Raw genomic sequence first — 91285 nt, 5'->3', positions numbered from 1 at the left:
GCCCACGTGTTACTCACCCGTCCGCCGCTGACCTAATCAGAKCAAGCTCCAATCCAGTCCGCTCGACTTGCATGTATTAGGCACGCCGCCAGCGTTCGTCCTGAGCCAGGATCAAACTCTCCAAAGAAAATTGATCAGCTTTTCGCATTGTCTAGCTTCGGCGCCTAGCTCTCTTCTGCCAAATCACCTTCCCCCTCGGGGTGCAAGCACCCCAGCGGGTGAAGAACATTTGGCTTCGAGATCGCCAGGATGGCGATATTTCGCCGTTGCCCGCAGGACGCGGGCTGCCTTTAGGCGAAATTACGGCGCCTCCGCTTTTCTTATGACGCTTGCGTTTTGTTTAGTTTTCAAGGAGCTTTTCCACTGACGCCTAATGATGACAGCTATTAAATAATAACGCGTGGACAACGAAAAGTCAACAACTTTTTTGTTTCGTTGCCGTCACAAGCAATGCTGATTATATCATGTGGATGTTGTTTAGGCAATAGTATTTTTTGAAACCATTGATCAACCTTGCACCATTTCCTCGATATATATGTCCCGCTGAACGCTTAGTGACAGCAACTGTCCGGTTTCGATGATCTTGACGATCGGCCGGGCTGGCTCGTCTGAAGGAATAAACATCACTTCAGCCATTTCGCCGTTGGAGAGTTTGACGACGGCTCCTGTTTGTAGGCCGATGAGATTGTTCACCAGCGCGGCGACAGCTTCTGTACTCAGTTTGCCGAACTGCTCCCTTTGCATCGTTTCAATGGCCCGAAACGGCGACTGTTTGCGACGGTATAACCGTTCTGAAGTCATGGCGTGGTAGACATCAGCGACGGCGACGATCTGGCTGTAAGGGTGAATTCCTTCTGCTTTTACTCCGAGCGGGTAGCCGCTGCCGTCATTTCGTTCATGATGCTGCAGCACGGCAAGTTTTGCCCCATGGTTTAGCGCAGGGATTTTTTGCACCATGCGGTAGCTGAAGACAGGGTGCTGCTTTACTTCATTGAATTCAGCTTCAGTGAGCGCCGACGGATTCATCAAAATTTTCTTGCTTATTTTCGCCATGCCACAGTCTGCTAGCACACCGGCAAGGGCGATTTGGTGGCATTCCCCTTCGCTGTATCCAAGCTGCATGGCCAAAAAGCCCGCGAGCAGCCCGACGCTGACGGCATGATGGTGCAAATATTCGTCCTTTGTTGCGTAATGATGCAACATAAGCAACTCCCGTTTTTGGCCCGCCATTCGTTCAAAAAGCGGAATGATGACCCCTCTGATTTCGCCGATATCAACCGGCAAACCGGCTTGCCACGATTGAAACCATGTTTTGTATCGTTGGACCGCCTCTAAGTAGAAGGCCATCGGCTGTTTGGCAGCCGCCGTTGATGCGGAATCGACGTTGGGAAATGGTTCGCCGTTAGCAAGCAATGGTTCAACGTCCACTTCCTCAACGAGGAATTTTTCAAGTACGAGCAGCAACGGTTTCGTGATCACGGTGTTTTTCGGGATAATCGGACGTTTCGTCTTGCCGAGCACATCTTCAGCGAGCACGCATCCTTCGCGAAGCTGGGAGCGTTTCACACGGACCATCGATTAGTGCCCCCTTTGTCTTTTTTCTCTGTATTTCTATCGTAACATGATTTTGGCCGCGATGGCAGTGCTTTTGAAACAGAAAAACGACGCCCCGCGCCTATAGGCGAAGCGCCGTTTCCGCTAGGCCGAATGATCTTCTTCTTTTTCCTCGTCTCTTTCTTCCTCAGGCACTTTCGCCACCGTAGCGACGCACTCGTGCCCATCTTCGCCAGAGAGGCGAATGAGTTTAACGCCTTGGGCGATTCTTCCCGTCCGAGAAATATCGCTGACGGCAATGCGAATGAGCACGCCGCCGGTCGTGATCACCATGACGTCTTCATTGCCGACGACGGTTGTCACCGCAACGACAGGACCGTTTCTATCCGTGACGTTGCACGTTTTCAATCCTTTGCCTCCGCGGCTTTGCGCGCGGTATTCCGAGGCCGGAGTGCGCTTGCCGAACCCTTTTTTCGTGACGACAAGCACATCATGATGGTCTTCTAAAATTTCCATGCCGACTACTTCATCCCCGTCATCAAGCGTGATCGCTTTGACTCCAGTCGCGCTGCGGCCCATCGCCCGCACGTCGGTTTCCGGGAAACGGATGAGCATGCCGTTTTTCGTACCGATGATCAAATGCTTTTTGCCATCCGTCAGCCGGACAGAAATCAGTTCATCCCCTTCGCGCAAATGGATGGCGATGAGCCCATTGTTACGAATATGGGCGAACGCTGAAAGTGGGGAACGTTTGGCAATTCCTTGCTTTGTCGCAAACACGAGGTAGCGTTCATCGCTAAACTCGCTTTCAATCGGAATCATGGCGTTGATCCACTCATCTTTATCGAGCTCAAGCAAGTTGATGATCGGCAACCCTTTGGCTGTGCGGCCGAATTCCGGGATCTCGTAGCCTTTTGCCTGATACACTTTCCCTTTGTTCGTGAAAAACAGCACAGTGTCGTGAGTCGACGTAACAAGCAAATGTTCGACGAAATCGTCTTCCGCCGTATGCATGCCTTGCACGCCCCGGCCACCGCGTTTTTGGCTCCGGTACGTCGATAAAGGCAAGCGCTTGATGTAGCCTTTATGAGTGAGCGTGATGACGACATGCTCTTGTGGAATTAAATCCTCGTCATCGAACTGCTCAACGGCTCCTGAAACGATTTCCGTGCGCCGCTCATCGTTGAACCGCTCCTTAATTTCGCTCAGTTCATCGCGAATGATTTGCAATACTTTCTCTTCGTCGGCCAATACGCCTCTCAGTTCTGCGATCAGACGGACAAGGTCTTGGTATTCTTGTTCGATTTTTTCCCGCTCAAGGCCGGTTAACCGTTGCAGGCGCATATCCAAAATCGCCTGCGCCTGCCGTTCACTAAGGGAGAACCGCGCCATCAGCCCTTCGCGCGCCGCCTCCGTCGTCTGTGAGCGGCGGATGAGGTCGATCACTTCATCCAAATGGTCAAGGGCGATGCGCAACCCTTCCAAGATGTGGGCTCGCGCCTCGGCTTTTTTCAGCTCAAACGCCGTCCGCCGGCGGATGACGGTTTTTTGATGGTTCAAATAATGCTCCAAACATTCTTTTAAGTTCAGCACTTTCGGCTCGCCGTTTACCAAAGCGAGCATGTTGATGCCAAAACTCGTTTGCAATGCCGTATGTTTGTACAAATTGTTCAACACCACTTTCGCGTTGGCATCGCGCCGCACTTCGATAACGATGCGCATGCCGCTCCGATCCGACTCGTCGCGCAAGTCGGTGATGCCGTCAATTTTTTTCTCGCGCACAAGTTCGGCGATCCGCTCGATCAGTTTCGCCTTGTTTACTTGATAAGGGAGCTCGCTCACAATAATCGTTTCCTTGCCGTTTGGCTGCTGCTCGATTTCGGCCTTGGCGCGCAATGTAATCGAGCCGCGTCCCGTTTCGTACGCCTTGCGGATGCCGCTGCGGCCGATAATTTGTCCAGCGGTTGGAAAGTCAGGACCTGGGATGTATTCCATCAAATCGGCGACCGTCATCTCCGGATTTTGGCTTAATGCCAACAAGGCGTCGATCACTTCGCCAAGCTGGTGCGGCGGAATGTTCGTCGCCATTCCGACAGCGATGCCGGATGAACCGTTGACAAGCAAATTGGGAAACCGGGACGGCAGCACGACCGGTTCTTTTTCCGAACCGTCATAGTTATCTTGATAGTCGATCGTGTCTTTGTTGATATCGCGCAAAAGCTCCATGGCGATTTTCGACATGCGCGCTTCTGTGTAGCGCATCGCTGCTGCCGCGTCGCCGTCGATCGATCCGAAGTTGCCATGTCCGTCGACAAGCATGTAGCGGTAGTTGAAATCTTGCGCCATGCGCACCATCGTGTCATACACGGCGGCATCCCCATGCGGATGATATTTCCCGATCACTTCGCCGACGATGCGAGCCGACTTTTTATACGGTTTATCGGCGGTCATGCCGAGGTCGTGCATGGCGTATAAAATGCGGCGATGCACCGGCTTCAGCCCGTCGCGCACGTCCGGCAGGGCGCGCGAAACGATGACGCTCATCGCATAGTCAAGAAACGAAGAACGCATTTCCTGGCTGATGTTCACTTCGCGGATGCGCGGTTGTTCGTGTTCTGCCATTCGTTCAAACCTCCCTTTCAAACCTCCTCCAGTCCGGCCCGCCCGGCCAGGCGGACGCGGACGGACGGCGGGCGCCGCTTTGCTCGCGCGCCGGGTTGTCCCCGTCGGCAAGGTGAAGCGAGGAGGGCGGCTGCTTTCCTCTTCTTTATTAGCTTAAATGTCCAAGTTTTTCACATAACGGGCATTTTCTTCGATGAATTGGCGGCGCGGCTCAACTTTATCACCCATTAAAATTTCAAACGTTTCATCTGCGTCAATGGCGTCTTGCAGGCTTACTTGCAGCAACGTTCTCGTTTCCGGATTCATCGTCGTTTCCCAAAGTTGCTCCGGATTCATTTCGCCCAACCCTTTATAGCGTTGAATCGTCGGTTTTGGCTGTTCCGGCAGCTCGGCAAGGATTTTCTCGAGCTGGCGGTCGTTGTAAGCGTAACGCACCTGTTTTCCTTGCTCGATTTTATACAGCGGCGGCTGAGCGATATAAATGTAACCGCGTTCGATCAATTCCCGCATATAACGGTAAAAAAACGTTAAAAGAAGCGTGCGAATGTGGGCCCCGTCAACATCGGCGTCGGTCATGATGATTACCTTATGGTAACGCGCCTTTGAGATGTCGAACTCTTCGCCAATGCCCGTGCCAAGAGCCGTGATAATCGCCCGCACCTCATTGTTCGACAAAATTTTGTCCAAGCGCGCTTTTTCCACGTTAAGGATTTTCCCGCGCAGCGGCAAAATCGCTTGGAAATGGCGGTCGCGTCCTTGTTTCGCCGAACCGCCGGCCGAATCGCCCTCAACGACGTACAGTTCGCTGATCGACGGGTCTCTTGACGAACAGTCGGCCAGTTTGCCCGGCAAATTGGAAATTTCAAGCGCACTTTTGCGCCGCGTCAGTTCGCGCGCTTTTTTTGCCGCCAGCCGCGCCCGCGCTGCCATCATGCCTTTTTCGACGATTTTCCGGGCAATCGTTGGATTTTCAAGCAAAAACGTCTCAAATTGTTCGGAAAAGACAGCGTCGGTCACCGTGCGCGCATCGCTGTTGCCGAGCTTCGTTTTCGTTTGCCCTTCAAACTGCGGCGATGGATGCTTGATCGACACGATGGCCGTCAGCCCTTCGCGCACATCTTCGCCAGTCAAATTCGCGTCGTTTTCTTTGAAAATTTGTTGCTTGCGGGCATAATCGTTGATGATGCGCGTCAGCGCCATTTTAAAGCCGGATTCATGCGTGCCGCCTTCATGCGTATGAATGTTGTTGACAAACGAATAAATGTTGCTTGTATAGCCGTCGTTATACTGCAAGGCGATTTCTACGGCAATGCCGTCGCGCTCGCCGGCGATATAAATCGGCTCCTCGTGCAGCACTTCTCGCGTTCGGTTCAAATGGCGGACGTATGAACGAATGCCGCCTTCGTAAACATATTCGTTTTTTCGGTTGTCGACCCGTTCGTCCGTCAGCGTGATTTTTAAGCCGCGATTTAAAAAGGCGAGCTCACGCAGCCGAGTGGCCAGCGTTTCATAGTCAAATTCAGTCGTCTCAGTGAAAATTTCCGGGTCCGGCTTAAAACGGGTCGTCGTTCCGGTCCGGTCTGTCTCGCCGATGACTTGCAAGTCGGTGCACGGCTCCCCGCGCTCGTACCGCTGGTAATGAATTTTTCCATCCCGATAGACATACACTTCGAGCCATTCCGATAAGGCGTTGACGACCGAAGCGCCAACGCCGTGCAAGCCGCCGGACACTTTGTAGCCTCCTCCGCCAAATTTCCCGCCGGCATGAAGGACGGTCATAATGACTTCGACGGCGGGCCGTCCGGTCGCCTCGTGAATGTCAACCGGAATGCCACGCCCGTTGTCGGCGACGGTGATGCTGTTGTCTTTGCCGATCGTCACATCGATGTTTGTGCAATAGCCCGCCAACGCCTCGTCGATGCTGTTGTCGACGATTTCCCAAACGAGATGATGAAGTCCTTTCGGCCCCGTCGAGCCGATGTACATCCCCGGGCGCTTGCGGACCGCTTCAAGACCTTCAAGCACTTGGATTTGGCTTGCATCGTACGTCTGCTCAACCCGTTGTTCCATTGTCATGCCTGATCACCTACGCTTTCTTTGCAAACGTTCAACGGTCTCGCGGTCAAGAAGGAGCGGTTACCGAACCAGAATGGACTCGATAAATGGCCGCTTCTTGAATGATGTCGTGCTTAATGCCGTCAATGCTTGTTGTTGTGACAAAAGTTTGCACTTTTTTCCGGATGGCATCAAGGAGGTGGGTTTGCCGAAAGTCATCGAGTTCTGACAACACATCATCAAGCAATAAAATGGGGTAATCGCCTAACTCGGAAAAGATGAGCTCAAGTTCTGCCAGCTTGACCGCTAGCGCCGTTGTGCGTTGTTGCCCTTGAGAACCGAAAGTTTGCACGTTTTTTCCATTCACGAAAAACGCGATATCATCGCGATGCGGGCCGATCAGCGTCGTTCCCCGCTGAACTTCCCGTTCCCTCATGGCAGCGAACGTTTCACTGTATGCTTCTACTATTCTCGACAATTCCGTCTTTTCTGATACGTCGACCGACGGTTCGTATCGGATGCAAAGCTGTTCAGCGCCGCGGCTGATTTCATAATGGATCGGCATCGCCCATTGCTCAAGCAGCGACAAAAACTGGCGGCGCCGCAGCGTAATTTTGGCCGCCAGCAATACAAGCTGCTCAGTTAACACATCAAGCACCGCCTCATCGCTCTGCTCGCGCGCTTGCATCATTTTTAAGTAATGATTGCGTTGCTGCAGCAGCTTTTGGTATTGGCTCAAATCATGTATATACACAGGCGACATTTGCCCGATTTCCATATCAACAAATCGGCGCCGCACTTGCGGACTTCCCTTGACTAAATTCAAGTCTTCGGGAGCGAACATGACGACGTTCAAATGGCCGACATATTGGCTGAGCCGCTGCTGTTCAATATGGTTGCACCTTGCTTTTTTTCCTTTTTTTGAAATCAACAGCTCAAGCGCTAACGATCCGCTTCGTTTTTCCGCTCTTCCTTCTATTTTAGCATACTCTTCATTCCAACGGATAAGGTCTTTATCGTTGGACGTGCGGTGCGACTTCGCCATAGCCAAAACATAAATGGCCTCCATCATGTTCGTCTTTCCTTGGGCGTTTTCTCCTAAGATGACGTTTACGCCCTCGCCGAAATTCAGCGTTTCATACTCATAATTGCGGTAATTCGTCAACGTTAAGTTGGTCAAAAACACCGAACCTTCACCTACTCCGCTTTTACGACGACGAACGTGCCAAACGGTTCAATGTCGACCCGGTCGCCGTCTCTCAGCTTTCGCCCGCGCCGGTTTTCCCGTTCTCCATTGACAAGCACGTGATGTTCCTGCAAAAACCATTTGGCCGCACCGCCAGTATCGATCAATCGCACGAGTTTCAAAAGCTGCCCCAGCGTAATCGTTTCCGTTGTGATCGTCACCCGTTGTTCCATCCGTTCATCGCTCGCTTTCTTTCAAACTGCCTATTTTTTTATTTTACCGGAAAATCCGCCCACTCGCAAAGAAAGCCGATGGGAAGGACGGGCGTATGTGTTGCCCGCCTTCTCATCGGACTTGAGAAAAAGCGGCGTTGCCGGGCGGCTTTTGCTCTTGAGGCTGAATGTTTTTCGCCAATAGGAGGGCGATGGGTCAATATGTTCTCACCGGCAAAATGAGCTGAAGCATCGAGTCGGTGTGAAGCGGGCGCAGCAGGAACGGCCGCATGGCTCCAGTGAAGCTGATTTGAATGTCTGTTCCATCAAGCGCCCGCAACGCGTCCATCATATATTTCGCGCTGAACGAAATGTTCAACTCTTCCCCTTCAAGAGACTCCGTTTGCAGCTGCTCCGTCACTTTCCCGATCTCCGGAGAAATCGAAGAAATTTCGAGCATTCCTCCAGGAAGCGTCGTCAGTTTCACAACGTTGTTCCTTCCTTCTCGAGCAAGCAAGGACGCTCGGTCGATTGCCTGCAAAAACTCTTTTGCATTGACGATCATGGTCGTTTTGCTTTCTGTTGGAATCAAGCGGGCCGTCTCTGGATAGTTGCCGTCAAGCAGCCGGGAGAAGAAGAGAAGGTGCTCCGCCTTAAACAGTACTTGATTGGCTGTCATGACGATGTCCACCGGGTGGTTGCCGTCATCCAAAATTTTGCTGAGCTCATTAAGACTTTTTCCAGGGATGACAACGTTGTATGACACTTCATTTTCCGACTCAATTTTCACTTTGCGCATGGCTAAGCGATGACTGTCGGTCGCTGTGCAGACAAGCTCGCCATGTTCAACTTTCCAGTTGACACCTGTCAAGATTGGGCGCGTTTCCGATGTAGAAACAGCGAACACTGTTTGCCGAATCACGGTTTTCAATAAATCAGCCGGGATTTGAAACACGTTTTCTTCTTCAATTTGCGGCAGGCGCGGATATTCGTCGGCGTTTAGCCCATTGAGGCGGAATTCTGAGTGCCCCGAGCGGATGATCGTCAAAAAGTTGTCTTCCGTTTCGATTTCCACCGTTTGTTGCGGCAGTTTTTTCACGATTTCAGAGAAAAAGCGCGCCTGCAGTACGATGCTCCCCGGTCTTTTCACATCAACGAGCAACTTTCCTTCTTTTTCAAGCGGAATAAACGATTCAATTGAAATGTCGGAATCGCTTCCGGTCAGCGTTACTCCCGAGGCGGTTGCTGTTAGTTTGATTCCGTTCAAAATCGGAATCGTCGTTCTTGTCGATACGGCTTTCATCACGTCTTGGACGCTCTTGGCCAACGCTTCGCGGTCAATGGAAATGTTCACGTTGCTGTTCCTCCCCGTTTCTTTAGATCGTCGGAAATAAATTATGAAAATATAAAAACAAAAACCGTAGTACTAGTCGTATGGCTTGTTAGTATGTGGATAAACAAAAAAAGCGAAGCAAGCACAGCCTGTCCACATGTGGATAAGCTGTGCATAAAACCGAGACAGTTGTTCACAGTTGCTTCAGCTTTTCTTGAATCTCTTGTATATGCCTTTGCAGCTGCGTATCGGTTTGCAAAAGCTTTGATATTTTTTCATGGGCGTGGATGACGGTTGTATGATCGCGTCCCCCAAATTCATCGCCGATTTTCGGCAACGAACAGTCGGTCAGTTCGCGGGAGAGATACATGGCAATTTGCCGAGGGAACGCGACCGATTTTGTTCGCTTTTTCGCTTTAAAATCTTCCATCTTGATGTTGAAATGCTGTCCAACAACGCGTTGAATGTCTTGAATCGTGATTACCTTCGGCTTTGCGCTCGGGATGATATCTTTCAATGCCTCTGCTGCCAAGTCAGCGGTGATCTCTTTGTTGATGAGCGACGAATAGGCGACGACGCGAATGAGGGCGCCCTCAAGCTCACGGATGTTTGAGTCAATTTGATTGGCGATATAAAGCATCACCTCGTTTGGAATGTCAAACCCCTCTGCCTTCGCCTTTTTGCGGAGGATAGCGATCCGCGTCTCCAAATCAGGCGGCGTAATGTCGGTGATGAGCCCCCACTCAAAGCGCGAGCGCAAGCGGTCTTCAAGCGTTGGGATTTCTTTCGGCGGTCGGTCGCTTGAGATGACGATTTGCTTGCTTTCCTCGTGCAGCGTATTGAACGTATGGAAAAATTCCTCTTGCGTTTGTTCTTTTCCAGCCAAAAACTGAATATCATCGATCAGTAGAACGTCAACGTTCCGGTACTTGTTGCGAAAGTCGTCAGGGCGGTTGTCTCGGATGGCGTTAATAAACTCATTCGTAAATTTTTCCGAAGATAAATAGACCACTTTCGCTGATGGGTTATGTTCAATCACGTAATGGCCGATCGCGTGCATTAAGTGCGTTTTTCCTAATCCGACGCCGCCATAGATAAACAAGGGGTTGTACGCTTTGGCCGGGGCCTCAGCGACCGCCAATGAAGCGGCATGGGCGAACCGGTTGCCGGAGCCGATGACAAACGTATCGAACGTGTATTTCGGATTTAACATGCTTTGTGGGAAATCGTTTGCCTCTTCATACGGTTTCCGTTGCTTTTTCTTGGATGACTGGAACTCCAGTTCTTCATCATCCTGATTTGGCGGAATGATAAACTTGACGGCCAATTCTTCGCCCGTGATGGTGTAGATCGTTTCCGCAATCAAATGGGAGTAGCGAGAATCAAGCCAATCTCTAGCAAACTCGTTCGGGGCTACGATGACGAGCGTGTCACCTCGTAAAGAGTGGGCTTTCGTTGACTTGAGCCAAGTTTCAAAGCTCGGCTTGCTGATTTTTCGTTCGATCTCCGCGAGCACGCGATCCCATAAGTCATGGATATTTTCCACCCGTTGCCCCTCCCTTAAGTCAGAGGATGATCGTTTGTTTGAAAAAATAAGTTTGTGGAAAAAGTATATTAAGGAAAAAAGCAGCTTTTCGACAAAATCCACCATCTGTGGATAACGTTATTAACACGCTGTGAAAAAAAATATCCACAAACTATCCACAAAATGTGGATAGATTTATCTTATTCACATGATTATCCATAGTGAAAACACAATAATAATAGCAAATAAAACGGCCTGTTGCAACGGGATTTTTTTGATTATCCACAAAATTGACAAGCTGTGCAAAAATCGTTATCCACACCATTGAACATGTGAAAAAAATGTCGATAAATGTTGTGGATTGTTGACAGGAGAGAGAAAATTTATCCACAACGATGATCAAAGTTGGAAAAACGAAGAGGCGGTTGACATTTGCTAAGATTGTTCAATATAATGAGAAAGACTGCCCGTAACTGTTATTCCCTAGGGAGGTGTCATAGATGAAACGGACGTATCAACCGAATAGACGGAAACGCAGCAAAGTGCACGGATTCCGCGCGCGCATGAGCACGAGAAACGGCAGAAAAGTGTTGGCGCGCCGCCGCCGCAAAGGAAGAAAAGTTTTGTCTGCATAATAGGCCACTGAAGTTTCAGTGGTCTTTTTTCTCAATGTTTTGCCGCCGGGAAATTAGGCAAATGGAGTGTTTTGGGAGAATGAAAAAAAAGTATCGGATCAAGAAAAACGAAGAGTTCCAGGAAGTGTTTCAGAGGGGCGCTTCAACGGCCAACCGCCAGTTTGTCATCTACACGCTTGACCGCCCGGAGCAACCTTATTTTCGCATCGGGCTGTCTGTCAGCAAAAAACTCGGAAAGGCTGTCGTCCGAAATCGAATCAAGCGATACATCCGCCAATGCTTCCTCGAATTGAAAGAGGACATCACCCCTGGCAAAGACTATGTCGTTATCGCTAGGCAGCCGGCGGCGGAGATGAATTATGCGGAAGTGAAAAGAAGTTTAATCCATGTGCTCCGGAAATCCGGAGGGCTGAAAAATGGAGGCCGGCCGCCGCATTCGGCTTGAAAAAATGCTCCACGCGGCAAAAAAAGATGGTAAAATACATACGTGAACTTGTATATGTGGGAGGAAAAAGAAGGTGAAAAGGCGAATCGGATTGATCGTTTTGTTCGGTGCGTTAGCGTCTGTGCTGGCCGGATGCACGGAAATTCACAAACCGATCACCCCGGAAAGCAAGGGGTTTTGGAACGAGTATATCGTTTATCCGCTTTCTTGGCTGATCAAATATGTCGCCGGGCTGCTCGGCGGAAGCTTTGGTCTGTCGATCATTGTCGTCACCATTTTGATCCGCTTGTTGATTTTGCCGCTGATGATCCAACAGACGCGCAACGCGAAGGCGATGCAAGCGCTTCAGCCGGAAATCGAAGCGCTCCGCAAAAAATACAGCTCAAAAGACGCGCAAACTCAACAAAAGCTCCAACAAGAGATGATGCTCTTGTTCCAAAAGCACGGCGTCAACCCAATGGCCGGCTGCTTCCCAATTTTGATCCAGATGCCGATTTTAATTGGGTTTTACCATGCCATCATGCGGACGAGGGAAATTGCTCAACATAATTTTTTATGGTTTGACCTTGGCGAAAAAGACCCGTACTACATTTTGCCGGTCATTGCCGGCGTGACGACGTTCATCCAGCAGAAAATCATGATGGCCGGCTCCGCTCAGCAAAATCCACAAATGGCGATGATGCTTTGGATGATGCCGATTATGATCGTCATTTTCGCGATCAACTTCCCGGCTGCTTTGTCGCTTTACTGGGTCGTCGGAAATATTTTCTCCATTGTGCAAACGTATTTCATTAAAGGGCCGGAGATTGCCGCCCATTCAGGAGGAGCGAAAAAGTGAAAGAAGTAACCGCGACCGCCCGAACAGTCGAAGAGGCGGTGCAGTTGGCGCTCGCGCAGCTTGGCGCGCCCCGAGAGCGTGCGGATATTGTTGTGCTCGATGAAGGGAAAAGAGGTTGGTTTGGCTTGTTTGGCGGCCGGCCGGCGGTTGTGAAAGCCGTGCTGAAAATCGACCCGGTTGAGGAGACGGTTCGCTTTTTGCAGCAAGTCATCGCGCAAATGGGGGCGGAAGGGGCAAGCATCGAAGCTGCCCGCCGCGGCAAGCAGGTGACGCTTCATGTGCACGGGGGGCCGGTCGGTCTATTAATCGGCAAGCACGGGCAAACGTTAAACGCTCTTCAGTTTTTGGCGCAGCTCGTCGCCAACCGCCATGCTGACGAATACGTGTCGATTGCCGTCGATGTCGAAAATTACCGCGAACGAAGGGAAAAGGCGCTGATCGAGCTGGCGCACAAGCTGGCCGCCCGGGCGGTGAAGACGGGAAAAGAAGTAAGGTTGGAGCCGTTGCCGGCGCATGAACGGAAGATCATCCACGCAGCGCTGGCTGGCAACAAGCACGTCTTGACCTATTCCGTTGGCGTTGATCCGCACCGTTCGATCGTCGTCGCTCCGAAAACAGGCAAAATGTCGCCGAAAAAAGAGGCGCCTCGCTAAACTGTAGAGAGGCGCCTCTTTTTTTACGGTGTTGGCGCCGCATGGAAGATTGGCGATGGAAATGGGGGGCGTTTCAGCAAGAGCTTTTTCAAATTGGGAAACAGCGCAGCAACAGTCTTTTTTGCCTATCCGTCCAGATGATTGTGAAGAAATCACTAGTTTCCATCAACTTTTTTGACGGCCGCCGCTTATATTTTTCAACAACCGCGTTGAGCGCGCCGTATTGTTATTCACATGTGGATAAGTTAAAATTGAACTAAGTGAATATGCACAAGGAAAACAAGCGGCCAAAACGGGCTGTGGATATAGAGAAAGCGGAGCAAAGAGAGGTGAACAGCTTTGACGGAATTTGATACGATCGCCGCCATTTCGACGCCGATGGGCGAAGGGGCGATTGCCATCGTTCGGTTGAGCGGAGATCAAGCGGTTGAGATCGCTGACCGGCTTTTCCGCAGCCCGAGCGGAAAGCGGCTCAAAGACGTTCCATCGCACACGATCCACTACGGGCATATCATCGATACGAAAAGCGGACGGGTCGTTGAAGAAGTAATGGTGTCGGTTATGCGCGCACCGAAGACGTTTACGCGCGAGGACGTGGTCGAGATCAACTGCCATGGCGGGTTTGTTTCCGTCAATCGGGTGTTGCAGCTCGTGCTGGCAAACGGGGCGCGGCTCGCCGAACCGGGGGAGTTTACGAAGCGGGCGTTTTTAAATGGGCGCATCGATTTATCTCAAGCTGAGGCGGTCATCGACCTAATCCGCGCCAAAACCGACCGAGCGATGAACGTCGCCCTACAGCAAATGGAAGGGCGCCTTTCAAAATTGATTCGCGAATTGCGGCAGACGATTTTGGAGACGCTGGCACATGTTGAAGTCAATATTGATTATCCGGAATACGATGATGTCGAAGAGATGACGCCGCTCCTTTTGCGGGAAAAGGCGGAATATGTGCGCGGGCAAATTGAAAAGCTTCTGTCGACCGCCGCGCAAGGAAAAATATTGCGGGAAGGGCTGGCAACGGTCATCATCGGGCGGCCGAACGTCGGCAAATCGTCGCTTTTGAATGCGCTCGTCCATGAAAATCGGGCGATCGTCACCGATATTCCGGGAACGACGCGCGACGTCATCGAGGAATATGTCAACGTCCGCGGCGTACCGCTTCGCTTGATCGATACGGCTGGCATCCGCGAAACGGAAGACGTCGTCGAACGGATCGGCGTCGAGCGCTCGCAGCAAATGTTGAAGCGGGCCGACTTAATTTTGCTCGTTTTGAATTATCATGAACCGCTGACGGAAGAGGACGAGCGGCTGTTTGCCATGATCGAGGGAATGGACGCCATCGTCATTGTGAATAAAACCGATTTGCCTCGGCGGATCGATATGGAGCGAGTCAAGGAACTGGCGGCCGGCCGGCCGGTCGTGGCGACATCGCTGTTGCATGAACAAGGAATTGATGAACTGGAAAAAGCGATTGCTGACCTGTTTTTTGGGGGTGAGCTGGAGGCCGGCGATTTGACGTACGTTTCTAACTCCCGCCATATCGCCTTGCTCGAGCAGGCGAAAACAGCGATTGAAGACGCGTTGGCCGGCATTGACGCCGGCATGCCGGTCGATCTCGTCCAAATCGATTTGCGCCGGGCATGGGAGCTGCTTGGTGAAATCATCGGTGATACGATCCATGAAAGCTTGATTGACCAGTTGTTTTCTCAATTTTGTTTAGGAAAATAATCAAGGAGGATATCGAAAAATGGATTACCATGGAGGAACGTATGACGTCATCGTCGTCGGCGCCGGCCATGCCGGCTGCGAAGCGGCATTAGCTTCGGCGCGCATCGGGGCGAAAACGCTTGTCATTACGCTCAACCTCGATATGATCGCGTTCATGCCGTGCAACCCGTCGATCGGCGGCCCGGCGAAAGGAATCGTCGTGCGCGAAATCGACGCTCTCGGCGGGGAAATGGCGAAAAACATTGACAAAACATACATTCAAATGCGGATGCTAAACACCGGCAAAGGGCCAGCCGTCCGCGCGCTTCGGGCGCAAGCCGATAAAGTGCTGTACCAGCGGGAAATGAAAAAAACACTCGAAAATCAAGAAAATTTGACGCTTCTGCAAGGAAAAGTCGAGCGGCTGATCGTCGAAGACGGCGTTTGCAAAGGTGTCATCACTCACACGGGGGCGCATTATTACGCTAAAGCGGTCGTCATTACGACCGGGACGTTTTTGCGCGGGGAAATCATCATCGGAGACATTAAATATTCGAGCGGCCCGAACAACCAGCAGCCGTCGATTAAGCTGTCCGAGCATTTAGAAGAGCTCGGGTTTGAACTTGTTCGCTTCAAAACGGGCACGCCGCCGCGCGTCAACAGCCGGACGATCGACTACAGCAAAACCGAGATCCAGCCGGGAGACAAGGAGCCGCGGGCGTTTTCGTACGAAACGACGACGTACATCACCGATCAGCTGCCGTGCTGGCTGACGTATACGACGGAGGAAACGCATCGCATCATCGATGAAAACTTGCACTTGTCGCCGATGTACTCCGGTATGATCAAAGGAACCGGCCCGCGCTATTGCCCATCGATCGAAGATAAAGTCGTCCGGTTCCATGATAAGCCGCGCCATCAAATTTTCCTTGAGCCAGAAGGGCGGGAAACGGAAGAAGTGTACGTGCAAGGGTTGTCGACAAGCTTGCCGGAACATATCCAGCGCAAGCTGCTCGAGACGATCCCGGGGCTTGAGAAGGCGCAGCTCATGCGGGCCGGCTACGCGATCGAGTACGATGCCATCGTGCCGACGCAACTATGGCCGACGTTGGAAACGAAGCTCGTGAAAAACTTGTATACGGCGGGGCAAATCAACGGCACGTCCGGCTATGAAGAAGCGGCGGGCCAAGGCATTATGGCCGGCATTAATGCCGCCCACCGCGCGCTCGGCCGCGAAGAAATCATTTTAAGCCGTTCGGATGCCTATATCGGCGTTTTGATCGACGACTTGGTGACGAAAGGGACGAATGAGCCATACCGCCTGCTGACGTCGCGTGCCGAGTACCGGCTTTTGCTTCGCCATGACAACGCCGATTTGCGCCTGACCGAGCTCGGCTATCGGATCGGTCTCATTTCCGAAGAGCGGTATCAAAAATTTTTAGCGAAAAAAGAGGCGATCGAACGAGAGAAAAAGCGGCTGCAAACGGTGATCATCAAACCGACGCCGGAAGTGCAGGAAGTCATCCGTGAAGCGGGGGGAAGCGAGCTGAAAGACGGCATTCGCGCCGCCGATTTGCTCCGACGCCCGGAGATGACGTACGAGCACATCCGAAAACTGGCGCCGGCTGACGAGGAGATCGCTCCGGAAGTGGCTGAGCAAGTCGAAATTCAAATCAAGTACGAGGGCTACATCCAAAAATCGTTGCAAGAAGTCGAACGGCTCAAAAAAATGGAAAACAAAAAAATCCCGGAAGATATCGATTACGACGCCATCCAAGGGCTTGCAACCGAGGCGCGGCAGAAGCTCAAACAAGTGCGCCCGCTCTCAATCGCCCAAGCGTCGCGCATTTCCGGCGTCAATCCGGCCGATATTTCGATATTATTAGTGTATTTGGAACAAGGAAGAATCGCGCGCGTGTCGAATGAATAAACAATGAGGGAAAGGATTGGCTTATGGAGGCGACACAATTTCAAACCATGCTCGAAGAGAGGGGAATCCCCCTCTCTTCCCGGGCGCTTGCGCAGTTTGAGCGCTATTACGAACTGCTCGTTGAGTGGAACGAGAAAATGAATTTGACCGCTATTACGGACAAGCCCGGCGTCTATGTGAAGCACTTTTTCGACTCGGTGTCCCCGGCTTTTTACTACGACTTTTCAGCGCCGCTTGCGCTTTGCGACGTCGGCTCCGGGGCGGGATTTCCGAGCCTTCCGCTCAAAATTTGTTTTCCGCATTTGCGCGTTTCCATCGTTGATTCGCTGCAAAAACGCATCCGTTTTTTAGAGCATCTTACCGCCGAGCTCGGGCTTGCGGACGTGGCGCTTTACCACGAACGCGCTGAGACGTTCGCCCGTCAAAAGGGGATGCGCGAATCATTTGACATCGTCACGGCCAGAGCGGTGGCGCGCATGCCGGTGCTTGCCGAACTTTGCCTTCCGCTCGTGAAAATGGGCGGGACATTCATTGCGATGAAAGCTGCTTCGGCGCCCGAGGAGCTGAAAGAGGGAAACAAGGCGATTTCTGTGCTTGGCGGAGAAGTGACGGCGACGGAAACGTTCACGTTGCCGTTTGACGAAGGCGAACGAACGATCATTTTCATCCAAAAAATGAGAAAAACGCCGAACCAATACCCGCGCAAACCGGGAACGCCGAACAAACAACCGATTCAGTAGCGTTTTTGCGGGCGGCGGGAGGGCTTTGCCGGCTGAAAGAGAGAAACAAGCTGTTTCGCTCCCCGCCTTTGTCCCGCGCCAAAAAACCGACCGTAAGGCGGCGTATGCCGGGCGAGACAGAGACATTTTGGCCAAGTATGTCCAAAGGTGGTGTAGGGGGATGAAGCATCCATTTTCGCGCTTGTTCAGCTTTGGAGAAAAAGAACAGGAAGAAATGGAGGAAAAGCAAGAGCGGGAGGAAGTTCGCCACATTCCGGTCAAAAGCATTATTCCGAACCGCTTTCAGCCGCGCACGATGTTTGATGAAGAGAAGATCGACGAGTTGGCGCTGACGATCCGCACGCACGGCATCATCCAGCCGATCGTCGTCCGCGAATGCGGGAACGGACGGTTTGAAATCATCGCCGGCGAGCGGAGATGGAGAGCGGTGCAAAAGCTTGGCTGGACGGAAATCCCCGCGATCATCAAAAACTTAAATGACAAAGAAACCGCCTCCGTCGCCCTCATTGAAAACTTACAGCGCGAAGAGTTGACGCCGATTGAAGAGGCGATGGCGTACGCCAAATTGATCGAGCTCCATGATTTGACGCAAGAAGCGCTCGCTCAGCGGCTCGGCAAAGGACAGTCGACGATCGCCAATAAGCTGCGTCTGCTGAAACTCCCGCAAGAGGTGCAAGAGGCGCTCTTGCAACGGGCGATTACGGAACGTCATGCGCGCGCGTTGATTGCCTTGAAAGATAAAGAAAAACAGCTGAAACTGCTGCAAGAAATCATCGACAAACAGTTGAATGTCAAGCAGACGGAAGATCGGGTGTTAAAGCTGCTCGAGGCGGGGGAACGGAAGCCAAAACCGAAGCGAAAGGCGTTCAGCCGCGATATGCGCATCGCCGTCAACACGATCCGCCAGTCGCTTTCCATGGTCGAAAGCAGCGGGGTGTCCGTCCAATCTGAAGAAGAAGAATTCGATGACTACTATCAAATTACGATTCGAATCGCGAAAAAATAACGAAAGTCACCTTTTGCCTCATCAAGCACAGCTGATGGGGTTTTTTCTTTCAGAAAACAAAGTCATTTTCCTGTTTTCGTGCTAAAATAAAATGGATTGAGGAAGAGATAGAGGTAGGTGGCATCGTGGGAAAAGTCATTGCTATTGCAAACCAAAAAGGCGGAGTTGGAAAAACGACGACGGCGGTCAATTTATCGGCCTGTTTGGCGCATCTTGGAAAAAAAGTGCTGCTTGTTGACGCCGATCCGCAAGGAAATGCGACGAGCGGCATCGGCATTGAGCGAGGCGATGTCGACGAATGCATTTACAATGTCATCATTGGCGACATGAAAGCAAAAGATGTCATTCGACCGACGGACATTGAAAATTTATACGTCATTCCAGCGACGATCCAGCTCGCCGGCGCAGAAATTGAGCTCGTCTCGGTCATTTCCCGCGAAATCCGGCTGAGAAACGCGATCGAGCCGCTGAAAGACAAATACGACTTCATTATTATCGACTGTCCTCCTTCGCTCGGCTTGCTGACGCTCAACGCGTTGACAGCGGCCAATTCCGTGCTCATCCCTGTCCAATGCGAATATTATGCGTTAGAAGGGCTCAGCCAGCTGCTTAACACGATCCGGCTTGTGCAGCGGCACTTAAACTATGATTTGCGCCTCGAAGGCGTTCTGTTGACGATGCTTGATGCAAGGACGAATCTAGGCTTGCAGGTCATTCAAGAAGTCAAAAAGTATTTCCGCGAAAAGGTGTACCAGACGATCATCCCGCGAAACGTGCGGCTGAGTGAGGCGCCAAGCCATGGCAAGCCGATCATTTTGTACGATGTGAAATCGCGGGGGGCGGAAGTGTATTTGGAACTGGCGAAGGAGGTGCTTGAACGTGGCTAAAGGTCTCGGCAAAGGCATCAGTGCGCTGTTTGACAACCTCTCTCTCAATGAACTTAATGGGAAAGAGGAAACGGTGCGGGAAGTAAGCATTCACGACCTTCATCCAAACCCGTACCAGCCGCGGAAAACGTTTCAGCCTGAGGCGATTGAGGAGTTGAAGCAATCGATTTTGCAGCACGGCATTTTGCAGCCGCTCATCGTCCGCCGTGTACCGAACGGATTTGAAATCGTCGTTGGCGAACGGCGCTACCGGGCGGCGAAAGAGGCGAATTTGCCGTCAGTGCCGGTCGTGGTGCGCGAGTTGACTGATGAGCAAATGATGGAGTTCGCCCTTCTTGAAAACTTGCAGCGCGAGGATTTGAACCCGATCGAGGAAGCGATGGCGTACAAAATGTTGATGGACAAGCTGCACTTAACCCAGGAGGAAGTCGCGAGCCGCGTTGGGAAGAGCCGTCCGCACATCGCCAATCATTTGCGTTTGTTGTCCCTCCCTTCAGATGTGCAAAAGCTGCTTATTGACGGCACACTTTCGATGGGACATGGCCGCGCGCTTTTAGGGCTGAAACAAAAAAGCAAAATGAAACCGATCGTGGAACGGACGATTCGCGAAGGGTTGAACGTCCGCCAGCTTGAAAAGCTGATCCAACAAGCGAACGAAAATGTTTCACGTGAAACATCGAAGCGGAAACCGCCGGAAAAAAGCGTGTTTATTCGGGAAAGCGAATCGTTGCTGCGCGAAAAATTCGGGACGAACGTCACGATTAAACAAACGAGGAAAAGAGGAAAAATTGAAATTGAGTTTTTTTCTCCGGAAGATTTAGAGAGAATATTAGAACTGCTCGATGTGCGGTTCGACGAGTAAGTCGGCCCTTTGATCAAGGCCGGTTTATTTTTTTGCAAGAGAGGGTTGGACATCATGGTGTTGTTAGGAACGATTGTCAACGGAGTGAGCATTATCGCCGGGGCGTTGATTGGAAAATGGCTTCATCGCATCCCCGAGCGAGTAAAGGAAACGGTGATGGGGGGGATTGGGCTTGCGGTGGCGTTGCTTGGCATACAAATGGGAATGAAAAGCGAACAGTTTCTCGTTGTTATTTTCAGCCTTGTTTTCGGCGGCATTCTCGGGGAGTGGTGGAACTGGGAGGAAAAGCTGAACCGGCTCGGTCAATGGCTCGAGGCGAAAGTGGGCGGAAACGGGCAAGGAAGCATCGCTAAAGGGTTTGTCAGCGCGACGTTGTTGTTTGTCATCGGGGCGATGGCCATCGTCGGAGCGCTTGACAGCGGGCTGCGCGGCGACCATAGCGTCTTGTATACGAAATCGATTTTAGACGGCTTTGCCAGTGTCATTTTGACGACGACGCTCGGCATCGGCGTCATCTTCTCCGCCTTGCCGGTCGTTGTTTATGAGGGGAGCATCGCGCTGTTGGCGACGCAAATCGAACGGTTTGTGCCGAAGGAAGTGCTCGATTCGTTCATCGCCGAATCAACGGCGACCGGAGGCATTTTAATTATGGCCATTGGACTCAATATGCTCGGTTTGACGAACATTCGCGTGGCCAATTTGCTGCCGAGCATTCTCATTACGGCAGCCGCCGTTTTCATTCTTTCACTCGTTTAACGACCGGTTGTTTTGGCCGGACAGAAAAGAAATCCCCTCCTTGAACAGCTGACCAAGAGGGGGATTTGCTGCCTACCATAATGAATGCCGGTCTGTTGAGAGCGGAGGGGCAGCGAGCCGCTCTTTTCGGAGGATGAACCGCTCTGCTTCGTAAATGCCATTGGCGATCGTTTTCGCCATATTCATGACAAGATGGAGGCGCGTATTTTGCAGGACGAAAAACTCCATAAACCCGCTGACATTGACAACCCCAGTAATATGGGCGTCGCCGACGGGAAGGAGCTGTTTGTTGACCCCAGCCCCAGGGCGGACCGGTCCTTTGGCGATCGTGATGGCGCCGACGCTTTTCAGCCGCCCGAGGCAGGCATCGACCGCGATCATGAACGGATCGTTATGAATTAGTCGAATGGCTTCTACCTTTTCTTCCAAATTAACGGCATGGATCGGTTCTTCGAGTGTTCCGTACACGTGAAAGCGGGTCAGTCGTTTTTCTTTCAACATCGTGCCGACAAGCGGTCCAAGCGAATCGCCGGTCGAGCGGTCCGTGCCGATGCAAACGATAGCGACCGGCTGAACGAGCGGGTCGGGAAGCAGTGAGGCGACCCGCCAGCCGATCGACGACACCGCCCCTTGCTCATCGTAAAACACGCGGTTCCTTTCCTCCTTGGACGAGAAAAATATCGATGGTATGCTCATTCGCTTCACTCCTACTTTCGTTTCAAAAGTATTAACAGTATACGGAAAATAAAAGAATGATATACATTTCATTGTTCGTTTTCTTGCCTTTTCTTCGCGATAACGGGATATCGGGCTACAAATCAGCGGCCGGTCTTGTTAAAATAAAAGCGCAGAACAAGAAAAAAGATTGAGGTGTCGCCAACGTTGAACACGATGGAAAAAACGATGAGCCGATTGTTCGCATTTTTGATAGATGAGAAATTGTGGCTCCAGATCGGAAAAGGGACGCTGAAGATTGTTCTTATCCTACTCATCTGCGCCATCGCGGTGAAAGTGTTGAAAATCGCCGTTCATAACATGTTCAAAGTGCGACAGAAGGCGCCGATCCGCATTTCCGAACGGCGGGAGGCGACGCTCGTTCGGCTGCTCGACAACGTCATTACGTACGTACTATATTTTATTGCGCTCTTGATGATTTTAGATACGTTTGGCGTTCCAGTCAAAGCGTTGCTCGCCGGGGCTGGGGTTGTCGGGCTGGCCGTGGGTTTTGGCGCACAAAGCTTAGTGAAAGACATCATCACTGGATTTTTCATCATTTTTGAAGACCAGTTTGCGGTCGGCGATTATGTGCGCATCGGCAATTTTGAAGGGTATGTTGAAACGATTGGGCTTCGGGTGACGAAAATTAAAAGCTGGACCGGGGAAGTGCACATTTTGCCAAACGGCAGCATCACTCAAGTGACGAACTATTCACTGCACAACAGCCTCGCTGTCGTCGACGTCAGCATCGCCTATGAAGAAGACATTGAAGAGGCGGAGGAAGCCATCCGCGAGCTTCTTCCGCAGCTGCCGGCGAAGTATGAAGACATGGTCGCCCCGCCGGAATTGCTTGGCGTGCAAAATTTAGCCAGCTCGGAAGTCATATTGCGCATCACGTGCGAAACGAAGCCGATGCGCCATCTGGCGGTCGCTCGGGCGATCCGCAAGGAAGTGAAGCTGCTGTTGGACGAACGGGGAATCGAAATCCCATACCCGCGGCTTGTGCTGCATCGCCGCGACGGACAAGAGCAGCCGGAGGCAAAGCCGCAACGGGAGCAATCGTTGTCATAGGGAGGTGGACCGATGGAAGAGAAAGAGTTCGGCCTATACGATATCGTCGAAATGAAAAAGCCGCACCCGTGTGGAACGAACCGTTGGAAAGTGATCCGCTTGGGCGCTGACATCCGCATTAAATGCGAAGGGTGCGCCCATAGCGTTTTGTTGCCGCGCAAAGAGTTTATCCGCAAAATGAAAAAAGTGCTCGTCAAGCATGAAGAATAAGCAAATGAAGCATGGCGGCGGGGCCATGCTCTTTTGTTGCGAAAGGGAGGGAGAAAATGACGGAAACGACGCATGTGACATCATGTCCGCTCAACTGCTGGGACGTATGCGGGCTGAAGGTGACGGTGAACGAGGGGAAAGTCGTACGTGTTGATGGCGACGAACACCATCCCATCACGAAAGGGAACATTTGCGGGCGCGGGCGAATGTTGAAAGAGCGGGTAAACGCCAAAGAACGCCTTCTCTATCCGTTGAAAAAAGTAAACGGGCAGTTCGTTCGCATTTCTTGGGAAGAGGCGCTTGATGACATCGCCGGGAAAATGCGGAAGTTGAAAGAACAATTTGGGCCGACAGCCGTGCTTCACAGCCATGATTACGCCAACAACGGGCTGCTGAAAAATTTGGACAAGCGTTTTTTCAATTGCTATGGCGGTGCGACGGAGCTTGTCGGCAGTCTCTGCTGGGGGTCGGGCATCGAGGCGCAAATGTGGGATTTCGGCAATGCTTACAGCCACGCACCCGAAGATATTGAAAATAGCCGGCACATCGTGATTTGGGGGCGAAACGTCGCCCGGACGAACATGCATTTATTTGAGCGGCTCTTGGCAGCGAAAAGACGAGGCGCAACGATCGTTGTCATCGATCCGCTGTTTGGCTCGACGGCGCGCATCGCCGACCGGTACGTATGCGTGAAACCGGGAATGGACGCATTTTTGGCGATGGGCGTCATGAAAGAATTGCTTCGCCTTGGACTTGAGGATCGCACCTTTATTGAGCAGCATACGCTCGGGTTTGAGGACGTGAAACAAGTATTGGATACGATTTCTCTCTCTGAGATCGAGCGGTGTACGGGCGTCAGCCGGGATCAAATGACGGAGCTGGCTCGTCTTTATGGGGATCGACCGACCGCAACGTATCTCGGCCTTGGCATGCAGCGCTATGCGAACGGTGGCAATACGATCCGGTGGATTGACGCTCTTGTTGCGGCAAGCGGCAACGTCGGCATTCCCGGCGGAGGGGCGAATTTCGGCAACTTGCAGGTGGGCGAGTGTTTTGATAAAGCCGCATTGACGCTCCCGGAGCGGAAAACGGCCTCGCGTACATGGACGATGATGAAGCAGGCGGAAGAAATATTGAAAGCGGATGATCCGCCCGTCCGCATGGTGATCGTTACATGCGGCAACCCGCTCGCTCAAGTGCCGAACACGAACTTGATGAAAAAAGCGTTCGCTTCCGTCGAAACGGTGGTTGTGTTTGAGCAGTTCATGACCGATACGGCTGCAATGGCTGATTATGTTTTGCCAGTAGCGGCTTCGTTTGAAGAGGAAGACGTCTATTGCTCATCGATGTACCATGCGTATATCAACTACGGGCCGAAGCTTGTCGACCCGCCGGGTGAGGCGAAGCCGGACTTGTGGATTTGGACGGAGCTGGCAAAACGGCTCGGGTTTGGGGACGATTTTGCCTATACGCGCGAGCAATTTCTAGCGATGGCGCTCCGCCCGTTGGAACAGTATGGTATTACGCTTGCACGACTGAAGGCAGAACATCGCATCCTTTTACCTGTCGAACCGGTGCCATGGCGCGATCGCTGTTTCCAAACACCGAGCGGCAAATATGAATTCACGTCGTCCGTCGCCAAGCAAAAAGGGATGGACGGCCGGCTGCAAATCATGTATCCGGCCGAATCGGAGGAGGCCAATCCATCATTGGCCGCCAAATATCCGTATCGGTTGTTGACGATCCATCCACTCCGTTCGAATCATTCGCAGCATTATCCGCTCATCCCAGCGCTTCAGACAGTCCGCATTGAGGTAGCGGCTGATGTTGCTGCGGCAAAGGGTCTTGCCGATGGCGACCGGGCGCGTGTTTACAACGACCGTGGATCGCTCGTGGGAACGGTCAAGGTGCTTGATGGCGCCTATCCAGGCACGATCAACATTGACGAAGGACAATGGGGAGTGTTCGGCGGGCCGGTCAACGTCCTCACGTCCGATTTGGAGTCGGATAACGGCTGCGGCAGCACGCTGTATGACTGTTTGGTCAATATTGAAAAAGTCACGTCGGAAGCAAAGTAAGCGGTTCACAGTTGCTTCGGATCAGTAGAAAAAAGATATTGTCGATGACAAAATGCGGTTTGAGGCTGTTGATCCGAAAAGATGATTTTGTCATCCAAGTGTTGGGAAAAGGGCGCAAACTTCCGCCTTTTTTGAAGCGGGTGGGAGAGGAAACATTCCCCGCTTGCGGCTCGCTTGTCATTTTCTGCGCCAGCCCATATAATGAGGAAAGATGTGAACGGGAAAGAGGAGTGGAACGAATGGGATTGACAGCAGGAATCGTCGGATTGCCGAACGTCGGCAAATCGACGCTGTTTAACGCCATTACAAAAGCAGGTGCTGAGTCAGCCAACTATCCGTTTTGCACAATTGAGCCGAACGTCGGTGTCGTCGAAGTGCCCGATGAGCGGCTCGATGTATTGACGGAAATGTTTCGGCCGAAGCGGACGGTGCCGACTGTTTTTGAATTTACCGATATCGCGGGCATCGTCAAAGGGGCGAGCAAAGGAGAGGGGCTTGGCAACAAGTTTTTGTCTCACATCCGGCAAGTCGATGCAATTTGCCAAGTCGTCCGCTGCTTCAGTGATGAAAACATCACCCACGTGGCGGGCAAAGTCGACCCGCTCGCCGATATCGAAACGATCAATTTGGAGCTCGTGTTGGCTGATTTAGAAACGATTGACAAACGAATCGAGCGGGTCGGCAAAATCGCCAAGCAAAAGGATAAAGAGGCGGCGTTTGAATACGACATTTTGCGGCGGTTGAAGGAGACGCTCGAAGACGGCAAGCCGGCGCGCACACTCGAGTTCACTGATGAAGAGATGAAAGTCGTCAAGCAGCTGCATTTGTTGACGATAAAGCCGATGCTTTACGTCGCCAATGTCGGCGAGGAAGATATCGCTGACCCTAGCGGCAATCCGTTTGTCAAGGACGTGCGCGAGTTTGCGAAGCGCGACAACGCTGAAGTCATTGTTGTCTGCGCCAAAATCGAAGAGGAAATCGCTGAGTTCAGCGATGAGGAAAAACGGCAATTTTTACAGGAGCTCGGCATCGAGCAGTCTGGCCTTGACCAGCTTATCCGCGCCGCTTACAGCTTGCTCGGATTGGCGACGTTTTTCACCGCCGGCGAGCAGGAGGTGCGGGCGTGGACGTTCCGCAAAGGGATGAAAGCGCCGCAATGCGCCGGCATCATCCATTCCGACTTTGAGCGAGGGTTTATTCGCGCGGAAACGGTGTCGTACGATGACCTTGTCGCGGCTGGATCGATGGCGGCGGCGCGCGAAGCCGGAAAAGTGCGCTTGGAGGGAAAAGACTACGAAGTGCAAGACGGCGACATTATGCATTTCCGGTTCAACGTGTAACCATCGGTTCGAGGGCAGGGCGGATGCAGCAGGTCACGGCATGGGGCCGTTTTTGGCTTGGTCATACGGATGGAAGATGTTTGCGCCGACGGAATGCGGCAAACTGCCTTGCTTATCGTTGTCGGTCATGGTATAATCAACAAATGTGAGTAATGGTGATTGCTCCTTGCTCTTCGAATGGAAGGGCCGCTTAGACCAAAAGGAGGTGACGAGCGTGAGAAAGTACGAAATCATGTACATCATCCGCCCGAACATGGACGATGAAGCGAGACAAGCTCTCGTGGAACGGTTCAACAACGTGTTGAAAGAAAACGGCGCGGAGATTACGAACGTGGCGGATTGGGGCAAGCGCCGCTTAGCCTATGAAATTCAAAAATACCGCGACGGCTATTACATGATCGTCAATGTCGTATCGGAGCCGAAAGCGGTGCAAGAATTCGACCGCTTAGCGCGCATCAGCGAAGACATCATCCGTCATATCGTCGTCAAAGAAGAAGAATAATCTTTTCGACATGATTAAGAGGTGGTTCTGATGATTAACCGCGTCATTTTGGTCGGCAGGTTAACGAGAGATCCGGAGTTGCGTTACACTCCAAGCGGAGTGGCTGTTGCCACGTTTACGCTCGCGGTCAACCGTCCGTTTACAAATCAGCAGGGCGAGCGGGAAACGGATTTTATTCAATGTGTCGTTTGGCGCCGCCAGGCGGAAAACGTCGCCAACTTTTTGAAAAAGGGGAGCTTGGCTGGTGTCGATGGCCGACTGCAAACCCGCAGCTATGAAAATCAAGAAGGTCGGCGCGTGTACGTGACGGAAGTGGTGGCTGATAGCGTCCAATTTCTTGAGCCGAAAGGAACGAGCGAGCAGCGAGGGGCAACAGCAGGCGGCTACTATGGGGATCCATTCCCATTCGGGCAAGATCAGAACCACCAATATCCGAACGAAAAAGGGTTTGGCCGCATCGATGACGATCCTTTCGCCAATGACGGCCAGCCGATCGATATTTCTGATGATGATTTGCCGTTTTAATAAACAAGTCGCTTGAAGCCCCTGTCTCTAAACAACGCGCAGGCAGCGGGCCATTCCACCGATGAGGAAACGATGGCAACGGAAAGGAGGAAATAGCATGGCAGGACGGAAAGGCGGCCGCGGCAAACGCCGCAAAGTATGTTACTTCACGGCGAACAACATTACGCATATCGACTACAAAGATGTCGATTTGCTGAAAAAGTTCATTTCTGAACGTGGTAAAATTTTGCCGCGCCGTGTAACGGGAACGAGCGCGAAATATCAGCGCAAATTGACGGTCGCGATCAAACGCGCGCGCCAAATGGCGCTTCTGCCGTACGTTGCGGACGAGTGAGCCGAAAGCAAGCAGTAAGGGGGGATCCTTACTGCTTTTTTTATCTCCTCTGACTGAGCGGACTCCCACTCCCAAGCAGAGTGAAAGTGGGGAAGGAGGTCAAATCACCAAAAAACAAAGAAAGGGGAACGTCCATTGCGAAAAACGCACGCCCTCACCGAAGCGGCGATTGAGCTCGCACTGTTTGCTGTTTTGTTTTTGCTTGCGCTGTACGCGCCGGTCATTGGGATTGTCGCCGCTTTGTTTTTAGCGCTTCCGTTTATGGTGTTTACGATGCGCCATGGGTGGATTCCAGCTATGTTGCTGCTGGCGGCGGCCCTTGTCATCTCCGGTTTGATCGGCTCGCTTTTGTCGCTGCCGATGGCGCTTATGTTCGGCACCGTCGGCATGGCAGTCGGCGCGATGCTTTCGAAACAGAAAAACCGTTATCTTGTTCTTCTTGTCGGCGCGCTTGTATTTTTGGCGAATATCGTGCTTGATTACATCATCTCGATTCAATTTTTGCACGTCGATATGATCCAAGATACGCTTGCGCTCGTGCGAGAATCGTTTGACACGGCAATGAATCTAATGAAGGGAATGGGACAAGCGCCGCCTTTGGAGATGCAAAGGCAGTTCGAACAAGGGCTGAAGCTGATCGGCTATATGGTTCCGACGCTGTTTGTCATCGCTTCGTTTGCGCTGGCGTACGCGACGATCATCGTCTCGCTGCCGGTGATGAAGAGGCTGAAGCTGCCGGTCGGTTCATGGCCGCCGTTTCGCGAGCTTATGTGGCCGAAAACTGTATTGTGGTTGTATGTCTTTGTGCTCCTTCTCTCCTTGTTCCCGTTCAAAGAAGGATCGTTTGCCTATATCGCCGTGTTGAACTTATCGTATGTGTTGCAGCTGGCGATGATTGTGCAAGGATTTTCGTTTCTTTACTACGCCGCTTACAAAAAAGGGGTTGGCAAAGGTGTGGTGGCGGCAGGGACGGTCGTTTGCTTATTCCTGCCTTTTCTACTTTATCTTGTGGCGATATTCGGTATAATTGATTTAGGATTTGATTTGCGCCGCCGCATATGATAATTGGATAAGGCGAGTCATTTCTTCAGTGTAGGAGCTGACTTGAATGTCCCATTTTTATGAAAGGAAAGCGTATCGCTATCCGTTATATGCGTTAGCCGCCCTGGCGGTGCTTATGGCGATTGGCTTGTTTTACTTCCAATGGCTGCTTGGCCTCGTCGCCCTTCTTGGCGTCGGGTTTGTGCTTTATTATGTCATTGGGGCGCAACGCTCCTTGCATAAAGAGTTGGAGCACTATATTTCCAATTTGTCGCACCGGGTGAAAAAAGTAGGCGAGGAAGCGTTGATGCAAATGCCGATCGGCATTATGCTCATCGATGAAGGGGGAGAAATCGAGTGGTCGAACCGTTTTTTGGCCGCCTGCTTTAAGGAACAGACGCTTGTCGGCCGCTCTCTCGCCGAGCTTTCCGAATCGTTGGCCGCTTTTGTGAAAAGGGGAAAAACGGACGAAGAGATCGTCGAATTGAACGGAAAGCAGCTGAAAGTGGTCATTCGCCGCCCTGAACGGCTTCTTTACTTTTTTGATGTTACTGAGCATTTGGAATTGAAGCGGCAGTACGAAGCGGAACGGCTGGTGCTCGCCATTATTTTTCTTGACAATTATGATGAAATTACGCAAGGGATGGACGATCAGGCAAAAAGCCAACTAAACAGCCTCGTCACTTCCGTGTTGAACCGGTGGGCGAACGACTATGGCATTTTTTTGAAGCGGACGTCATCCGACCGATTTATTGCCGTATTGAACGAACATATTCTTGGGCGGCTCGAGAAAAGCAAATTTTCCATTCTCGACGAAGTGCGAGAGCAGACGGCAAAACATCATGCCCAGCTGACGCTGAGCATCGGCATCGGCGCCGGCGTGTCCCAGCTCCCGGAGCTCGGGGCGCTCGCTCAATCAAGCTTGGACTTAGCGTTGGGGCGCGGGGGCGATCAAGTCGCGATTAAGCAAGGAAATGGAAAAGTGAAGTTTTACGGCGGCAAAACGAACCCGATGGAAAAGCGGACGCGCGTCCGCGCCCGCGTCATTTCCCATGCGCTTCGCGAACTGATTGCAGGAAGCGACAAAGTGCTCATCATGGGGCATAAATATCCCGATATGGACGCCATGGGAGCGGCTATCGGCGTTTTAAAAGTCGTCCAGTCGAACCAAAAGGAAGGGTTTATCGTTATCGATCCGGCAAGAACCGACGCCGGGGCGCAACGGTTGCTTGAGGAAATGAAAAAACATGCTGAATTATGGTCAAGATGCCTAAAGCCAGAGCAGGCGCTTGAGCTCGTCACCGAGGATACGCTTTTGATCGTCGTCGATACGCATCGTCCGTCGCTCGTCATTGAAGAGCGGCTATTGTATCGCACCGACCATATCGTCGTCATTGATCACCATCGCCGCGGCGAAGAGTTCATTGAGGCGCCGATTCTCGTCTATATGGAGCCTTATGCTTCTTCGACATCGGAACTCGTCACCGAGCTGTTAGAGTACCAACCGAAACGGATGAAGCTGACGATGCTCGAAGCGACCGCCTTGCTTGCCGGCATCGTCGTCGACACGAAAAGCTTTACGCTCCGCACCGGCTCGCGGACGTTCGACGCTGCGTCATACTTGCGCGCCCAAGGAGCGGATACGGTGCTTGTGCAAAAATTGCTGCGGGAAAGCATCGCCAACTACGTCAAACGGGCGAAATTGATCGAGCGGGCGGTGATCGATGAGCATGGCATCGCCATCGCTAGAGGGGGCGAGAACGAGGTGCACGACCAAGTGTTGATTGCACAAACAGCCGATACGCTTCTCACTTTAAGCGGCGTCGTTGCTTCGTTCGTCATTTCCAAGCGGGCTGATGGAACGATCGGCATCAGCGCCCGTTCGCTCGGCGATGTCAACGTGCAAGTCATTATGGAACGGCTTGGCGGCGGCGGGCATTTGACGAACGCCGCCGCCCAGCTGTCTCAAGTGACGGTTGAAGAGGCGGAACGGCAGCTGCGTGAAGCCATTCATGACTATTTCGAGGGGGGGAAGCCATCATGAAAGTCATTTTTTTAAAAGATGTGAAAGGAAAAGGAAAAAAAGGGGAAATCAAAGACGTCGCCGACGGCTACGCAAACAACTTTTTGTTCAAACAAGGGCTCGCCATTGAAGCAACGCCGGCCAACATCAAGGCGCTCGAAGCGCAAAAACAAAAAGAGCAGCGTCAAGCGGCAGAAGAGTTGGCGAACGCGAAAAGACTGAAAGAAGAGCTCGAGAAGCTGACGGTGGAAATTCCAGCGAAAGCCGGCGAGGGCGGCCGTTTGTTTGGTTCGATCACGAGCAAGCAAATCGCTGAGGCGCTTCAGGCCCAGCACGGCTTGAAGCTTGACAAACGGAAAATCGAGCTTGCTGATGCCATTCGCTCCCTCGGATATACGAACGTGCCGGTGAAGCTCCATCCGGAAGTGACAGCGACCTTAAAAGTGCACGTCAAGGAACAAAAATAACGGTAGCGACGATGCCCCCGCCCGCTATGGCGGGGGCATTATCGACGGAAATGAAACGGGGGAAAAGGCGGTGAGACGATGAGTGAACTTTTTTCAGAACGAATTCCTCCGCAAAGCATTGAAGCCGAGCAGGCCGTGCTTGGCGCTGTGTTTTTGGATCCCACTGCGCTGACGCTCGCCTCGGAACGATTAATTCCCGAAGACTTTTACCGTGCGGCCCATCAAAAAATTTTCCACGCCATGCTTCGCGTCGCTGATAAAGGCGAGCCGGTCGATTTAGTGACGGTGACGGCGGAACTGGCCGCTTTGGAGCAGCTGGAGGAAGTTGGCGGTGTCTCCTACTTAAGCGAGCTTGCCGATTCTGTGCCGACAGCGGCCAACGTCGAATACTACGCCCGCATTGTTGAAGAAAAATCATTGCTTCGCCGCCTCATTCGCACGGCGGCATCGATTGCCCAAGATGGCTATACAAGGGAAGATGAAATTGACGTTTTGCTCGATGAAGCGGAACGGAAAATTATGGAGGTTTCCCAACGGAAACATTCAGGCGCCTTTAAAAATATTAAAGATGTTCTTGTACAGACGTATGACAACATTGAGATGCTCCATAACCGGAACGGGGACATCACCGGCATCCCGACCGGATTCACTGAACTCGACCGGATGACGTCCGGATTTCAGCGCAGCGACTTGATTATCGTCGCCGCCCGCCCGTCGGTCGGGAAGACGGCATTCGCGTTAAACATCGCCCAAAATGTGGCGACGAAGACGAACGAAAATGTCGCTATTTTCAGCTTGGAAATGAGCGCCCAGCAGCTTGTGATGCGGATGCTTTGCGCCGAAGGCAACATCAACGCCCAAAACTTGCGCACTGGCAAGCTGACGCCGGAAGATTGGGGAAAGCTGACGATGGCGATGGGTAGTTTGTCAAACGCCGGCATTTATATTGATGATACGCCGAGCATCCGCGTCAGCGATATTCGCGCCAAATGCCGCCGCTTGAAACAGGAAAGCGGCCTCGGCATGGTGGTGATCGATTATTTGCAGCTCATTCAAGGAAGCGGGCGCAACCGGGAAAACCGCCAGCAGGAAGTGTCGGAAATCTCCCGTTCGTTAAAGGCGCTCGCCCGTGAGCTCGAAGTGCCGGTCATCGCTTTGTCACAGCTGTCCCGCAGCGTTGAGCAGCGCCAGGACAAGCGGCCGATGATGTCCGATCTTCGCGAATCGGGGAGCATTGAGCAAGACGCTGATATCGTCGCCTTTTTGTATCGCGACGACTACTACAACAAAGATTCCGAGAACAAAAACATCATCGAAATCATTATCGCCAAACAGCGGAACGGCCCGGTCGGGACGGTGCAGCTCGCCTTTATTAAAGAGTACAATAAATTCGTCAACTTAGAGCGCCGCTTCGATGAGGCGCAAATTCCGCCGGGGGCGTAAGACGGACCGCGCTGCCGGCGGCGAGCGCCTTTTTGTTCTTTTGACCTTTGACTATTTCCCCGTTTACACCCGCGGCGTTGAAGAGGGAGCCTTCCTGATCATTAATAAACGAATAAAAAAGACGATATTTCCTTTTAATGTTCGTGTTTCATTGACTTTATGGCTGAAAACTGGTACACTGACAATGTTTAGACCGAGGAAACTGGAGGTGCTCGCCATGTCGTCAGTCGTTGTTGTCGGCACGCAATGGGGCGATGAAGGGAAAGGGAAAATTACGGACTTTTTATCGGAAAATGCGGAAGTGATTGCCCGGTATCAAGGGGGAAACAACGCTGGACACACGATCGTGTTCAACGGGGAAAAGTATAAGCTGCACTTGATCCCATCGGGCATTTTTTATAAAGATAAAATTTGCGTCATCGGCAATGGGATGGTCGTCGACCCGAAGGCGCTCGTTGCGGAGCTTTCGTATTTGCACGAGCGCGGCATTTCGACCGACAATTTGCGCATCAGCAACCGCGCTCATGTCATTTTGCCGTATCATTTGAAATTGGACGAGCTTGAGGAAGAGCGGAAAGGGGCAAACAAAATCGGCACGACAAAAAAAGGAATCGGGCCGGCGTACATGGACAAGGCGGCGCGCATCGGCATCCGCATCGTTGATTTGCTTGACCGCGACGTGTTTGCCGAAAAGCTGGAGCGCAACTTGAGGGAGAAAAATACGTTGTTTGAAAAAGTGTACGGGGTCGAAGGCTTCCGGTTGGAGGACATTTTTGAGGAGTATTACGAGTACGGCCAGCAAATCGCCAAATATGTCTGCGACACATCGGTCGTATTGAACAATGCGCTCGATGAAGGGCGCCGCGTCTTGTTCGAAGGAGCGCAAGGCGTCATGCTTGACATTGACCAAGGAACGTATCCGTTTGTCACGTCGTCGAATCCAGTCGCTGGCGGGGTAACGATCGGTGCCGGTGTCGGGCCGACAAAAATCAAACATGTCGTCGGGGTGGCGAAAGCATATACGACGCGCGTCGGCGACGGGCCGTTCCCGACAGAGCTGCACGATGAAATCGGCGATCGCATTCGCGAAGTCGGCCGCGAGTATGGGACGACGACCGGCCGTCCGCGCCGCGTCGGCTGGTTTGACAGCGTTGTTGTCCGTCATGCCCGCCGGGTGAGCGGCATTACGGACTTGTCGCTTAACTCGATCGACGTGTTGACCGGCATTGAAACGTTGAAAATTTGCGTCGCCTATCGCTACCGCGGCCAAGTGCTCGAAGAGTTTCCAGCTAGCTTGAAAGTGTTGGCCGAATGCGAGCCGATCTATGAAGAACTTCCTGGCTGGACGGAAGATATCACCGGGGTGAAAAGTCTAGACGAGCTGCCGGCAAACGCCCGCCATTACGTCGAGCGCATTTCCCAGCTCACCGGCATTCCGCTTTCGATTTTCTCCGTCGGCCCGGACCGTTCGCAAACGAACGTTGTCCGCAGCGTCTACGCGTAAGCGGCGATAGTAGACGGTGACAGGCGGCGTATAAACAAAGCAAACTACAGGCATAGATGCACGCGCGTCTATGCTTTTTTTCTTTGATAGGCTCCTCAAAATGGCAATCGGCAAAGGATGATTTCATGTTCATAACATGGTAAATTAGTAATGATAGGATTCCATCGCAAAAGGAAGGATGTGAGCGAGATGGAAAAACGCATTTTAGTCGTTGATGATGAAAAACCGATTGCCGATATTTTGCAATTTAATTTGCAAAAAGAAGGATATGAAGTCATTTGCGCCTACGACGGCGAAGAAGCGCTGCAAAAAGTCGAAGAAACGATGCCGGACTTGATTTTATTGGATATTATGTTGCCGTTAAAAGACGGCATGGAAGTATGCCGCGAAGTGCGGAAAAAGTATGATATGCCGATCATTATGCTGACGGCGAAAGATTCCGAGATTGATAAAGTGCTTGGGTTGGAGCTCGGTGCGGACGATTATGTGACAAAGCCGTTCAGCACGCGCGAGCTGCTGGCGCGGGTGAAGGCAAACTTGCGCCGCCATGCGCAAACGGCCAACCAAGAAGAAGGAGAAAACGAAACAAATGAAATCGTCATTGGCCCGCTCGTCATCCGTCCGGACGCGTATGTCGTGCAAAAGCGGGGGGAAACAATTGAACTGACCCACCGCGAATTTGAACTGCTTCATTACTTGGCGAAGCATATCGGCCAAGTGATGACGCGCGAGCATTTGTTGCAAACCGTCTGGGGCTACGATTACTATGGCGATGTGCGCACCGTGGACGTGACGGTAAGACGTCTGCGTGAAAAAATTGAGGACAACCCTTCCCACCCGAATTGGATCGTCACAAGGCGGGGCGTCGGCTATTACTTGCGCAATCCGGAACAGGAGTCATGAGCCAGCATGAAAAAAGTAGGCCCATTCCGTTCGATTCATTTTAAGTTTGTCATCATTTATGTATTATTGATTCTCGTCGCCATGCAAATCATCGGCGTGTACTTCGTTCGCAAGCTGGAAACGGAGCTTGTGCAGAACTTTAAAAACTCATTAAACGAACGGGTGACCTTGCTCGCCTATAACGTCGAGCAGGCGATGAATCGGGAGCGCGATGAAAAAAGCCCGACATTGGAAGAAGACATCCGTTCGCTTCTTCATGATTTCGTTTCCCAAGACATTTCCGAAGTGCGCGTCATCGATGAGAAAGGGAAAGTGTTGGCAACGTCCAATCCGTATACGCAAAATATCGTCGGGAAGCGGACGACGGAAATTTACGTAAAACGTTCACTTGTTACGGGTGAAATGGTTGACCAGATGCTGCTCGATTCGAAAACAGGCCATCGCATGTACATTTCGTCGACTCCGATTAAAACGAGCGGCGAAATCAAAGGTGTCATTTACGTCATCGCCTCGATGGAAAACGTCTTTTCGCAAATGCGGCAAATCAATATGATTTTGGCGACCGGGACGGGGATCGCTCTCGCCATTACCGCCGTGCTCGGCATTTTTTTGTCGCGCACGATCACCCGGCCGATTTCCGATATGCGCCGGCAAGCGCTGGCGATGACGAGGGGAGATTTCTCCCGCAAGGTGAAAGTGTACGGCTATGATGAAATCGGCCAATTGGCGATGACGTTCAACAATTTGACGAAAAAATTGCAGGAAGCGCAGGCGACGACGGAAGGGGAACGGCGCAAGCTCGAGTCCGTCTTGACGCATATGACCGATGGCGTCATTGCGACCGACCGTCGCGGGCGCGTCATTCTCATTAACGATGCAGCGTTAAACATTTTGAATGTTTCACGTGAAACAGTGCTGTCGAGTTCGATCGTCGACGTGCTTGGCATTGCCGACCAGTATACGTTTGAAACGCTGCTTGAGGAGCGTGATTCGCTCATTTTAGATTTCAGCACGGATGAGGAACTGTATATTTTGCGCGCGTCGTTGTCGGTGATTCAAAAAGAGGGCGGATTTGTCAATGGGTTGATCGTCGTTTTGCACGATATTACCGAACAGGAAAAAATCGACCGCGAGCGGCGGCAGTTTGTCGCCAACGTGTCACATGAATTGCGCACGCCGCTCACCACGATGAAAAGCTACTTAGAAGCGCTCGCTGACGGCGCTTGGCAAGATAAAGACATCGCGCCGAGGTTCATTCAAGTCGTGCAAAATGAAACGGAACGGATGATTCGGCTCGTCAACGACTTGCTCCATCTGTCCAAGCTCGACAGCAAAGACTACAAGCTGAAGAAAACGTGGATCAATTTTTCGGCCTATTTCCATAAAGTCATTGACCGATTTGAGTTGACGAAAAGCGACAACATCCGGTTCGTTCGCAAAATTCCGCGCGAGGCGATTTTTATTGAAGTTGATGAAGATAAAATTACGCAAGTGTTAGATAACATTATTTCGAACGCTTTGAAATACTCTCCGCAAGGCGGGACGATTACGTTTCGCGTCCGCAAACTTGCTGATGAAATTATCGTCAGCGTCAGCGACGAAGGAGTCGGCATTCCGAAAGCCGACTTGGCAAAAATTTTCGAACGGTTTTACCGGGTCGACAAGGCGCGATCGCGCAAATTGGGCGGTACGGGGCTTGGGCTGGCCATTGCCAAAGAAGTCGTCGTTGCCCATGGCGGGACGATTTGGGCAGAAAGCAAGGAGCATAAAGGAACGACGATTTATTTTACGCTGCCGCTAGAACGCGAGCAAAAGGATGACTGGTGCGATGTATGAAACGATCAAAACCATCGTGTTGACGTTGCTTGTGCTCATCAGCATTACCTTAACGTTTGCCTTATGGACATATCATCCGAAATACGACGTGCTGCAAAACGACGAATACATTCAACACGTCTCCGTGAGCAATACGCAAGTGGATACAGCGATGGTCGTGCAGCCAAAGCAGATTCTCATTCATAAAAACGGCGTCCCCTATGCTGTGACGAAAGACGAAGAGAAAAATGAAGTGCTGAAAGAAATGAGAAAATGGACGCTTGACGATTTCGAAGATGTTTCGTCTTCTGTTCCACAAGGGAAGTTTTTATCGTTTTTAAACGGCAAAGAGCGGCTCGAGATCATTTACCCCGATGAGGTGCCGATCGACATATACCGATTGATTTTCACGATCGATGACAGGGGGCTCGACGGATTGGCGTTTGACCGCCTGCTCGTCCCGCTCGGCGGGAAGGACGAGTTCCCCATCTACTTCATCGCGACCGACAAGCACAAAATTTACAAGGCGATTGCCAGCGATGCCTCCTTGTCGGCGATCGGCCGGCTGGCGAAAGAAGCGAGCCATTTTCCGCGTTATTTCGCTTATCCGGTCAGCGAAACGAAGCAGTTGTATTTGCCGGAAAAAGAAGTGGTGCTCAGCAGTCTGCAATATTATACCGACGAGCTGGACGCAGACAAGTTTAAAGAAGCGCTCTTTAGCGATCCAAGCTTTGTCAAAAAAGATTTGATTCCGTTTGGCGAAGAATATACAGACGGTTCGCGGCTGATGGACGTCGATTTTCTTCAACGGATGCTGCTGTATGTGAATCCAGCGGCGCGCGTCTCGAATATGGGACAAACGGAGCAAGAAACCCATATCATCCAAAAAAGCATTGATTTCGTCAATGAGCATGGCGGTTGGACGGATCTGTACCATTTCGCCCGCTGGAGCGAGGAGGATCGAAAAGTCACGTTCCGGCTTGTCGTCAACGGCTATCCAGTCTTTAATGAATACGGCATGTCAGAAATCGTGGAGACGTGGGGAGCGTCCGATTTGATGAAATATCAGCGCCCGCTCTTCCGCCTTGAAATCGCGGATCGCAACCGCACATCAAAAACGCTGCCGTCCGGCCATGAGATCGTCAACTGGTTCGAACAGACGAAAGGCGTTCGCAAATCACTCATCAAAGATATCGCCATCGGCTATGAGCTCATCAAAGATCCGGAGCGGGAAAAAGTCATCCGCCTTGAACCGGCATGGTTCTACTTGTACGGACAAACGTGGAAAAAGGTGAACATGGGCGATGAGGCGGGAGGAGGGGGAACAAATGGACTGGAGTAAAACGAAGACGATTTTTATTATCGTGTTCCTCATCCTCGACTGCTTTTTAGGCTATCAGTTTATGGAAAAACGAAACAGCAGCCAGCTCGATGTCATTTTGGAAACGACGATTGAAGAGCAGCTTGAGGCGAACGGCATTACGTACGTCGAGTTGCCGAAAGAAGTGACGAAAGCGGCGTATGTCAGCGGCAAAAGCCGCTCATTCACCATGGCGGATGTAAAAAAGCTGCCCGGGCAAAAAGTGAAAATCGAAGGAGAAACGAAAGTCAAAGGGACGTTCATTGATCCGGTTGCGCTGCCGATTGACGATCCATACCAGCTGCGTGAGTTTTTGCAGCGCTACATCATCGGTGGTGGGCAATATGCCTTTTGGTCGTTTGATGAAAAACAAGGAATCTTGACCTGCTACCAAGTGTATGACGGCAAGATGATTTACGGCAATGAAAACAGCAAGCTCGTCATCCATGTCAACGGGAGACGGGAAGCGTTGTCGTATGAACAGACGATGCTCAGCGAATTGGAAAAGTACGAGCGGAAGCAAGATATCGTCCCGGCGATTAAAGCCATTGAGACGTTGTACCGAAAAGGGCATTTGCAGCCGGGCGACCGCGTCACGAAAGTGGAGCTTGGCTATTACGGGCTTGTTCAATTTACTGCATCCCAAGTGTTGACTCCAACTTGGCATATCGTTGTCAATCGGAAGGAAGACTATTTCGTCAATGCGTTTGAAGGGCAAGTGATCAATGATCAAGGAAATGTGCTGGAGTGAAAGAACATGACGATGCGATTTAGTGTGCTGGCCAGCGGCAGCACCGGCAACGCCTTTTACATTGAGACAGATCGCCAGCGCCTGCTTGTTGACGCCGGTTTGAGCGGCAAGCAGCTTGAGGAGCTGTTTGTTGAAATCGGCCGCCATCCGAAACAGCTTGATGCGTTGCTTGTCACCCATGAACATAGTGACCATATTAAAGGGCTTGGCGTCCTCGCCCGCAAATACCGGCTGCCGGTGTATGCGAATGAAAAAACGTGGCGGGCGATGGAACAAGCGGTCGGCGACATTCCGGCCGAGCAAAAATTTGTCTTTCCACTCGGCGCGGTAAGGACGTTCGGCGATGTCGACGTCGAATCGTTCGGCGTCTCCCATGACGCCGCCGAGCCGATGTTTTACGTTTTCCACTATGAAGGGAAAAAGCTTGTGTTGCTCACTGATACCGGCTATGTGAGTGAGCGGATGAAAAAGACGATTGAAAATGCGGATGTGTTCGTGTTTGAAAGCAATCACGACGTTGGCATGTTGCGGATGGGGAAGTACCCATGGAACGTCAAGCGCCGCATTTTAAGCGATGTCGGCCATATTTCGAATGAGGAAGCGGGTTTGGCGCTTGCTGACGTGATCGGCGACCGGACAAAGCAAATTTATTTGGCCCATTTGAGCCAAGATAACAATATGAAAGAGCTGGCGCGCATGACCGTGGCGCAAGTGTTGGAACAGAAAGGCTTGACGGTCGGCGCCCGCTTTCATTTGTACGATACCGATCCGCGTCGGGCGACGGCGCTGGCGTATGTATAAAGCCCGTTTTGCCGAAACTGAGGGAAACGCATTTGTTGGATTTTTTCTCCTGTTCATGATTATAATGAGGGATGGAGACGAATGCGGAAAGGATGGTGAGCATGGGATATTACGACGACCATTATGAGCCGTACGAACAAACGAGGAGGAAGCGGCGCAGCGGATCGTTTGTTTCTGCGCTTGTCGGCGCCGTGCTAGGAGGACTGCTCGTCCTCATGTCCATTCCGGCGCTTTCCCGTTGGGATATCCTCCCGTATGATGCTGTGCCGCCGCAAGGCGCAGAGGAAGAGCCGGAGGGAGGAAACGGAGCTCCGCCGATTCGGCAGAACGTTTCCGTTGATGTGACGACGGCGGTGACGAAGGCGATTGACCAAGTGTCGGATGCGGTTGTCGGCGTTGTCAACATTCAAGAAGCCAGCTTCTGGTCGCAAGGAGGCGAGGCTGGCGTCGGATCGGGCGTCATTTACAAGAAAGCGGGAGACCGGGCGTTTATCGTCACGAACCATCATGTTGTTGAAAACGCCAGTCAGCTCGAAGTGAGCCTCAAAGATGGGACGAGAGTGCCGGCAAAGCTGCTTGGCAGCGATGTGCTTATGGATTTAGCTGTCTTGGAAATTGATGCGAAGCATGTGAAAAAAGTCGCCCAGTTCGGCAACTCCGATACGGTGAAGCCAGGCGAGCCGGTCATTGCCATCGGCAACCCGCTCGGCTTGCAGTTTGCCGGCTCGGTGACGCAAGGCATTATTTCCGGAACGAACCGGACGGTCGAAGTCGATTTGGACCAAGACGGCGCTCCAGACTGGAACGCAGAAGTGTTGCAGACAGATGCGGCGATCAATCCGGGCAACAGCGGCGGCGCTCTTGTCAATATCAAAGGGCAAGTCATCGGCATCAACTCGATGAAAATCGCCCAAGAGGCGGTCGAAGGCATCGGGTTCGCTATCCCGATCAACACGGCCATTCCGATCATTTCGGACTTGGAAAAATACGGACAAGTGCGCCGTCCGTATATGGGCGTTGAACTTCGATCGCTAAGCGACATCCCATCGTACCATTTGCAGGCGACGCTCCATTTGCCGCCGAACGTAACGGAAGGAGTGGCGGTCATTCAAGTCGTGCCGATGTCGCCGGCCGCACAGGCGGGCTTAAAGCAGTTTGATGTCATCGTCGCGCTTGACGGTGAAAAAATCCGCAACGTGCTTGATTTGCGCAAGTATTTGTATACGAAAAAATCGATCGGAGACCAGATGGAAGTCACGTTTTATCGTGATGGGAAAAAACGCACGGTCACGATGAAGCTGGCGCGCGAGTCGTATTAAACGAAAACGGACGGAGGGAGCGGAAACGCTCCTTCTTTTTTCCACAAGGAAAGGAGTGAGAATGATGATATTCACATGTGAAGAACATGTCGACATCGCCATTGATCAATATGTAGATGAAACGGAACAGGCGCCGGATCTCCTGCCTGTGGACAACAGCGAAAAACAGTGCCATTTTTGCTCGAAACAAGCTGTATATCTCGTAGGAGGATAACAGTTTTTTCACAACATGTGGATATGTGTTGTGTATATGTGGATAAATTCTGTTGATAAGCTGTTTATAAGGCAGGGGTTGTTTGTGCATATTTCCATTGTCGCTGTGGGTAAATTGAAGGAAAAATATTTAATCGCTGGAATTAATGAATATACAAAGCGTCTGTCCGCGTACGCCAAAATCGACATCATCGAAGTCGCTGATGAAAAAACGCCGGAGCGGGCGAGCGAACTTGAGGAGGAACAAATCAAAGAGCGCGAAGGAGAACGGCTGCTGGCGAAAATTCCGCATGACGCCCACGTCATCGTGCTCGCGATTGAAGGGAAGATGAAATCGTCCGAGCAATTCGCCGCCCGTCTCGATGAGCTCGCCACCTACGGCAAAAGCAAAGTGGTGTTCGTCATCGGCGGCTCGCTCGGCTTAAGCAAACAAGTGATGGCGCGCGCCGACGAGACGTTGTCGTTTTCGAAAATGACGTTTCCACACCAGCTGATGCGCCTCATTTTGCTCGAGCAAATTTACCGCGCATTTCGGATTAACCGCGGCGAACCGTATCATAAATAAAGGTCGATCAACGCCAAATCCGAGAACGCCTTTACCAGCTAGCTTCGGCGTCAACGAATTTCCCGCTGCCTGCTTGCGGTTATGCGATCTCTGTGCCATTGTAGAGGCGGCGCCTTTTCATACGGGCTTGGAATCAACCGGGAGGGAAAAGGGGCCACCTCCTCACGCAACTCCCCCGCATTGGGCTGATACTTTATTTTTGCCGCTTTCTTTCGAACGGAGCAATAAATGGTCGGCATAAATGTACGCTTTTTCAATCGACATCGTTCCTTCTGCTTGACAAAAGTAAAGGCCAAAGGACGACGTATAGGCAATGGGACGTTTCGCCGCCATGTAATCGACCAACACAGTGCTATGGCGCACTGTTTCCCGCATTTGTTCGACAAGCTGGACGCTTTCTTCAAACGTGCGATGGCGCAAAAACATCGTAAATTCTTCGCCGCCGCTGCGGAACAAAAAATCGCCCTCTTTGAGAAACTGTTTCAATGTCGAGGCAAAATGGCGGATCACCTCGTCGCCGACGGCATGGTTGTACGTGTCGTTAATCGCTTTAAAATTGTCGATATCGGCGACGACGACGCCAATCCATTCGCCTGTTCCGTTTAACTTGGTGATCGTTTTGTCCATGTAGGCGCGGTTATGGACGCCGGTCAGAAAGTCGGTGTATGCCATTTTTTCAAACTGATCGCGCTCTAGTTTATGCTGGATGCTTTGCGACTTGGAAAAGAACGAGCGGCTGACGAAGTAATTAAGCAAAAATAAGCTCAAGAGCATATCCCACCGCTGTTCTTGCAAAAAGAGAAATAACAGGCCGTTTGTCAGCGCCGTTTTTCCCATGTCCATCCAGCTTCTCGTCTTAATAAAATCCAGCGCCTCGCGCTGCGTCCGAATGTCGCCGGTCATATAAAAAATGACGATGAGGCAGCAATCAGTCAAAAATGAAACGATGACGACGAGCAGAAACAGAAGCAGCCAAAAGCCGATAAGCGGAACAGACTGAAACAGCGGACCAAGGAGATTGTATAAGGCAAACGCTAGTGAATTGAACATCACAAAAGAGCCGATGTTGTACAATGTGTGCAGCCATTCATCCGGTTCCGCTGTTTTCAAATATTTTTTTGCCATATGTTCAGTCAAGCGAAACAATGTTTCAAAGATAAACAGCCCGAGCGGGCCGGCAAATAAGGCGAACGATAAGCTATAGTTAATGCCGTAATCAACGGGAATATTGTTTTTCGTTTTGTCGATGACGCGCAAGTGTGAATACAAGCTAGAAAACAGCCAATAAAACAGCAAAGCGATGACATAGGTGCGATCGAAGGAAGGCGGTTCTGACACAAAAACAACAACAATGGATGCGGAAAAAACAGTAAAAATGATCGGTCGTGCTCGGAGTAACATCTCGGCTCTCTCTCCTATAAATCTGACCTCTGACAACTTCGGCGTTGGCGAAGTGATGCCAAAAAAGAGGATGGCCACTCCATGCCAGTGGCTTTCAGCAAAAATACGGGTTATAGCAGGCGATGGCGGATGGTGAATTTGGAAACCGCCATTTTTTTATAGAATCAATATGTTCCCAATTGGAACAAACGAACATATGGTTACATCTATTATAGTACTATATACACAATTGTGAAAATAGTGAAAATAGACGAAATGGCGTTGTTTTTCGCCTTTTTTCCACAAAATTTGACACATATTGAGTGAAAGCTGGCTCAAATCGATGCCGATTCTTTAGTGAACAATACAGCTGGATCGCGCTTGTTTCGCTGAATGAAAAGGGAAGCATATAAAGCATGGGTGGTTCTTCCAGTACAGCTAGCGCGATTGCGGCGTTGTCGGCGACGGAAAGGCCGGAAATATCATATCGCCGAATCCGAATACGATTGCGGCGGCCGAGGTGTTTGGCGCTTCTCTTTTCCCGCTCATGACGGCTACGGGCAGCCATGGCTTGCTCGTTGCATAGTATGTTGGCCGACTTGTTTGCGCACAAAGGAAGTAGCGCTTCGGTTGGCGAACAACATTATAGTTGGAGGGTGCTGTCATCGTTTATGCCAAGGCGGCCGTTCCCGATGACTTTTGGTTGCCAGTGTTTGGATGGAGACAAAAGAGGAGGGAAAAAGAATGAAAATTGTCATTGCCCCTGATTCATTTAAAGAAAGCCTTTCTGCGCTCGAAGTCGCCGAGGCGGTCGAGCGCGGGTTCCGCACGGTGTTTCCGGAGGCGGAATACGTTAAGGTGCCGATGGCCGACGGCGGGGAAGGGACGGTGCGGTCGCTCGTTGATGCGACCGGCGGCCGCATCGTCGAAACGGAAGTGACCGGGCCGCTCGGCGAGCCGGTGCGGGCGTTTTTTGGCTTGCTTGGCGATGGGAAGACGGCGGTGATTGAAATGGCCGCCGCCTCGGGATTGCACCTTGTCCCGCGCGACCGGCGCAACCCGTTGGTGACGACGACGCGAGGGACAGGGGAGTTGATCCTTGCAGCGCTGGATGCCGGCGCCACCCACCTCATCATCGGCATCGGCGGCAGCGCGACGAACGACGGTGGGGCCGGCATGGTGCAGGCGCTCGGGGGGCGGCTTTTGGACGAAGACGGCCGCGACATCGGTCCGGGCGGCGGCGCGCTGGCCGATTTGCATGCGATTGACCTTTCCGGTCTCGACCCGCGTCTTGGGGGAGTCCGCATTGACGTGGCGTGCGACGTCGACAACCCGCTCACTGGGCCGAACGGAGCGTCCGCCATTTTCGGTCCGCAAAAGGGAGCGACGCCGGACATGGTCGCGGTCCTCGACCAGAATTTAGCGCATTACGCTGATGTCATCCGCCGCGAGCTCGGTAAACAAGTCGGCGACATTCCCGGCGCTGGCGCGGCCGGCGGTTTGGGGGCAGGGCTGCTCGCGTTTCTCCCGGCCGAGCTGAAGCGCGGCGTGGAGATTGTGATCGAGACGGTTCAGCTCGCGGAGCGCGTCAAAGACGCTGACTTGGTCATCACCGGCGAAGGGCGGATCGATGGACAGACGGTGTTCGGCAAAACGCCGATCGGCGTCGCCAAGACAGCGAAACGGTTCGGCGTCCCGGTCATCGGCATCGCCGGGTCGTTGGGCGACGACAGCGCCGTCGTGTTGGATCATGGCATCGACGCGCTGTTTACGATCGTGCCCGGCGTCGTGCCGCTTGAAAAAGCGTTGGAGCAGGCGGAACATTATGTGACACAAACGGCGCGGCATATTGCCTCTGTGTATCGTCTCGGTCAAATGAAAAGGACATCTTCCTCCTAAGCGGGGAAGATTTTTTTACAAGTATAATGACAGAAAAATATAAATATTTTATAATAAAATTTGTATTTATAGAAAAGAAAGGGGATGAATGGATGGAGAAATGGGTGGAGACGGTCAGTAATCTTGTTTGGAGCCCGGCGTTGATCATCCTTTGCATTGTCGTTGGCTTGTTTTTTTCGCTATCAACCCGTTTTTTGCAGCTTCGGCATTTTGCAGAGATGATCAGACAAATGTTCCGCGGCAAAAGTTCAGACGAAGGAATTTCGTCATTCCAGGCGCTTTCATTGGCGCTCTCCGGCCGGGTCGGCACGGGGAACATCGCTGGGGTGGCTACGGCGATCGCCTACGGCGGTCCAGGTGCGGTGTTTTGGATGTGGCTCATTGCCTTCGTCGGAGCCGGTTCGGCGTTCGTTGAAGCGGCGTTGGCTCAGGTGTACAAGACGAAACAAGACGGTCAGTTTCGCGGCGGACCTGCCTATTATATTGAAAAAGGGTTGAAATGGAAATGGTATGCCGTGCTGTTTGCCGTCGTCACGGTACTGGCGACCGGCGTCCTTCTTCCGGGCGTTCAGGCCAACAGTATTGCTGAGGGGATGAAAAATGCCTTTTCTATTCATCCGGCGATAACAGGGATCGGGATTGTCGTTTTGCTAGGTATCATCATTTTAGGCGGTGTAAAGCGCATCGCCCGGGCAGCGGAATTCATCGTGCCGTTTATGGCCATCGGCTATATTTTAATGGCAGTCATTATCGTTGTGGTGAATATTGAGAAACTGCCGGAAGTGCTCGGTCTTATTTTCCGCAGCGCGTTTGGCGCCGATGCTGCGTTCGGCGGCATTTTAGGGGCGGCCATCTCGTGGGGGGTCAAGCGCGGCATTTACTCGAACGAGGCGGGACAAGGGACGGCGCCGCATGCAGCGGCTGCGGCCGAAGTGTCGCACCCAGCGAAGCAAGGCCTCGTTCAGGCGTTTTCGGTTTATATTGACACATGGTTTGTCTGCTCGGCGACGGCCTTTATGATTTTAATGACCGGCATGTACAACGTCACACCGGAAGGAAAAGCGCCGATCGTGCAAACGCTTGGCGATGTCAAGCCTGGGCCGATTTACACGCAAAAGGCGGTGGAAACCGTCTTCCCGGATCTCGGTGCACCGTTTGTCGCAGTTGCATTGTTCTTCTTTGCATTTACAACCATTATGGCCTACTACTATATGGCGGAGACGAACATCGCGTACTTAGGACGGCTGCTGAAATGGAAAAACGTCCGAGCGTTCCAGTTTGCGTTGAAGATCGTCATGCTAGGCGTTGTCTTTTACGGTTCAGTAAAAACGGCTGAACTCGCTTGGATGCTCGGCGACATCGGCGTCGGCAGCATGGCGTGGTTGAACTTGATCGCGATCTTGCTGTTGGCCAAACCGGCGCTCAAGGTGTTAAAAGACTATGAACAGCAGAAAAAAGAAGGGAGAGACCCGGTGTTTGACCCGGCGAAGCTCGGCATTGAAGGGGCCGATTTTTGGGAGTATGACTACAAAGCGCGAGAAACAAAGGCAGCAAGCGGAAAATAAACGAAGAAGGCCTGTTCGCCCATCCGTCTTAGAGGCTGGTGAAAAAAACAGTTATTTCTCCTAATCGACAGTTCTCGAGTGAAGAGAAAGACAGACTTTATGGGGTTTCTCTATTTGAGAAATTCCATTGTTGAGCCATATTTTCTGTTCAATCAACATCTTTCTTGGGCGGGCAATAGAAAAAAGGTGTCCCAAAGGCAACGGGACACCTTTTTTTGCGTTGAAACAAATTCGTTGAGGCGCCCAGCCGTTTATTTGCCTGCCCGCGGCCATGAGGCGATCGCCTCAAGCATCCCGCGAATCGTGAACTTGCCGAATCGGTGCGGCAAAATAAAGTGGTCGCCTTGGCGGATCGCGTATGTCCGCTCATTATGAACGAGCTCACCCTCGCCTTGGAGGATGCTGACGATGAGAAACGGTTTCGTCTGCTCCCACTCAGCGGCGCCGCGGACATCCCATTTTTGGACGCCGAAATAGTCGCCTTCCACGAAGGTTGTTACTGTCGCGCCAGGAATTTCGGAGACATGGGGGCGGACATCCGTGTCGCGGTGCGGGACGGTCGTGACGTCAATCGCTTTCTCGAGATGAAGCTCGCGCTTCCGCCCTTGGCTGTCGACGCGGTCGTAATCGTAGACGCGGTAGGTCGTATCCGAGCTTTGCTGCGTCTCAAGGACGAGCGTCCCTTCGCAAAGGGCGTGGATGGTGCCGCTCGGGACATAGAAGAAGTCACCGGGGCGGATCGGCACTTTCCGCAGCAAACGATCCCATTCCCCCGCCTCCATCATGGCGCGCAGCTGCTCTTTCGTTTCTGCATGATGGCCGTAAATCAACTGGGCGCCCGGCTTGCAATCGATGATGTACCAGCACTCCGTTTTGCCGAGCTCTCCGCCTTCATGCGTTTTCGCGTATTCATCGTCCGGGTGGACTTGGACTGACAAATCAGCATTGGCGTCTAAAATTTTCGTCAACAGCGGAAAGCGGTCAGATGGAAAATGGCCGAATAAGTCGCGGCGTTCCTCCCATAATTGCCCGAGCGTCATCCCGGCAAACGGTCCGCGGGCGACGACCGTCTGCCCGTGTGGATGGGCGGACACCGCCCAGCATTCCCCTGTTTGCGAAGACGGAATGTCATAGCCGAATCGTTCGGCCAGCTTCGTGCCGCCCCAAATGCGCTCTTGAAAGACAGGGGTGAGAAAAATCGGTTCAAGGTCCATGCCTCATCCCTCCCGAAAACATCATGCGACATGCAGTCCACTCTAATTTTCATCTTATCACGAAATGCGCCATCGGCAAATGAAAACGATAAGAGGGTTGGGAACATATATTCCCAACCCCCGTTGGAACTCAAGGTCGGCATGCCAACCGCGACGATGTTCCTCACGCGTCACCGTCCTGCGTCAGCGCGTCACTTCGCGTCATCAAGTTCAATGCGCGCGAGCGGCCGTGTCGCCGGTCCTTCGATAACATCGCCATCGATCGAGAAGCGCGAGCCATGGCATGGGCAGTCCCATGTCCGGTCGCCGCTGTTCCATTCCAGTTCGCAGCCCATATGGGTGCACGTCGTATCGACGACATGGAGCGTCCCGGACTCGTCCTTATAGGCGCCGGCCCGTTTCCCGTTGACCGAGACGACCGCCCCTTCGCCGCGCGCCAAATCTTGCGGCCGCCGGCCGGCCGGTTCGATTTTCCCGGACAATAAATGTTTGGCGACATCGAGGTTTGTCGCGAAAAACTGTTTAATGCTCGGGTCGGCGTAAAAGCGAGACGGGGAGTACAAGTCGCGGTATCGGTTGTCGCGGCCGAGGATGAGGTCAGATAAAAGCATCCCGGCGACCGTCCCGTTCGTCATCCCCCACTTCCGGTACCCTGTCGCGACATACATGTTTGGCGCCCCTGCCGTCATCGGACCGATGTATGGCACTTTGTCCAGCGTCGTCAAATCTTGGGCCGACCAACGGTAACGGATGTCATTCACCGTAAACAGCTGCGAAGCGAACGAGGACAGCGCCTCGTAATGACGCATCGTCGGCACGCCTTGGCCGGTTTTATGATTTTCGCCGCCGATCAAGATGAGCGTCTCGCCGCCTGCCGCTGCGGAGCGAACCGAGCGCTTCGGTTCGTCGGCACTTAAATACATGCCGCCCGGGTACGGTTCAGCGATCGTCACTCCCAATACGTACGACCGTTCGGCGTACATGCGCGAAAAGTAAAACCCGCCGTCGTAAAACGGAAAGTGGGAACAGACGGCGACATGGTCGCACTCGACCCGTTTTTTGTCGCGTGTTGTGACCGCTAACCGTCTTCCTTGCTCGATGTCCGCCGCCGGCGTGTGCTCGTAAATGGCGCCGCCGGCCTGCGTGATGGCGTCAACGAGCTTGACCAAATATTTGAGCGGGTGGAACTGCGCCTGCCGCTTCATCACGACCGCTGCCGCCACCGGCAGCGGGAGCGGGATTGACTCAACGAAGGCGCCGTCAATGCCGAGCCGTTCATACGCTTCCCACTCTTTCACTAGTTTTTGGAAAGAGGAGGAAGACGTCGTATAAATGTAGGCATCTTGCTCGCAAAAATCGCAGTCGATCTGTTGCTCTTCGATCGTGCGGCGGATAAAATGGAGCGCGTCCATGCAGGCGTCATAATAGAGCCTCGCCTTTTCTGCGCCAAAATGATTGAGAAACTCATCGTAAACGAGATCGTGTTGGGCGGTGATTTTCGCTGTCGTATGGCCGGTCGTGCCGTTAAGGAGCCGATCGGCTTCCAGAAGGGCGACGCGCGCCCCTTGCGTCGCCAGCAAATAAGCGGTTGTAATGCCGGAAATGCCGCCGCCGATGACCGCGACGTCGACGGAAATGTCCGCATCGAGCTTCGGAAACGACCGAAGTGAAACGGAATCACGCCAGTACGGTTCCACGATGGGAGGAAGGGACGACATCACTACACCTCCTTGGCTGTCAATGTTGTCTTCTGTAGTTTTCCTTTTGTCAGGCGAACTATTCCACATATCCACAACGGTTTTCTTTTTTGGCAACCGTCCGCAAGAAGAGTGAAAGATGATACAATAGAAAAAAAGAGGACAAAACTGTTTTGCAAAAATAATGTCAAAGGAAGATCAGGAGTGAATAAATATACAAATTCGTTTCATGAACGCGCCAACGCGATGGCAGACAGCTTAATTTTGGAGCATTACAGCTTGAGCGAGCTCAATTTTGAGACCGTCAGCCATTACCGCGAGCGGTTCGCTCGAGTGAAGCCGGACCATCCGTGGAACGGACTCGAGACAAAAGAATTTTTATACAAAATCGGCGCGTGGGGCAAGCTGCGCGACAGCAGCAAAGAAGGGCTGACGCTCGCGGGATTGTTGATGTTCAGTGAGGAGCGGATCATCACCGAGGTGCTGCCGCAATACTTTTTGGAATATCGAGAGCATGCTGACGGTGAAGCGGCAGGATGGACGAAGCGGTTCACATCGCAAGACGGCACATGGTCGGGCAACATTTACGATTTTTATTTTCGCGTGTTGGCTGAGCTGGAGCGTCACGTTTGGTCGGATGAAGGGCGCGCTCTGCTTGGCGAGGCGCTCGTCAATGCGCTCGTTCATGCCGATTATGGGGAGGAAGGCGGCATCACCGTCGAAAAAGAGGACGGCTCGTTTTGCTTTGCCAACCCGGGACGGTTCCGCATTCCGATTGAAGCGGCAATGGCGGGGCATACGAGCAATTTGCGCAACCCGAATATCTTTAAAATGTTTTTGTTGATCGATGTATGCAAACGCGCGGGATCGGGCCTCAAGCGAATGCACGATATGCAGGGACAGGCGCTTGCTTGCCCGATCGATATCTCGCAGCAAACGAATCCAGACCGTACAATCGTTGTGTTGTGCCCATTGCGATTTCCAGCTGAGACTAGCGAGACAATCGAAACAGAACTGGATGAACGGCTGCAACAGACGGAACTTGAATGGAAGGATTCGGACAACCGACAGGAAACCGAGAGCTTCGTAACTAACGAACTAAGCTTCGTAAATATAGACGCCAACTCCGTTAACAACGAAGAAAACTCCGTAAATATAGCCAAAAACTCCGTAAACAACGGGTCGGACTCCATAAAAAATGAGTCTGACTCCGTAAATAGAACGTCGAACTTTATAAATAAAGAGCTGAGGTTCGTAAATAGCTTGCATAGCTCCGTAAACAACGACACCAGTATGCATGACAGCAACGAAAAAGGGGAAACGATCGACGAACGGCTATGGAAGATGGCAGAATTAGCACGGCGAAAAAAACGGTTGGCTCCAGCGGTCATGGAACAATTGATCGTTCGGTTATGCCGCGAGCGGCCGCTGCGCCTGAAAGAGCTGGCCGAGCTGCTCGAACGGACGCCGGATGGATTGCGCAACAATTATTTAGGAAAGCTGTTGGAGGAAGGGAAAATCCGCTTAAAATACCCGGATCAGCCAAATCATCCGCGCCAAGCCTACATAGCGGTTGATGAATGAAAGGATTGGAGGGGGAAAGCGGGGCCATGATCCAAACGGAAATACACCGATCGAAAGGATGGCGTCTGCGATCGCACATTTCCTGCTTTTTGTTTTATAAAGAGGGTGTCCCGCAAGGATTGGGACACCCTCTCTTTTGATCGGACTTGTCATCCAGCTTGCTTTTCTTCGGCTTGGCCATGCTGGCGACGATGCATTCCTTTGGCGAAGTATACTGCCGTCAAAAGCAGCAGCCAGGCCGGGCCGATGATCAAGGCGATGCGCGTATCCGGGAAATACGCCATTAGGGCGGCAACGCCGATCAAAAAGGCAAGCGACACGTATGAGCTGTACGGATGAAGCGGAAGTTTGAACGTGAGACGTTGTGCTTGTTCCGCGCTCAACTGTTTGCGGAATTTCAGCTGGGACAGCAAAATTACCGCCCACGTCCAAATGGCGCCGAATGTGGCGATGCTTGTCACCCATTGGAACACTTTTTCCGATACGTAGTTCAAATATACGCCGACAAGCATGACAAGCGCAGTGGCGATCAAGGCGGCGCCCGGAATGCCGCGTTTCGTCAGCCGGCCGAATGCGCTCGGCGCTTCTTGCTGTTCAGCAAGGTTAAACAGCATCCGGCTGGTGCTGAAAATGCCGCTGTTGCACGACGACAAGGCGGCGGTCAAGACGACAAAGTTGATGATGACTGCATAGCCGAGCAAAATCGCCGGCCCGGCCATTTCAATCGCGGACGCCGAACCGAGGAATAAGCCGACGCCGATCGCTGCGCCGAGCGACATGAGCGAGATGTGCCGTTCTTCCAATCCCCGATGCAATTGCGGCTGTTTTTGCTCCATTGTTTCTCCTCCTTCATCCAATAATAAAGAATATTTTTTGAAAAAGGATTTTTAAAGCGCTTACATCATAATACTAATCGATATAAAACCGGTTTGTAAATGATCAATATTTTAAAATACTATATATAGAATAATATGAATAGTATTTAAAAATATAGGAATTGCCTCGGTATAATGCTATTCTGTACAATGGGAAACGCGAGATACGCAGGCAGAGGGTGATGATGTATGGAAGAACGGGAAGCGAAAGCGTTTCTTGAACAGCTGCAGCACGAAGGACTGCTCACCGAATCGACGCGTCCGGTTTGGGAAATGATTTTGCCGAGGCGGTTGAAGCGGATGTATGAGGTTTTGAACGAGCGCACCCGCTATATTACCGTCTTGATCGAAGCGGTCGATGACCCACACAACCAAGCAGCGGTGCTGCGGACGGCCGAGGCATTTGGCGTTCAAGACGTTCATATTGTGACTGGAAAGGCGCCGTTTTCGCCGAACCGGCTTGTGACGCGCTATGCCGATCAGTGGCTGACGCTCCGCCATAAGCCAGATATCAAAACGGCCATTGCCGACTTGAAACAGCAAGGGTATCAAGTGTATGCAAGCTATCTCGGCGAGGGGACGATTCCGCTTTCCGACATCGATCTGTCCCGACCGACGGCGTTGTTGTTTGGCAACGAGCATAGCGGCGTGTCGGAAGAGGCGCTCCGCTTGGCGGACGGAACGTTTGTCATTCCGATGTACGGCTTTGTGCAAAGCTTTAACATTTCCGTCGCCGCGGCGTTGGCGCTCTATGATGTCACCGAGCGGGCGCGCCGCCAGGCAGGGGAGCGCTACTATTTATCGTCCGGGGAGAAAAAGGTGTTGTATGAACAGTGGATGTGGCAAACGTTAAATCCACGAATCCGCAAACAATTGGAACAACAAGGATATACAATACAAAACAACGGAGGACAGCCGGGCTCCTTTCAATAAGGAATCCGGCTGTTTTTGTTATGGCGTATTTTTCCGCAACTCCCCTTCCTCATCAATATTTCCCTAATCGAGGAAAACAAGTGGCGATTTGTTGAACAATGATTGAACAGTTTGTGACAAATGTTTTGCCGATTTATGAACTTTTTCGCTCGTTCGTTTCAAACATTTTCAATTTTGATATGGTAGAGACAGAAGAAAATGCATGGAAGGCCCCAAAATGGCTGGGGCGGAAGAGGGAGGACCGATAGCGATGAAACGGGCGAGATGGCGCGCGGTGCTGGTTTTGCCGCTTTTGTTTTTGCTTGGGGGCTGCGTGGAGCGCACAGCTGTGCTCAATCCGCAAGGGCCGGTGGCGCGCATGCAGTATGATTTGATCATGTGGTCGGTCGGCTTTATGTTGTTCATTATTGTTGTTGTATTTACGTTATTTGCCGTTTTTCTCATTCGTTATCGCGAGAAGCCGGAAAATGCCGGCTATGAGCCGCCGGATGAGGAAGGGAACACGCTGCTTGAAGTCGTCTGGACGGCCATTCCGATTTTGATCGTCGCTGCGCTCGCTGTTCCGACAGTGAAGGCGACGTTTGCGTTGGAAAAGCCGCCGACCGAGAAAGTTGAACCGATCACGATTCATGTGACGGCGGCGAACTGGAAATGGATTTTCAGCTATCCGGAAGAAAACATTGAAACGGTCAACTACGTCCATATTCCGGCCGGTGTGCCGGTCAAGTTTAAGCTGACTTCGGTCGGACCGATGAACTCGTTTTGGGTGCCGGAATTAGGCGGGCAAAAATATGCGATGGACGGCATGGAGACAGAGCTGATCTTGCAAGCCGACAAGCCCGGTTCCTACATGGGGCGGAGCGCCAACTTTTCCGGGGAAAAGTTCGCCCATATGGAGTTTGAGGTCGTCGCACAAACGGGAGATGACTTCCGAAAATGGGTGAATGAAGTGAAACAAACCGCCCCGAAGCTCGATGAGAAAAAATATACACAAATTTTAAAACCGGGGCTTGTTGGGCGAATGACGTTTTCGAACACCCACTTAGAATGGATTGACCATGCGAAACAAAACAGCCATCATGCAGATGGAAAGCCAATGAAAAACGACGATCAAAGCGATGAAGCGATGACAAACAGTCACCATCATGGGGAGTAGGAAAGGAGGAACGAAGGATGAAGTGGAGCGAGTTTTTTGTCACTGGTGAGCCGCTTATTTATGCGGCCGATGTCGCCATCGTCTTGACGATGGTCGGCATTGTGTTCGTGTTGACATATTTTAAAAAGTGGAAATGGCTGTGGAACGAATGGCTCACGACGGTGGACCATAAAAAAATCGGCGTCATGTACATTATTTGCGCGGTGCTTATGCTGTTCCGCGGCGGCGTCGATGCGCTTTTGATGCGGGCGCAGCTGACCGCGCCGAACATGAAGTTTCTTGACGCGCAACATTACAATGAAATTTTCACGACGCACGGGACGATTATGATTTTGTTTATGGCGATGCCGTTCATCATCGGTTTGATGAACATTGTCGTTCCGCTGCAAATCGGGGCGCGTGACGTCGCTTTTCCATATTTGAATGCGTTAAGCTTTTGGCTCTTTTTCTTCGGCGCGTTGCTGTTTAACATTTCGTTCGTCATCGGCGGATCGCCGGATGCCGGTTGGACGGCGTACTTCCCGCTTGCCAGCAACGAATTCAGCCATGGCGTCGGCAACAATTACTATGCCGTTGCCTTGCAAATTTCCGGGATCGGGACGTTGATGACAGGGATCAACTTCCTTGTCACGATTTTAAAAATGCGCGCGCCGGGCATGACATTGATGCGCATGCCGATGTTTACGTGGACGATTCTCATTACGTGCGTGCTCATTATTTTCGCTTTCCCGGTATTGACGGTCGCGTTGGCGTTAATGACGTTTGACCGGCTGTTTGATACGCAGTTTTTCACGATGGCCAACGGCGGCATGTCGATGTTATGGGCGAACTTGTTCTGGATTTGGGGCCACCCGGAAGTATATATCGTCATTTTGCCGGCATTCGGCATCTTCTCGGAAGTCGTCAGCACGTTTGCCGGGAAGCGTCTGTTCGGTTATAAAGCGATGGTCGGTTCGATCGTCGGCATTGCTTTCCTGAGCTTTATCGTTTGGGTGCACCACTTCTTTACGATGGGTGCCGGCCCGGCAGTGAACTCCGCCTTCTCGATTACGACGATGGCGATCGCCATTCCGACCGGGGTGAAAATTTTCAACTGGCTGTTTACGCTGCGGAAAGGAAAAATTCGCTTTACGACAGCGATGCTTTGGTCGCTGGCGTTCATCCCGAACTTTGTCATCGGCGGCGTGACGGGCGTCATGCTGGCGATGGCGGCGGCCGATTACCAATACCATAACAGCTATTTTCTCATCGCCCACTTCCATTATGTGTTGATTGCCGGTACGGTGTTCGCCTGCTTTGCCGGCTTGCATTACTGGTATCCGAAAATGTTTGGCCATATTTTAAACGAGCGGCTCGGCAAATGGACGTTTTGGCTGTTTATGATCGGCTTTAACATCTGCTTCTTCCCGATGTATTTCCTCGGGCTGATGGGGATGACGCGCCGCATGTACACGTACTCAGAAGGTCTCGGCTGGACGCCGCTGAACGTCGTGGCGACGGTTGGGGCGGCCTTGATGGGCATCGGGTTCATTGTGCTTTGCTATAACATTTACTACAGCGCCCGCTACGGCGAGCGCGACATGACCGGTGACCCGTGGAATGGGCGGACGCTCGAGTGGGCGACCGCGTCGCCGCCGGTGCATTATAACTTCCCGGTGACGCCGGTTGTCGAAGATTTGGATGCGTATTGGGTGATGAAGAAAAAATATGGCGGCTTCCAAGTGAAAGAAGAAGACTTGAAGCCGATCCATATGCCAAGCAACTCAGGGCGCCCGTTTTGGATGTCGGTGGCGTTTTTCGTCGCCGGGTTCGGCCTCGTGTTCAAATGGTTTGCGTTGGCGATTGTCGGTGCCTTGTTCATTGTGCTTGGGCTTATCCTCCGCTCATTTGAAGATGATGATGGCTACTATATTCCGATCGATGAGATTAAACGGATGGAGCGGGCGGCGCGAAAGGGGGCGTAACGAATGGGAGAAGTTGCACACCGTTATGATGAAACGCTGCCGCTGGAGTATCGGACACAAGAGAGTCGGTTGAACATATTGGGCTTTTGGATTTTCCTCGGGGCGGAAGTCGCGTTGTTTGCGACCTTGTTTGCCACCTATCTCGTCTTGTTCCAACGGACCGGCTCCGGGCCGACGGCAAGCGAATTGTTTGAAGTCAAGGACGTTCTCATCGAGACGTTGTTGCTTTTAACAAGCAGTTTTACGTGCGGGCTGGCTATTTTTGAAATGCGCCGCGGCCGGCTCGCCGGGCTGCTGGCTTGGCTGCTTGTCACGCTGTTGCTTGGTGCAGGGTTTATCGCGTTTGAAATTCGCGAGTTCATCCATTACGTCCATGAAGGGGCGACGATGCAGACGAGCGCGTTTTTATCGAGCTTTTTCGTGCTCGTCGGCACGCACGGCGCCCACGTCAGTCTAGGAATTGGCTGGATGATTTTGATCATCATCCAGCTCCTCCAGCGCGGCTTTACGCCGAAAACAGCGCGGAAAGTATTTATCGTCAGCTTGTATTGGCACTTTTTAGACGTCGTCTGGATTTTCATTTTCACGCTCGTCTATTTGCTAGGGATGGTGATGTAACATGGGCGCGAACGGCCATCACGAATCATTTCCTTGGAAACATATTATCGGTTTTGTTCTTTCGCTCGTCTTGACGTTTGCCGCCCTTTGGGTGGCGCTCTCATCCGGGCTACCGCTCAAAGCGGTCATTGTCATCATAGTCGTGTTTGCTGTGATTCAAGCAAGCTTGCAGCTGTTTATGTTCATGCACGTCAACGAAAGCGACAGCGGCCGCATTCAAACATTCAACATGGCGTACAGCTTCTTTATCGCCATTGTCGTTGTCGCCGGTTCGATTTGGGTGATGCAGTTTGTGTTGTAAAGTGGAGCTGGCCTCATGGCAGGCCGGCTTTTTTTCATAATGAGGGAGCGTTGGTGTTTTGGGAACGGATGGACTGCAACGCTTTGGCTGGGCCCGTTTGAAGGCTGACTGGCGCGTTTTTTTGTTTTTGGCCAGCCGGGTTTGCCTTTGCTTGCTCCATAATCAGCGAATGCTGGCCGATGGCCATAGATGAGAGCGCGGCCTTGCGCCAACTACAAAAAGCGCCTTGCCGATTCACGGCAAGACGCGTTTTACAATACTTTTGACAAAAACGCTTTCGTCCGCTCGTGCTGCGGGCGGTCGAACAAGTCTTCCGGCTTCCCTTCTTCGACGATGCAACCGCCGTCCATAAACAGGACGCGGTCGCCGACTTCGCGGGCAAAGCCCATTTCATGGGTGACGACAACCATCGTCATCCCTTCATTGGCCAGCTGCTTCATGACCGAGAGCACTTCCCCGACCATTTCCGGGTCAAGCGCTGATGTCGGCTCGTCAAACAGCATGATTTTTGGTTCCATGGCGAGCGCCCGGGCAATGGCAACGCGTTGCGCCTGTCCGCCGGAGAGAGAATCCGGATAGGCGTGCGCTTTATCTTGCAAACCGACTTTGGCGAGCAGCTCCATCGCCTTCGCCTCTGCTTTTTCACGCGGCCATTTGCGCACTTTCATCGGTGCCAGCGTGATATTGTTCAACACCGTCATGTGCGGAAACAAGTTAAAGCGTTGGAACACCATGCCCACTTCTTCACGCACTTTGTTTAAGTTCGTGTCTTTCGCTTTTAAGTTGATGCCATCAATGATAATTTCGCCTTCATCGAAATCTTCAAGCAAGTTTAAGCAGCGCAAAAACGTCGATTTCCCTGAACCGGATGGCCCGATGACAACGACCACTTCCCCTTCGCGGATGTGGGCGTTGATCCCTTTCAGCACTTCGAGCGATCCAAACGATTTTTTCAACTGGCGCACGTCGATCATGAGGTTGAATACTTCCTTTCAAGGTAATGTGACAATTTGCTTAACGACAGCGTCAAAACGAGATAGACAAATGCGACTGTTAAATACGGCTCCCAGACGCGGTAATACTCGCCGGCCGCTGCTTTCCCCCAGTACATGATTTCCGGGGCGGCGATGACCATCCCAAGCGACGAGTCTTTAATCAAGACAATAAATTCGTTGGCAAACGGCGGGATCATTCGCTTTAACGCCTGCGGCAAAATGATGTAGCGCATAGCCTGGGCGTGCGTCATGCCAAGCGAACGGGCTGCTTCCATTTGCCCTTTGTCGATGGACTGGATGCCGGCGCGGAAAATTTCCGCGACATACGCGGCGGAGTTGAGCGAAAGTGCAACAGCTAAAGAAACGATCGCATTTGGCTGAGCGAATAGAAGCGGCATGACGCCGAAATGGACGAGCAAAATTTGCACGACAAGCGGCGTGCCGCGGAAAAAGTTGATATACCAGACAAACGGCCAGCGGACAATGGGGTGGCTTGCCATTTTGCCAAGTCCGATGAACAAGCCGAGGATGAGGCCGAAGATGATGCCGACTAGTGACACGCCAATCGTCGCAAGTAGTCCTTGGAAAAAGTAGGGGGCGTATTCAACAATAATATCAAAACGAAAATCCATCGATCTCACCTTTCTCTACGAAAAATGCGTAACTTGCTGGCAGTTACGCATTTTTCTAAGTTCGTGCGTTTATTGTTGTTTTAAGCGTGCCATATTTGGTTCTTTGCCAAACCATTTTTTGTAGATTTCAGCGTATTTGCCGCTGTCCATCACTTTCTTTAATGCCTCATCCACTTTCGCTTTCAGTTCGCTGTCTTTCGGGAAAATCATGCCGTAATATTCATAAGCAAAGTTTTTCGGATCTTCGATGACTTTCAGTTTTTTGTTTGGGTTGTTTTTTACATATTCATTGGCGACAGCGTTGTCGGTGATGACAGCATCCACCCCGCCATTCAGCATTTCCATAATGGCGACGACGGTTGTCTCGAACTTTTTAATATGATTGCCTTTGCCAAACAGTTTTTCTGCGGCTTCTTGACCGGTTGTCGCGTTTTGGACGCCGATCGTTTTGCCTTTTAAGTCAAGAGCGTTTTTCACCGGGCTGTCCTCTTTTACTAAGATCACCTGTGTTGCTTCAAAGTATGGAGCCGAGAAGTCATACGTTTGTTTCCGTTCATCCGTAATCGTAATGCCGGAGATGCCCATGTCGATCTCTTTGCTTTGCAGCGAGGCAAACAGCGGATCCCAGCCGACGTTTTTCAATTCATAATCCAAGCCGGCTTCTTTCATGACCGCATCGAGAAGATCGACGTCAAACCCAACGATTTTCCCTTTTTCCATATACTCAAACGGCGCAAACGCCGCATCTGTCCCGACGACGATTTTTTTCTTTGCTTCCCCACCGCCGCCTGATGACGAATTTGTTTCCGTTGACTTGCCGCCGCAGGCGGCGAGCGCCATGAACAACGCAGCAACGACGACTGCGATCAACCCTTTCTTCAACATATTATAAAATCCCCCTTTGAAATCATTGTCGATGAACGATTATCATACTATCAATATTTTTGCGATTATGCAATAGGTTTTATAAAAATAATTGTTTGAACATTTTGGTATCCATTCCTTAATACAAAAAATATGTATTTATCAATGGTTTTATATAGAATCATCCTGATAAATAACAACGAATTGAATTTTTATAAAATAATGTTTATGAAAAGAAGCTGCAGTTATGTATGATTCTGAATTTACTAAATATTATATCGGAAAGAGAGAGTGTTGTACATCTTTTTTTAAATTCTTTTATTTTATCGGATTTGGAAAAAAATAAATACTATTGTATAAATATTATTTGTTCCATTATGATAAGAGTGCAGGTAACAAGACAACAAAGAAAGGGGAGCACGACATGGTTTTATTTTCAGTCATTGTCTACTTAGTTGGCATGCTGTGGATCGGCTATTGGGCGTATAAACGGACGTCGAATTTGTCCGATTATATGCTTGGCGGCCGGACGCTCGGGCCGGCGGTGACCGCGCTTAGCGCCGGGGCTTCCGACATGAGCGGCTGGTTGCTAATGGGGCTGCCGGGGGCGATGTATATCGATGGAGTGAGCGCCGCATGGATCGTCATCGGCTTGACGCTCGGCGCTTATGCAAATTGGCTGTTCGTTGCGCCGCGCTTGCGCGTCTATACAGAAGTGGCGAACGATTCGATTACGATTCCCGAGTTTTTGGAACACCGTTTCGGCGATCGGACGAAATTGTTGCGGATGGTGTCCGGGATCGTTATCATGGTCTTTTTTACGTTTTACGTCTCATCCGGCCTTGTCTCGGGCGGCGTGTTGTTTGAGAACTCGTTTGGCGTCAGCTACCATACTGGACTTTGGATCGTCGGCGGCGTTGTGGTCGCTTACACGCTGTTTGGCGGCTTTTTGGCGGTCAGCTGGACGGATTTTGTGCAAGGGACGATTATGTTCATTGCGTTGATTCTGGTGCCGGTGGTGACGCTGTTCCATACAGGCGGGCCAGTGGATACGATTGAGACGATCCGCGACATCGATCCAAACTTGTTGAATTTATGGAAAGGAACGAGTTTTCTCGGCATCATTTCGTTATTCGCCTGGGGGCTCGGCTATTTTGGCCAGCCGCATATTATCGTCCGCTTTATGGCTATTAAGTCGGTCAAAGAAATGAAAAGCGCCCGCCGCATCGGCATGGGTTGGATGATTTTCTCCGTTGTTGGGGCGATGTTGACGGGTCTTTTTGGAATCGCTTACTTTTCGCAGCGCGGCATGAAGCTTGATGATCCGGAAACGGTATTTATTAAGCTCGGGCACATTTTGTTCCATCCGATTATTACCGGGTTTTTGCTGGCAGCGATTTTAGCCGCAATTATGAGCACCATTTCATCCCAGCTGCTCGTCACCTCGAGCTCGCTGACCGAAGATTTGTATAAAGTGCTGTTCCGCCGCTCGGCTTCGGATAAGGAGCTTGTCTTTGTCGGGCGCCTGTCCGTGCTTATTGTTGCGGTTGTCGCGACCGCGTTGGCGTACACGAAAAACGACACGATTTTAAACTTGGTCGGCTACGCCTGGGCGGGCTTTGGCGCGTCATTCGGACCGGTCATTTTGTTGAGCTTATTCTGGCGGCGGATGACGAAATGGGGGGCGCTCGCCGGCATGGTTGCCGGGGCGTTGACGGTCATTCTTTGGACGCAATCCGCCTACTTAAAAGGGCTGTTGTATGAAATGATCCCCGGTTTTGCCGCCAGCTTGGCAGCGATTGTTATCGTCAGCTTGCTGACGAAGGAGCCAGAAGGGAAAGTAGCTGAACAATTTGATCGATTCAAGCAGTTGCTGTCCTAAAAATAGGCAAAAGGGTGTCCCCTTGTGCGCAGGGGCACCCTTTTTGTCGTTTAGGACTATTTCACTTGATTCCAATCCGGGTACAAGTCGATGCGCCGGTCGCGCCATGTCGCGACCGATCCTTTTTCCCGCACTTTGCGAAGGAGTGACAAGTCAAGGTCGGCGGTCACGATCATGTCGTCGTTGATCTCGCCGGCCGCGAGCACGCCGCCGGGCGGGAACGGGATGTCATTGGGCGTGATGACGGCCGCTTGGCCGAAATTGGCGCGCATAAAGTCGACCGTCGGAAGCGACCCGACCGTGCCGGTCGTGACGACATACACTTCGTTTTCGATGGCCCGCGCGTGGCAGCAATACCGTACGCGGTAAAACCCGTGCCGGTCATCCGTGCACGACGGACAGAAGATGACATCTGCCCCTTTGGCGCGCGCCAAGCGAACGATTTCCGGGAACTCGATGTCATAGCACGTCAAAATGGCGATCGTCGCTTTGTCCGTTTCAAAAACATGCACACCGTCGCCCGGAGCGATGTTCCACTCGTTCACTTCCGTCGGGGTGATGTGCAATTTCGCCTGCCGATGGATATGTCCGTCCGGCGTGAATAAATGGGCGACATTGTACAGCTTGCCGTTTTGGCGGATGACATGCGTGCCGCCAATCAAATACATGCCGGTGTCTTTGGCGAGCGACACAAACAGCTCGGTGTATTTTTCGGTATAATTCGGCAAGTCATCAATCGTCGCTTGCCGTCCGCCATCGAGTGGAATGGAAAGCAACTGCGTCGTGAAAAATTCCGGGAACAAGACAAATTCGGCGTCAAACTCTTGCGCCGTTTTCACGTAATGCGTCACTTGCGCGGCAAACTCGTCAAACGAATGGATGGTATGAAGATGATATTGGACAGCCGAGACGCGCAATGGCGGCACTCTCCTTTCTGCTTCTTTCATCGCATATAGTCTCCATTTTACCATAATGAAACCGGTTTGGCGCATCCATTCCCACCACCAGCAGGACAGCCGTATGAGGCGAAAACGAGCAGCGGCGCCTTTTTGGAGGCTGGTCGGGCGAATGCCGATGTTTCCGGTGAATGCACACAATCCCTTCATGACAAAGACAAGATCGAATCCTTGTCTACTGTTCTCCGTAGCGGCGGTACGCGCCGTGGTGCGTCGGCCCGACGTATTCGTTGAGCGGGAATGAGTGGCGAATGGCGGCGGTGATGAACGCTTTCGCCGTCGCAATGGCGTCTTTCACCGGCCGGCCTTTCGCCAGTTCGGCGGCGATGGCCGCCGAGAACGTGCAGCCCGCTCCGTGCGTATACGTCGTTTCAATCCGCTCCGATTCGAGGAGTTCAAACGTTTTGCCGTCATAAAGGACGTCGACCGCATAGTCGTGCGGAATTTTCCGCCCGCCTTTGACGATCACATACTGCGCTCCGAGCTCATGAATGCGCCCGGCTGCTTCTTTCATATCCTCGATCGTCTCAATGCGCGGCAGGCCGGCCAGTTGCGCTGCTTCAAACAAGTTTGGCGTCACGACCGTCGCTTTTGGTACGAGCGTTTCGCGGTAGCACACCGTGTTTTCCGGGTGGAGCGGCTCATCCGCCCCTTTGCATACCATGACCGGATCGACGATCGCATTTTTCAAACCATGCTTTTCAATCGTCCGCGCGGCCAGTTCAATGATGTCCGTCGTCGGCAGCATTCCCGTTTTCAAAGCGTCAACGCCGACGCCGACGATGATCGTCTCAAGCTGGGCTTCGATCGTTGCCAGGTCAACGGGGAACACTTGGTGCGCCCACCGGTTGTGCGGATCCATGGCGACGATTGTCGTGATGGCCGTCATTCCGTAAACGCCAAGCTCTTGGAACGTTTTTAAGTCCGCCTGCAGCCCGGCGCCGCCGCTGCTGTCCGACCCGGCGATCGTTAATGCTTTTGGCATTGTCATCGTACCCACTCTCCTTTTGTTTCAATGAATATCATGAATTCACCTTAAGATTGAAACAGTTGCTCTACATCGACGGAAAAGCCGTCAAGCGCACGTGAACATGCGGTGCCGGTTTTTTTCCAGACGCCGGCTTGTTCATATTGTCCATTGTCATTGAGCGAGTAGATTTGCACAACACGATGCATGGGGTTCACGATCCAGTATTCATGGACTCCGTATTGCATATACAAATTCAATTTGAACACGAGATCGTACGCCTGGTTGGAAGGGCTCAAAATCTCGATGATCAACGTTGGGACGCCGACAAATTTTGTGTCCGTTAATCCGCTTCGATCGCAGATCACGGTTAAATCAGGGACGACAATTTTCTTTCCTTCGATCCGTTCGTTCTTTAGTTCGATATCAAAAGGGGCATGAAACACTTCACACGGCTTTCCTTCTAAAAAATGGAACAGTTTGACGTGCAGCCGTCCCGATATGCGTTGGTGCTGGGTCGAAGGAGAGGGGGGCATAAACACAACGCCATCAATGTATTCTAAAACGCGGTCGGTTGTTTCCCGCATGCGTTGACACTCCACACGGCTAAAGCCGTGGGATTCTTGGGTCGTTGGCGTCCTCATCCATTTCTGGTTCGGACAACGCCCAAGTTCGGGGCTGTGTCATCAGCCCATCCCATCGGGTTAGGATGTACCCCGATGGGCGGCGCACCTGTGACCAGTGCGCTAGGTTAGGCGGCAAAGCCCGAAATCGCTTTGGCGATGTTGATCGCGCCATTCAAGTCAGCATGGAGAGTGTATCCGCACTTTTGGCATCGGAAGCGGATGCCGTTTCGGTTCGCTTTCTCTCGATGTCCACATTTACACGTTTGGCTCGTGTAGGTCGGCTTCACCCACTCCACCCGAATGCCCGCCATTTCCGCTTTATAGGCAATCATCGTTTGCAGTTGGTGAAATGCCCAAGAATGAAGGCTTCGTCCTGCTTCTTTGGCCGATGTTGCCCGTTTCCGAATCCCTGTCAACTCTTCCATCCGAATCACGCCAACACCGTTGGCGAGGGCAAAACGGACGATTTGACGGCTGATTTTATGGTTTCGATCCTTCATCCAGCGGGACTCTTTACGGCCGATTTTGCGAACCATATGGAGCTTCTTCGCTTGGCCCAACGTTCGCCGCAAAGCCGCATATCGTCGGCGAATGAAAGCGCATTGGCTGCCCTTGAAAAACAACGATTTCGTTCCCACGCTGGCAACGGCGATATAGCGAAGCCCAAGGTCAACCCCCATCACCTTTGTTTCGTGTCGCGGCTCCACTTCAAAGGTGATGGTGATCGCCAAGTACCATTTCTTTCTCTTTTTGTAGAGCTTGGCTGCCCCTTGTTTGGCGGTTCCATTGATAAGCCGATTCAGCCACGCTTCTTGATAGGAACGCGTGACGACCGGCACGCCAATTCGCTTCTCCAGTGTGGGGAAKGAAACCGTGTAGAACKCTCCTTTCTTTTCCACCTTCACGTTTTGATTGTTRAAGCAACACCAKAATGTTCGAAACTTCTTTGTTTTCTGGTTTTTCTTTTGGGACTTCACTTCTCGAATCGTCTGATTCACGACGGCAGAAGGAAACCGCTGCGATGAAAATTCTTTAAATCGTTTGCTCGTCGCTTGATTCAGCTCGGGATGATTCAACAGCCAATTCGCAAACGCGGTATTCACTTCTGTCATCCGTTCGTACATGTCTTGTTTGACTTTCGTTGGGTTGTGCAATTCCAGCTTTAGTGTGATGGTTGGCATGGATTCACCTCCTTGCAACAATGACAGGATACCATTTCCATATGAAGAAAACGGCTCACTTTCATCCCACGCCTAAAGAGCGTGGGCTTTCTCGTTCGTGAATCTGTAAATTTTTGGGTCGTGGTCATATTCCTCGTCAATTCGTTTTAGGCATCGTTCAATGATGCTGATCTTATTCAAAATCACATCATTTTTCATACACCGACCCACTTTCCGCAATTCGTTTTAACACCGGCTCCCTCTCTTCATTCAGCTTTGCATACATTTTCAACGTTTTCATTTCAAACTCCATTCGTTTCCGTTCGTCGCCACAATCGATCACCTTTGCGCTTGAGACGACTTGCGCTTGAAACACGGTGCTGGCTTGGCGCAAATCGACAAGATCGACATCGCGCCCTAACTTGTCAGCCAACTCCCCGGCGAGCCGAAACAGCTCATACGGATCATGCGGTTCGCCGTCGCTGACAAAGGCGATGTCGACATCGCTGTCTGGGCGCAGCGTCCCACGGGCGGCTGAACCGAACAGGTAGATGACGAACGGGTGAAGAGCCGGGCGGAGCGTCTGAATGATGATCGTCTCCATTTCGTTTGGCAATCGCGATGCCCCCTTGCGTTTTTCTTCATTATAGCAAAATTTTTTCGTTCCTGGAGAAAAGACGGAAAAAGAAAAAGAGGCGATGGCGACCGCCCCTTTTTACAGCGAAAATCCTTTATTCGTGCGAAAGAGTCTGACCTCAAGAAACGGACGTGCGGTCGATGAAAACGTTTGACCGAACGGCCGTCATTTTCTTGCACCACCGTCTTCCGAAATGACGCTGGATCCTTTGTTTGGGTCGAACGATTGGTACCATTGAACATCATTGAAAATATGCACGGGGAACCGTTCTTTGTCCAAAATGAGAAGATTGTACCGCAAGTCTCCATGATTGATTCGATTGATCAAATCTTTTGGTATATCATTTGTCCAAGTGGAAGAAATGGTGATGGTATATGATAACTGTCCGTTTGCCGGCAAAGGGCCTTTGACAGCGTTGGAACGGTCAACATGGGTCAGACGCGAGAGTTCCTCTGGATATTGAATGACGAAATAGTAATCTCGATACTGTTCAAGCAAACGGTACAGCTGTTCCGAGATGGTGTAATGAATCGTCAGCTCGATCGATCGACTTGTCGCCTTTGCAATAAATTGATTGACTAGAAAATGCGGAGGGAGAAATTTCTGTTCCAACGATAACGGCTTTTGTTCCGTCTCCGCTTTTTCATGTTCCTGCTTCGCTTTCTCCAACGGATGCGGCGCAACAGGGGCGGGGTCGTGTCCGCGTTCGCACGCCGCCAGCAAGAGAAAGCAGATGAAAAGGGGATGGAAAAATTTTTTGCTCATAAAATCACCATTCATGAGTGTTTAGTTTTGTTTAATGCTGTCGGAATATCCCTCATATGTCCATTGTCCGCTGACGGTTTTCGAGCTGATGAGAGTTCCTCTGCTGTAGTAATTTTCTTTACCGGTCGCTTTCACCCAACGGCTTCCATATCGAAGGGTATAGGTGGAATAAGGAGGGATCGTCCAAGTAACAGTTGTTGTTTTTTCCACCCGCGCTCCTAAACTTACTTCCGTACTAATTCCTACTTCCAGGACCATCTCGTTAAATGTGGACGACGAAGAAACAGTAGCGGTTGCATACGCTTCTCTCTTGACTGTGTGGGAAACAGTGTCAGTAGTAGATTTGTTGTTTACATGGGTATGAGTCCAATAAATGGTCAGCCCTCTTGTATCTGTGCTGTGAACGTATTCATATCCATCATAAGGGATATAGGTTGGATTGATTTCTGCTTCTGTCTTATTAAATGGGGTAAGAGAAAGCAATCCAGCCAAAAGAATCGGACTAATGGTTTGAATCATCTTTCTTTTGAACATCACAATCCCTCCTAATATTTAGAATTTATAACCTATTTTTAGCAAAAAAAAAGTAAGTGTCAATAATATTTCCAAAAAAATTATTTTATAAAATATTCACCCCTTCACTAAAAGTGTGCTTGACTGAATCGAGGTGAAAAATCGGTTTGATAAACGGTCCATTGGAAAGAAAGATCCGCCGAAAGCAAAATTGATGTTCGGCGGATCCTCTGTTGTAAGTTATGATTCGATTTTCGCCACAATGGCGTCTCCTTCAACGTCGATGCGGATTGCGCGCACGGGACTGCTTGCGTCAAGCAGGCAGTCGGCGATGTTGTCTTCGACTTGCTCTTGGATGACGCGGCGGAGCGGGCGGGCGCCGAAGGCCGGATGGTAGCCGAGTTCGGCCAGTTTTTCTTTCGCCGCTTCCGTCACTTCGAGTTCAATGCCTTGTTCGCGCATCGCCGCTTTGACGTCGGCGAGCATCAAATCGACAATTTCGAGCAAGTGCGCTTTTTCGAGCGGCTTGAACTCGATGATGGCGTCGAAGCGGTTCAAGAACTCCGGCTTGAAGTAGGCGCTCAACGAGTCAAGGACGCTTGTTTGTCCGTTGCCCTCTTTTTCAAAGCCGACGGTGATTTTTTTGTCGGTCACACCGGCGTTGCTTGTCGCGATGATGACGGTGTCTTTGAAGCTGACGGTGCGGCCTTGGCTGTCGGTTAAGCGGCCGTCTTCCAAAATTTGCAGGAAGATGTGCTGTACATCCGGGTGCGCTTTTTCAATCTCGTCGAGCAAGATGATGCTGTACGGATTGCGGCGCACTTTTTCTGTCAGCTGGCCGGCTTCTTCAAAGCCGACATAGCCCGGCGGCGAACCGATCAGCTTCGAGACCGAATGTTTCTCCATGTATTCGCTCATATCGAGGCGAATCATGGCGTCTTTTGTGCCAAACAGCTCCTCAGCGAGCGTTTTGGCGAGCTCCGTTTTCCCGACGCCGGTCGGGCCGACAAACAAGAACGAACCGATCGGGCGGTGTTTCGCTTTCAAGCCGGCGCGGCTGCGGCGGATCGCCTTGGCGACTTTTTTCACCGCTTCCGCTTGGCCGATTACTTTTTTCGCCAAGTTTTCTTCGAGATGTTTCATTTTTTCTTTTTCATCGGCTTGCAGTTTGCCGACCGGGATACCGGTTTTCTCGGCAATGATTTGCTCGATGTCCGCCACATCGACTGTTGGGCGTTCTTGGGTGACGCCTTGCTCGAGTTGTTTCTCAAGCTTCAGCTCTTCAGCGCGCAGTTTCGCTGCCAGTTCATAGTTTTCCTCTTTCGCCGCTTGTTCTTTTTCTTTCGCGATTTGGATCAATCGCTCTTGCAGTTGCTTTTCATCGGTCGGGCCGAGGCGCAAGTTCGCTTTCGAGCCGGCCTCGTCAAGCAAGTCGATCGCCTTGTCCGGGAGGAAGCGGTCTTGAATGTAGCGGTGCGACAATTTCACGCATGCTTCGATCGCTTCGTCCGTATAGCGGACATGATGGAATTGTTCGTATTTTGGCTGAATGCCTTTTAAGATGGCGATCGCTTCCTCAACGGTCGGCTCGTGGACGATGACCGGTTGGAAGCGGCGCTCAAGAGCCGCGTCTTTTTCAATTTGCCGGTATTCTTTGAGTGTCGTCGCCCCGACGACTTGCAGTTCGCCCCGGGCAAGCGCCGGTTTTAAAATGTTGCCAGCGTCCATGGAGCCTTCAGCGGCGCCAGCGCCGACGAGCAGATGGATTTCGTCAATGAACAAAATGATGTTTTTCCGCTCTTGCAGTTCGGCGATGAGCCGTTTCATCCGCTCTTCAAACTGGCCGCGGATGCCGGTGTTGGCAACAAGCGAAGCGACATCAAGCAAGTACACTTCCTTGTTTAACAGTTTTTCTGGCACTTGCCCTTCGGCAATTTTCAGCGCAAGCCCTTCAACGATGGCCGTTTTCCCGACGCCCGGCTCCCCAATCAACACCGGGTTGTTTTTGTTGCGGCGGTTTAAAATTTCCATGACGCGTGCGATTTCTTTGTCGCGGCCGATGACCGGATCGATCAAGCCCGCTTTGGCCATTTGCGTCAAGTTGCGGCCAAACTGATCCAAAAATCCGCCGCTATGGCTTTGCGGGCGTTTCGCCATCGTTTCTGGCGAGCTCATCCCCGCGTTGGCGGCTGTGAACGGGCTAGTAAAGAAGTCATCAAAGGAAAACGGCGAAAAGCCGAAGTTCATCATCGGAATCGACAATTGTTGTTTTTGTTTTTCATAGCATTCATGGCACAGATGAAGTTGTTGTTTTTCACCGTTCCATTGCAAGTTGACAAACACCGTTGCTTCACGTTGTTGGCATGCTTGGCAACGCATGAGGTATACCCCCTTTTTCCGTTATTTGGATTTGACTTTGACTTTCTTTGATCTTCTGACTTTATTATACTTTGACCTTTTTTGACTTTCAAGTGTTTTTTACAAAAAAATTGTGATAACGATGAAATGTTTTTGAAAAAATGGTGAATACTAATGTAGGTGCGGCAAAGCTATGATAAAGTGAAAAACAGAAAAAGAGGCGGAAAAGGCCTGCCTTCGGTGCTGACAACGGGGCGGCTGAACTACGTTTATAATGAATTTTAAGGAAAAAGGAGAAAGGTGAAGATGAGAAGACATTTTGGTTTAGCATTAACTACTATGCTTTTTGGGATGATGATCATGGCCGCTTGCACAAACAACAACAAGCAAGCCGAGACGCCGGCCGTGCTTGAAGTGAAAATGGATGTTCCGGATCACATCGATTTGAACAAGCCGACCAAGCTCTCCTGTGTCGTGACGTATGGCGGTGAAAAAGTGGACGATGCGAGCGAAGTAAAGTTTGAAGTATGGAAGCATGGAAGCAGCGAGCGGGAAATGATTGAAGCAAAGCATGACGGCGATGGCCGCTACTCGGTGGAAAAAACGTTTACCCAAGCGGGAACGTATTCGGTCGTTGCCCATGTGACAGCGCGCGATATGCATAACATGCCGAAAAAAGATATTGTCGCTGGCAACCCGGAACAGGCGGCAACGGCCGACGGTGCGGGCGAAAATTCCCAAGGCAGTGCTGAAGAACACCATCATGGCGCCGTCGCCATTTCGCTGTCATCCCGTTCGTTCGAAGCCGGGAAACCGGCGGCATTGACCGTCCATCTCACCAAAGACGGGAAGCCGTTTACGAACGCCACTGTTCGCTTTGAGATTTGGCAGGCCAACAACAAGCATGAATTTGTTGATGCGGATGAAAAAGGAAACGGCGAATACGAGGCCGTTGCCACGTTTGCCAACAAAGGAACGTATTCGGTGAAAGTGCATGTGGAAGCAGATCAATTGCACGAACATCAAGTCGAACAAGTGACTGTTCAGTAATGAAGGATGCCGAGGAAGGCATCCTTTTTTTTCTATTCGTCTTTCTTGTCCGCTGCGGACATATATATGGAAGTAAAGCAGTGGACAAGGAGAAGGAGAGGGCAGGCAGTGAAGAAGAAAACGGAATGGTCGGAGGCTTGGCAAATCGCCGCTGTCTACGTCGGCACGGTGATTGGAGCGGGATTTGCGACTGGCAGGGAAATTATTGAATTTTTTACCCGCTACGGAATGGCTGGGACGATCGGGGTGGCGGTCAGCGGCGTTTTGTTCACATGGGGCGGCGCGCGCCTGATGGTGATGGCGCGCCGCATTGGAGCCGCGTCATATGATGAATTGAATCGCTATTTGTTCGGAAGAATGTTGAGTCCGTTTGTGACGCTCGTGATGACGGCAATGATCGCGGGGGTGACGGCGGTGATGATCGCTGGGGCGGGCGCGGTGTTTGAAGAGCAGCTCGGCTGGCCGCGGCAGGCGGGCATCGCGCTGACGCTCGTTTTGGCGCTTCTTGTCATGTTGTTTGACCGCAAAGGGCTGTTTGGCGTCAACGTGTTTGTCGCGCCGATGATGGTGTTGTTTAGCTCCATCGCTTTTATCAAAACGATGATGGCTGGCGACTTGTGCCGCCTGGACATGGCCGCGGCGGACTATTCCCTCAAGGCGATGTTGTCGCCGTTTTCCTATACGGCGTTTAACTTGGCGATGGCCCAAGCGGTGCTTGTCCCCATCGCCCGTGAAGCGACCGATGAGCGAGCGGTGAGGCGCGGGGCGATGTTAGGTGGAATGGTGCTGACGGTTTTGCTGCTGTTGAACCATATGGTGCTGCTGTCGTTTCCACACAAGGACGATTATGATATTCCAATGGCAGAAGTCGTTCATACGTTTTTTACTGTGTTGTATTGGCTTTATGTCGTCGTCATTTACGGAGAAATTTTTACATCGGTCATCGGCGGCATGTTTGGGCTCGCACGTCAAGTGCGCGTTTGGGTGCCGTTTCGCGGGAAATGGCTGGGCGTGCTGCTCGTTTTGCTGTTTGCGGCGGTCAGCCCGTTTCATTACGGGGAGCTGCTGTCATTCATCTATCCGCTGTTTGGTTATATGAGTCTTGTGCTGTTGTGGCTTCTTTGGCGCCGGCAGCTGCCGCGCCGGTAAATGAGCCCTTTCGTTCCCCAAAGTTTTTTTGGTGAAGGGGGACGAAAGGGTTTCGTTTCGTTATGAGTGGAAGCGGGCGATCATTTTTTCTAAATCGCGCGCTGCCGCAGCCAACGTGTCTGCTTCCCGCGCTAGTTGGTGAAGGGCGAGCGTTTGTTGCTCAAGCCCAGTCGCTGTTTCTTGCACCATGTTTGAAAAATCGGCGGCGACGGTGCGTACGTCTCCCATCAGTCCGCCGAGCTGCTCGCCGTCGGCGGTGATGGCGTTAACATACGCTTCGTTTTGCTGAAGCAAGTCGTTCAGTTGGGCGAACATGCCTTGAAACGATGTGAACGTCTCCCCTGTTTTCCAAAGAGAGTCTTTCGTTTTTTCGACGTGGCGGCCGCTTCCTTGCATCGCATGCACGGCTTCTTTGAGCGCGTTCGTCATGGCGTCGAGCGAAGCGAAAATTTCAGCGGCGAAGGCGTTTGTATCTTCAGCGAGCTTCCGGACTTCTTGGGCGACGATCGAAAAGCCGCGGCCCGCTTCACCGGCCCGCGCCGCTTCAATCGAAGCGTTCAAGGCGAGCAAGTTCGTTTGCTTGGCGATCGTGCGAATGGCGGCGATCATCTCATGAACGCGCGCTGCTTCATTGGCTGCTTTGTCGATGAGGGCGGTCGTTTCGCCGATGCCGCGTTGCATCGCGTCCATGTTTGTTTTCGTTTCCTCAATGAGGCGGATGCCTTCGGCCGCTGACGACCAGGCGTCGCCCGCCTGCCGTACGACGCGTTCAACGGCGGCCCGCATGAACTGCACGCGTTCCACCATCTGCTGGATGACGTCATCCGCTTGCTCTACGGCGGCCGTTTGTTGTTTCGCTCCTTCGCGGAACGTTTCGACAGCGGCGGCAATTTCGTCAAACGATTCAGAAAGGCGGCGCATTTCCATCTGCTGTTCATGGCTGACATCATGCACTGTTTTGGCCGCTTTGCCGAGCTCGGCGATGATCGTGCGGATGCCGAGAATCATTTTGTTGATTTCGTAAGCGATTTGATGAAATTCATCCCGTTTTTTCGTCGTTTTCACTTCCGCCTGCAGTTGGCCGGAGGAGACGGTGCGGGCGACGCTGTACCAATGGCGAAGCTGGGCGGCAATGGCCCGATGCCAGGCGGCGCCAAGCCCAAGCCCAACCGCAGCGGCGAACAGCGCGGCAAAAACGGGCGGCGCCCCGGCAGCGGAAGCGGCCAGTCCGACGGCTGCGGGCGCGATGGCGATGCTTGCTAACACCCATTGCAAATACGGACGATGCATGAGCCGCCCCATCCGCAAATTGATCCGCCTTCCGCCCGGCTCCGTCCAAAGCGGGCAGCTGGCGTCAATCAACACTTCGCCTGTATCACGTTCGTACACTTGCAACAGCGGCTCGTTCGTGCGGGCAGCGGCGAGCCCGACCGGGTCGGCAAACACCCGCCCTTCACGGAGGCGGTTCGTATGGACGAGTCCGTATCCGTTTTCATCGACAAGAACAAAATATTCATCATGGCCAAGCCGTTCATCCAACAAGGCGCGGATGCGGTCGAGCTGCTCCTCAAGCGGGCGCGTTCGGTCGATTGACCGCCGCAGCGCTTCCGCAGTCTCCGTCGCTTTTTTCAACGCCCGTTTCGCCCGGCGCCGTTTCGTCAATTCGCTCATAGACGATTCTCCTTTTTTCGTTTTTATCTATCCTCAATAATATATAGAATATTTTGTCGAATCAATAGGGAAGAAGGGGGATGCATAAAAATGTTGGATGATTGGAAGACTATGCCGTAAACGGAAAGGCGAGGGGATGTCCGTGGGTTTGTTCTCATTTTGGAAAAAAAAGAAAAAGCGCCCCCCGCAGCGGCCCATTTCGCAGCTTTGGGAAAAACTGCGGCAATCAAGCGACTTCGTTGAATTGTCGTTTATCGTCGGGGGCAAGGAGCTGTCGATTTACTATTTTGATTCGCTCGTCGATCCGCAAGTGCTGCAAGAGCGGATTCTTTGCCATTTGCAAAACGACATTCCCCAGCATCCGACCGTCCGACTGGAAGACTTGCAGCAAATCGTGCCGATTCAGCGCATTGAGGTGAGCGAAGATGCAGCGCTGATTGAAGAAAAGGTATTGAAAGGGTTTGTCGCCGTCAGCTTCCGCGAGCAGCCGGGCAAGGTGGCGCTCATGAGTGCGGCGGATGAAAAATTAGGACTGCGGGAAAACAATGATTCGGAAAACGAATTCAGCGTCGTTGGGCCCAAAGTCGGATTTGTGGAAAATGTCGGCGTCAACTTGCATCTCATCCGCCGTCAAGTGGTGACGCCGAACCTTATCTTTCGGGAAATGTCGGTCGGCTCGGTGTCGAAAACGAAAGTTGTCATCGCCTACATCGACGGCGTGGTCAATCCAGACATCATACAGACGGTGACGCAGCGGCTTGAGACGATCCATTTTGATGTGGTGTTTGACAATGCCATTTTGGATCAGCTGCTTGCTGACAATTCGCGGACGCCGTTTCCGCTCTTTATCTCGACCGAGCGGATTGAACGGGCCGTTTATGCGCTCGCCTCGGGGCAAGTGGTCATTTTTTGCGACGGCTCCCCGTATGCCGTGATCGGTCCCGCCGCCCTTTTCGATTTTTTTACGTCGCCGGAAGACTATTATCTGCCGTGGGTGCTCGGTACGTTTTTCCGGCTCATTCGGTTTTTCGGCGTTGCGTTTTCCGTGTTGGCGTCGCCGATTTATGTGGCGGTGCTGACGTATCATTACGAAATGATCCCCGAAGACTTGCTTGGTCCGATCATTTATTCACGCTCGAACGTGCCATTTCCGCCGATGCTCGAGGTGCTGTTTTTGGAAATTACGATTGAGCTGTTGCGCGAGGCCGGGGCGCGGCTGCCGACGAAAGTCGCGCAAACGCTCGGGATTGTCGGCGGGATTGTCATCGGGCAAGCAACCGTTGATGCCGGGCTGACGAGTACGATTTTGTTGATTGTCGTCGCGTTGGCGGCGCTCGCTTCGTTTACAACGCCGATTTTCAAAATGTCCAACACGATTCGGTTCATCCGGTTTCCATTTATTTTGTTCGCCGCTTTCTGGGGCGGGATCGGCATCATCTTTGCTGTCTGTGGACTGCTCATTCATTTAGGGCGGCTGCAGTCGTTTGGCTATCCGTATTTGCTGCCGTTTTATCCGCTTCGTGTGCGCAACTTCCGCGATACGTTCATTCGTTCGCCATACAGTGAAACGGCGGAGCGGCCGATGTTCCTTCGCCCGCGGTCGCGGTTTCGCTATGATCCGAACGAGGCGAAGCAAAAACGCGATATTGATGAGTAAGGGGGATCATGATGAGGCGTGAGCTCGCATGGATCGGTGCGCTTCTGTTGCTTAGCGGCTGCGCCAGTTCGCGGCCGATTGACGAAATTCAAATTATCCAGCAGATGGGTTATGATTTCGAGAACGGCCGCTACACCGGCACTGCCGTCTACCCGACGTTCAAGCAGGGGCCGATGACAAAGCCGAATGTATTGACGACGACCTCGCCGACGATCTATGACCTCATCCCGCGCCTGTCATCGAAATCGGCGCTGCCGATTGAGGAAGGGCAGCTGCGGCTCATTTTGTTTGGCCGGGAGTTCGCTAGGCGCGGGGTGACGCAAATTACGCATAGCCTCGCGCGCAACAACAAAGTCGGCAGCCATTTGTTGCTTGGCGTGGCGGAAGAGAGTGCCCGGGAGTTGCTGAAAATCACGGCGAAAACGACGCTAAGCGATACATTGTATTTGCCGAATCTTGTGGAGCAGAATGAACAGTCGATGAACTTGCCGAAGACGAATTTGCACTTGTTTTTGTATCGCTATTTTTCCTCGGGGAGTGACCCGTTTTTGCCGTACTTTGAGAAAAAAGGAGATTTCGTCAAGCTCGAAGGGGTCGCTTTGTTTCGCGACGACAAATATGTCGGGCATATTAGTTTGCGCGATTCGTTTTTGATGAAAATTTTGCTCGGGGAAACGAAAAACGGCGTCTATCAGCTGAAAGTTGGGAATCGTGGCAAACGGGGCGAGGATCGGGTGATGTTGCAAAACTTATGGGCGAAGCCGATCTACAAATGGAAGCGTGATGGAAGCCGCCATGCGATTGACGTGTTCGTCCATATCCATGCGTCGGTAAGGGATTACCCGTCATGGCTCGATCAGCCGGGAGATGATTTGTTTGACGATGTAAAGAAGAAAATGGAAAGCGAATTAGAGCATAATATGCGCCGGTTATTCCGTTATTTTCAGAAAAAACGGATTGATCCGCTCGGCATCGGCGATTTTGTCCGCAGCGTGACAAGACATTGGGATCCCGATGCGTTTTACCGCGAATACCCGGATATCGACATCCGTCCGCATGTAACGGTGGACATCGTCCATACAGGCATTGGCGAATAAGACGGGGATCATGAGGAGGGATAACGATGAAGCAGGCCATTCAGGAACGGTTTCTCATCTCCCCGTTTCTTGTGTTTTTTGTCATTCATTCAACGCAAGTCGGCGTCGGGATGCTCACCTTTCAGCGCCCGCTCATGAAAGAGGCGGGGCAGGATGCTTGGATGGCTGTCTTACTGGCCGGACTGGCGGCGCATGGGCTCGTTTGGCTCATGTATCGTCTGCTTTCCTACTCGCCGTCCGGAGGAGACATCGTGTCGCTTCATGAACGGTACTTCGGGCGGTGGATCGGCGGAGCGCTGAGCATTGGGCTGCTTTTTTACTACGCGTTGGCGGCGTTTATGGTGCTTCAATCATACATTGAAATTATTAAAGTATGGGTGTTCCCGTTGATGGGTGTGTGGCAGTTCAGCCTCGTTTTTTTGCTGCTGACGTATTACGCCGTCCTCGGCGGGTTTCGCGTCGTCGCCGGCTTATGCGTTTGGGGAGTCGTGATTCCGCTGTTGACGATTTTTCCGATGGTTTTCTTTCCGCTTGAGTATGCTCAATACCGGAACTTATTGCCGGTGTTCGACCATTCGTTTGGGCAATTGGCAAAAGCATCGAAAGAGATGACGCTTCAATGTTTAGGGTTTGAAATGTTGCTCATGTATTACCCGTTTTTAAAAAATGCTCCGTCCTCGCAAAAGTGGGCGCACGCTGCCAATGCCTTCACGACGTTCATTTACCTTGTTGTGATGTTGATTTCGATTGTGTTTTATAACAAGGAACAAATTCAGCATATTACATGGCCGACGCTGACGCTTGCCAAAATTCCAGAAGTGCCGTTTATCGAGCGGATGGAGTATATTGTCATCTCGATTTACGTACTCGTTGTGTTCCCGATCATCGCGGTCTCTATTTGGGCGGCGACGCGCGTGGTCAAACAGCTGTTTGCCGTTCAGCAACGCCGTTCGTTGCCTGTGCTGCTTGCCGTCTTGTTTGTCGGAACGCTGTTTGTTCAAGAGAAAACCGATATCGATCGGTTGATGAAATGGACAGCTGAGGCCGGGCTTTATCTTGTCGCCGTCTATGTTCCGCTTTTGTATGTGTACGTATGGGCGGCGGAAAAAGTGAAAAAGACGCTACAACAAAAACCGTGAATATGATATAGTAAAAAAGAAAACAGAAGAATAACAATTCCGTACATTTGTACGGGAGAGGTTTCTAGCAAAACCCTCTATAAAAAACTAGGGACGGCTGTATCCTAGGGGTATGGCCTTTTTTGTTTTGGAAACCTCTTCTTCTGCCGATTCAGGAGGAGGTTGATCAACATGAAGAGGAAGGAAGAAAAAGCGGTTGTCGTCTTCAGCGGCGGCCAAGACAGCACGACGTGTTTGTTTTGGGCGAAAAAGCGGTTTGTGGAAGTCGAAGCGGTGACGTTTGACTACGGCCAGCGCCACCGCCGGGAAATTGACGTCGCTCAAGCGATCGCTGACGAGCTTGGCGTCCGCCATACAGTGCTTGATTTGTCGCTTCTCGGGCAGTTGGCGCCGAACGCCTTGACGCGGCGCGACATTGCCATTGAACAAAAGGAAGGTGAGCTGCCGACGACGTTTGTTGACGGACGCAATTTATTGTTTTTATCATTCGCTGCCGTGTTCGCCAAACAGCGGGGCGCGCGCCATATTGTGACTGGAGTGTGCGAAACAGATTTCAGCGGCTATCCGGACTGCCGTGATGTGTTTATCAAATCATTGAACGTCACGCTGAATTTAGCGATGGATTACGAATTTGTCATTCATACGCCGCTCATGTGGCTGACGAAAGCGGAGACGTGGAAGCTCGCTGATGAGCTTGGGGCGCTCGAGTTCATTCGCACGAAGACGCTGACGTGCTATAACGGCATCATCGCCGACGGCTGCGGCGAATGTCCAGCGTGCGTGTTGCGCAAGCGCGGACTTGACGAGTATTTGCGGGAGAAGGCGGGGGACAAGGTGCGATGATGCATCAGTTGTATCCGCAAGTTATGCATAACTATCGCTATGAGTTGAACAAAGATATGCACATCGCCGCCGCCCATTTCATCCCGCACGAAGCGGCCGGGAGCTGCGCAAACGTGCACGGTCACACGTACATCGTCAATGTGACGGTCGCCGGCGATGAGCTCGATGAGAGCGGTTTTTTAGTCAACTTTCAAACGTTAAAACAGCTCGTTCATCGCAAGCTGGACCATACGCTGCTCAACGACCATAGCGATTGGTTTGACGGTCATGACCCGAACCGGTTTCCGACGTCGGAAGTGGTGGCGCGCACGATTTATGAAACGATTCAGCGCTATTTGGATACGCTGCCGCACAAGCCGAAATGTTTGCAAGTGTTTGTCCGCGAAACGCCGACAAGTTATGTCGTCTACCGGCCGAAAGCGGGGGAGCGGTAATGGCGCGCACGATTCCGGTGTTGGAGATTTTTGGTCCGACCATCCAAGGAGAGGGAATGGTGATCGGCCAAAAGACGATGTTCGTCCGCACAGCCGGCTGCGACTACCGCTGCCGCTGGTGCGATTCGGCGTTTACGTGGGACGGATCAGCGAAAGACGAGATCGAGCAGCTGACGGCAGACGAAATTTGGCGGCGGCTTGAAGCCATTGGCGGCCGCCGCTTCCGCCACGTGACGATTTCAGGCGGCAACCCGCTTCTGATTGCGGCTCTTGGGGAGCTCATCGCGCTTCTTCATGAAAAAGGGATGCGGGTCGCGGTTGAAACGCAAGGGAGCCGTTGGCAGGATTGGCTGCTTGACATTGACGACGTCACCCTTTCCCCGAAGCCGCCAAGCTCGGGGATGAACACCGACTGGTCGGCGCTCGATCAAATCATTGAACGGCTGCAGGCTGACCAAAGCCGGGTGCGGCGCATCAGCTTGAAAGTCGTCGTCTTTGATGACGCCGATTTGGCGTATGCGAAAGAGGTGCACTGCCGCTACCCAGGTGTTCCGTTTTATTTGCAGACAGGAAACGCCGATGTGGCCGATTCGGATGTGGATGCACTCCGCGCGAAGCTTCTCAGTCGGTTGGAATGGCTCGTGGAACAAGCCGCCGATTCGGAGGAGCTGGCAGACGTCCACATCCTGCCGCAGCTGCACACGCTTCTTTGGGGAAACAAGCGCGGCGTGTAAAGCGGGGGTGCGGCGGCTCACTTTGCATTGATAAATAAGGGAGGAATGAAGGAATGGCGGGAAGAAAAGAGGAAGAATTGAAAGACTTGACGCTGCTTGGCAATCAAGGGACAACGTATTCGTTTACGTACAATCCCAATCTTCTTGAAGTGTTTGACAACAAACATCCTGACCGGGATTATTTCGTGAAGTTCAATTGTCCGGAGTTTACGACGTTGTGTCAATAAGGGCACACTTCAGCGGTGACGCTGTCGGCTAAACCTTGTGAATTCAGGGGAAGAAAGGGTAGGGGGAGACTTATAGACAATGGATTGAGTCTTGTTGTATAATACAAGCAACCGCAAGGAACGTACGTTCTTGTTGGAGGTGCTTGTATTGGACAAAGCCCCTTGGAGAGATAAAGAGTGGTTCATTAAAGAGTTTATTTATAACGGGAAAAGTATCCATGAACTTTCTTGTGAATTAGGGCTCGATTGGTCAAGTCTTGAGAGGTGGCGTCAAGTTCATGGGCTTCCGAAACATTCAGATAAAGAGAAGATTATCCAACAGTACGGACTCGAAGTCTGGACTAATATTATACAATGGGGTTAGGGTTAATGAGGAAAATCAACTTATTCATCTTTTAACCCCCTACTTTTCCGACCCTGAGCCAAGCCTCAGACGGCAAGCGGTTGCTCCGTTTGAGGAAGGTGCAGAGACTATCGAAATCACTTCAGGGTGAAGCGAGTAAGAGTAGCTCTGAAGGAAGAGAGTAGAGTACACCGTTGCACATTGTTGCCGCGGTGGAAGCGCAAGGGTTCTTATTCAGTATCGCAGCTGAATAAGAATAAGATATAGTCCACCTGTTTGCTTCAGCAAACAGTTGCCAAAAACCGGACAACCGGACTTCGCGACGATTTACATCAGCTACATCCCGGACAAAAAATGCGTCGAAAGCAAGTCACTGAAGCTGTATTTGTTCAGCTTCCGCAATCATGGCGACTTTCACGAAGATTGCGTCAACATCATTATGAACGATTTGATTAAAGTCATGGAACCGCGCTATATCGAAGTGTGGGGCAAATTCACCCCGCGCGGCGGCATTTCCATCGATCCGTACTGCAACTGGGGGCGCCCGGGGACGAAATACGAAAAAATGGCGGAATACCGGCTGCTCAATCATGACTTGTATCCAGAAAAAGTCGACAACCGCTAGAGATGAAAAAAGAGGTAGTTTTTTCGCCCCAACTCCTATATAATGGACAATGAATGTTTGCCTTGGGGGTTTTAGCGTTGGAGCGAAGAACAGCTCTTTTGCTTGGGGCGAGCGGTTTGGTCGGCGGAGAGTTGCTGAAGCTGTTGCTGCAGTCGGATTTGTACCGCTGTGTGACGATTTTCGTCCGCACTCCGCTGCCGGTGGAACATGAAAAGCTGCAGCAAGTCGTCGTCGATTTTGCGCGGCTTGAATCGTACGAACGATATTTTTATGTGGACGATGTGTTTTGCTGCCTAGGGACGACGCGCAAAAAGGCGAAAACAAAGCAGCAGTTCATTCAAGTCGACTATGAATATACGCTGCGCGCCGCGGCGCTGGCGGAAAAGTGCCGCGTGAAAAGCTTTTTGACCGTCTCTTCGGTTGGCGCTAACCCGTGTTCGCCGTTTTTCTACCAGCGAGTCAAAGGAGAGACGGAAGAAGCGTTGCAGCGGCTTTCCATTCCATCGCTTCATATTTTCCGTCCGTCGCTGCTTGTCGGCAAGCGTCGGGAGTTCCGCCTCGGTGAAGCGTTAGGCGGGTGGTTGTTATGCCGTCTTCCGTTTTTGTTCATCGGCAAATGGAAAAAGTATAAGCCGGTTGACGCCCATCAGCTTGCTTTGGCCATGTTTTACCGGGCGGCGTCAGCAACGAGCGGCGTCCATATCTATGAATGTGATGAACTCGCCCGCATTTCGTAAACAAAAAAGAGGCTCTTGGCAGCCTCTTTTTTTTCTATTCGATGATTTTATAGTTTTTATGATTGACGACTGTCCGCTCTTGCAAATCGAGTTCACGATAGTTTTCCATATACGTCAAATCAACGATGACTGAGTTTTCATTCACCTTCTCCACAATGCCGCGCAGTCCATTTTTAAACTCGATAATATCTCCGACTTTCGCTTTTTTATTCGTCATCATCATTCCCCTTTTTCATCGTCTTTTGTTCTAGTTTGCCTTATTTTCCACTGCAAGTAAAGGGGTTTCTTTCCTAAAAGGCTGGTGAAAAACAACTTTTTTCACCAAATCGGTGGTCTCCAACTGGAAAAGAGAGCTGATCTTACAGAAAAAAGCCGTCTGAAAGCCCATGGTTTTCATCGTGGGAGGAAAGACGGCGTTGTTCTGGAATCCCTTCATGGGATGGCTTGGAGCAACCATTTTTATTTCCAAATGTTGCAGTATGACTATGAAAATGATACAATTCATAATATGGAACAAGAATATCGAAGAACGAAAACAACGGTATCTTTCATTCACTATCATTTTGTTTTCTGCCCGCGCTATCGAAGAAAAGTGCTGGTGGGCAAAGTGGAGGAGCGATTCAAGCGGTTAGTAGAAGACATTTGTCAGGAGAATAACTGAATCATCCTTGCTACGGAAGTAATGCCTGATCATTGTCATTTATTTTTGAATTGTCTCCCTTCTGATTCTCCATCAGACATGATGGCCAAAGTGAAAGGAGTGACTTCCAGACGATTAAGGCAAGAATTTCAACACTTGTCTCATCTGCCGAGTCTTTGGACACGCTCTTTCTTCGTTAGTACAGCAGGGAATGTATCAAGTGAAATCATCAAACGTTATGTGGAATCTCAAAAGAAAAGGGGGTGAATCCATGCCGACCATCACACTAAAGCTGGAGCTGCACAACCCAACGAAAGTCAAACAAGACATGTACGAACGGATGACAGAAGTGAATACCGCGTTTGCGAATTGGCTGTTGAATCATCCCAAGCTGAATCAAGCGACGAGCAAACGATTTAAAGAATTTTCATCGCAGCGGTTTCCTTCCGCCGTCGTGAATCAGACGATTCGAGAAGTGAAGTCCCGAAAGAAAAATCAGAAAACAAGGAAGTTTCGAACATTATGGTGTTGCTTTAACAATCAAAACGTGAAGGTGGAAAAGAAAGGGGAGTTCTACACGGTTTCATTCCCCACACTGGAGAAGCGAATTGGCGTGCCAGTGGTCACGCGCCCCTATCAAGAAGCATGGCTGAATCGGCTGCTTCATGGAACCGCCAAACAAGGGGCGGCCAAGCTCTACAAAAAGAGAAAGAAATGGTACTTGGCTATCACCATCACCTTTGAAGTGGAGCCACGACACGAAACAAAGGTGATGGGGGTTGACCTTGGGCTTCGCTATATCGCCGTTGCCAGCGTGGGAACGAAATCGTTGTTTTTCAAGGGCAGCCAATGCGCYTTTGTGCGYCGACGATATGCGGCTTTGCGGCGAACGTTGGGCAAAGCCAAGAAGCTCCATATGATTCGCAAAATCGGCCGTAAAGAGTCCCGCTGGATGAAGGATATGAACCACAAAATCAGCCGTCAACTCGTCCGTTTTGCCCTCGCCAACGGTGTTGGCGTGATTCGGATGGAAGAGTTGACGGGGATTCGAAAGCGGGCAGCATCGGCCAAAGAAGCAGGACGAAGCCTTCACTCTTGGGCGTTTCATCAACTGCAAACGATGATTGCCTATAAAGCTGAGATGGCAGGGATTCGGGTCGAGTGGGTGAAGCCGACCTACACAAGCCAAACGTGTAAATGTGGGCATCGGGAGAAAGCCAACCGCAACGGCATCCACTTCCAATGCCAAGCGTGCGGATACACCATCCATGCCGACTTGAATGGCGCCATCAACATCGCCAAAGCGATTTCGGGCTTGAGCGCCGAACCTAGCGCACTGGTCACAGGTGCGCCGCCCATTGGGGTACATCTTAACCCGATGGGACGGGGTGATGGCACACCCCTGAACTTGGGCGTTGTCCGAACTAGAAATGGATGAGGACGCGAACGACCCAAGAATCCCACGCCTTTAGGCGTGTGGAGTGTCAAATGGTTTATCAAATTGAGAAACAACGTGATGGAGCCGCTTTTTCACTAAATCACCTGTGGCCTAAAACTTTGAACGCTCTCCCACCTACGCTCACGCGTGAAAGTGGGAGTCTTCTCGGCGGGAGATGATAAAGAAAAAGCAGAGAAGGCTTGCCCCATACCCATCAAGTTAAGAATTTTGGTCTTTGTGCATCGTCAAAAACATGGTATCCTTTCTAACGAACACTCCACGTTAGAAAGGATTTTTTTCATGGAAAAACAAATGAAAGCATGGATTCAAACCATTCGTCAACTCTTTTCTCCCGAAGAATGAACCCGTCTCGCACGGAAAACAGGCTTTATCCGGCGGCAGCGTTCGTTAACGGCGGAAGCCTTTCTGACTCTCTGTGCATGGGGAGATGGCTCACTGGCAAAACAGTCGCTTCAGCGGTTGTGTGCGGCCTTGACGCTCTGGCATGGCTGTTCCCTTTCAAGCGAAGGCTTGAATCAGCGTTTTACCGATCGGGCCGTAGCATTTTTGCGAGAAGTGTTTTTCCTTCTCCTTCTGCATCAACGTCCGTTGCTTTTGTCAGCCATGGAGACCTATCGAACTTGTTTTACCCGCCTGCGGATTTTGGACTCAACCAGCTTTTTGGTTCCCGCTGACTATGGGGAAGACTATCGAGGTTCCGTTTCGTCGGGGGCAAAACTTTAGTTTGAATATGATTTGTTATCCGGCGCCTGCCTTCAGCTATGCGTTCAATCGGCCAATGACTCGGACGCCCGTTTTGCCTATCATGCCCAGCACACGATTTTACCGAATGACCTATGTATTCGGGATTTGGGCTTTTTCTCCGTTGCCGCACTGGCCGAGATCGACGCCCGCGGAGCGTATTCTATTACTCGGCTCCGTTCCGATATGAAAGTGTATATCAAGGAGAATGGCCAGTGGAAGGAATGGGATTGGGAATCCCTTGGGAATCAATTAGAGGAAGGGGAATCAGTGGAAATGGAGCATGTATACATCGGGCATGAGCGCTTGTATATCCCACGCTTGATTTTTCGACGTCTGACGGCGGAAGAATGGCAAAAACGGATGGCGTATGTGCGAAAAAAGGAAAAAAGAAAAGGGAAGGCGCTGGCACGCCAAACCCTCGAACAAAAGAAATACCACATCTTACTGACGAATTTACCACAAGAGTCGTTTGATGGTCAACAGGTTTATGAGCTCTATTCCCTGCGCTGGCAAATGGAATGGTTGTTTAAAGCCTGGAAATCCGTATTTGATTTGGAGAAAGTCAAGGAGATGAAAAAAGAACGTTTCGAATGCCATTTATACGGGACGTTGATTGCCATTTTGGCCACCCAGACGTTTCTGTTTCAAGCTCGGATGTATTGGCATCAAAAGGAAGACATTCAAATCAGTGAACAGAAAGCGCTCGATCTTCTCCAATCGTATTGGCACCAGTTGCTTTTGCGTTCGCATATGGCGGAAATCAACCTTTTCTCTCTCCTTTCCCTGTTACGAAAACATGCCAAGAAAGGTCGAAGGAAAGGGGAAGAAACGGCATCAGATATCTTAACGAAATTAGAGATATGGTAGAATTAGATATGGATATAAATACCAAATACCCCTCTTCTGGAGGGGTATTTGGTATGCCCAATAATGGATGTGATCCCCATCATTCACTGCGGGGATGAACACGAGTATCGTCTTAAAAATTTTATACCGCTAAACTTGACGGGTATGAAGGCTTGCCCCCCTTGCTCCCGCCTTACTTAGCAAAGACGTGGTTGCCGATGACGACGGTCACTGGACGCGAGCGCAGCCATTTGCTTTTCGCCGTTTTCGGATTATAGAAATAGAGCGAGCCGTTTCCTAAACCGCGAAAAGCAAGTGCTTCTTCAACGGCGCGGTATGATTCACGGTCGGCCGGTTCGTTGATCGATCCGTTTGCGACCGGCGTGAATGCATAATGGCCGCCAGAGCGCTCATAAATGACGGCGCGGATCGTATCCGGAAAATCCGGATGGTCGACGCGGTTGAGCACGACCGTTGCCACGGCCACTTTTCCGGCGTATGGCTCCCCTTTCGCCTCGGCATGGACGAGGCGGGCGAGCAAGTCTTTCTCCGCCGCTGTGATGCCGGCATCAGGGATGACGAGTTTTTCGCCAGGGTACAATAGATCGCCTTTGCGATTCTTTTGTTTCAGTTGTTTCAGCGGCACACCGTATTGTTTGGCGATTTTCCAAAGCGTGTCGCCGCGCTTGACGGTGTGGATCGTCGCCGCATCGGCATGGCCGGCAAAGAAAAATATGCCGCACAACATAGCCGTTACCCATGCTTTTGCTTGTTTCATCCACATCCCTCCTTTTGTCTTGCAAACTCGCTACTAGCGTAACAAGGATAGAAGGATGAGTCATTATCTAATTGATGGAAAAATGCTGGATGTGTTGAAATAACTAGAGTCGTAGAGGAGCTGGAAATTTTTTCGCACACAAAACATCCCAGCTTTCTGTGGCGAAAGCCGGGATAGGATGGAAGGAAAAACAGGAAGATCAACTTCGTGGAGATTCAAGATAATGGTAAATAACGTGGCCGCCGCGCTGGGCGATGCCGCGAAACTGTTTGAAGTCGGGCTGTTTGACGAGCACGGCACGAAAAATAGGGAAGTCCTCTTTTTTCACCAACAGTTCGGAGATGATTCCGTTGCGCAATTCATCGATTTGCTTGGCCGCCAGTGCTTCATCCATCGCATATCCCCCCAAGCGTTGATTCGGCATCGTCACCGTTATTTATCGTATCACAGACGCCAGTTGGGTTAAATACCTATATTTTGGCCGGGCAAACACCCTTTGCTTGTTCCGACATACAATATGGGTGGGTACGCGCCCCGAGAATAATAAGCAAGAAAGGGAGAGAACAATGAATCATTGGGATCCGTATATGAATGGTCCGTTTTCAACCTCTTCCGGCCATGACAATGAAGCCGGATGGATGGATAATAACGTGCCGCCGATGGCTCCGCTATCGGCAACGACGCCAAATGAAGCGACGCCGACTCAAGTGATGCCGATGGCGTATTATCCGCCGGCAGCGCCTTATGGCTATTGGTGTCCACCGGTTGCGCCGCCAGCGCCGCTTGTCAGTCCGGTCCATCTTGACAGTCCAGACAGTCCGGACGGGTTTGACAGCCCGGACAGCTCCGATATGATGCCGCCGGCGCCGCCGCTCGGTTTAGGAGCCGAGCCGAATATGGCCCATGTTTCCGCTTGGCCGATGGGTGGGAAAGAAAACACGCCGCCGATGACGCCTGATGACGCCGCTATTCCGTATGGAATGACGGCCCCGTATGCAGAAAACATTCCTCCGGCTGGCAGCACGGCTCCCGTGGCCGTTCCTGGCACTTGTGCAACACCAGGTTTCGTTCCCGGCGCACTTCCGTATGCGCCGCTGTACTATCCGCCGATGGCGCCGCAGCCGTATGCCCCGGTGATGCCGTATGGCTATCCTGCTGCGCCGCTGCCTCCATATTATGGCGAAGGAACCCCGTATGCGCCTGGCTTTCCAATCTCGTACGGCCCCTATCGGTAAGATGCCAAAAAAGACCGTCATTAGACGGTCTTTTTTGGCGAAAAACGACAATGATCTATGTGTCAAAGACCTCGTCGGTTGACGCCCACGATCCGGCGCTGTGGAAGGGAGGCGCTCCCTGTTCCACTGCGGTCTCTTCTGAATTTGGAACGGTTTCAAACCCTTTGCGGGTCAGCCGGACGGAGCGTTGGCGTTTGCGGCCGCCTCTTTTTTGCCGCGGGCATGTTTTTTTCACTGACGCTGATGGTATAATAAGGCACAGAGTTTTTCTTGGGAACGAAAGTCTAGAAGGCCGGTGAATTAATGGGGCATAGACTTCCCTCATGTCGAATTTTGGAGACCATTCTCCCCGCCATTTGGCGCCAAAGGACGGGAAGACGAGCAGGACTTCCTGCTCCAAATTCCGTTTTTGCGCACGCCAAAGAGCCGGTCCCCCCTCGTTTTTTTCGAAACCGGCACAATCGCTTCAGATTTTGCACGACGGCGGTCAACAGCGCCTGTTCTTCCATGGCGTCCAGGCCCCGGCTTCGGGCCCGGTCCAGCCCATGACATTCCTTCCCTTCGGCGAACACATGCTCACAACGCGTGCGAAGGGCTTGAATCGATCGATAACCGCCCTGTTGCTGAATGAGCCTCGCTTGGTTGCGAATCTGAACTTCTCGGACTTTCGCCTGGCGTTGTGCTTCCTGAGCGGGATCCTTCGCCCGGCGCTTCCAGGTTGGAATTTCTTCCATCTCTTTGCGGCGCAGCGACACGAGCGGCGTGATGCCTTGGACGAAGAGCGCTTTCAAATACTCCGTGGTGCCATACGCTTTGTCCGCGGACAAGGTCCGAATCGTGATCGACGGGTGGCGAAACCGAATCGAAGCCAGTTGCTCCAAACTCGTCTCCCGTTCCGCCGTTCCGGTGGCGAGGCTGGCCCGTCTGGACAAAATCACGCGCGACCGGACGTCGATGACGTCGTGCACCAGATACCGAGGATACGCTTCCTGGCCTTTGCCTTTCTTGTACAACCGGGCATCCGGATCCGTCACGCTTCGATGGGTCCGGTTGGAAAACGTGGTTCCACGGAAGTTTCCTCGTTCTTCGGCATGGACGCGTTCCCCTGATGGGGGAGACGGAGAAGGCGGGTCGTCATCGGGATCCCGGTCCGCATCCGGGGACTCGGTCTGTTCATCTTCCCGGGCGGTGCGGGCGAGGTAGTCCTCCAACGTTTCCACCGGAGCGAGCTTGACTTCCCGCAAGCTGTGGATCGAAGCATTCGCCCGCACTTGGGTGCCATCGGCCGCCGCATGCACATCCGGCGAGACCAGCCCCGCCGCGATGCACTGATCCACCACGTAGGTCATCAGCCGATCAAAGATTCCGTGTTGGCGCCAGCGTTTCCGTGTTTTGACGAGCGTCGTTCGATCCGGCAGTGTGGGGTGATGAGGATCCGGATGGAGCACGGATTCAAAGTCGAGACCGCAAAACCACAAGTATCCGGCATGCATGGGGAGGATCTCATACAACTCCCGCTCGGAGTGGTCGAACAAATACGAGAGCAGCATCAGGCGAAGCAGCCGTTCCGGATCCGCTGCCGGGCGACCCGTTTTTTCCGTGTACAGGGGAGCCACCCAATCGTGAATGACGGAAAAGTCAACCGCTTCGTTGATTTGGCGCAGGATATGATGTGGGGGAATCAGGTCCTCCATGTCGATGACTTGAAACAGCCGAGGCTGAGTCGAAGGGTTTTTGGGGGCTTTCATGATCCATTCACGCTCCATTCCAACGATTTTTCTTCCTTTTTCGACATAAGCCCCCTAAATCCCTGCCTTAGAGTGTACTTTTTCACCGGCCTTCTAGGCATCCACCCTCGCACCTAGATACACGCCCGAAGTGTGCCCAAAATGCCTCCGATCCCTTTTGTATCAAGGGGCAAGAGGCATTTTGTTTGCCTAGTGACTGTCGAACTCGGGATTTTATTATCTTTTCTTTTGTTTAGGCAGGGGACATATAAGCGAAATACGAATAAACAAACAATAGGTAATATACATTATTAAAAGCAAGGAAACACCTCCGGTCATGCAATAGACGGTTCCCTTCAAGGAGGATCGACAGTAGGTAGAAAATAATCCACCCAATCGTTGTCAACTCAAGGGTGGATTATTTTTTGGTTATATAATGCTCTTCTTTTCAAATGTGGAATGCAAAAGGGATATTCATTTTATATATTATCTACTTGCTTTAGTTGTCATGAACTGCTATATAAATGAAACTTAAACTTTCAACACATGAACCTGTAGAATACGTTGCTGCGATTCTATGAATATTCGATATTTCAATTGCTTCATAGATGGATGGTTTTCTGTTCTTTTACTTAGGATTAGTATTGACCAAATGAGCCAACGTTGTACGTGGGAACTCTAAATCCATATTTATATAGCTATTATACATTTGAAGAAATATTTCGATATCGTGCAGCAATATGATCATCCGGTAATCGATAATTTCCTTTACCGAACAATTTTTCTCTATAGGTTCCTTCCTCATAATCTACTCGGTATAGACCTCGTTTCTGTAATTCTGGAACTACTAGTTCAATAAAATCAACAAAAGTACCTGGTGATACATATTGTACTAGATTAAATCCGTCGATACCTGCTTCCTCAACTAAATATTGCATTTCGTCCGCAACTTTTTTCGGAGTACCTACAGATAATTTAAACCATTTACCATCGAGTTTACTCATATTATTAATAATTTCTCCGACAGATATGCTACCTATATAATCATTAGAACTATATTTAGATAAATCGTACCCAGTTCCACCTCCGTAATGTGCTAAATGTCCTTCTAAGCTCCAATATTTTTGGAAAGAATTTAATTTTTCCATTGCTTCATCATGTGTTTTTCCAACAATTACACATATTCCGGCAAACATTTTAATATGATCTGGATTACGTCCATACTTTTTGGCTCTTTTTCTTATATCGTCGACAAAAAATTTTAGAGTCTCTACATCTTTTCCACCTAAGAAAACACATTCTGCATGTTTTGCGGCAAATTCGCGTCCCCGTTCGGACATACCTGCTTGATAAATAACTGGCGTACGCTGAGGAGAGGGTTCGCATAAATGTGGTCCGGGAACTTCAAAATATTTTCCTGAGTGATTTATTTCGTGTACTTTGCGTGGATCAGTATATATATTATTTTCTATATCCCGAATTACTGCATTATCTTCCCAACTCCCTTCCCATAGTTTATAACACACTTCTAGATATTCATCTGCCAAATCGTAACGCTCATCATGTTCAAGTATTTTTTTGATACCAAAGTTCTTATCAGCACTCGGGAGATGCGAAGTTACAACATTCCAAGCAATTCTACCTTTTGTCAAGTGATCTAATGTTGACATACGTCTTGCGTGACCATATGGATGTTCATAGGTTGTTGAGAAGGTGACAGCGAATGCTAGATGTTTTGTTACATAGGCCATCGCTGAAATAAGCATTAAGGGATCATTTACAGGAATTTGAACAGCTTCACGAACTGCAGTATCCCTACTTTGTCTATAGACATCATAAATTCCAACTACATCAGCTAAAAATAAAGCATCGAATTTCCCCTTTTCTAATAATTGTGCAAGTTCTGTCCAATAATTCAAATCTGTATAACGGTGTCGCTGATTTTCAGGATGCCTCCAAAGTCCATGAGCGATATGACCTACACAATTCATTTCAAATGCATTAATATGGATTTTTTTTGTCATATATTTCCCCCTCCTAGATATTCTTTATTTTTAAAAGCTATACTTTTGCTCTTTAAATAAATTTTAATGACAAATAGATAAAATTACAAATTTTATCAATTATTAATAATAATATCTAAAAACTCACATTTCGCACCCTCTCGACGAAAATCGGGAGGATTTTTTCGTTCCGATGTCGAATGAATCCTTGACACACAAGGAAAGTGAAGGAGTTTTTCTCTCATGGATGTTCAAGTCGAAGCGGTCTATCGCAATTCTTATTTGAATATAATAAGTGCCCTATTCAAGAAACTGGGTCTGCCTCAATTGATTGACCATCTCGTGCCCGTCGATCCGCAGTGCCAAACGCGAGTCAGCGATGCCGTTCAGGCCATCCTCTACAATGTGTTTGACGGCCGGCAAGCCCTCGTTCACTTGGAACATTGGGCTCAGGAGGTCGATTGTGAGAAACTCATCCGTTCCGGGCTCCATCCTTCCCAGTTGAATGACGATGCGTTGGCCCGTCATCTCGATCGCCTGTATGAGGCTGGCATTCACAACGTCATCAGCACTTGCTTGATTCATATTTATCGCAAAGAAGGCCTTTCCCTCCGAGCCTTCCACGCCGATACGACGGACAAGACCGTTTACGGCGCGTATGAATCGGCCTCGTTAGAG

General features: G+C 51.4%; 81 protein-coding genes, 1 rRNA gene and 4 pseudogenes. 56 read left to right on the top strand and 30 right to left on the bottom strand.

Features of this window, described 5'->3' with window-relative positions:
- From B1A75_RS04655 to dnaA, 8 genes are all read right to left on the bottom strand, one after another.
- A 16S ribosomal RNA gene (locus tag B1A75_RS04655) occupies positions 1-127 on the bottom strand; the annotation flags it as partial.
- Between the two features lie 380 nt (positions 128-507).
- Complete coding sequence (locus tag B1A75_RS04650; RefSeq protein WP_074042949.1) at positions 508-1575, bottom strand: HD-GYP domain-containing protein; 1068 nt, start codon at positions 1573-1575, stop codon at positions 508-510.
- A gap of 123 nt (positions 1576-1698) precedes the next feature.
- Positions 1699-4176 (bottom strand): DNA gyrase subunit A, encoded by a 2478-nt coding sequence (gene gyrA, locus B1A75_RS04645; RefSeq protein WP_074042948.1) that lies wholly within the window; start codon positions 4174-4176, stop codon positions 1699-1701.
- A gap of 153 nt (positions 4177-4329) precedes the next feature.
- Positions 4330-6252 carry a DNA topoisomerase (ATP-hydrolyzing) subunit B gene (gyrB, locus tag B1A75_RS04640; RefSeq protein WP_079935833.1) on the bottom strand — a complete coding sequence of 641 codons (1923 nt, stop codon included), beginning with the start codon at positions 6250-6252 and terminating at the stop codon, positions 4330-4332.
- Positions 6253-6298: 46 nt separating this feature from the next.
- Entirely contained in the window at positions 6299-7417 is a 1119-nt protein-coding gene (gene recF / locus B1A75_RS04635; RefSeq protein WP_074042946.1) for a DNA replication/repair protein RecF, read from the bottom strand.
- 11 nt (positions 7418-7428) lie between these two features.
- Positions 7429-7650 (bottom strand): S4 domain-containing protein YaaA, encoded by a 222-nt coding sequence (yaaA, locus tag B1A75_RS04630; protein WP_031406397.1) that lies wholly within the window; start codon positions 7648-7650, stop codon positions 7429-7431.
- A 196-nt stretch (positions 7651-7846) separates the two neighbouring features.
- Positions 7847-8983: a DNA polymerase III subunit beta gene (dnaN, locus tag B1A75_RS04625; RefSeq protein ID WP_079935832.1), complete on the bottom strand. Its 1137-nt coding sequence runs from the start codon at positions 8981-8983 to the stop codon at positions 7847-7849.
- Between the two features lie 172 nt (positions 8984-9155).
- Positions 9156-10508: a chromosomal replication initiator protein DnaA gene (gene dnaA, locus B1A75_RS04620; protein ID WP_217700889.1), complete on the bottom strand. Its 1353-nt coding sequence runs from the start codon at positions 10506-10508 to the stop codon at positions 9156-9158.
- 479 nt (positions 10509-10987) lie between these two features.
- Between dnaA and rpmH the strand changes: the two genes are divergently transcribed.
- The 11 genes from rpmH (at position 10988) to B1A75_RS04560 (ending at position 20946) form a co-directional block, all read left to right on the top strand.
- Positions 10988-11122, top strand: coding sequence for a 50S ribosomal protein L34 (gene rpmH, locus B1A75_RS04615; RefSeq protein ID WP_003253900.1), 135 nt, complete (start codon positions 10988-10990; stop codon positions 11120-11122).
- 79 nt (positions 11123-11201) lie between these two features.
- A complete protein-coding gene (gene rnpA / locus B1A75_RS04610; RefSeq protein ID WP_074042945.1) occupies positions 11202-11567 on the top strand; it encodes a ribonuclease P protein component in 366 nt (121 codons plus the stop codon).
- A 73-nt stretch (positions 11568-11640) separates the two neighbouring features.
- Positions 11641-12405, top strand: a complete 765-nt coding sequence (gene spoIIIJ, locus B1A75_RS04605) for a YidC family membrane integrase SpoIIIJ (RefSeq protein ID WP_074042944.1) — start codon at positions 11641-11643, stop codon at positions 12403-12405.
- A complete protein-coding gene (gene jag, locus B1A75_RS04600; RefSeq protein ID WP_074042943.1) occupies positions 12402-13058 on the top strand; it encodes an RNA-binding cell elongation regulator Jag/EloR in 657 nt (218 codons plus the stop codon). The genes spoIIIJ and jag overlap by 4 nt, the downstream gene beginning before the upstream one ends.
- A gap of 339 nt (positions 13059-13397) precedes the next feature.
- Positions 13398-14786 (top strand): tRNA uridine-5-carboxymethylaminomethyl(34) synthesis GTPase MnmE, encoded by a 1389-nt coding sequence (mnmE, locus tag B1A75_RS04590; protein WP_074042941.1) that lies wholly within the window; start codon positions 13398-13400, stop codon positions 14784-14786.
- A 19-nt stretch (positions 14787-14805) separates the two neighbouring features.
- Positions 14806-16695, top strand: a complete 1890-nt coding sequence (mnmG, locus tag B1A75_RS04585; protein ID WP_033024485.1) for a tRNA uridine-5-carboxymethylaminomethyl(34) synthesis enzyme MnmG — start codon at positions 14806-14808, stop codon at positions 16693-16695.
- 23 nt (positions 16696-16718) lie between these two features.
- Complete coding sequence (gene rsmG, locus B1A75_RS04580; protein WP_079935831.1) at positions 16719-17435, top strand: 16S rRNA (guanine(527)-N(7))-methyltransferase RsmG; 717 nt, start codon at positions 16719-16721, stop codon at positions 17433-17435.
- A gap of 160 nt (positions 17436-17595) precedes the next feature.
- Complete coding sequence (gene noc / locus B1A75_RS04575; RefSeq protein ID WP_011232954.1) at positions 17596-18441, top strand: nucleoid occlusion protein; 846 nt, start codon at positions 17596-17598, stop codon at positions 18439-18441.
- Between the two features lie 125 nt (positions 18442-18566).
- Positions 18567-19328, top strand: a complete 762-nt coding sequence (locus B1A75_RS04570) for a ParA family protein (protein ID WP_011232953.1) — start codon at positions 18567-18569, stop codon at positions 19326-19328.
- Complete coding sequence (locus B1A75_RS04565) at positions 19321-20190, top strand: ParB/RepB/Spo0J family partition protein (RefSeq protein WP_074042939.1); 870 nt, start codon at positions 19321-19323, stop codon at positions 20188-20190. The genes B1A75_RS04570 and B1A75_RS04565 overlap by 8 nt, the downstream gene beginning before the upstream one ends.
- A gap of 54 nt (positions 20191-20244) precedes the next feature.
- Positions 20245-20946 carry a DUF554 domain-containing protein gene (locus B1A75_RS04560; protein ID WP_074042938.1) on the top strand — a complete coding sequence of 234 codons (702 nt, stop codon included), beginning with the start codon at positions 20245-20247 and terminating at the stop codon, positions 20944-20946.
- A gap of 72 nt (positions 20947-21018) precedes the next feature.
- Here B1A75_RS04560 and yyaC read toward each other — a convergent pair whose 3' ends face one another.
- Positions 21019-21642, bottom strand: coding sequence for a spore protease YyaC (yyaC, locus tag B1A75_RS04555; RefSeq protein WP_074042937.1), 624 nt, complete (start codon positions 21640-21642; stop codon positions 21019-21021).
- Between the two features lie 186 nt (positions 21643-21828).
- On the opposite strand from yyaC, the gene B1A75_RS04550 reads away from it, so the two are divergent.
- From B1A75_RS04550 to rlmH, 20 genes are all read left to right on the top strand, one after another.
- Positions 21829-22734, top strand: coding sequence for a mechanosensitive ion channel family protein (locus tag B1A75_RS04550; protein ID WP_074042936.1), 906 nt, complete (start codon positions 21829-21831; stop codon positions 22732-22734).
- A 12-nt stretch (positions 22735-22746) separates the two neighbouring features.
- A complete protein-coding gene (locus B1A75_RS04545) occupies positions 22747-22944 on the top strand; it encodes a DUF951 domain-containing protein (RefSeq protein WP_074042935.1) in 198 nt (65 codons plus the stop codon).
- 56 nt (positions 22945-23000) lie between these two features.
- A complete protein-coding gene (locus tag B1A75_RS04540; RefSeq protein WP_079935830.1) occupies positions 23001-25022 on the top strand; it encodes a molybdopterin-dependent oxidoreductase in 2022 nt (673 codons plus the stop codon).
- Positions 25023-25261: 239 nt separating this feature from the next.
- A complete protein-coding gene (ychF, locus tag B1A75_RS04535) occupies positions 25262-26362 on the top strand; it encodes a redox-regulated ATPase YchF (RefSeq protein WP_011232946.1) in 1101 nt (366 codons plus the stop codon).
- Positions 26363-26576: 214 nt separating this feature from the next.
- Positions 26577-26864 carry a 30S ribosomal protein S6 gene (gene rpsF / locus B1A75_RS04530; RefSeq protein WP_079935829.1) on the top strand — a complete coding sequence of 96 codons (288 nt, stop codon included), beginning with the start codon at positions 26577-26579 and terminating at the stop codon, positions 26862-26864.
- Positions 26865-26894: 30 nt separating this feature from the next.
- Entirely contained in the window at positions 26895-27389 is a 495-nt protein-coding gene (gene ssb / locus B1A75_RS04525) for a single-stranded DNA-binding protein (protein ID WP_011232944.1), read from the top strand.
- A 97-nt stretch (positions 27390-27486) separates the two neighbouring features.
- Complete coding sequence (gene rpsR / locus B1A75_RS04520; protein ID WP_008880812.1) at positions 27487-27723, top strand: 30S ribosomal protein S18; 237 nt, start codon at positions 27487-27489, stop codon at positions 27721-27723.
- Between the two features lie 135 nt (positions 27724-27858).
- Positions 27859-28785, top strand: a complete 927-nt coding sequence (locus B1A75_RS04515; protein WP_011232943.1) for a YybS family protein — start codon at positions 27859-27861, stop codon at positions 28783-28785.
- A gap of 46 nt (positions 28786-28831) precedes the next feature.
- The gene (locus tag B1A75_RS04510; RefSeq protein WP_079935828.1) at positions 28832-30808 is read left to right on the top strand and encodes a DHH family phosphoesterase; all 1977 of its coding nucleotides are present in this window, start codon (positions 28832-28834) and stop codon (positions 30806-30808) included.
- Positions 30805-31254, top strand: a complete 450-nt coding sequence (gene rplI, locus B1A75_RS04505) for a 50S ribosomal protein L9 (RefSeq protein WP_074042929.1) — start codon at positions 30805-30807, stop codon at positions 31252-31254. Before B1A75_RS04510 ends, rplI begins: the two co-directional genes overlap by 4 nt.
- Before the next feature lie 78 nt (positions 31255-31332).
- Positions 31333-32697, top strand: coding sequence for a replicative DNA helicase (gene dnaB / locus B1A75_RS04500; protein ID WP_074042928.1), 1365 nt, complete (start codon positions 31333-31335; stop codon positions 32695-32697).
- 217 nt (positions 32698-32914) lie between these two features.
- A complete protein-coding gene (locus tag B1A75_RS04495) occupies positions 32915-34201 on the top strand; it encodes an adenylosuccinate synthase (protein WP_074042927.1) in 1287 nt (428 codons plus the stop codon).
- 189 nt (positions 34202-34390) lie between these two features.
- Positions 34391-35104, top strand: coding sequence for a response regulator YycF (gene yycF, locus B1A75_RS04490; protein WP_011232938.1), 714 nt, complete (start codon positions 34391-34393; stop codon positions 35102-35104).
- Between the two features lie 6 nt (positions 35105-35110).
- Entirely contained in the window at positions 35111-36940 is a 1830-nt protein-coding gene (gene walK / locus B1A75_RS04485) for a cell wall metabolism sensor histidine kinase WalK (RefSeq protein ID WP_074042926.1), read from the top strand.
- Positions 36933-38261: a YycH family regulatory protein gene (locus tag B1A75_RS04480; protein ID WP_074042925.1), complete on the top strand. Its 1329-nt coding sequence runs from the start codon at positions 36933-36935 to the stop codon at positions 38259-38261. The genes walK and B1A75_RS04480 overlap by 8 nt, the downstream gene beginning before the upstream one ends.
- Positions 38248-39030 (top strand): two-component system regulatory protein YycI, encoded by a 783-nt coding sequence (locus B1A75_RS04475; protein WP_074042924.1) that lies wholly within the window; start codon positions 38248-38250, stop codon positions 39028-39030. The genes B1A75_RS04480 and B1A75_RS04475 overlap by 14 nt, the downstream gene beginning before the upstream one ends.
- 6 nt (positions 39031-39036) lie before the next feature.
- Positions 39037-39831, top strand: coding sequence for an MBL fold metallo-hydrolase (locus B1A75_RS04470; RefSeq protein ID WP_074042923.1), 795 nt, complete (start codon positions 39037-39039; stop codon positions 39829-39831).
- A 101-nt stretch (positions 39832-39932) separates the two neighbouring features.
- Positions 39933-41150 (top strand): S1C family serine protease, encoded by a 1218-nt coding sequence (locus B1A75_RS04465; RefSeq protein ID WP_079935827.1) that lies wholly within the window; start codon positions 39933-39935, stop codon positions 41148-41150.
- Positions 41151-41211: 61 nt separating this feature from the next.
- Positions 41212-41364: a CxxH/CxxC protein gene (locus tag B1A75_RS04460; RefSeq protein ID WP_079935826.1), complete on the top strand. Its 153-nt coding sequence runs from the start codon at positions 41212-41214 to the stop codon at positions 41362-41364.
- An 84-nt stretch (positions 41365-41448) separates the two neighbouring features.
- On the top strand, positions 41449-41928 hold the full coding sequence (rlmH, locus tag B1A75_RS04455) for a 23S rRNA (pseudouridine(1915)-N(3))-methyltransferase RlmH (RefSeq protein WP_074042920.1): 480 nt from the start codon (positions 41449-41451) through the stop codon (positions 41926-41928).
- A 162-nt stretch (positions 41929-42090) separates the two neighbouring features.
- Here rlmH and B1A75_RS04450 read toward each other — a convergent pair whose 3' ends face one another.
- Positions 42091-43329, bottom strand: coding sequence for a GGDEF domain-containing protein (locus B1A75_RS04450; protein WP_074042919.1), 1239 nt, complete (start codon positions 43327-43329; stop codon positions 42091-42093).
- 723 nt (positions 43330-44052) lie between these two features.
- On the opposite strand from B1A75_RS04450, the gene B1A75_RS04445 reads away from it, so the two are divergent.
- On the top strand, positions 44053-45207 hold the full coding sequence (locus tag B1A75_RS04445; protein ID WP_079935825.1) for a glycerate kinase: 1155 nt from the start codon (positions 44053-44055) through the stop codon (positions 45205-45207).
- 92 nt (positions 45208-45299) lie between these two features.
- Entirely contained in the window at positions 45300-46772 is a 1473-nt protein-coding gene (locus B1A75_RS04440; protein WP_044743002.1) for an alanine/glycine:cation symporter family protein, read from the top strand.
- A 251-nt stretch (positions 46773-47023) separates the two neighbouring features.
- Here the strand turns inward: B1A75_RS04440 and manA are convergent, their stop codons facing one another.
- Complete coding sequence (manA, locus tag B1A75_RS04435) at positions 47024-47986, bottom strand: mannose-6-phosphate isomerase, class I (protein WP_047819169.1); 963 nt, start codon at positions 47984-47986, stop codon at positions 47024-47026.
- A gap of 191 nt (positions 47987-48177) precedes the next feature.
- Positions 48178-49704, bottom strand: a complete 1527-nt coding sequence (locus tag B1A75_RS04430) for an FAD-dependent oxidoreductase (protein WP_047819168.1) — start codon at positions 49702-49704, stop codon at positions 48178-48180.
- Positions 49705-49887: 183 nt separating this feature from the next.
- Between B1A75_RS04430 and B1A75_RS04425 the strand changes: the two genes are divergently transcribed.
- Positions 49888-51267 carry a putative DNA binding domain-containing protein gene (locus B1A75_RS04425; RefSeq protein ID WP_044743005.1) on the top strand — a complete coding sequence of 460 codons (1380 nt, stop codon included), beginning with the start codon at positions 49888-49890 and terminating at the stop codon, positions 51265-51267.
- Between the two features lie 149 nt (positions 51268-51416).
- Here B1A75_RS04425 and B1A75_RS04420 read toward each other — a convergent pair.
- Positions 51417-51956: pseudogene (locus tag B1A75_RS04420) on the bottom strand (amino acid permease); the annotation flags it as partial.
- A 375-nt stretch (positions 51957-52331) separates the two neighbouring features.
- Here B1A75_RS04420 and B1A75_RS04415 point away from each other — a divergent pair.
- The 5 genes from B1A75_RS04415 to qoxD all read left to right on the top strand — a co-directional run bounded on the left by B1A75_RS04415 (position 52332) and on the right by qoxD (position 57114).
- Positions 52332-53075, top strand: coding sequence for a TrmH family RNA methyltransferase (locus tag B1A75_RS04415; RefSeq protein ID WP_044743007.1), 744 nt, complete (start codon positions 52332-52334; stop codon positions 53073-53075).
- A gap of 250 nt (positions 53076-53325) precedes the next feature.
- Positions 53326-54231, top strand: coding sequence for a cytochrome aa3 quinol oxidase subunit II (gene qoxA, locus B1A75_RS04410; RefSeq protein WP_074042917.1), 906 nt, complete (start codon positions 53326-53328; stop codon positions 54229-54231).
- A gap of 17 nt (positions 54232-54248) precedes the next feature.
- On the top strand, positions 54249-56195 hold the full coding sequence (gene qoxB / locus B1A75_RS04405) for a cytochrome aa3 quinol oxidase subunit I (protein WP_074042916.1): 1947 nt from the start codon (positions 54249-54251) through the stop codon (positions 56193-56195).
- A 3-nt stretch (positions 56196-56198) separates the two neighbouring features.
- Positions 56199-56813 (top strand): cytochrome aa3 quinol oxidase subunit III, encoded by a 615-nt coding sequence (gene qoxC, locus B1A75_RS04400; RefSeq protein ID WP_074042915.1) that lies wholly within the window; start codon positions 56199-56201, stop codon positions 56811-56813.
- Between the two features lies 1 nt (position 56814).
- A complete protein-coding gene (gene qoxD, locus B1A75_RS04395; RefSeq protein ID WP_074042914.1) occupies positions 56815-57114 on the top strand; it encodes a cytochrome aa3 quinol oxidase subunit IV in 300 nt (99 codons plus the stop codon).
- Positions 57115-57365: 251 nt separating this feature from the next.
- Here qoxD and B1A75_RS04390 read toward each other — a convergent pair whose 3' ends face one another.
- From B1A75_RS04390 to B1A75_RS04380, 3 genes are all read right to left on the bottom strand, one after another.
- Positions 57366-58088, bottom strand: a complete 723-nt coding sequence (locus B1A75_RS04390; RefSeq protein ID WP_074042913.1) for an amino acid ABC transporter ATP-binding protein — start codon at positions 58086-58088, stop codon at positions 57366-57368.
- Complete coding sequence (locus B1A75_RS04385; protein WP_074042912.1) at positions 58085-58741, bottom strand: amino acid ABC transporter permease; 657 nt, start codon at positions 58739-58741, stop codon at positions 58085-58087. The genes B1A75_RS04390 and B1A75_RS04385 overlap by 4 nt, the downstream gene beginning before the upstream one ends.
- A 69-nt stretch (positions 58742-58810) precedes the next feature.
- Positions 58811-59626, bottom strand: a complete 816-nt coding sequence (locus B1A75_RS04380; RefSeq protein WP_074042911.1) for a basic amino acid ABC transporter substrate-binding protein — start codon at positions 59624-59626, stop codon at positions 58811-58813.
- Positions 59627-60029: 403 nt separating this feature from the next.
- On the opposite strand from B1A75_RS04380, the gene putP reads away from it, so the two are divergent.
- The gene (putP, locus tag B1A75_RS04375; protein WP_074042910.1) at positions 60030-61487 is read left to right on the top strand and encodes a sodium/proline symporter PutP; all 1458 of its coding nucleotides are present in this window, start codon (positions 60030-60032) and stop codon (positions 61485-61487) included.
- Between the two features lie 56 nt (positions 61488-61543).
- Here putP and B1A75_RS04370 read toward each other — a convergent pair whose 3' ends face one another.
- From B1A75_RS04370 to B1A75_RS04335, 8 genes are all read right to left on the bottom strand, one after another.
- Positions 61544-62434 carry a carbon-nitrogen hydrolase family protein gene (locus tag B1A75_RS04370; protein WP_079935824.1) on the bottom strand — a complete coding sequence of 297 codons (891 nt, stop codon included), beginning with the start codon at positions 62432-62434 and terminating at the stop codon, positions 61544-61546.
- 184 nt (positions 62435-62618) lie between these two features.
- Positions 62619-63434, bottom strand: coding sequence for a pyridoxine/pyridoxal/pyridoxamine kinase (gene pdxK / locus B1A75_RS04365; protein WP_074042908.1), 816 nt, complete (start codon positions 63432-63434; stop codon positions 62619-62621).
- Between the two features lie 44 nt (positions 63435-63478).
- A complete protein-coding gene (locus B1A75_RS04360) occupies positions 63479-64054 on the bottom strand; it encodes a Uma2 family endonuclease (protein WP_079935823.1) in 576 nt (191 codons plus the stop codon).
- A 107-nt stretch (positions 64055-64161) separates the two neighbouring features.
- Positions 64162-65217, bottom strand: a complete 1056-nt coding sequence (locus B1A75_RS04355) for an RNA-guided endonuclease TnpB family protein (protein ID WP_079935822.1) — start codon at positions 65215-65217, stop codon at positions 64162-64164.
- 187 nt (positions 65218-65404) lie between these two features.
- Positions 65405-65812 (bottom strand): type VII toxin-antitoxin system MntA family adenylyltransferase antitoxin, encoded by a 408-nt coding sequence (gene mntA, locus B1A75_RS04350; RefSeq protein WP_011230466.1) that lies wholly within the window; start codon positions 65810-65812, stop codon positions 65405-65407.
- Between the two features lie 186 nt (positions 65813-65998).
- Positions 65999-66598, bottom strand: coding sequence for a hypothetical protein (locus tag B1A75_RS04345; RefSeq protein ID WP_079935821.1), 600 nt, complete (start codon positions 66596-66598; stop codon positions 65999-66001).
- A 21-nt stretch (positions 66599-66619) separates the two neighbouring features.
- The gene (locus B1A75_RS04340; RefSeq protein ID WP_020754942.1) at positions 66620-67132 is read right to left on the bottom strand and encodes a hypothetical protein; all 513 of its coding nucleotides are present in this window, start codon (positions 67130-67132) and stop codon (positions 66620-66622) included.
- Between the two features lie 219 nt (positions 67133-67351).
- Entirely contained in the window at positions 67352-69490 is a 2139-nt protein-coding gene (locus tag B1A75_RS04335; protein WP_079935820.1) for an ATP-dependent Clp protease ATP-binding subunit, read from the bottom strand.
- A gap of 285 nt (positions 69491-69775) precedes the next feature.
- On the opposite strand from B1A75_RS04335, the gene B1A75_RS04330 reads away from it, so the two are divergent.
- A complete protein-coding gene (locus tag B1A75_RS04330) occupies positions 69776-70519 on the top strand; it encodes a FixH family protein (RefSeq protein ID WP_074042962.1) in 744 nt (247 codons plus the stop codon).
- A gap of 108 nt (positions 70520-70627) precedes the next feature.
- A complete protein-coding gene (locus tag B1A75_RS04325) occupies positions 70628-71668 on the top strand; it encodes a YkvI family membrane protein (RefSeq protein ID WP_079935819.1) in 1041 nt (346 codons plus the stop codon).
- A 60-nt stretch (positions 71669-71728) separates the two neighbouring features.
- On the opposite strand, the gene B1A75_RS04320 is transcribed toward B1A75_RS04325, so the two are convergent.
- A complete protein-coding gene (locus tag B1A75_RS04320; protein ID WP_074042961.1) occupies positions 71729-73339 on the bottom strand; it encodes a methyl-accepting chemotaxis protein in 1611 nt (536 codons plus the stop codon).
- Between the two features lie 142 nt (positions 73340-73481).
- On the opposite strand from B1A75_RS04320, the gene B1A75_RS04315 reads away from it, so the two are divergent.
- The 9 genes and pseudogenes from B1A75_RS04315 to B1A75_RS04270 all read left to right on the top strand — a co-directional run bounded on the left by B1A75_RS04315 (position 73482) and on the right by B1A75_RS04270 (position 81175).
- A complete protein-coding gene (locus tag B1A75_RS04315) occupies positions 73482-74996 on the top strand; it encodes a spore germination protein (protein WP_079935818.1) in 1515 nt (504 codons plus the stop codon).
- 11 nt (positions 74997-75007) lie between these two features.
- On the top strand, positions 75008-76093 hold the full coding sequence (locus B1A75_RS04310; protein WP_079935817.1) for a Ger(x)C family spore germination protein: 1086 nt from the start codon (positions 75008-75010) through the stop codon (positions 76091-76093).
- 26 nt (positions 76094-76119) lie between these two features.
- Entirely contained in the window at positions 76120-77232 is a 1113-nt protein-coding gene (locus B1A75_RS04305; protein ID WP_079935816.1) for a GerAB/ArcD/ProY family transporter, read from the top strand.
- A gap of 171 nt (positions 77233-77403) precedes the next feature.
- Positions 77404-78075 (top strand): 7-cyano-7-deazaguanine synthase QueC, encoded by a 672-nt coding sequence (gene queC / locus B1A75_RS04300; protein ID WP_079935815.1) that lies wholly within the window; start codon positions 77404-77406, stop codon positions 78073-78075.
- Positions 78072-78509, top strand: a complete 438-nt coding sequence (gene queD / locus B1A75_RS04295) for a 6-carboxytetrahydropterin synthase QueD (protein WP_074042960.1) — start codon at positions 78072-78074, stop codon at positions 78507-78509. Before queC ends, queD begins: the two co-directional genes overlap by 4 nt.
- A complete protein-coding gene (gene queE / locus B1A75_RS04290; RefSeq protein WP_013145944.1) occupies positions 78509-79243 on the top strand; it encodes a 7-carboxy-7-deazaguanine synthase QueE in 735 nt (244 codons plus the stop codon). The genes queD and queE overlap by 1 nt, the downstream gene beginning before the upstream one ends.
- A gap of 53 nt (positions 79244-79296) precedes the next feature.
- Positions 79297-79464, top strand: a pseudogene (locus B1A75_RS04285) (preQ(1) synthase); the annotation flags it as partial.
- A gap of 629 nt (positions 79465-80093) precedes the next feature.
- Positions 80094-80438, top strand: a pseudogene (queF, locus tag B1A75_RS04275) (preQ(1) synthase); the annotation flags it as partial.
- A gap of 53 nt (positions 80439-80491) precedes the next feature.
- Positions 80492-81175: an NAD(P)H-binding protein gene (locus B1A75_RS04270; protein WP_079935812.1), complete on the top strand. Its 684-nt coding sequence runs from the start codon at positions 80492-80494 to the stop codon at positions 81173-81175.
- A 34-nt stretch (positions 81176-81209) separates the two neighbouring features.
- Here B1A75_RS04270 and B1A75_RS04265 read toward each other — a convergent pair whose 3' ends face one another.
- On the bottom strand, positions 81210-81392 hold the full coding sequence (locus tag B1A75_RS04265; RefSeq protein WP_044731906.1) for a YkvS family protein: 183 nt from the start codon (positions 81390-81392) through the stop codon (positions 81210-81212).
- Positions 81393-81683: 291 nt separating this feature from the next.
- On the opposite strand from B1A75_RS04265, the pseudogene tnpA reads away from it, so the two are divergent.
- The 3 genes and pseudogenes from tnpA (at position 81684) to B1A75_RS04250 (ending at position 84885) form a co-directional block, all read left to right on the top strand.
- Positions 81684-82082, top strand: a pseudogene (tnpA, locus tag B1A75_RS04260) (IS200/IS605 family transposase).
- 4 nt (positions 82083-82086) lie between these two features.
- Entirely contained in the window at positions 82087-83253 is a 1167-nt protein-coding gene (locus B1A75_RS04255; RefSeq protein WP_254866602.1) for a transposase, read from the top strand.
- Between the two features lie 756 nt (positions 83254-84009).
- Positions 84010-84885, top strand: coding sequence for an IS4 family transposase (locus B1A75_RS04250; RefSeq protein WP_254866601.1), 876 nt, complete (start codon positions 84010-84012; stop codon positions 84883-84885).
- Between the two features lie 172 nt (positions 84886-85057).
- Here B1A75_RS04250 and B1A75_RS04245 read toward each other — a convergent pair whose 3' ends face one another.
- Positions 85058-85642, bottom strand: coding sequence for a cell wall hydrolase (locus tag B1A75_RS04245; protein ID WP_079935811.1), 585 nt, complete (start codon positions 85640-85642; stop codon positions 85058-85060).
- Positions 85643-85841: 199 nt separating this feature from the next.
- A complete protein-coding gene (locus tag B1A75_RS04240; protein ID WP_079935810.1) occupies positions 85842-86036 on the bottom strand; it encodes an abortive phage infection protein in 195 nt (64 codons plus the stop codon).
- 172 nt (positions 86037-86208) lie between these two features.
- On the opposite strand from B1A75_RS04240, the gene B1A75_RS04235 reads away from it, so the two are divergent.
- Positions 86209-86877, top strand: a complete 669-nt coding sequence (locus B1A75_RS04235; protein WP_079935809.1) for a hypothetical protein — start codon at positions 86209-86211, stop codon at positions 86875-86877.
- A gap of 284 nt (positions 86878-87161) precedes the next feature.
- On the opposite strand, the gene B1A75_RS04230 is transcribed toward B1A75_RS04235, so the two are convergent.
- Both B1A75_RS04230 and B1A75_RS04225 read right to left on the bottom strand, forming a co-directional pair.
- A complete protein-coding gene (locus B1A75_RS04230; RefSeq protein WP_079935808.1) occupies positions 87162-88643 on the bottom strand; it encodes a transposase in 1482 nt (493 codons plus the stop codon).
- A 662-nt stretch (positions 88644-89305) separates the two neighbouring features.
- Positions 89306-90628: an LLM class flavin-dependent oxidoreductase gene (locus tag B1A75_RS04225; protein ID WP_079935807.1), complete on the bottom strand. Its 1323-nt coding sequence runs from the start codon at positions 90626-90628 to the stop codon at positions 89306-89308.
- 222 nt (positions 90629-90850) lie between these two features.
- Between B1A75_RS04225 and B1A75_RS04215 the strand changes: the two genes are divergently transcribed.
- Positions 90851-91285: DUF4277 domain-containing protein (locus B1A75_RS04215; protein WP_139761705.1), on the top strand; the 435-nt coding region annotated here is incomplete at its 3' end.

The sequence above is a fragment of the Geobacillus sp. LEMMY01 genome (genome assembly GCF_002042905.1).
In the GTDB taxonomy this organism is placed as follows: domain Bacteria; phylum Bacillota; class Bacilli; order Bacillales; family Anoxybacillaceae; genus Geobacillus; species Geobacillus proteiniphilus.
The sequence above is the reverse complement of the archived record's forward strand: the minus strand, read 5'-3'. Positions and strand labels throughout refer to the sequence as shown.

Coding starts and splice junctions, on each gene's coding strand:
- B1A75_RS04345 (WP_079935821.1), bottom strand. CDS start 66,598: ATGAGCAAAAAATTTTTCCATCCCCTTTTCATCTGCTTTCTCTTGCTG.
- dnaB (WP_074042928.1), top strand. CDS start 31,333: ATGAGTGAACTTTTTTCAGAACGAATTCCTCCGCAAAGCATTGAAGCC.
- B1A75_RS04225 (WP_079935807.1), bottom strand. CDS start 90,628: ATGACAAAAAAAATCCATATTAATGCATTTGAAATGAATTGTGTAGGT.
- rpmH (WP_003253900.1), top strand. CDS start 10,988: ATGAAACGGACGTATCAACCGAATAGACGGAAACGCAGCAAAGTGCAC.
- B1A75_RS04540 (WP_079935830.1), top strand. CDS start 23,001: ATGACGGAAACGACGCATGTGACATCATGTCCGCTCAACTGCTGGGAC.
- B1A75_RS04510 (WP_079935828.1), top strand. CDS start 28,832: ATGTCCCATTTTTATGAAAGGAAAGCGTATCGCTATCCGTTATATGCG.
- rnpA (WP_074042945.1), top strand. CDS start 11,202: ATGAAAAAAAAGTATCGGATCAAGAAAAACGAAGAGTTCCAGGAAGTG.
- B1A75_RS04545 (WP_074042935.1), top strand. CDS start 22,747: ATGGAAGAGAAAGAGTTCGGCCTATACGATATCGTCGAAATGAAAAAG.
- B1A75_RS04360 (WP_079935823.1), bottom strand. CDS start 64,054: ATGAGGACGCCAACGACCCAAGAATCCCACGGCTTTAGCCGTGTGGAG.
- B1A75_RS04440 (WP_044743002.1), top strand. CDS start 45,300: ATGGAGAAATGGGTGGAGACGGTCAGTAATCTTGTTTGGAGCCCGGCG.
- gyrA (WP_074042948.1), bottom strand. CDS start 4,176: ATGGCAGAACACGAACAACCGCGCATCCGCGAAGTGAACATCAGCCAG.
- B1A75_RS04390 (WP_074042913.1), bottom strand. CDS start 58,088: ATGATCGACGTGCGCCAGTTGAAAAAATCGTTTGGATCGCTCGAAGTG.
- B1A75_RS04465 (WP_079935827.1), top strand. CDS start 39,933: ATGGGATATTACGACGACCATTATGAGCCGTACGAACAAACGAGGAGG.
- walK (WP_074042926.1), top strand. CDS start 35,111: ATGAAAAAAGTAGGCCCATTCCGTTCGATTCATTTTAAGTTTGTCATC.
- rpsR (WP_008880812.1), top strand. CDS start 27,487: ATGGCAGGACGGAAAGGCGGCCGCGGCAAACGCCGCAAAGTATGTTAC.
- B1A75_RS04335 (WP_079935820.1), bottom strand. CDS start 69,490: ATGCGTTGCCAAGCATGCCAACAACGTGAAGCAACGGTGTTTGTCAAC.
- B1A75_RS04445 (WP_079935825.1), top strand. CDS start 44,053: ATGAAAATTGTCATTGCCCCTGATTCATTTAAAGAAAGCCTTTCTGCG.
- B1A75_RS04560 (WP_074042938.1), top strand. CDS start 20,245: ATGGTGTTGTTAGGAACGATTGTCAACGGAGTGAGCATTATCGCCGGG.
- queE (WP_013145944.1), top strand. CDS start 78,509: ATGGCGCGCACGATTCCGGTGTTGGAGATTTTTGGTCCGACCATCCAA.
- B1A75_RS04370 (WP_079935824.1), bottom strand. CDS start 62,434: ATGAAAGAAGCAGAAAGGAGAGTGCCGCCATTGCGCGTCTCGGCTGTC.
- queD (WP_074042960.1), top strand. CDS start 78,072: ATGATGCATCAGTTGTATCCGCAAGTTATGCATAACTATCGCTATGAG.
- ychF (WP_011232946.1), top strand. CDS start 25,262: ATGGGATTGACAGCAGGAATCGTCGGATTGCCGAACGTCGGCAAATCG.
- B1A75_RS04470 (WP_074042923.1), top strand. CDS start 39,037: ATGACGATGCGATTTAGTGTGCTGGCCAGCGGCAGCACCGGCAACGCC.
- putP (WP_074042910.1), top strand. CDS start 60,030: ATGGTTTTATTTTCAGTCATTGTCTACTTAGTTGGCATGCTGTGGATC.
- rsmG (WP_079935831.1), top strand. CDS start 16,719: ATGGAGGCGACACAATTTCAAACCATGCTCGAAGAGAGGGGAATCCCC.
- B1A75_RS04235 (WP_079935809.1), top strand. CDS start 86,209: ATGAATCATTGGGATCCGTATATGAATGGTCCGTTTTCAACCTCTTCC.
- B1A75_RS04330 (WP_074042962.1), top strand. CDS start 69,776: ATGAGAAGACATTTTGGTTTAGCATTAACTACTATGCTTTTTGGGATG.
- B1A75_RS04265 (WP_044731906.1), bottom strand. CDS start 81,392: ATGACGAATAAAAAAGCGAAAGTCGGAGATATTATCGAGTTTAAAAAT.
- qoxA (WP_074042917.1), top strand. CDS start 53,326: ATGAAACGGGCGAGATGGCGCGCGGTGCTGGTTTTGCCGCTTTTGTTT.
- mnmG (WP_033024485.1), top strand. CDS start 14,806: ATGGATTACCATGGAGGAACGTATGACGTCATCGTCGTCGGCGCCGGC.
- B1A75_RS04245 (WP_079935811.1), bottom strand. CDS start 85,642: ATGAAACAAGCAAAAGCATGGGTAACGGCTATGTTGTGCGGCATATTT.
- pdxK (WP_074042908.1), bottom strand. CDS start 63,434: ATGACAATGCCAAAAGCATTAACGATCGCCGGGTCGGACAGCAGCGGC.
- B1A75_RS04430 (WP_047819168.1), bottom strand. CDS start 49,704: ATGTCGTCCCTTCCTCCCATCGTGGAACCGTACTGGCGTGATTCCGTT.
- yaaA (WP_031406397.1), bottom strand. CDS start 7,650: ATGGAACAACGGGTGACGATCACAACGGAAACGATTACGCTGGGGCAG.
- B1A75_RS04230 (WP_079935808.1), bottom strand. CDS start 88,643: ATGGAGCGTGAATGGATCATGAAAGCCCCCAAAAACCCTTCGACTCAG.
- yyaC (WP_074042937.1), bottom strand. CDS start 21,642: ATGAGCATACCATCGATATTTTTCTCGTCCAAGGAGGAAAGGAACCGC.
- manA (WP_047819169.1), bottom strand. CDS start 47,986: ATGGACCTTGAACCGATTTTTCTCACCCCTGTCTTTCAAGAGCGCATT.
- B1A75_RS04460 (WP_079935826.1), top strand. CDS start 41,212: ATGATGATATTCACATGTGAAGAACATGTCGACATCGCCATTGATCAA.
- B1A75_RS04320 (WP_074042961.1), bottom strand. CDS start 73,339: ATGAGCGAATTGACGAAACGGCGCCGGGCGAAACGGGCGTTGAAAAAA.
- noc (WP_011232954.1), top strand. CDS start 17,596: ATGAAGCATCCATTTTCGCGCTTGTTCAGCTTTGGAGAAAAAGAACAG.
- rplI (WP_074042929.1), top strand. CDS start 30,805: ATGAAAGTCATTTTTTTAAAAGATGTGAAAGGAAAAGGAAAAAAAGGG.
- gyrB (WP_079935833.1), bottom strand. CDS start 6,252: ATGACAATGGAACAACGGGTTGAGCAGACGTACGATGCAAGCCAAATC.
- B1A75_RS04310 (WP_079935817.1), top strand. CDS start 75,008: ATGAGGCGTGAGCTCGCATGGATCGGTGCGCTTCTGTTGCTTAGCGGC.
- B1A75_RS04385 (WP_074042912.1), bottom strand. CDS start 58,741: ATGGATTTTCGTTTTGATATTATTGTTGAATACGCCCCCTACTTTTTC.
- B1A75_RS04450 (WP_074042919.1), bottom strand. CDS start 43,329: ATGTTACTCCGAGCACGACCGATCATTTTTACTGTTTTTTCCGCATCC.
- B1A75_RS04380 (WP_074042911.1), bottom strand. CDS start 59,626: ATGTTGAAGAAAGGGTTGATCGCAGTCGTCGTTGCTGCGTTGTTCATG.
- qoxC (WP_074042915.1), top strand. CDS start 56,199: ATGGGAGAAGTTGCACACCGTTATGATGAAACGCTGCCGCTGGAGTAT.
- B1A75_RS04650 (WP_074042949.1), bottom strand. CDS start 1,575: ATGGTCCGTGTGAAACGCTCCCAGCTTCGCGAAGGATGCGTGCTCGCT.
- B1A75_RS04480 (WP_074042925.1), top strand. CDS start 36,933: ATGTATGAAACGATCAAAACCATCGTGTTGACGTTGCTTGTGCTCATC.
- queC (WP_079935815.1), top strand. CDS start 77,404: ATGAAGAGGAAGGAAGAAAAAGCGGTTGTCGTCTTCAGCGGCGGCCAA.
- ssb (WP_011232944.1), top strand. CDS start 26,895: ATGATTAACCGCGTCATTTTGGTCGGCAGGTTAACGAGAGATCCGGAG.
- B1A75_RS04240 (WP_079935810.1), bottom strand. CDS start 86,036: ATGGATGAAGCACTGGCGGCCAAGCAAATCGATGAATTGCGCAACGGA.
- B1A75_RS04305 (WP_079935816.1), top strand. CDS start 76,120: ATGAAGCAGGCCATTCAGGAACGGTTTCTCATCTCCCCGTTTCTTGTG.
- qoxB (WP_074042916.1), top strand. CDS start 54,249: ATGAAGTGGAGCGAGTTTTTTGTCACTGGTGAGCCGCTTATTTATGCG.
- yycF (WP_011232938.1), top strand. CDS start 34,391: ATGGAAAAACGCATTTTAGTCGTTGATGATGAAAAACCGATTGCCGAT.
- qoxD (WP_074042914.1), top strand. CDS start 56,815: ATGGGCGCGAACGGCCATCACGAATCATTTCCTTGGAAACATATTATC.
- B1A75_RS04270 (WP_079935812.1), top strand. CDS start 80,492: ATGTTTGCCTTGGGGGTTTTAGCGTTGGAGCGAAGAACAGCTCTTTTG.
- B1A75_RS04475 (WP_074042924.1), top strand. CDS start 38,248: ATGGACTGGAGTAAAACGAAGACGATTTTTATTATCGTGTTCCTCATC.
- B1A75_RS04415 (WP_044743007.1), top strand. CDS start 52,332: ATGGAAGAACGGGAAGCGAAAGCGTTTCTTGAACAGCTGCAGCACGAA.
- B1A75_RS04495 (WP_074042927.1), top strand. CDS start 32,915: ATGTCGTCAGTCGTTGTTGTCGGCACGCAATGGGGCGATGAAGGGAAA.
- B1A75_RS04340 (WP_020754942.1), bottom strand. CDS start 67,132: ATGTTCAAAAGAAAGATGATTCAAACCATTAGTCCGATTCTTTTGGCT.